The sequence below is a fragment of the Klenkia sesuvii genome (assembly GCF_037083825.1).
Taxonomy (GTDB): Bacteria; Actinomycetota; Actinomycetes; order Mycobacteriales; family Geodermatophilaceae; genus Klenkia; species Klenkia sesuvii.
In genome coordinates, this window is the sequence record NZ_JBAPLU010000003.1 from 171,015 (window position 1) to 286,357 (window position 115,343).

Consider the following 115,343-nt stretch of genomic DNA (forward strand, 5'->3'; position numbering starts at 1 on the left):
GATGCCGCGGCGCCGGCAGGCGATCCACGCCCCGACGGCACCCAGCGCGATGGCGCCCCAGATGCCCAGGCCGCCCTCCCAGATGTAGAGCGCGCGGACCGGGTCACCGTTCTCGCCCCAGTAGGGCTCGGGCGTGGTGATGACGTGGTAGAGCCGGCCGCCGACGATGCCGAAGGGCACCGCCCACACCGCGATGTCGAGGACGTCGCCGGGCGCCCCGCCGCGGGCGACGAACCGCTTCTCGGTGAGCCAGGCGGCCAGCACGATGCCGGCGATGATGCACAGCGCGTAGGCCCGCAGCGGGAAGGGCCCGAGGTGCCAGACCCCCTGGGACGGGCTCGGGATGGAAGCGAGCAGCTCGGCGGTCACCGGCGGCGCACCCCGGCGGCGAGGTCGGCCGACAGTGCGCGCACGCCGTCGGGGCCGTGCCCGTCGAGCAGCTGCCGCACGTAGGCCGACCCGACGATGACGCCGTCGGCGAAGGCGGCCACCTCGGCGGCCTGGTCGCCGTTGCTGACCCCCAGGCCGACGCAGACCGGGGTGTCCGCGCCGACGCCGCGGGTGCGCTCGACCAGCACCTGGGCGGTGTCGCCCACGCTGTCCCGGGTGCCGGTGACGCCCATCGTGGAGGCGGCGTAGACGAACCCGCGGGCGGCGCGCACGGTGGCGGCGAGGCGGGCGTCGGTCGAGGACGGCGCGACCAGGAAGACGCGGTCGAGCCCGGCCGCGTCGCTGGCGGCCAGCCAGTCGGCGGCCTCGTCGGGGATGAGGTCGGGGGTGATCGCGCCCGCTCCCCCGGCGGCGGCCAGGTCGGTGGCGAACCGCTCGACGCCGTAGCGCTCGACGGGGTTCCAGTAGCTCATCACCACCGGGACGGCACCGGCGGCGGCCACCGCCGAGACCGCGGTGAGCACGTCGGCCATGCCCGTGCCGGCCCGCACGGCCACGTCCACGGCCTCCTGGATGGTCGGGCCGTCCATGCCCGGGTCGGAGTAGGGCACCCCGATCTCCACGACGTCTGCGCCCAGCCCGCCCCCGCCGCCCTCGACGGCGGCCACCATGGCCGCCACCGAGTCCTCGACCGTCGGGTAGCCCACCGGGAGGTAGGCGATGAGGGCGGCCCGGCCCTCCTCGTTGGCCTGCCGGATCCGGTCGTGCAGTGCGCTCACAGCGCGTCCCCGTCCTGCACGGTCGTCTCGGCCGGCCCGCCCAGCGGCGGGCCCGGGTCGGCGCCGCGGCCGGCCTCGACCGCGCGTTCGTCGGTGTCGGTGGGTGCGGTGTCGGTGCCCAGCCCGAACCACGCGCTGGCGGTCTCGACGTCCTTGTCGCCGCGGCCGGAGAGGTTGACCAGCAGCAGGGCACCCTCGCCCAGCTCGCGACCCACCTGGATGGCCCCGGCGAGGGCGTGCGCGCTCTCGATGGCCGGGATGATGCCCTCGGTGCGGCACAGCAGCGCGAAGGCCTCCATGGCCTGGCTGTCGGTGACCGGCCGGTACTCCGCGCGGCCCAGGTCGTGCAGGTGGCTGTGCTCGGGGCCGACGCCGGGGTAGTCCAGGCCGGCGGAGATCGAGTGCGACTCCACGGTCTGGCCGTGGGCGTCCTGCAGCAGGTAGGAGCGGGCCCCGTGCAGCACCCCCGGGTCGCCGCCGGTGATGGAGGAGGCGTGCCGGCCGGTCTCGACGCCGTCGCCGCCGGCCTCCAGCCCGACCAGCCGGACCTCGGCGTCGGGCACGAAGGCGGTGAAGATGCCGATGGCGTTGGAGCCGCCGCCGACGCAGGCGAGCACGGCGTCGGGCAGCCGCCCCTCGCGCTCGAGCAGCTGGGCCCGGGCCTCGTCGCCGATGACGCGCTGGAAGTCGCGGACCATCGCCGGGAACGGGTGCGGGCCGGCGACGGTGCCGAACACGTAGTTGGTGGTCTCCACGTTGGTCACCCAGTCGCGGAAGGCCTCGTTGATGGCGTCCTTGAGGGTGCGCGAACCGGTGGTGACCGGCACGACCTCGGCGCCCAGCAGCCGCATGCGGGCGACGTTGAGCGCCTGCCGTCGGGTGTCCTCCTCGCCCATGTAGACCACGCACTCCAGGCCCAGCAGAGCCGCGGCGGTGGCGGTGGCGACGCCGTGCTGACCGGCGCCGGTCTCGGCGATGACCCGCTTCTTGCCGATGCGCTGGGTGAGCAGCGCCTGGCCCAGCACGTTGTTGATCTTGTGCGAGCCGGTGTGGTTGAGGTCCTCGCGCTTGAGCAGCACGCGGGCGCCGCCGCAGTGCTCGGCGAACCGCGGCACCTCGGTGATGGGCGAGGGGCGGCCGGTGTAGTCGCGGTGCAGGCGCTCGAACTCGGCCAGGAACACCGGGTCGACCCGCATGGCCTCGTAGGCCTCGGTCAGGTCGTCGAGGGCGGCGATCAGCGCCTCGGGCACGAACCGGCCGCCGTACCGGCCGAAGTGGCCGGTCGCGTCCGGCCACTCCGGGCGCGGCCGCAGCAGGCTCGCGTCGGGCGGGGGCACGGGTGCGGTGGTGGTCACGCCTCATTGTGGCTCGTCCGCGTACGGCCCCCTGGCAGGGGCCCGCCGCGAGCTCGCGAGTGGTGGGGGGCGAGGGGGCCTTATCGGGCGGCGCGGGGGGTGGCGGGGTGCGACCCGGCGGTGACCAGGTCAGCGACCGCCTGGCGCGCGTCGGGAGCGGTGACCAGGCCCTCGCCGACCAGCACGGCGTCGGCGCCGGCGCCGGCGTACTTGATCAGGTCGCGCGGTCCGCGGACGCCGGAGGCGGCCACCTTCACCACGTCGGTGGGCAGGCCGGGGGCGATGCGCTCGAAGGTCTCGTGGTGCATCTCGAGGGTGGTGAGGTCGCGGGCATTGACCCCGATGACCGAGGCACCGGCCTCCAGCGCCCGGGACGCCTCGGCCTCGGTGTGCACCTCGACCAGGGCGGTCATGCCCAGGGACTCGATGCGCTCGCGGAGGCCGACCAGCGCGTTCTGCTCCAGCGCCCCGACGATGAGCAGGACGACGTCGGCGCCGATCGCCCGGGCCTCGTGCACCTGGTAGCTGGACACGACGAAGTCCTTGCACAGCACCGGGACGTCGACGACGGCCCGGACGGCGGCCAGGTCGGCCTGGCTGCCGTGGAACCGGCGGCGCTCGGTGAGCACGCTGATGACCCGCGCACCGCCGTCGGCGTACCGGGCCGCCAGTGCGGCGGGGTCGTCGATGGACGCCAGCGCGCCCTTGGACGGGCTGGTGCGCTTGACCTCGGCGATGACGCCCACGCCGGGCGCGCGCAGCGCGGCCAGGGCGTCGAGGGCGGGGCGGGCGTCGCGCGCGGCGGCCTGCACCTCCGCCAGCGGGAGGGCTGCCTGCCGGGCGGCGACGTCCTCGCGCACGCCGGCGACGATGTCCATGAGCACGTTCACGACCGGGCGCCCGGGGACTGCAGTGCGGTACGGCTCATCAGGGTTGCTCCCTCACCCGGTCGGATCGGTGTGGACACCATAGAGAGGCCGGCCGGTCGTCGGGGCAGCCGGGTACGGGTCACCGGAGGGCGCCGCCGTCGTCGGTGGGGTCGGTCCCGCCGTCGAGCGCCTTCCAGGCGGCCTGGTGGCGGTCCTCGGCCGTCTCGGGCCGGCGGGGTGCGGCGCCCGCGCGCTGGTAGCGCTGCCCCATGCCGGCCCAGCCCCGCCCGCGCAGCACCACGAGCAGGCCGCCCAGCAGGCCCAGCACCCCGGCCAGCAACCCCAGCGCCGGCCAACCGGCGACCACCTCCGAGCTCGTCGTCGACCCCTGCAGGCCCACCTGCGCGGGCAGGTCACCGGGGCCCACCGCCACCCCGCCGAGCAGCACCCGCAGCGCCGAGACGGCGGCGGTGCCGGCGGCCAGGGCGACCACGACCCCGAGGACGACCCGCCCCCACCCGCGCACGGCGAACAGCGCCACCGCCGCGGCCAGCATCAGCAACCCGGTGGCCGGCAGCAGCGGGGCCAGCTGGCCACCGGTGAGGGTGGCCGACACCGGTGGCAGCGGCGCCTCCCGGACGACGGCGACGCGCGCCCACACCTGCCCGCCGGCCGACAGCGCCACCCCGCCCGCCGCGGCGCACAGCAGCACCGCGACGGTCAGCTCGCGGCGGGCGTTCACAGCTCGCGCAGCCCCTCGGCGGTCGCGATCGCCGAGAGGACCGCGCGCGCCTTGTGCCGGGTCTCGGCCTCCTCGGCCACGGGGTCGCTGTCGGCCACCACGCCCGCGCCGGCCTGCACGTACGCGGTACCGGCGTGCAGCACGGCGGTGCGGATCGCGATGGCCATGTCCATGTCCCCGCTGGCGTCGACGTAGCCGACCGTGCCGGCGTACAGCGCCCGCCGGGTGGGCTCCAGCGACTCGATGACCTCCATCGCCCGCGGCTTGGGCGCCCCGGACACGGTGCCGGCGGGGAAGGTCGCGTCGAAGACGTCGAGGGCGTCGCGGCCGGGCTCGACCTGGCCGGCCACGGTGGACACCAGGTGCATGACGTGGCTGTACCGCTCGACCCGCATGAAGTCGGCGACCTCGACGGTGCCGGGCACGCACACCCGCCCCAGGTCGTTGCGGGCCAGGTCGACCAGCATGACGTGCTCGGCCCGCTCCTTGGGGTCGGCCAGCAGCTCCTCGGTCAGCCGCGCGTCCTCCTCCGGACCGCCCCCGCGGGGGCGGGTGCCGGCCGGCGGGTGCACCACGGCCTGCTCGCCGGTGACGGTGACCAGCGCCTCCGGGGAGGACCCGACGACGTCGAAGGGCGACTCGCGACCGGCGAAGCGCAGCAGGTACATGTACGGCGAGGGGTTGCTGGCCCGCAGCACGCGGTAGAGGTCGAGGGCGTCGACCGTGGTCGGCCGGGTGAAGCGCTGGGCCAGCACGGTCTGGAAGACGTCGCCGGCCCGCACGTGCTCGCGCACCGCCTCGACCCCGGCCTCGTACGCCCCGGGGGCCATGTTGCTGGTGACGCCGTCGTAGACGGTGGCGGGGTCGGCGGTCACCAGCGCGGCCACCCCGGGCGGTGCGGCCTGGGCGAGGTCGGCGGCCATCGCGTCGAGCCGGGCCACCGCGTCGTCGTAGGCCTCCCGGGTGGTGCTGAACGCGTTGGCGATGAGCAGCACGGTGGCGTCGTGGTGGTCGAGCACCGCGAGGTCGGTGACCAGGCTCATCGCCAGCTCGGGCATGCCCAGGTCGTCGGCGGCGGTGACCGGCAGCCGCTCGAGCCGCCGGACGACGTCGTACCCCAGGTACCCGACCAGCCCCCCGGTCAGCGGGGGCAGGCCGGCTGCGCGGGGGGTGCGCAGCCGCCGGGCGAGCACCCGGACGGCCGCCAACGGGTCCTCGGGGAGGTCGTCGGTGACCCCGGGCAGCGTCTCCCCCAGCCACTGCGTGCGCCCACCGCGCTCGGTGAGCACCCCGGCGCTGCGCACGCCGACGAAGCTGTACCGGGACCACTGCTTGCCCTGCTCGGCCGACTCCAGCAGCACCGTGCCCGGCCGGTTGCCGGCGAGCTTGCGGTAGACGCCCACCGCGGTCTCGGAGTCGGCCAGCAGCCGCCGGGTGACGGGGACGACGGGACCGGCGCCCAGGGCGTCGAACGGGGTGGTCTCACCCAGCCGCACGGGACACCTCCAGGGAGCGGTGGAAGCAGCTGCGCTCGCCGGTGTGGCAGGCCGGCCCGGTCTGGTCGACCAGCAGCAGCAGCGCGTCGCCGTCGCAGTCCACCCGCACCCCGCGCACGGCCTGGTGGTGGCCGGAGGTGGCGCCCTTGACCCAGTACTCGCCGCGGCTGCGCGACCAGTAGGTGGCCTGGCCGGTGGCCAGCGTGCGGCGCAGGGCCTCGTCGTCCATCCACGCGAGCATCAGCACCTCGCCGGTGTCGTGCTGCTGGGCGACCGCGGCGACCAGGCCGTCGGGGGTGCGGCGCAGGAGGTCGGCGACGGCGGGGTCGAGGGCAGGTGGGACGTCGGGCACGCCGACCATCCTCCCAGCCGGGACCGACGTCAGAGCGCGGCGGCCACCGCCCGGCCCGCCGTCCGCCCGGAGAACAGGCACCCGCCGAGGAAGGTGCCCTCCAACGAGCGGTAGCCGTGCATGCCGCCGCCGCCGAACCCCGACACCTCACCCGCCGCGTAGAGGCCCTCGAACACCGCGCCGCCGGGCTGCAGGACCCGCCCGGACAGGTCGGTCTCCAGCCCACCGAGGGTCTTGCGGGTGAGCAGGTTGAGCCGGACGGCGATGAGCGGTCCGTTCGCGGGGTCCAGCATGCGGTGCGGGGGCACCACCCGGATGAGCTTGTCGCCGAGGAACCGGCGGGCGGCCCGGATCGCGGTGACCTGGCCGTCCTTGGAGAAGGCGTTGGCCATCTCGCGGTCCCGGGCGACGACCTCGGCCTCGACGACGGCGGGGTCCAGCCGTGGGGTGCCGCCGGTGACCCGGTTCATGCCCTCGACCAGCTCGGCGACCGTCGGGGCGGTCACGAAGTCCACCCCCGAGTCCAGGAACGCCTGGACCGGTGCCGCGGCCCCCGGCCGCACCCGGGTCAGCAGGAGCTTGAGGTCCTTACCGGTGAGGTCGGGGTTCTGCTCGGACCCGGAGAGGGTGAACTCCTTCTCCACGATCTTCTGGTCCAGCACGAACCACGTGTGCTCGTACCCGGTGGTGCCGATGTGGGCGAGCGTGCCGAGGGTGTCGAAGCCGGGGTAGAGCGGCACGGGCAGGCGCTTGCCGGTGGCGTCCAGCCAGAGCGAGCTGGGTCCGGGCAGGATGCGGATGCCGTGCCGGGCCCAGATCGGCGTGTGGTTCTCGATGCCCTCGGTGTAGTGCCACATGCGGTCGGGGTTGACCACGCTGGCGCCCGCCGCCTGGGCGGCCAGCAGACCCGAGCCGTCGACGTGCGCGGGCACCCCGGACAGCAGTCGCCGCGGCACCGGCCCGAGGCGGGCCGGCCAGTTGCGCCGGACCAGCTCGTGGTTGCCGCCGATGCCGCCGGTGGTGAGGACGACGGCCTGCGCGGCGACCTCGAACTCCCCCGTCGCGGTGCGCGAGGTGGCCTCCCCGCGCGGGGCGTCGTCGGGTTCGAGCACCTCGCCGCGCACCCCGGTGACCGCCCCGTCGCTGGTGACCAGCCCGGTGACCCGGTGCCGGAACCGGAACTCGACCAGGCCGCGGGCGGCGGCCGCCCGCACCCGCCGCTCGAAGGGCGCCACGACGCCGGGGCCGGTGCCCCAGACGATGTGGAAGCGGGGCACGGAGTTGCCGTGGCCGGTGGCGGTGTACCCGCCGCGCTCGGCCCAGCCGACGACCGGGAAGAACCGCACGCCCTGCTGGTGCAGCCAGGCCCGCTTCTCCCCCGCGGCGAACTGCAGGTAGGCCTCGGCCCACTGGCGGGGCCAGTGGTCCTCGGGCCGGTCGAAGCCGGCGGTGCCCAGCCAGTCCTGCCGGGCCAGCTCCAGGGAGTCGTGCACCCGCAGCCGGCGCTGCTCCGGGGAGTCGACGAGGAACAGCCCGCCGAAGCTCCAGTGCGCCTGGCCACCCAGGTCCTGCTCGGGCTCGGCGTCCAGCAGCAGCACCCGCTTCCCGGCGTCGGCGAGCTCCGCGGTGGCGACGAGCCCGGCCAGGCCGGCCCCGACGACGACGACGTCGGCTGTGTCGGTGGTCACGGGGTGAGGCTAGCGAGCCGTCCACACCCGCACGGGGCGCTGCGCGCCGAGGACGACCCCGCCCAGGGGCCCGACCGCCAGCAGCAGCGCCCACCAGGTGGCCGAGCCGGCCCCCAGCGAACCGAACAGGGCCGCGACGCCCAGCAGCCCGAGCAGCGGCAGGACGCTGCCGGTGACCAGCACCGCCCAGCCGGGCCAGCGGCCGAGCACCACCAGGCCGGCACCGGCCAGCGGCCAGAGGGCCAGGACCACGAGCACCACGACCACCCAGCCGGGGACGCCCACGAGGTCGGCGTCGGGCGCGGCCAGCAGCCAGGTCAGGTAGAGCACCTCGGCGGCCACCAGCACCCCGAGCACCGCGGCGCACACCGCGACCACCGGTCGCTCGGGCGGCAGCGGGGCACGGGTGGGGGTGCGCCGGGCCGCCCGGGGCGACCGCCGCACCGGCGCGGACCGCGACTGCTTCGCCATGCCTGCGCACTGTAGGGCCCCCACCAGCACCGGCCCGTGAATGATCCACATCCCCGCGGGGCAAGGGGGCGGCATGGCAGCCAAGGACATCGTGCACTTCGACATCGCGACCGTGGCCGAGAAGAGCGCCGACTTCCGTCGGGTGCTCTGGACCGGCGAGCACACCCAGCTGGTGATCATGACCATCCCGCCGGGCGGGGAGATCGGCGAGGAGGTGCACGACGAGAACGACCAGATCCTCAGCTTCGTGAGCGGCGTCGGCAAGGCCGTCATCGAGGGCTCCACGAAGACGGTGAAGCCGGGCGAGATCGTCGTCGTCCCGGCCGGCACCAAGCACAACTTCGTCAACGACGGCCCCAACCCGTGGGTGCTCTACACCGTGTACGGCCCGGCCGACCACGCCGACGGCGCGGTGCACCACACCAAGGAGGAGGCCGACGAGCTCGAGGAGTCGGGCAAGGACGAGCCGCCGGCCTGAGCCGCACCGGGCCGTCCGGGGGCGTCGAGCGGATTCAGACCCGGGCGGCCCGCTCGGCCCGGCGGGCGGCCACCCAGGCGCGCACACCGGGCAGCGAGCCGAGCACCGCAGCCAGGAGCGGTCCGGCGACGAGGACCGCGACCGAGCCGGGGTCGTCCTCGGCGGCGCCGAACCAGAGGGCCCAGGCCACGAGGCCGAGGGTGAGCACGGCGGCGACCAGCAGGACCAGCCACGACCGGCCCAGCACCAGCAGGACCGCCCCCACCACGACCGCCACGGCGATGGCCAGGGGGATCGCGCTCAGCAGCAGCCCCACCCCCACCTGCGAGGCCAGCGCGAACGCCCCGGCGACGAGGGCGAACAGCGCCACCGGCAGTGCGCCGAGGATCCCGCAGAGGGCGGCGATGCCCGCGGGGATCGGGGGGACCCGGCGGACCGGGACGGGCTGCGTCATGCCGCAGACCGTAGGGGTCGGCCGGCTCAGACGGTGGTGGCCGCGCCGGAGGACCGCCGCCACGAGGCGTGCAGCCCCGCGTAGACACCGGGGACGTCGACCAGGTCGGCGTGGCTGCCGCGCTGCACCACCCGGCCGGCCGCCACCACGAGCACCTCGTCGGCCCGCTCGGCGGTGGAGAGCCGGTGCGCGATGGTGATCGTCGTCCGGCCGGCGGTCAGGGTGTCCAGCGCCCGGGTCAGGCGTGCCTCGGTGGCCGGGTCCACCGCGCTCGTGGCCTCGTCGAGCACCAGCAGGTCGGGGTCGGCGACGTAGGCACGGGCCACGGCCACCAGCTGCCGTTCGCCCGCCGACAGCGACTCCCCGCGCTGGCCGACCTGGGTCGCCACGCCGTCGGCCAGGCCCTCGACCCACCCGCCCAGGCCCAGCTCGTCGAACGCCGCGGCGACGTGGGCGTCGGTCAGGCCGGGCCTGCCGTACCGGACGTTGTCGGCCACCGACGCGTCGAAGAGGAACCCGTCCTGCGGGACCATGACCACCCGCTCGCGCAGCGAGGTGAAGGCCACCTGGTCCAACGGCACGCCGCCGACCAGCACCCGGCCCTCGGCGGGGTCCATCAGCCGGGTCAGCAGCTTGGCGAAGGTCGTCTTGCCCGACCCGGTCTCGCCCACCACGGCCACCCGCGTGCGCGGGGCGATCTCCAGGTCGACGTCGTCGAGGGCGGGTCGGGCCCCGGGGGCGTAGCGGAAGGTCACGTGGTCGAACCGCACGCCCAGCGCGCCGGGCGGCAGCTGCTGGCCGTCCGCGGGGTCCTGGACGTCGGGCTCGGTGTCGAGGACGTCGAGCACCCGGCGGAACCCGGCGACGGCGTTCTGCGCCTCGTTGAGCACCTCGCTGGCGGTCTGCACGGGCGCGACGAACAGGGTGACCAGGAACAGGAAGGCGACCAGCGTGCCGGCCGAGATCTGCCCGCCGACGCCGAGCAGCACGCCGACCACGACCACGGCGGCGTTGGCCACCGCGGCGACGAACTCACCGCTGACGTACACCCCGGCCGTGGTGCGCTGGGCCTGCACCGAGGCGCGGTAGTGGCGGTCGATGGCGGTGTCGATGCGGGCGGCGGTGCGGTCGCGGATTCCGTAGGCGCGCACGGTCGACGCGCCGACGACGGACTCCCCGACCGCGGCCAGCACGTCGCCCACGCGCTCGCGGACGACGCCGTACACCGCCGCGAGCCGCTTCGCGAACCACTTCACGGCGTAGCCCAGCGGCACGAAGCAGACCAGCACCAGCAGGGTCAGCTGCCAGCTGTAGAAGAACATGACGACCGTGGCGACGACGAGCTGACCCAGGCTGACCAGCCCCAGCACGCCGCCCCACTGCATGAACACCGAGAGCTGGTCGACGTCGCTGGTCACCCGGGACACCAGGTTGCCGCGCCGCTCGCCCTGCTGGTGCAGCACGGACAGGTCGTGCACGTGCCGGAACGCCCGTACCCGCAGGTTGGCCAGCGCGGTCTCGGTGGTGCGGAACAGCCGCACGTTCATCCGGTAGACCGCGACGGCCGTGACGAGCACGACGAGCGCGCAGACGGCCACCAGCTCGCGGACCAGGGGGATGTCGGGCCCGCCCGCGGCCCCCAGGCCGCGGTCGAGGGTCTGCTGCACGGCGATGGGCACGACGACCCGGCCGGCGGTGGCCACCAGCGCGAGGGCGAAGGTGGCCGGCAGCCCGCGACGGAACTCCGGCATCATCCGCAGCCCCCGCCGCAGGGTGGCGGTGGCGGACTCGGTCCCGCGGTCGGCGACGGCGGCGGTCATGCCTGCGCCCCGGCGGGCTCGGGCTCGGCGGGAGTGATCTCGTCCGGGGGCTGGTAGGCCTGCACCAACCGGGCGTACCCGGGCACCTGGGCGCGCAGCTCGGCGTGGCTGCCGCGGGCGACGAGCCGGCCGTGCTCGATCCACAGCACCTCGTCGGCGAGGGCGATGGTGGCCTGCCGGTAGGCCACCACGACCACGGTGGCCGGACGGTCCGTGGTGCGCAGGGCGTCGACGATGCGGGCCTCCACGCTGGGGTCGACGGCGCTGGTCGCGTCGTCCATCACGAGCAGCCGCGGACGACGGACGACGGCCCGGGCGAGCGCGAGCCGCTGGCGCTGCCCCCCGGACAGGCTGGCCCCACGCTCCCCCACCATGGTGTCCAGGCCCTCGGGGAGCCGGTCGACGAAGTCCTCGGCGGCGGCCACGCGCAGCGCCTCGCGCACGTCGGCGTCGGAGAACTCCGCGCCGAGGGTGATGTTCCCGCGCACGGTGTCGTCGAAGAGGAACGTGCCCTGCGCGACGAAGGCGGCCTGGCCGGCCACCTCGCCCTCGCGCAGGGCGCGCAGGTCGACGCCGTCGAGCAGCACGGCACCGTCGTGCGGGTCGACCAACCGGACCAGCAGACCGGCGAGCGTGGACTTGCCCGACCCCGTGGGGCCGACGACGGCGACGGTCCGCCCGGCTGCCACCTCGAAGGTGACGCCGTGCAGCACCTGGTTGGTGCGGCCGTCGGCGTCGGTGTGGCCGAAGTCGACCCCCTGCACGCCGACGCCCGCGCCGCCCGTGCCCGCCGGGGCGGCGTGCGGGCCGTGCGGGGTCTCGCCCTCGGCGGCCAGCACCGGGGTGACCCGGTCGAAGCCGGCCATCGCCCGCGGCAGGTCGGCCAGCACCCAGCCGATGGCCCGGATAGGGAGGGCGAGCAGGGTGAACAGGTAGGCGATGGAGACCAGGTCACCGGCGTCTGTGGCCCCGGCGGCGACCTGGTTGGCCCCGACCAGCAGCACGGCGAGGGTGCCCAGGTTGGGCAGCGCCTCCATGATCGGGTCGAACAGGCCGCGGACCCGACCCACGGCGACCAGCCCGTCGCGCAGCTCCTCGGCGCTGGCGGCGAAGCGGGTGGTCTCGTCGGTCTCGCGGCCCAGGGTCTTGACCACCAGGGCGGCGTCGAAGCTCTCGTGCGCGATCTCGGAGACCTCGGCGCGCAGCTGCTGGGCCCGCGCCATGCGCGGGCTCATCACCTGCGAGTAGAGCGCGTTGGCCAGGAACACGAGCGGGAACACGACCAGCCCCACCACCGCCAGCAGCGGGTCGGTGAGGACGAGGGCCACCACGGTGATGGCCACCATGACCAGCGCGCCGCAGGCGAAGGGCAACGGCGCGACGAAGAACCAGCTGGCCTCGACGTCGGAGTTGGCGTTGGACAGCAGCTGCCCGGTGGGGTGGCGCTGGTGCCAGGAGAGCGGCAGCCGCAGGTACTGCCCGGTCACCCGGCGGCGGTAGTCGGCCTGCAGGCGGTAGGACATGATGCCGGCGAACAGCCGCCGGCCGATGATCCCGATGATCTTCAGGACGGCGACGACCATGATGGCGGTGGCGGCGAGGGCGAGCGCGCCGGCGGTGGTGGCGCCGCGCTCGAAGGCCGGCAGGATCACCCGCTCGGTCACCCCGCCCACCACGTAGGCGCTGGCCACGGTCATCGCGCCGTAGAGGCTGCTGCCGAGCACCGCGAGGGTGAACATGCCGCGCTGCTCGCTGATCGCGCGGCCGACGTGCCGGAACCCCCGGCGCATGACCTTCCGCTGCTCGCGCTCGCTGCGCACGACCGTGTTCGCCGCGCGGGCCGGGCGGCGGGGGATGCCGCCGGGGGTGTCGTCGGGAGTCTTCTCGGTGCTGCCCGCGGACACGCGTCTCCCTCTGGTGGTGCTCCCTGTGTGCCGCCCGAGAGTACCCGGGATCGTTACCAGGGCTACGGAGTTCGGGGGGCGCGGTACAACTGCCCGGTGACCGGTACCCCCGCGCTGTCCCGCACCGAGCGCGCCGCGCTCGCCGACCTGCTCGCCGACCTGGGCCCCGACCAGCCGACCTGCTGCGAGGGCTGGACGACGGCCGACCTCGCCGTCCACCTGGTGGTGCGCGACCGGCGACCCGACGCCGCGCCCGGCGCGGTGCTGGGCGGGCCCTTCGCCCGCTGGACCCAGCACGTGTCCGACCGGTGGCGCCGCGGCACGCCCTGGCCCCGGCTGCTGGACCAGGTGCGCAGCGGGCCCCCGGCGTTCCTGCCGACGGCGTGGGACCCCGTCGACCGGCTGGTCAACAGCGCCGAGATGACCATCCACCACGAGGACGTGCGGCGGGCCCAGCCGGGGTGGGCCCCGCGCGAGCTGTCCCGCGAGGCCCAGGACTTCCTGTGGGGCCAGGTCCCGGTGCTGGCGCGCAGCCGGGCCCGCGAGGGCCGGCTCGTGCTGCGCCGCGCGGACACCGGGGCCACCCGCACCGTGGGGTCGGGCACCCCGGTGACCACCGTGACCGGCGACCCGCTGGAGGTCCTGCTGTGGGCGTCGGGCCGCGACGCCGTCGCCCGGGTGGAGGTGGGCTGACCGCGCAGCCGGCCGGTGGGGTCGGGCCCGGTCACCCGCCCAGCGGCACCGGCTCGGCGTAGCCCACCCGGTACACCAGCACCTGCAGGCCGTCCGAGGGTTCGTGCGCCGCGACCTGCTCGTAGCGACCGGCGAAGTACTGGTACACGTCGTCCTGGTAGCCCTGGTCGTAGCTGAGCACGAGGTAGACGTACTGGTGCCCGTCCACCAGCGCCTCGGCCTCCTCCGGCAGCGTCGCCGCGTCGAAGGGGGGCGCGGCCTCCACCCGGTCCCACTCCGGCAGGGTGGTGACCCGCGCAGGCCCGTCGTAGTAGTACTCGAACGGGTAGATGGTGAACGGCGAGCTCACCACCACCACGTCGCGGGGCCCTGCCTCGCCGGCGAGGGTGGCCGCGGTCCGGTAGTCCTCCTCGACCGGGTTGTCGGGGCTGGTGGCCTGCACCGCCGTGCCGGCCACGGTGACGGCCAGCAGCACCCCGACCAGCACCCGCGAGGTGCGTGGCCCCAGGGTCGTCGCGAACACGACGACCAGCAGCAGCAGGGCCGGTGCGGCCGGGACCATGTAGCGGCTGAGGAAGAACGGCGTGACCAGGTGGCTGACCACGAACGCGGTCAGCACCGGGACGAACGCCGCGACGAGCAGGTAGGCCGTCGGTCGGCCCAACCGGCTCCCGTTGCGCACGCTGAGGAGGGCGCCGAGCACCAGCAGCGGCCAGGCCGACACCAGCGTGGTGTTCAGCGCGTCGCTCTGGAAGCCGAACACGAACTGCGAGTAGACGTTGGAGAAGTCCACCGACGAGGGGCTGGGCAGCTGCGGGCGGGTCTCCGACGCCGAGCCCTGGGCCCGGAAGTACAGGAACCACGGCAGGAACGCAGCGGCCACCGCGGCCGCCGTGCCGGCCAGCCGCAGCACCGACCCCCGCGGCAGCCGGCGGGACACCGCGAGCAGGAACAGCCCCTGGGCCAGCAGCACGAAGAAGAAGAAGTAGTGCACGTAGGCCCCGACCACCGCGCTGGCCGCGTACCCCGTCCACGCGGCAGCGCGGCCGGTGCGCAGCACGGCGAGGAAGGCCCACTGGCTGAGCAGGGTGACCAGCAGGAGCATCGAGTACATCCGCGCCTCGTTGCCGTACCACAGCAGGAAGGGCGAGTTCGCGAACACCACGAGGGCCGCCGACGCCCAGCCACGGGACAGCACGCTCCGCGCGACGACGTAGAAGACCGGCAGGCTGGCCAGCAGGAAGACCAGCGACAGCGCCCGGGCGGTGCCGATGTCCGGGCCCAGCACCAACCGCCAGGTGCGCAGCACGAGGTGGTAGAGCGGTACGTGCACGTCCTGGGCGATGAGCTCGAGCAGCCGGCCGTAGCTGTGGTTGGTCTGCCACAGGCTCTGCGCCTCGTCCAGCCGGGTGCTGCGCCCGATGAAGGCCAGCTGCGACCAGGCCAGCACGCCGACCACGGCCAGCGCGTGGGCCGCGACGGGGACCCAGCGGCCCGGGTCGGCCGCGGCGTGCCGGCCGGGCCGGGCCGGGCGGACCCGCACGGTGGGTGGCGGGGTGTCCAGCACCGCGGTCATCGGAGCACCTCCTCCCCGCGGGCACCGACGGTGACCGCCTCGGGGGTCGGTTCGCCCGGCTCCACCGGCCGCGGGGGCTGGGGCGGGGCCGGCACGGCGCGCCGGCCACGGGAGGGCGACGCGGCGACGACGAAGGGCACCGAGATCGCCACGTGCACCGACAGCCACGCGAAGTTCGCCATCAGCGACGGGCTCAGGCCCTCCCGCGCTGCACCGACACCCAGGGCCACGACGCCGAGCGCGACGTAGACCAGCTGCGGCACGACCAGGCGGAGGAAGTTGGGCCGACCACCGTCGCCGACCTCCTTGCTGGTCACCGCGAACGCCGTCTTCTTGCCCGTCAGCACCGCGTACAGCGCGGCCAGCTGCAGCCACCAGGCCGACAGCGAGAACGCGATGGCCGACCAGCTGTAGCAGCTGTTGCTGGAGCGCTGCAGCACGTACAGGTTCAGCCACATGTAGGGGACGAACACCAGGGCCAGGGTCATGGTGGAGGTGACGATGGGGGTGGCCCCGGTGAGCAGGAAGACCACCGGCAGCAGCGCGGAGACGATGATGACCGCACCCGACAGGTAGTAGCTGGCCGACAGCAGGTACTGCCACCGTTGGGCCCAGGTCAGGCCGCTGCGCAGCAGCGGGTTGTACTTGAAGATGACCTCGAGGCTGCCGCGGGTCCAGCGGAACTGCTGCTTGTAGTAGTTGAGGAAGTCGTCGGGGGCCAGCCCCTCGGCCAGCACCTGCGGCAGGTAGACCGACCGCCACCCGCGCTCGTGCAGGAACAGCGAGGTGAGGAAGTCCTCGGCGATGTTCTCCTCGCACATGCCGCCGACCTCGAGCACGGCGGTGCGCCGCAGGGCCATGTTGGTGCCGCACATGAACGCCGCACCGAGCCGGCTCTTGCCCGACATGATCGGGCCGAAGAACAGCGTCTGCTGGTCCCAGGCCGTCCGGGTGACCAGGTTGGTGCGCTGGTTGGCGTAGTACTGCGGGGTCTGCACGAAGCCCATGCGCTCGTCGGTGAAGAAGCCCATGACGGTGACCAGGAAGTCCCGGTGGGGCACGTGGTCGGCGTCGAAGACCACCACGAACTCCCCCGAGGTCGCCCGCAGCGCGTGGTTGATGTTGCCGGCCTTGGCCCCACCCGGGGTGACCCGCGTGTGGCAGGTGATGCCGAGCGAGTCGGCGAGCTGCTCGACGTCGCGCCAGTTGTCCTTGCCGGCGACCAGGCCGTCGTTGAGCAGGTGCACCTGCACCTGCCCGGGGTAGGTCATCGCCAGGGCGGCGCGGGCCGTGGCCGCCACGACGTCCACCGGCTCGCCGCACACCGTGATGAACACGTCGACCGAACCGGCGAAGTCCGGGTCGAAGGGCCGCTCGGCGTCCCGCCGCCACACCGTCCAGCAGTACCCGACGATCTGCACGAGGTGGAAGACCTCGGTGGCCACCAGCACCCCGAACAAGACCGGGTTGCCGTGCTCGAAGGCGAAGGTGATCACCAGCATGTAGACGACGGCGAACGCGACGTTGCCGACCAGGAAGGCCCGGTTGGGCACCTCCTGCAGGAAGGAGAAGCGGTCCAGCTGGGGTGCGGTCATGGCGTGGTCGCCTCGATCCGGGTCAGGTCGGGCAACTGGTCGAGGTACAGCGCCATCCCGAACCACACCCAGTTGGAGTCGTAGTAGCCCAGGTCGACGGCCAGGTCGCCGATGTCGGCGTCGTAGACCGGGAGCAGCTTCTCCTGGTACACCTGGGCCGCGAGGTCGGGTTCGACGACGGTGAAGTAGCCCATCGTGCCGCCGTACAGGGCCGGGGCCTCGTACTCGGCGGCGGGGGCGCCGTCGCGGGTGTAGGCCGCCACGAGCCGGCCGTCCTCGCGCCAGTGCTCGCCCAGCACCGACATCGCCTGGAGCTGTTGCCGGGCCCGGGGCTCGGCGTAGTACTGCAGGTCCAGCGCCAGGCGCCAGGGGGTGCGCAGGGCGTCGTAGCTGAACCGGGTGGTCAGCGTGTCGCTGACCACCCGGTACTCCCCGGTGCGGCGGTCCAGGAACACCCAGTCGGGGGTCAGCCCGGCCGAGGTGGCCGTGTCCAAGGAGGCGTCGTCGAGCTCGGCCAGGATGTCGTAGGAGCTGTCCACCAACGCCGACCAGTCGTGCGCGGGCTCGTCGTCGACCTCGGCGAAGACCCGGTAGGCGTAGGGCGCGAAGTAGGAGGGGTTCAGCAGCACCTTGTCCCGGTCGAACTGCTCGAGGTCGTTGGCCACCAGTACTGGCCGGCCCCCCACCTGCACGACCTCCTCGGACCAGATGGCGTCGATGATCGGCAACGCGTCGTAGAGGAAGACGTCCTCCTGCCAGCGGGAGTAGGCCATCAGCAACGCGTAGGCGATGTCGACGTCGGCGTCGGTGGCGGTGTTCTCCCCGCCCACCTCCGTCTGCACCCCGTAGCTGCCGTCGGCCCGCTCGCCGAACCGCCAGGACATCAGGAAGTCCGGCCGCTGCAGGTTGTCCTTCGTCCACTGCCAGCTGGTCCGGAAGGTCTCGATGTCGTCGGACCAGACCGCCCGCATCATCGTGTAGCTCTGGCCCTCCGACGTGGTGATGCCGTCCATCTGCAGGTCCAGCGTCCGCCCGGTGCCCTGCTCCAGGTAGGTGTCGCGGTACACCCGCCACAGGGCGTCCAGCGCCGTCCGGCCGGAGACCGCGCGGGGCTCGTCGGCCAGGACCCGGTCCACCGCGTCGCCGACCCGGTCGCTGGTGACCGCGGTCACCCCGACACCGGTCAGCACGGTGAGCACCAGGACGGCCACCAGCAGCAGACGCGACCTGCTGCGCGGCACCCGTCCACCCGTCTCACGCCGCACGGCCGGCACCCCCGTCGTCCTCGGCGCCGTCGGCCCCGTCCTGGGTGTCGGGCACCAGGACCGGGCGACCCAGGCTCTCGGCCAGGTCCAGCACCTCGTCGGCGGCCACGTCGGGCAACCCCAGCAGGTCCGACTGCCGGGCCACCAGCACGCTGATGCCCGGGTCGTCCCGGTCCACCCCCAGCCGGTCCAGCACGGCGGGGACGTCGGCCTCGTCGGCACCGGTCAGCAGCCCGCGCACGGTGCCGCCGTCGGCGATCCAGGTGTCCCCGGCCCGCCGGTGGGCCTCCCAGCCGGCGGTGACCGCGGTGGCCGGCACGCGGAGGACGACGGCGAGGTCGTTCCCGCCACGGCGATCGACGTCGCCGGCGGCCGCGCGCGCCCGGCGGGCGGCCTCGTCGGCCACGGCCTTGAGCACGCCGTCGGCGGTCTGGTCCCAGCTGAACTGGGCCGCCCAGGCCCGGGCCCGGCGAGCCATCCGGGTCGCGGCCTCCGGGTCGGCCAGGCGGTCCAGGGCCTGCTCGATGCCCTCGGTGAGGGCTGCGGCCGAGTTCTCCACCACCCAGCCGGTGCGGCCCTGCCGGATCGCATCCGTGGTCCCCGGCACCCGGAGGGCCAGGACGGGGACGCCGAGGGCGTTGGCCGCGATCGGCCCCAACCCCCAGTCCCCGCTGCCGGAGGCGCTCACCGACAGCCAGGCCGACCCGAGCACCTGGTCGCGACGCTCGTCGTCCACCCGGCCGTGGAACACGACCCGGGCCCCCTGGGAGCGGGCCAGTGCGGCCAGCCCGGCCCGGGCGGGCCCGTCACCGAGCAGGTGGAGCTGGAGGTCGGGGCGGGTGGTCTGGACCGCAGCGACCGCGGTGACGAGCTGGTCGAGCCCCTTGCGGTCGGCCAGTCGACCGGACACCACGATGCGCGGCGCAGGAGCCCGGACCACGTCGCGGCGCGCGCGGTCGGCGCCGCCGGGGACCAGGCGGACCGGGCCGGTCATCCGCAGCCGACGCCGCACCTGCACCCGGGTGGTCGGCGAGGGCACCACGACGGTGCGGCGGTGGTAGACCCGCCGGGTCAGCGGCCCCTCGGCCCACCGGGCGAGGGCGGCGACGGGCGCCGGCAGGGCCGCGCCGAACACGTCCTGGTGCACCTGGTGGACCAGGAGCACGACCGGGACCGACCGGTTGACGACGAGGGGACTGAAGAACGGGATGCCGTTCTGGGAGTCCAGCACCGCGCCGGTGGAACGGCGGTGCACGAGCAGCCACAGCAGCGCCAGCGGGTAGACAGTCCAGCGCCCACCCAACCGCAGCACGCGGTAGCCGTCGACGCGTTCCCGGCGACGGGCCCCGCGGGGGCGGGAGGTGAGCACGACGACCGGGCGGCCGCGGCGGGCGACCTCCCGGGCGACCCGTTCGGTGTAGGCCTCCGCGGCGCCGCTCTCGGGGTGCGTGCGGTCGCGCCAGTTCAGCACGACCAGTCGGGAGCGGCGGCTCACGCAGCGCTCGCCAGGGAGGCGCGGACGGCGCGCACCTCGGAGATGACCCGGCGCCCGTGCGTCCACACACCGAAGGAGGACCCCTCGGCGTCGGTCCAGCGCACCGGGACCTCCGCCACCGGCAGCCCGTAGCGGGAGGCCAGCGCGAGCACCTCGACGTCGAAGGCGAACCCGTCGGCGGTCGCCCGGGCGAAGATGCGCTCGGCGGCCTCGGCGGTGAAGAACTTGAACCCGCACTGGGTGTCCGCGACGTCGCCGACCAGGTGCCGGGTCAGCTGGCGGAACGCCCGGGACCCGGCCCGGCGCAGCAGCGGCTGGGGCACCACGTACTCCGCCCCGGCGACCCGGCGGGACCCGATGACCACCGGGTCGCCGGCCGCCATCCGCTCCAGGACGTCGTCCAGGGCGGCCACCGGCGTCGACAGGTCGGCGTCGACGAACCCGCGCCAGGGCGCCGTGGCCGCCAGCATGCCGCGCCGCACCGCGGCGCCCTTGCCCTGCCGGGAGCAGCCGATCAGCCGCAGCGACGCGCCGCGGCGCCGGGTGGCGACGTCGTCGACGACGTCGGCGGTGCGGTCCACCGAGCCGTTGTCCACGACGGTGATGCGGACGTCGTGCGGCAACGAGGCGGCGTGCGCGCTGAGGGCGTCCAGGGTGGCCCCGAGACGGGCCTCCTCGTTGAACACCGGGACGACGAGGTCGAGGTCGGGCACGGTCGAGCGCACAGCGGATGACCTTTCTGCGGGAAGGCGGAGGACCGGCGCCCGCGGTTCTGGCGGGTCGTGCCGGTGGTGGTGGTTCCGAGCGGGCAGCGGGCGGGTCCAGGACCCGCGGCGATCAACGCTGCAGCGACGGGGCGGCGGGCGCGGGGCTGGCGACCGGCACCGAGAGGGCGGGGACGGGACGCCGGAAGACGACCCGCGAACTGACCACGAAGGAGGAGCCGGCCGCGACGAGGCTGGCCAGCAGCACGCTGACCGTCGGGCCGAGGCCGACCACGCGCAGGGCGACGCTGAAGGAGACCGCGTTGACCCCGAAGGCGAGGACGGCCGAGCCGTTGAACAGCACGACGGCGCGCAGCAGCGCACGCCAGGACGAGGGACCGGAGGGCCTGCGGTCGGCCCAGGTCCAGTACCGGCTGACCACGAAGTTGGCCTGGGTGACGAGCACGAAGGCGCCGACGTTGGCGACCTCGGCGAGGACCCACCGCGACAGCGCGGTGAACACGAGCAGGTGCAACCCGGTCATGGCGGCACCGACGACGGCGAACCGCACCACGGCGGAGCGGTAGAGCTGGCGCAGCATCGGACCCACCCCCGTGGTGTCGTCATCGGAGGGCGGCCCGACTGCGCTGTGAGACCCCCGTGGAACGCCTCGAACGTACGGGGCTCGTCACCGACCAGCGATGTGTGGCCGTCAGCGTCGGTCACGGTGTGTCACGATCGTCGACCGCCCGTCGCGACGCGCCTGCTCAGATGTGCGCCGACGCGATGTGATGCACTCAACGTCACCATATTGAACGTTGAAGATCCCTGGTCAGGGCCCCGCAGAGCCAGGCCGGGCCCAGTTCGGTCACGGATCGGTAACGATGGGCGGTCGACCGTCCATCTCGGTGCGGACCCAGGTGCTGCTAGTCGCGCGACGGGTGGTCGGACTCGTGGCGAACCGGCACCCCGGCGGCGTCCAGCGCGCGCTTGACCTCGCCGATCCGCAGGTCGCCGAAGTGGAAGACGCTGGCGGCCAGCACCGCGTCGGCGCCGGCGGCGACGGCCGGGGCGAAGTGCTCGACCGCGCCGGCCCCGCCGCTGGCGATCACCGGCACCGTCACCTCGCGGCGCACCTTCTCGATGAGCTCGAGGTCGAAACCGGCCTTGGTGCCGTCGGCGTCCATCGAGTTCAGCAGCACCTCGCCGACACCCAGCCGTGCTGCCTGCACGACCCACTCGACGGCGTCGCGGCCGGTGCCCCGGCGCCCGCCGTGGGTGGTGATCTCGAACCCGGAGTCGGTGACCGCGCCGTCGGCGCAGCGCCGGGCGTCCAGCGACAGCACGAGCACCTGGTTGCCGTACCGGTCGGCGATCTCCGCGATCAGGTCGGGCCGGGCGACGGCGGCGGTGTTGACGGCCACCTTGTCGGCGCCGGCGCGCAGCAGCCTGTCGACGTCGCCGGCGCTGCGCACCCCACCGCCCACTGTCAGCGGGATGAAGACGCTCTCGGCGGTGCGCGAGACCACGTCGTAGGTGGTGGCGCGGTCACCGGAGGAGGCGGTGATGTCGAGGAAGGTCAGCTCGTCGGCGCCCTCGGCGTCGTAGACCTTCGCCATCTCGACCGGGTCGCCGGCGTCGCGCAGCCCGACGAAGTTGACACCCTTGACCACCCGGCCGGCATCGACGTCCAGGCACGGGATGACCCGCACGGCCAGGCTCACGCCTCAGCCCCCACCACCGCGTCGACCTCGACCTCGACCTCCATCGCCGGGTCGATCAGCCGCGCGACCTCCACCATCGCGGTGGCCGGCCGGTGGGCGCCGAAGAACTCGCCGTGCACCCGGCCGGCGGCCTCCCACTGGGCGATGTCGGTCACGTAGATGCGGGTGCGCACGACGTCGGCGGCTGAGGCCCCGACCCGGGCCAGCGCCGCGACGACGTTCTCCAGCGCCTGGCGGGTCTGCTCGGCCACGCCGCCCTCGACCAGCACGCCGTCGTCCGGCCTCGTGCAGAGGCTCGCGGCGAGCGTGCGAGTCGTGAGAGGCACGAGGTCCTTCTGGTCCTCCCAGGGCGAGCCCGAACCCAGCCGCTTCACCTGGCGACCTCGGCGGTGAGCTGCAGCGCCTGCGGGAGGGTGAACTGGCCGGCGTAGAGCGCCTTGCCGACGATGGCGCCCTCGACGCCGATGTCGGCCAGCCCGGCCAGCGCCCGGATGTCGTCGAGGCTGCTGACCCCGCCCGAGGCGATGACCGGCCGGTCGGTGGCCGCGCACACCTCGCGCAGCAGGTCGAGGTTGGGGCCCCGCAGCGTGCCGTCCTTGGTGATGTCGGTGACCACGTAGCGGGCGCAGCCCTCGGCGTCCAGTCGGGCCAGGGTCTCGTAGAGCTCACCGCCCTCGCGGGTCCAACCGCGGGCGGCCAGCCGGGTGCCGCGCACGTCGAGGCCGACGGCGATGCGGTCGCCGTGCTCGGCGATGGCCCGGGCGCACCACTCGGGCGACTCCAGCGCCGCGGTGCCCAGGTTGACCCGGCGGCAGCCGGTGGCCAGGGCTGCGGCCAGCGAGTCGTCGTCGCGGATACCGCCGGAGAGCTCGACGTCGACGTCGAGCTCGCCGACCACGCGGGCCAGCAGCTCGCGGTTGGAACCACGCCCGAAGGCGGCGTCGAGGTCGACCAGGTGCACCCACTCGGCACCGTCGCGCTGCCAGGTCATGGCGGCCTCGAGCGGGTCGCCGTAGGAGGTCTCGCTGCCGGCCTCCCCCTGCACCAGGCGCACGGCCTGGCCCTCGGCGACGTCGACGGCGGGGAGCAGCTGCAGCTTCGGCACGGCGCACAGCCTAGGGAGCGGGCGGGAGCACCCTGCCCGCGCCTGCCGTGCCGGCCCCGCGGCGCATCCCCGCGCTGCCTGCGCCCGGCCGCGGCGTGCAACGCCTGCGGGCGCACCCGGCGGTCGGCGCGCCCGCACGCGGCCCACCCGGCGGGTCCGCCCGTACCGCGGCGCAGCCCCCGCCCGGTGCGCACCCATGCGTGGACGGCGACCCTCACCGCCCGCCTCGGCGCGCACCCGGCAGCAGGTGCGCGCCACGGCCTGCGGGCGCACCCGGCGGTCGGTGCGCCCGCACGCGGCCCACCCGGCGGGTCCGCCCGTACCGCGGCGCAGCCCCCGCCCGGTGCGCGCCCATGCGTGGACGGCGACCCTCACCACCCGCCTCGGCGCGCACCCGGCAGCAGGTGCGCCCCACGGCCGTCGGGCAGGCTGACGGGGTGGAGTTCGCGGAGGTGCTGCGCCGGCGGCGGATGGTGCGCGACTACGACCCCGACCGGCCGGTGCCGCCGGAGGTGCGCGAGCGCGTGCTGGCCCACGCGCTGCGTGCGCCCAGTGCCGGGTTCAGCCAGGGCTGGGCGTTCCTCGTCCTGGAGACCCCCGAGGAACGCGACGCCTTCTGGACGGCGACCACCTCCCCCGGCGCCCCCGACGCCTGGCTCACCCGCATGCGCCGGGCCCCACTGCTGGTGGTGCCCTTCAGCGACAAGTCGGCCTACCTCGACCGCTACGCCGAGCCCGACAAGGGCTGGACCGACCGGGCCGAGTCCCGCTGGCCGGTGCCCTACTGGGACGTCGACACCGGCATGGCCTCGCTGCTCATGCTGCTGACCGCGGTCGACGAGGGGTTGGGCGCCTGCTTCTTCGGCGTGCCGGGCGGACGGGTCGGTGCCCTGCGCGCGGCGTTCGGCGTCCCGGAGCGGTTCTCCCCCGTCGGGTGCGTGTCGGTGGGCTACCCCGGCGACGCAGACACCCGGTCGCCGTCGCTGCGACGCGGCCGCCGGGGCGTCGACGAGGTCGTGCACCGCGGCCGCTGGAGCAGCTGACCTCGTCCGCATCGACCCGTCGTCGCCGCCCGGCACGAACCGGCCCACCATCCGTCCATCTCGGCGTGGATTGCTGAGCAGTCCGCTGCGGGAGTGCGCAGCGAGCACGCCAGGACCGTGGCCGACCTGCGCACACTGGGGCGGTGCGGGGACTCCAGCGAGCGGGACGGCGGTCGAACCTCGCCCTGCTCGGGCTGCTGCTCGTGGCGGGCGGCACCGGGGTGCTGGGGTTCGCTCTGGGCACCCCCACCGCCGGCCGGGTGGTCGCGGTGGCGCACGGCGCAGCCGGGCTCGGCCAGCTGCTGCTCGTGCCGTGGAAGACCGTCGTCGTCCGGCGGGCCCGGGCCCGGCCGACCGCGCTGCGGGCGCCCTCGGCGGCGTACTGGCTCACCGGTCTGGTCGTCGTCTGCATCGTCAGCGGGGTGCTGCACTCCGCCGGGGCCGCGGGAATCTGGGCGACCAGCGGGACACCGATCGCCGCGCTGCAGGTGCACGTCGGCGCGGCGATCGTGCTCGTGCTGGCGCTGGCGGTCCACATCTGGGGTCGCCACCAGCGGCCGCGGAAGATCGACCTGCGCCGGCGCACCCTGCTCGGCGCCGGGGCACTGGCCGGCGGGTCGCTGGCTCTGTGGGGCCTCACGGAGGGCGTGTGGCGGCTGACCGGGGCTCCTGGCGCCCGACGCAGCGGTACCGGCTCCTACGAGCGGGGCACCGACGACCCCGCCGCGATGCCGGTGACCCAGTGGGCGTCGGACACCGTGCCCGAGGACCCGCCCGCACAGGTGCGGCTCGCCGGGGGCGGCCAGGAGGTCGTCGTCCGGGCCCGGGACCTCGACCGGGGCGACGAGGTGCGCGCCCGGCTGGACTGCACCGGAGGCTGGTACGCCGACCAGCAGTGGCGCGGCACGACGCTCCAGCGGCTGGTGGACGAGCAGCTGGGCGGGGCGGGCCCCGACGCGCAGTGCATCCAGGTGACCTCCGTGACCGGGTTCAGCCGCCGCATCCCGCTGCGCGACGCCGGCCACACGCTGCTCGCGACCCACGCTGCCGACCAGCCGCTGTCGCTCGGCCACGGCGCCCCGGTGCGGCTGGTGGCGCCGGGGCGGCGGGGTGTGTGGTGGGTCAAGTGGGTGGACCGGGTCGAGGTGCTGGACTCGCCGTGGTGGCTGCAGCCGCCGTTCCCGCTGCAGTAGCGCTCAGGCGAGCGTGGCCAGCCAGTTGGTGAGCAGCGCGGCCCCGGCGTCCCCGCTCTTCTCGGGGTGGAACTGGGTGGCGGAGAGCGCGCCGTTCTCGACCGCGGCGACGAACCGGTCGCCGTGCTCTGCCCAGGTGACCGCCGGCGGCTTGAGCGGGCCGGTGCCGTCGCGACCGAGCGGGAAGTCGCGCACGCCGTAGGAGTGCACGAAGTAGAAGCGCTCGTCGGCGATGCCGTCGAACAGGACGGTGCCTGTCGGGGCCTCGACGGTGTTCCAACCCATGTGCGGCAGCACCGGGGCCTGCAGCTGCTCGACGGTGCCGGGCCACTCGGCGCAGCCCGCACTGTCCTGGCCGTGCTCCACGCCCCGGTCGAACAGGATCTGCATGCCGACGCAGATCCCCAGCACCGGCCGGCCACCGGCCAGGCGCTTGCCGATGATCCGCGGGCCCTCGACGGCGCGCAGCCCGTCCATGCACGCGGCGAACGCACCCACCCCGGGGACGACGAGCCCGTCGGCCTCGACCGCGGCGTGCGGGTCGGCGGTCACCTCGACGTCGGCACCCACCCGGGCGACCGCGCGCTCGACCGAGCGCAGGTTGCCCGATCCGTAGTCCAGGACGACGACCTTCTTCACCTGCACCACGCTACCCAGCCCCCGCCACCGGCTGCCCCGACGGTGATCAGCACGGGTCAACGGCTGCCTCCGACGCGAGCAGGCAGCGCTGGAGCCGGGGTGATCACGTCCCCGGCAGGCCCGTCCGCTCGGCCCACCCCAGCCAGCAACTCTCCCCTCACGTGAGGGTAGGGTCTCCTCCGACTCGGCCCCCGCAGCGCGGCGCGCGGCCACCCCCCTCCCGCACGACCCGAGAACGGTGCCATGACGTCTGCCCTGCTCCCCCGCACGACCCCCGGATGGGTCGCCGCCCTCCGCGACCCGCGCACCCTGCGCACCGAGGTCCTCGCCGGCCTCGTGGTCGCCCTCGCCCTCATCCCCGAGGCCATCAGCTTCTCCATCATCGCCGGCGTCGACCCCCGGGTCGGGCTGTTCGCCAGCTTCACCATGGCCGTGACCATCGCCGTCGTCGGCGGCCGGCCGGCGATGATCTCGGCCGCCACGGGGGCGGTCGCCCTGGTCATCGCCCCGCTGGTGGCCGAGCACGGCCTGCCCTACCTGATCGCCGCCGTCCTGCTGGGCGGGCTGCTGCAGATCGCCCTCGGCCTGCTCGGGGTCGCCCGGCTGATGCGGTTCGTCCCGCGCAGCGTGATGGTCGGCTTCGTCAACGCGCTGGCCATCCTGATCTTCGCCGCCCAGGTGCCGCAGCTGGTGGACGTCCCGTGGCTGGTCTACCCGATGGCCGCCGTCGGCCTGCTGATCATCTTCGGGTTGCCGCGGCTGACCACCGCCGTCCCGGCGCCGCTGGTCGCGATCGTCGTCCTCACCGCCACCGCCGTGGCCGCCGGCATCGACGTGCCCACGGTCGGCGACCAGGGTGCCCTGCCCGACAGCCTGCCCGCGCTGCTGTGGCCCGACGTCCCGTTCACCCTCGAGACGCTGCAGATCGTGCTGCCCTACGCCCTGGGGCTCGCGCTCGTCGGGCTGATGGAGTCGCTGATGACCGCCAAGCTGGTCGACGACCTCACCGACACGGGGTCCTCCAAGACCCGCGAGTCGGTCGGGCAGGGGGTCGCCAACATCGTCACCGGGTTCTTCGGCGGCATGGGCGGCTGCGCCATGATCGGGCAGACCATGATCAACGTCCGGTCCGGCGCCCGCACCCGGGTGTCGACGTTCCTGGCCGGGGTGTTCCTGCTGGTGCTCGTGGTCGCCCTCGGTGACCTCGTGGCGGTCATCCCGATGGCCGCCCTGGTCGCGGTCATGGTGTTCGTGTCCATCGCGACCTTCGACTGGCACAGCGTGCGCACCCTGCGCCGGATGCCGCGCAGCGAGACCGCGGTGATGCTGGTGACCGTGGCCGTGGTGCTGGCCACCGACAACCTGGCCATCGGCGTGGGCGTGGGGGTGCTGACCGCCTGCGTGCTGTTCGCCCGGCGGGTGGCCCACCTGGTCACCGTCACCGGCGGCGAGGTCGTCGACGGCACCCGCACCTACGTGGTGCGCGGCGCCCTGTTCTTCGCCTCCACCAACGACCTGGTCGGCCAGTTCGACTACGGCACCGACCCCGCCCACGTCGTCGTCGACCTCAGCGGCGCGCACGTGTGGGACGCCTCCAGCGTCGCCGTCCTGGACGCCATCGAGCACAAGTACGCGGCGCGGGGCACGGTGGTCGACGTCGTCGGGCTCACCGACGAGACCGGGCACTACCACCGGCGGCTGGCCGGTCAGCTGGGCGGCGGCCACTGATGGGCCACGGCATGCTGCAGATCGGCGAGGTCGCCGAGCGGATCGGGCTGTCGCTGCGCACCATCCGGTACTACGAGGAGGTCGGGCTGGCGGTGCCCTCGGCCCGGTCCGAGGGCGGGTTCCGGCTCTACACCGAGGACGACGTCGAGCGGCTGCGCGTGATCATGCAGATGAAGCCGCTGGGCTTCTCGTTGGAGGAGATGCGCGAGCTGCTGCAGACCCTGGACGACGGCGGCCCCGCCGACCGGCTGGCGCACTACCGCGCCGCCGCGGCCGACCGGGTGGAGGCGCTGCGGGCACAGCTGGCCACTGCACAGGCCTTCGCCGACCGCCTCGGGACCTGATCTCAGCCCGCCGCGGACGGCTGGTGACCACCTCGCTTCAGGTGCTGCCTCCCTGGCCCGCAGGCAGCGCCGGACCCGAGGTGATCACGCCGGGCCCGGCGGGTCAGAACCGGAGGATGCCCGAGGCGATCGCGAGCGCGGCGGCCAGCACCAGGACGCCGGAGAACACGAGCTGCCCCGGCGTGCGGCCCTTCACCGGGTCGTCGGCGCGGAAGATCGACCAGGCCCCGCCGAGCAGGAACAGCCCGATGGCGATGAGCCCGGAGGCGAACCCCACCTACAGGGCGCCCTTGGTGGAGGGCACGTCGGTGACGCGGGGGTCGAGCGCGACCGCGGTGCGCAACGCCCGGGCCAGCGCCTTGAACTGGCCCTCGACGATGTGGTGGGCGTCGCGGCCGGCGTAGAGCACCCGGACGTGCAGCGAGATGCGGGCGTTGAACGCGAAGCTCTCGAGGACGTGCTTGGTGAGCGAGGTCGGGTAGTCCGGGCCGATCATCGGGGTCATGCCCTCGGGCTCGGCGTGCACGAAGTACGGCCGGCCCGAGAGGTCGACGGCGGCCTGCACCAGCACCTCGTCCATCGGGATGGTCGCGTCGCCGTACCGGGTGATGCCGCGCTTGTCGCCCAGCGCCTCGGCGAAGGCCACGCCCAGGGCGATGGCGACGTCCTCGACGGTGTGGTGGGCGTCGATGTGCAGGTCGCCGTCGGCCTGCACGCGCAGGTCGATGCCGCTGTGCTTGGACAGCGCGGTGAGCATGTGGTCGTAGAACCCGACCCCGGTGGCGACCTGACTGGTGCCGGTGCCGTCGAGGTCGACCTCGACGACCAGCTTCGTCTCGTTGGTGGTGCGCTCGACGCGGGCGGTGCGGCTCATGCTGGTCATCCTCCCAGGTCGGCGGTGGCCACGACCTCACCCAGGGCGGTGAGGAAGGCGTCGGTCTCGGCGGGCGTGCCGGCGGTCACCCGCAGCCAACCGGGCAGGCCCACGTCGCGCACGAGCACCCCGCGGTCCAGCAGCGCCTGCCACACCGCCGGGGCGTCGGCGAACCCGCCGAAGAGCACGAAGTTGGCGTCGCTGGGCACGCTGGTCAGGCCGAGGCCCGGCAGTGCGTCGACGATGCGGTCGCGCTCGTGCTTGACCGCGTCGACCGTGGCGAGCAACGCGTCGGTGTGCGCCAGCGCGGTGCGCGCAGCGGCCTGGGTGAGGCTGGACAGGTGGTACGGCAGCCGCACCAGCTGCAGTGCGTCGACGACGGCGGGGTCGGCGGCCAGGTAGCCCAGCCGCAGCCCGGCCATGCCGAACGCCTTGCTCATCGTGCGGCTGACCACCAGCCGCGGCCGGCCGGCCAGCAGGGTGAGCGCGGACGGCGTGCCCGCCCGGGCGAACTCGGCGTAGGCCTCGTCGACGACCACCATGCCGTCGGTCGCGTCGTGCAGCGCGGTGATGGTCTCCAGCGCCACCGCGGTCCCGGTGGGGTTGTTCGGGCTGGTGACGAAGACGACGTCCGGCCGCACCTCGCGCACCTGGGCGACCGCGGCGTCGGTGTCGATGGTGAAGTCGGCGCGCCGGTGGCCGTCGACGAACGAGCCACCGGTGGCCGCGGTGATGAGCGGGTGCATGGAGTACGACGGCGTGAAGCCCAGCGCGGTGCGCCCGGCACCGACGAAGGTCTGCGACAGCTGCTGCAGGATCTCGTTCGAGCCGTTGGCCGCCCACACCTGCTCCGCGGTCACCGGGGTGCCCGACCGGGTCAGGTAGGTCGCCAGGTCGGTGCGCAGCGCGACGGCGTCGCGGTCGGGGTACCGGTTGAGGCCCAGCGCCGCCGCGCCCAGCGCCGCGCCGAGGTCGGCGAGCAGCTCGTCGGGCAACGGGTGCGGGTTCTCGTTGGTGTTCAGCCGGTGGCGAGCGGGCACCTGCGGCGCGCCGTAGGGCGACCTGCCCGCCAGCTCCGGCCGGACCGGCAGCCCGCTCACCGCTGCCGGACGGCGACGGCGGCCGCGTGCGCCGGGAGGTCCTCGGCGTGCGCCAGGACGTCGACGTGCCGGGCGACGTCGGCCAGGGCGGCCTCGTCGTACTCGACGAGGTGGATGCCGCGCAGGAAGGTCTGCACGCTCAAGCCGCTGGAGTGCCGGGCGCACCCGCCGGTGGGCAGCACGTGGTTCGAGCCGGCCGCGTAGTCACCGAGGGAGACCGGGGCCCACGGACCGACGAACACCGCGCCGGCGTTGCGCACCCGCATGGCCACGGCCCGGGCGTCCCGGGTCTGGATCTCCAGGTGCTCGGCGGCGTAGGCGTCGACCACGGCCAGGCCGGCGTCGAGGTCGTCGACCAGCACGATGCCCGACTGCGACCCGCCCAGCGCCGTGGTGATGCGTTCACCGTGCTTGGTGGCCGCCACCTGGGCGGGCACCTGGGCCAGGACGGCGTCGGCGAGCTCCTCGCTGGTGGTCACCAGCACCGCGCCGGCCAAGGGGTCGTGCTCGGCCTGGCTGATCAGGTCGGCGGCGACGTGCACCGGGTCGGCGGTGTCGTCGGCGAGGACTGCGACCTCGGTCGGCCCGGCCTCGCTGTCGATGCCGATGAGCCCGCGGAGCAGCCGCTTGGCCGCGGTGACGTAGACGTTGCCCGGACCGGTGACCATGTCCACCGGCTCGCAGGCCCCGGCGCCGTAGCCGAACACCGCGATGGCCTGGGCGCCGCCGACGGCGTAGACCTCGGTGACGCCCAGCAGCGCGCAGGCGGCCAGCACACCGGCGTCGGGCAGCCCGCCGTTGTCGCGCTGCGGCGGGGTGGCCACGGCGATGGACTCGACCCCGGCGATCTGCGCGGGGACGACGTTCATGACGACGCTGGACAGCAGCGGGGCCAGGCCACCGGGCACGTAGAGGCCGACCCGGCGCACCGGCAACCAGCGCTCGGTGACGGTGCCACCGGGCACGACCTCGGTGGTGACGTCGGTGCGGCGCTGGTCGGCGTGGACCTTCCGCACCCGGGCCACGGCCTCCTCGAGCGCGGCGCGCAGGGTGGGGTCGCAGGTGGCCAGCGCCTCGTCGAGGGCGGCCTGCGGGACGGCGAAGTCCGCGGCGTCGACCCCGTCGAAGCGCGCGGTGATCTCCCGGACGGCGTCGGCGCCCCGCAGCCGCACGTCCTCCAGGATCGGGCGGACGACGTCCTGCACGCTCTCGACGTCGGTGCCGGCCCGCGGCAGCAGACCGGCCAGCTCGCGCACCCCGGGCAGCTGGGATCCGCGCAGGTCGATGCGGGTGAGCACGAGTACCTCCAGGGGGCGGCGGGTGGGCCGGCCACAGCACGGTGACGGTCGGTCCCAGGGTAGTTGCGCGGTACTGGGCCACCGCCCGCCCTCCCCCGTAGGGTTCGGGAGGTGGGCGACCTGATCCCGTTGTTCCCGCTGGGGAGCCCCCTGTTCCCCGGCGTCGTGCTGCCGCTGCAGATCTTCGAGCCGCGCTACCGGCGCCTGGTCGCCGACCTCACGGCCCGTCCCGAGGGCAGCGGTCCCCGCTCGTTCGGTGTCGTGGCCATCAGGCAGGGGTGGGAGGTCGAGCGGGTCGCCCCGGCCGAGGCGCTGTTCGACGTCGGGTGCACGGCCGTCGTCCGGGCGGTCACCCCGCAGGCCGACGGCGGGTACCGGCTGGTCACCGTGGGTGGTGACCGGTTCCGGTTGCTCGACGTGGTGGTCGCCGACGACCCGCCCTACCTGCAGGCCGAGGTCGAGTGGCTGGGCGAGGAGGAGGCCGCCGAGGAGGCCGCCGGCGACGCCGAGGGGCTGACCCCGCCGACCGGTGGGCTGACCCCGGCCGACGACGCCCTCGCCGCCTCGGTTGCCCGCGGCTCCCTCGACGTGCTGGTCGGCAACGTGTCCGACCTGTTCTCCCGCTACGTGACCGAGGTCGCCGTGCTGCGCAGCGGCGGGGGTCCCATCGAGGTCGACGACGAGGAGGAGGCCGAGCTGCTGGCCGACCTCGGCCTCGACGGCGCCGAGGGGCTCGGGGACGACGGCCCGGCTGCGGACACCGCCGACGGCGCTGCGGCCGCCCTGCTGCGCCAGGTGGGGGACGACGCACGCGGGCTGTCCTACCTGGTGGCCTCGGCCGCCCTGCTCACCACCGACGACCGGCAGGCGCTGCTGGCCGAGTCGGCCACCCGGCGCCGGCTGGCGGCGGAGTCCCGGCTGCTGCGCCGGGAGCTGACGCTGCTGCGCGAGCTGGGGGCCGTCCCGGTCCCCCTGCAGCGCTTCGCCACCCCCATGACCCCCAACTGACGGACACCGACCGCAGCCCGACGGAACGGCCCCGGTCCTCCTTCTAGTTGATGCAGCTGGTGTCGGCGGCGGTGCGCTCGGGGTTGACGTAGGCACCGGGGACGGCGGGCTCGGCGGTGGGCGCCGCCGAGGCCGCCGGCGACGCCCCCGCGCCCAGGCCGCCGAAGTCGGTGCCGAGGGTGAGGGTGAGCGCCCCGCGGCCCAGGCTGTCGTCGACGACGAGGGCCGCGCCGGAGACCTGCGCGGCCAGGGTCGCGGCCACCGCGTCGTCACCGGTGCGGTGGGCGATGGTCGTGGTCGTGGTCGCCGCGGCGTTGCCCCCGCTGCTGGCCCGGAACCCGAGGTCGGTCAGCTCGGTGGCGGTGCCGGCCGCGGCGCCGGAGACCCCGGAGCCGTTGAGCACCGACACGGTCACCGCCGAGGGGGCGACCGTGGCCGTCGGCGCCTGGGTGGCCGACGCCCCGGGGTCGGCCGGGGCAGGCTCGGGGTCGGCGGTCAGGTCGGCGAAGAAGTCGGTGAGCACCTGGGACGGCGGCAGCTGGAGCACCGACGTGCCGTCGACCTGGGCGTCCGTCAGGCCGGGAATGGTCTGGAAGGTGATGTTGCCCGGCTGCACGTTCTGCATCTGGGCAGCCAGGTCGAAGATGTCCAGACCCTGGTCGAGGGTGACGCTGGAACCGACCTGCTCGACCACCTGACGCTGCTTGGTCGGGTTGAGCAGGAGGTCCGAGGACAGCAGGTTGCGCAGCATCCCGGCGATGAACACCTGCTGGCGGGCCACCCGGTCGAAGTCCGACGACCGCTCCCCCACGCCGTGGCGCTGCCGCACGAACAGCAGGGCCTGGCTGCCGGTGAGCACCTGCGGTCCGGCGTCGAAGTGGGCTCCGGTGACGCTGTCGTCGCTGGTCGCGCACAGGTCGACGTCGACCCCGCCCACGATCTCGGTGAGGTTGATGAAGCCCAGCAGGTTGATCTCGGCGTAGTGGTCGATCTGCAGGCCGGTCAGCCCGCTGATGGTCTGGATGAGCAGCCGGGCCCCGCCGGCCCGCTTCTCGTCCTCGGAGCCGTCGACGTCGTCGTAGCCGGCGCTGTAGGCCGAGTTCAGCTTGCCCTTGGCGTGACCGGGGATGCTGACGTACATGTCCCGCGGGAAGGACACGAAGGACGCCGCCGACCCGTCGGCCGGGATGTGCACCAGCATCATCGTGTCGGTGTTGTGCAGGCCCTCCGGGTCACCCGTGGCGTACTCGTCGATCTGCTCCTGGGTCAGCCCCGCGCGGGAGTCGACGCCGACGAGCAGCATGTTCATCTCCTGACCCGCGTGCAGGTCGCCGTTGACGTCGCTGTTGCCGGTGGTCGGGATGGCGTCGGTGCGGTTGACGCTGGCCTCGGCGACGCGCACCAGGTACCAGCCCCACCCGCTGCCGCTGACCAGCAGCACGCTGAGCACGCCGCACAGCAGCCGGGCCACGAGCGCCGCCCGCCGGCCGCGCGGGTTCGCCGCCGCCCGGCCCGCCGGCCGGCCGACCCGGGGGTCGAGGCGGGGCGGGAGCGGCCGGGCGCCGTCCCCGCCCCGTCCCCCGCCCGAGCTCTCGCCCCGGCCCTCGTCCCAGCCGGAGAACCCGCCGCGGGTCACCGGGTCACCGCCGGGGACCGGGTCGGGGCGGTCGAGGGGTGGGGACGCAGCAGCACGCAGGCCAGGGTGACAGCCAGCAACCGGGCAGTGACGGAACGACGCGGGTATAGCGGCCCCCGTTCCGTCACTCCGGAACCGCCGGTCCCACCCGTCCCGGGGACGACTCCCCGGGGGCGTCGGCGCGGCCGAGGTCGTCGCGCGAGGCCAGCACGGCAGCCACCACCTGCACCAGCACCGCGACGAAGGGGCCCACGGCGAGGGCGGCCCGCATGTTGAGGTCGAGCGCGGTGGTGACCACGGTGCCGACCGTGGACAGCTCGTCGGCCGACGGGGCCCTCCCCAGCAGCGCGCCCACCTGCCAGGCGGTCACCGAGGCGGCGAGCATGCCCAGGGCCACCCCCAGCAGCGTGACCACCCCACGGCGGGACGAGCGCAACCAGACCACCAGGCCGGCCAGCACGCCCAGCCCGGCCATGAGCAGGACGTAGACGCCGTCGTCGCCCATGAACAGCTCCGGGTCGACCAGCCCGCCGCCGGTGACCTCGAGGCCGCCGTCGGCGGAGGTGACGGTGAACTGGGCCCGCGGCGCCAGCCACACCCAGAGCAGGCCGACACCCACCCCGAGCACCGCCAGCGCGGCGACCACCAGGGCGGCCGCGGGCAGGTCGGCCCGCCCCCCGCGCAGGCCGGGCACCCCGGCCCGCACGGCGGGCGCACGCGGCGGCTCGGGGTCAGCCGCCGACCCCGCCGCCGGGGCGGCACCGGTGGGTGGGGCGGGGTCGGTCACGGCGGCGATGCAACCACACCCAGCTCAGAGGATGGCGACGCTGGTGGGACCCAGCAGCGCCTTGATGTCGCCCATGAGCGCGGTGCTGGGCCGGACGGAGAGCCGCTGGTCCAGCCGCAGCACCGTCTCCCGCTGACCGTTCACCAGCTTCAGGCGCACCTCGGTGGTGCCCGGGTGGCTGCCGAGCACCTCGCGCAGCCGCTCGACCACCGGCGGGGTGCACCGGGCCGCCGGCATGGACACCAGCACCGGGCCCCGCGGCCCCTCGGTGAGCTCGGGGATGGTCACCTCGGAGCCGAAGATCGACGGGGTGTCGTCGCGGCGCGAGATGCGGCCCTTGACCACCACGATCTGGTCGCGGGCCACCTTGTCCTGCACCTCGAGCCAGGTCTTGGGGAAGAACAGCACCTCGATGCCGGCTTCGAGGTCCTCGATGGTGGCGATGGCCCACGGCGCGCCCTGCTTGTTGGTGCGCGGGGAGACCGCGGTGAGGATGCCCGCCACGGTGACGTTCGCGCCGTCCTCCACCCCGCCGGCCAGGATCTCGGCGAGCGCGGTGTCGGCGTGGCTGGTCAGCACGTGCTCGACGCCGTGCAGCGGGTGGTCGGAGACGTACAGGCCGAGCATGTCGCGCTCGAACACCAGCCGCTCGGCCTTGGACCAGTCGGCGGTCGGGATCGGGATGTCCAGCGCAGCCGACAGCGGGTCGTCGGCGCCGAGGTCGTCACCGCCGCCGAACAGGTCGAACTGGCCCTCGGCCTCGCGCCGCTTGAGCCCCATCGCGGAGTCGACCGCCTGGGCGTGGATCGCGGCGATGCCCTGCCGGGAGTGGCCCAGCGAGTCGAAGGCGCCGGCCTTGGCCAGGGACTCGATGACCTTCTTGTTGCAGGCCACCGTGTCGATCTTGCGCATGAAGTCGGCGAAGTCGCGGAAGGCGCCCTTCTCCTCCCGCGCGCGCCGGATCGAGTCGACGACGTTGTGGCCGACGTTGCGCACCGAGGCCAGCCCGAACCGGATGTCGTCGCCGACGGCGGTGAAGTCCCAGGAGGACTCGTTGACGTCGGGCGGCAGCACCTTGATGCCCATGCGGCGGCATTCGGCCAGGTAGACCGGTCGCCGGTCCTTGTCGTCGCCGACGCTGGTGAGCAGCCCGGCCATGTACTCGGCCGGGTAGTTGGCCTTGAGGTAGGCCGTCCAGTAGGAGACCAGGCCGTAGGCGGCCGAGTGCGCCTTGTTGAAGGCGTAGTCGGCGAAGGGCACCAGGATGTCCCACAGCGTCTTGACCGCCGCGGAGGAGAACCCGTTGGCCTTCATGCCGGCCTCGAAGCCGACGAACTCGGCGTCCAGCACCGACTTCTTCTTCTTGCCCATGGCGCGGCGCAGCAGGTCGGCCTTGCCGAGGGAGTACCCGGCGACCTTCTGCGCGATCGCCATGACCTGCTCCTGGTAGACGATCAGGCCGTAGGTCTGCCCCAGGATCTCCTCCAGCGGCTCGGCCAGCTCCGGGTGGATCGGGGTGATCTCCTGCTGGCCGTTCTTGCGCAGCGCGTAGTTGGTGTGCGAGTTGGCACCCATCGGGCCGGGCCGGTAGAGCGCACCGACGGCCGAGATGTCCTCGAAGTTGTCCGGGCGCATCAGCCGCAGCAGCGAGCGCATCGGGCCGCCGTCGAACTGGAACACCCCGAGGGTCTCCCCGCGCGAGAGCAGCTCGTAGGTCTTGGGGTCGGTGAGCTCCTTGCTGAGCTCGTCGAGGTCGATGGCCGGCTTGCCGTTGGTGACGATGTTGCGCAGCGCGTCGTCGATGACCGTGAGGTTGCGCAGGCCCAGGAAGTCCATCTTGAGCAGGCCGAGGGTCTCGCAGGTCGGGTAGTCGAACTGCGTGATGATGGCGCCGTCGGCCTCGCGCCGCATGATCGGCACGCTGTCGATCAGCGGGTAGCGGCCGATGATGACCCCGGCGGCGTGCACACCCCACTGGCGCTTGAGGCCCTCGAGCTTGCGCGCCTGGTCGACCACCTCGGCCGCGCCCGGGTCGGACTCGTACCGGGCGCGGAACTCCGTGGCCTCCTTGTAGCGCGGGTGGGCCGGGTCGAAGACCCCGGTGAGCGGGATGCCCTTGCCCATCACGTCCGGGGGCATGAGCTTGGTGAGCTCGTCACCGACGGAGAAGGGCCGGTCGAGCACCCGGGCGGCGTCCTTGATCGCGGCCTTGGCCTTGATCGTGCCGTAGGTGACGATCTGGCTGACCCGCTCCTCGCCGTACTTGTCCGACACGTACTTGATGACCTCGCCGCGCCGGCGCTCGTCGAAGTCGATGTCGACGTCGGGCATGGAGACGCGCTCGGGGTTGAGGAAGCGCTCGAAGATCAGGCCGTGCGCCAGCGGGTCGAGGTCGGTGATGCCCATCGCGTAGGCGGCCAGCGAGCCGGCGGCCGACCCGCGCCCCGGGCCCACCCGGATGCCGTTGTCCTTGGCCCAGTTGATGAAGTCGGCGACCACGAGGAAGTACCCCGGGAAGCCCATCTGGGTGATGATCCCGACCTCGTAGTCGGCCTGCTTGCGCACGTGGTCGGGGATGCCGCCGGGCCAGCGCTTGTGCAGACCGCGCTCGACCTCCTTGACGAACCAGGAGGTCTCGTCCTCGCCCTCGGGCAGCGGGAACCGGGGCATGAGGTCGGCGCCCTCGGTGAAGGTGACCTCGCACTGCTCGGCGACCAGCAACGTGTTGTCGCAGGCCTCGGGCATCTCGCGGAACAGCGACCGCATCTCGGCGGCGGACTTGAGGTAGTAGCCGTCGCCGTTGAACTTGAAGCGGTTGGTCTCGTTGAGCCGCGACCCGGTCTGGATGCACAGCAGCGCGTCGTGGGCCTCGGCGTCCTCGCGGTGGGTGTAGTGCAGGTCGTTGGTGGCCAGCAGCGGGATCCCCAGCTCGCGGGCGATCTCCAGCAGCGCGGGCTTGGTCTGCTTCTCGATCGACAGGCCGTGGTCCATGACCTCGGCGTAGAAGTTCTCCCGACCGAAGATGTCCTGGAAGTCGGCGGCGGCCTGGCGGGCCCGGTCGACCTTGCCCGCCCGCAGCCACATGTTGACCTCGCCCGACGGGCAGCCGGTGGTGGCGATGAGGCCCGTGCCGTACTGCTCGAGCAGGTCGCGGTCGAACCGGGGCTTGCGGTACTGGCCCTCGAGGCTGGCCAGCGAGGAGAGCCGGAACAGGTTGTGCATGCCCTCGGTGGTGCGGGCCAGCAGCGTCATGTGGGTGTAGGCGGCCTTGCCCTTGGACGAGGCGCCCTCGCCGTCCTCGTCGGCGATGGCGCCGAAGTCGAACGGTGCCCGGTCGAACCGCGAGCCCGGGGTGTAGTAGCCCTCCATGCCGATGATCGGCTTCACGCCGTTGCCGGTGGCCTGCTTGTAGAAGTCGTAGGCACCGAAGACGTTGCCGTGGTCGGTCATGGCCAGGGCCGGCATGCCCTCCTCGGCGGCGGCCTTGGTCACCTCGGGCAGCTTGGCGGCGCCGTCGAGCATCGAGTACTCGGTGTGCACGTGCAGGTGCACGAAGTTCTCGCTCGGGCCACTGGGCACGGGGGCGCTCCTCACGGGTCGGTGGTGCAGGTGCAGGTGGTGCTGACCGGCGGGGAAGGCCGTGTGCGGGACCGGGGCACCGAGGGGGCACCGGGGGTGCTGACCTCCGATCCTCGCACTGGTGGCTGTCTACTCCGAGGGTCCGACAGAGTCGCGCTGGTCTCCCCGCGTGTCCCACCGGGCGCGCCGGGACGGACCGGCGGGGGGCAGGGCCGAGGCCGGCACGAGCAGGAACCGGAGGTCGACCGCGGCGTGCAGCAGGACGGGCAGCAGCAGCGACCCGGTCTGCAGGTACAGCGCGGCGAACACCCCACCCAGCACCCCGGTCAGCAGCACCCCGCCGACGCCCTGGTAGGCGTGCGCCGCGCCGAACGCCACCGCGGCGACGACCACGAGCCAGCCCGAGGGCAGGCCCGGGGCCAGGGCGGCGACCACGGCCAGCATGAACCCCCGGTACAGCCACTCCTCGCAGACCCCGGCGGTGACGCCCACGAGGGCGAACAACCGCCGCTCCGACGCCGACCGGGGCAGCAGGGCGACGGTCGAGGGCACCGCGGGCTCGCTGTGCCGCCCCTCCCCCGGCCGCGGCGCGCGCGGGGGTGCCGCGGCCAGCGCCCCGGAGCGCAGCGCCCGGGTGGACACCACCACGAAGACCAGCAGCACGGTGCAGGCCAGCGCCGTCGGCCACCCGGGCCAGGCCGTGGGCCAGCGCAGGCCCAGCTGGGCGGCCTGCACGTCGGGAGCGGCCAGGAACACCACGAGGACCAACCCGGACAGGCCCCACTCCAGGATGAGCAACCGCGCGTAGAACGACCGGCGGGCCGCCGCGTCGGTGCGCATGCGGTCCTCGAACCTGCGGTGCAGCACGTGGCCCACGAACGGTTCGCCGACCACCAGGTACGCCGCCACCACGACCGCGGCCAGGGCGGCCGGGCCGAAGTCGGCGAGGGTGTCGGGCAGGCCGGTCACGAGGGCGGGTCAGCGGGGCCGGTCAGGCCTCGGCGCGCAACCGGGCCAGCGCCCCGGCGAGGTCGTCGGGGTAGCTGCTGGCGAACTCCACCCACCGGCCGTCGGCCGGGTGCGCGAAACCCAGCCGCACCGCGTGCAGCCACTGCCGCGCCACGCCGAGGCGGGCGGCCAGGGTGGGGTCGGCGCCGTAGGCCAGGTCGCCGACGAGGGGGTGGCGCAGCGCCGAGAAGTGCACCCGGATCTGGTGGGTGCGCCCGGTCTCGAGCTTGACGTCGACGAGCGAGGCGGCCGGGAACGCCTCCAGCGTGTCGTAGTGGGTCACCGAGGGTCGACCGGTGCTGACGACGGCGAAGCGCCAGTCGTGCTTGGGGTGCCGGTCGATCGGGGCGTCGATGGTGCCCCGGGACGGGTCGGGGTGGCCCTGCACGAGCGCGTGGTAGCCCTTGTCCACGGTGCGCTCCTTGAACGCCTGCTTGAGCAGGGTGTAGGCGCGCTCGCTCTTGGCGACGACCATCAGGCCGGTGGTGGCGGCGTCCAACCGGTGCACGATGCCGCGGCGCTCCTCGGCGCCGCTGGTGGAGATGCGGTAGCCGGCCGCGGCCAGCCCGCCCACGACGGTGGGGCCGTCCCAGCCCGGGCTGCCGTGCGCGGCCACACCGACCGGCTTGTCGACGACGACCAGGTCGTCGTCGTCGTGCACGATGCCCATCCCGACCACCTCGCGCGGCGGCGCGGGGTCCCCCGGCGGCGGGGGCAGCTCCACCTCCAGCCAGCTGCCGGCGGTCAACCGGTCGCCCTTGCCCCGGGCACGCCCGTCGACCAGCACGCGGCCCTCGTCGGCCAGGTCGGCGGCGACGCCCCGGCTGAGCCCGAACAGCCGGCTGAGGGCCTGGTCGACCCGCTGGCCCTCCAGCCCGTCGGGGACCGGGAGCTCGCGGCGCAGGCTGGCGGTCACCCCGCCATTGTGACCGACGATCAGTCCTGGTCGGTGCGCGCGGCCGGGGCGTCGCCGTCCGGACGGCGCCCGGTGCCCCCGTCGGCGCGGGCGGTCCGGCCGGTCGTGTCGTCGGTCGTGTCGTCGGTCGTGCCGTCGGCCGTGTCGTCGGCCGGACCCCGGGAGCCGTCGAACTCGATGCCGCGCACGGCCAGGACGGCGCCCAGGACGCCGCCGCAGACGATGGCGGAGTCGGCCACGTTGAAGATGGGCCAGACCCGGCCGTAGGGGTCGAACAGCGACAGGAAGTCGACGACGCCGCCGCGCAGGAAGCCCGGGTCGCGGAACACCCGGTCGACCAGGTTGCCGACCGCGCCGCCGAGCACGAGCCCGAGGGCCACCGCCCAGCCGGCGCTGAACAGCCGCCGCGCCACCCGCACGATGACCACGACGACGACCGCGGCGATGAGCGTGAACACCACCGTGGCCCCCTCCGCGAAGGAGAAGGCGGCCCCGGTGTTGCGCGCCTCGGTGAGGTACAGCACGCCGCCGAGCAGCCGCAGCGGCTCCCGGTCCGACAGCGTGGCGACCACGACCAGCTTGGTCACCAGGTCCAGGGTCAGGATCCCGGCGGCCAGCCCCAGCAGCAGCCTGGTGCGCGGCCGCCGTCGGGGCGGCACCGCGGGCGCGGGCGGGCGGACGTTGTCCTCGTTCACGCACCGACGGTACCGGGGTCCGCGCGGGTCCCCGGACCGGTGGTGGAGCATGGCGAGGGTCACACCGCCCGGGTGAGGTGCCGGGGCGCCGGTGGGACGACCATGGCAGGCGAGCAGCGGTGATCCCGCTCCCCTGCACGCAACGCGCCGCACCGACCGCGGCGCGGGACCACAGGAAGGCCTCCGTGACCAGCCCCGCCAGCACCGAGCCCACCGCCCAGGAGCCCACCGCACCGGGCGAGTACGCCCACCCGGTCATCCCCGACACCTCGCGACCCGACGTCGTGCTGGTCGGCGGCGGGGTGATGAGCGCGACGCTGGCGGCCCTGCTGGGCATCGTGGCGCCGCACTGGTCAGTGACGCTGTTCGAGGCCGGCGACAAGGTGGCGGCCGAGAGCTCCGACGGCTGGAACAACGCGGGCACCGGGCACTCGGCGCTGTGCGAGCTGAACTACACGCCGGCGGGCAAGGACGGCACGGTCGACCCGACCAAGGCGATCTCGATCAACGAGCAGTTCCAGCTGTCGCGCCAGTTCTGGTCGCACCTGGTGCGCAGCGGGCTCACCGACTCGCCGAAGAACTTCATCACCCCGGTGCCGCACATCAGCTTCGTGCACGGCGAGGAGGGCCAGCGGTACATGCGGGCCCGGCACGCGGCGCTGACCACCTCGCCGCTGTTCGCCGAGCTGGAGCTGACCACCGCGCAGGAGGAGCTGGCCCGCTGGGTGCCGTTGATGATGGAGGGCCGCGACCCGGCCCAGCCCGTCGCCGCCACCCGCTCCACCGCCGGCACCGACGTCGACTTCGGGTCGCTGACCCGGCTGCTGCTGGACCAGGGCACCGCCCGCGGGGTGGCCGTGCACACCGGCACCAGCGTGCAGGACCTCGAGCGCACCTCCGACGGCCGCTGGAAGGTCACCGCCCGGCACCACGCGTCGGGCCAGGAGTTCACCGTCAACGCCGGTTTCGTCTTCGTCGGCGCCGGTGGCGGCGCCCTCCCGCTGCTGCAGCGCGCCGGCATCCCCGAGATCAAGGGGTTCGGCGGGTTCCCCGTCTCCGGCCTGTTCCTCCGCTCGACCAACGAGGCGCTCGCGGCCCGGCACCAGGCCAAGGTCTACGGCCAGGCCGCGGTCGGCGCACCGCCGATGTCCGTGCCGCACCTGGACCTGCGGCTCATCGACGGCCAGCAGTCGTTGCTGTTCGGCCCCTACGCCGGGTTCTCCCCGAAGTTCTTGAAGTCCGGTTCGTGGCTGGACCTCCCCCGGTCGGTACGCCTGGGCAACCTCGGCTCGATGCTCGGGGTCGCCCGCACCCAGACCGCACTGACCCGCTACCTGGTCGGGCAGGTGCTGCAGCGCCCCTCCGACCGCCTCGAGGCCCTCGAGGAGTTCGTGCCCACCGCCGACGGCGACGACTGGGAGATGATCCACGCCGGCCAGCGCGTGCAGGTCATCAAGCAGGACGAGAAGGGCCGCGGGGTGCTGCAGTTCGGCACCGAGCTGGTGGTCGGCGGCGAGGGCAGCATCGCCGGCCTGCTGGGCGCCTCCCCCGGGGCCTCGACCGCGGTGGCCGCGATGCTGGACCTCCTGCGCCGCTGCTTCCCCACCGAGCACGCCGGTTGGGAGCCCCGGCTGCGGGAGGCCATCCCCTCCTACGGCCGCACCCTCGCCGACGACCCGGCCTTGTTCGCCGAGGTCCGCGAGGAGACCACCCGGACGCTGGAGCTCACCGGACCCGTGGAGCTCGCCGGCGCCCGGTGAGGGGTGCCGCGGCCCCGGCCGCGACCACGACCGCGGCTGCCCCGAAGGCCACCGGGGCGCCCGCGTCCAGCAGGGCCGAGGCCAGCGGGGCGCCCGCGGCCTGACCCAGCAGCAGCGCGACGAAGAAGGTCGACACCGCCGGGGCGGGGGTGGCCGAGACCGTTCCCGCCCAGGCGATGAGCCCGGTCGTCGCCGTGGTGAAGCCCAGGCCGAAGACCAGCGCGGCCACCACCGGCACCGCTCCCCCGGGCGGGGCCGCCCAGGCGGCCACCGCTCCGGCGGTCAGCGCCGCCGACACCGACCACGCGCGCACCGGCCCGGCCCGCAGCAGCAGGGGGCCGGCCAGCGCCGCACCGGTGGCACCGACGCCGAGCCAGATCCAGACGCCGAGCGCGGCGTGGTCGCCCAGCCCGCCCTGCTGCAGCACCGTGCGGCCGTGCGTCCACACGGCCGCGCTGCCGACGCCCAGCAGGACCGCCGCGACCACCGGGGTGGCCCACCGGCGCCCGGCATCGGCCCGCTGGGCCCGCCGGCCGGGCCCGGCGTCCCCGCGGGCGGCGACCAGCACGACCGCGGTGACGACGGCGGTCCCGGCCGCCGCAGCGGTCCACGCCACCTGCCAGCGGTCGACGAGCAGGGCCAGCGCCCCGGCGGCGACCAGGCCCGGGCCGGTCCCCGCGTTCACCAGCGCCTGGGCGCGCGGTTCCGCTCCACCGGGCACCGCCCGGCGGACCAGGACGACCAGCCCGGGCGAGGCCGCCCCGGCCCCGGCGCTGCCGACGACCGCGGCGACCGCGAACCCGGTCGCGGAGGTCGTCGTCCCGACGCCGAACGCCCCCAGGACGGCGACCGCACCCGCGCCCGCGACGACCAGCCGCGGTCGACGTTCGCCGTGCACGAAGGCCAGCGCGGCGGCCACGCAGTAGGCCATCGACGTGCCACCGGAGACCAGGCCGACCGCGGTCGTGGACAGGCCCAGGTCGCGCTGGGCGTCCGGCGCGCTCAACCCGACCGCGTAGCGGACGAGGCCGTAGGTGCAGGCGACCAGGGCGGTGCCGGCGGCCACCAGGACAGCAGAACGAAACGCACGTTTCATAGAACGAACGTTACAGTGATGTGGTGACCTCGCGACCCGGAGCTCGAGAACGCCTGCTGGACGCCGCCGACGAGCTCTTCGCCGCCGGCGGCTTCGCCAGCACCCCGGTGGACGCCGTGCTCGCCCGCGCCGGCGTCGCCCCGGCCACCCTCTACGCGCACTTCGGCAGCAAGACCGGCCTGCAGGCCGCCGCGCTGTCGGCCCGCCTGCGGCGCTGGGACGACGCCTGGGCCGCCGCGGTGGCCGCCGCCGACGACGACCGCACCCGCCTGCTCGCCGTGTTCGACGCCCTGGCGGCGTTCCGCTCGACCGGGACGCCCTCCCGCTGGTGCGCCTTCCTCGACGCCGCGGCCGGCGCGGCCGACGACGACGCCGTGGCCGCGACCGCGCTGGCGCAGGACACCGCCCTGCTGCGCGGCCGGCTGGGCGAGCTGGCGGCCCCGGTGGCCGGCGACCGGGCCGAGGAGCTCGCCGAGCACCTGCTGGTGGTGGTGAGCGGCGCCCTGGCGATGGCGCTGCGCACCGACCCGGACCGGGCCTTCGCCCAGGGGCGGGCAACCGCGGCCGCGCTGCTGGCGGGCTGGCGCTAGTCCACCTCGGTGGGGGCGCCGGTCTCGCCGCGCCAGCTGGCCAGCCGGCCGGCCCGGCTGACCGCGCGCAGCCGTCGCTCCGCCTCGGCCCGGGAGCCGCGCGCGGACACCAGCAACGCCTGGTCCCCGCGCATCATCCGGGTGTCGGGGCCCGGCACGAACGGCTTGCCGTCACGGACGACGAGCACCACGGCGGCGTCCTCGGGCAGCCGCAGCTCGGGCAGGTACACCCCGTGCAACCGCGACCCCGGCGGCACGGTCAGCTGCATGAGCTCGGCGCCCAGCTCGTCCAGCGGCGCGGACTCCACGTCGATGTCGCGCGGGGTGATCGGGGTGGCGATGCGCAGCACCCGGGCCACGGCCGGCAGCGAGCCGCCCTGCACGACGGTGAACACCACCACCAGCACGAAGACGATGTCGAAGACCCGGGTGGCCCCGGGGACGGCGGCCGCGACCGGGAAGGTGGCCAGCACGATGGGCACCGCCCCGCGCAGGCCCGCCCACGAGATGAACGCCTGCTGCGACCAGGGCAGCCGGAACCACACGAGGCTGAGCAGCACCGACAGCGGCCGCGCCAGCAGCAGCAGCGCCAGCCCGACCACCAGGGCCTCGGGGACGACGTCGAGCAGCCGCCCCGGGCTGGCCAGCAGGCCCAGCAGCACGAACAGCCCGATCTGGGCCAGCGTGGCCATCCCCTCGGCGAACCCGATGGTGGCGGCCCGGTGCGGCAGCGGGGCGTTGCCGAGCACCAGCCCGCAGAGGTACACCGCCACGAACCCGGAGGTGTGCACCAGGTCGGCCGAGGCGAAGGCCAGCACGCACAGGGCGAGGGTGGCCAGCGGGTAGAAGCCGGCCAGCGGCAGCGCCACCCGGCGCAGCAGCCAGGCCCCGGCGAACCCGACCGCGACGCCGATCACCGACCCGCCGGCCAGCTCGCCGACCACCTCCACCGCGGTGATCCACCAGGGCGCGGCCTCCCCGCCGCCCAGCCGTTCCGACAGCACCAGCACCAGCAGGATCACGGGGGCGTCGTTGAGGCCGGACTCCATCTCCAACGAGGCGGCCACCCGGCGCGGCAACGGCAACCGGCGCAGCGTCGCGAAGACCGCCGCGGCGTCGGTGGAGCTGACCACCGCACCCAGCAGCAGGGCGACCGTCCACGGGAAGTCCAGCAGCCAGACCGCGACCGCCGCGGTGACCGCGACCGAGACCACCACGCCGACGGTGGCCAGCAGCAGGCCCGGCCCGACCGCCCGTCGGACGTCGGACCACCGCGTGGTCAACCCGCCCTCGGCGAGGATGACCACCAGCGCGGCGACGCCCAGGGTCTGGGTCAGCTCGACGTCGGAGAACTGGATGCCCAGGCCGCTCTCGCCCAGGCCCACGCCCAGCGCCAGGTACAGCAGCAGCGCGGGCAGGCCGAGCCGGTCGGAGACCCGCAGGGCGACCGCGGCGGTGAGCACGACGAGGGCCCCGACGGCCAGCGCGACGGTCACCGTCGTCGACATCAGCCAGCCCCCACGGGGGCAGTCTCCCGTACCCGGGTGACGACCGGGTCAGGACGGTGTTCCAGGACTGGGATGATGGACGGCGTGAGCAGCCCCACCTCCCCGTTCCGCCCCCTCCCAGCAGGGGTCGACCTCCCCGCCCTGGAGCACGAGGTCCTCGACCAGTGGGCCGACGAGAAGGTGTTCGCCCGGTCCCTGGAGGCCTCGGCCGGCCGCCCGCAGTGGACCTTCTACGAGGGCCCGCCCACCGCCAACGGCCGTCCGGGCACCCACCACATCGAGGCGCGCGCGTTCAAGGACGTCTTCCCGCGCTTCAAGACCATGCAGGGGTTCTCCGTCCCCCGCCGCGCCGGTTGGGACTGCCACGGCCTGCCGGTCGAGATCGCGGTGGAGAAGGAGCTGGGCTTCAACGGCAAGCCCGACATCGAGGCCTACGGCATCGCCGAGTTCAACGCCCGCTGCCGGGAGTCCGTCGAGCGGCACGTGGCCGACTTCTCCGAGCTCACCGACCGCATGGGCTACTGGGTCGACATGTCCTCGGCCTACTGGACGATGAACCCCGAGTACGTGGAGAGCGTGTGGTGGTCGCTGAAGACCATCTTCGAGAAGGGCCTGCTCACCGAGGACCACCGCGTCGCGCCCTACTGCCCGCGGTGCGGCACGGGGCTGTCCGACCACGAGGTCGCCCAGGGGTACGAGACGGTCACCGACCCCTCGGTGTACGTCTCGCTGCCGGTCACCAGCGGCGAGTGGGCGGGCAGGGCCGACCTGCTGGTCTGGACGACCACGCCCTGGACGCTGCCGAGCAACACCGCGGTCGCGGTCAACCCCGACGTCACCTACCTCGTCGTCCGCACCGAGCGGGACGGCCGTGACCGCACCGTCGTCGTCGCCGAGCCGCTGGTCGCCGCCGTCCTCGGGGCCGACGTGCCCTACGAGGTGCTCGCGACCACCACCGGCCGCGACTGGGAGCGGGTGCACTACCAGCGGCCCTTTCCCCTCGTCGACTTCCCCGAGGGCGACGCGCACTTCGTGCTGCTCGCCGACTACGTCACCACCGACTCCGGCACCGGTCTGGTCCACCAGTCCCCCGCGTTCGGCGCCGAGGACCTCGCGGTCTGCCGGGCCTACGGACTGCCGGTGGTCAACCCCGTCGACGCCACCGGGCACTTCACCGCGGACGTGGGCCTGGTGGGCGGGCACTTCTTCAAGGCCGCCGACCCCACCCTGGTGCAGGACCTCGCCGACCGCGGCGTGCTGTGGCGCGAGCAGCGCTACGAGCACCCCTACCCGCACTGCTGGCGCTGCCACACCCCGCTCATGTACTACGCCCAGCCCTCCTGGTACATCCGCACCAGCGCCGTCAAGGACCAGCTGCTGGCCGAGAACGAGGCCACCCGTTGGCACCCGGAGAACGTGCAGTGGGGCCGCTACGGCGACTGGCTGCACAACAACGTCGACTGGGCACTGTCCCGCGACCGGTACTGGGGCACCCCGCTGCCGATCTGGCGCAACGAGCTGGACCCGTCGCACCTGGTCGCCGTCGGCTCGCTGGCCGAGCTGTCCGAGCTCACCGGCCGCGACCTGGCCGACCTCGACCCGCACCGGCCCTTCATCGACGACGTCACCTTCACGCTGCCCGGGGTCGACGGCGAGTTCCGCCGGGTGCGGCAGGTCATCGACGCCTGGTACGACTCCGGGTCGATGCCCTTCGCGCAGTGGGGCGCCCCGCACCGCAACCAGGAGCAGTTCGAGGCCGCGTACCCGGCGCAGTTCATCTGCGAGGCGATCGACCAGACCCGCGGCTGGTTCTACACGCTCATGGCCGTGGGCACCCTGGTGTTCGGGAAGTCCTCCTACGAGGACGTCCTGTGCCTGGGCCACATCCTGGCCGAGGACGGCCGCAAGATGAGCAAGCACCTGGGCAACATCCTCGAGCCCATCCCGCTGATGGACCGGCACGGCGCCGACGCCGTCCGCTGGTTCATGCTGGCCGGCGGGTCGCCGTGGCAGGCCCGGCGGGTGGGCCACGAGACGCTGTCCGAGGTCGTCCGCAAGGTGCTGCTGACCTACTGGAACACCGCCTCGTTCTTCACCCTGTACGCCTCGACCAACGGCTGGGACCCGGCCTCCTCCCCCGCCCCGGCGGCGGCCGACCGTCCGCTGCTGGACCGCTGGGCGCTGGCCTCGCTGGCCACCGTCACCGACGGCGTGACGCAGGCGCTCGAGGAGTTCGACACCCAGACCGCGGGCAAGCTCCTCGCGGCCTTCGTCGACGACCTGTCCAACTGGTACGTCCGGCGGTCGCGCCGGCGGTTCTGGGACGGCGACCCGGCTGCCCTCGGCACGTTGCACGAGGTGCTCGACGGCCTCACCCGGCTGATGGCCCCGTTCACCCCGTTCGTCACCGAGCGGGTGTGGCGGGAGGTCGTCGCCCCGGGCCTCACCTCCGCCGACGGCGCACCGGTGCCCGACTCGGTGCACCTGTCCTCGTGGCCCGAGGTGGACGCCGCCGCCCGCGACGACCGGCTCGTCGAGCAGATGGACGTCGTCCGGCGGTTGGTGGAGCTGGGCCGCTCGGCCCGGACGGCGGCCAAGGTGCGCACCCGGCAGCCGCTGGCCCGCGCCCTGGTCGCCGCACCCGGCTGGGCGGAGCTGCCGCGTGACCTGGTCGCCGAGGTGGCCGAGGAGCTCAACGTCGCCGAGCTCGCCCCGGTGGCCGAGGCCGGCGGCGGCCTGGTCGACGTGACCGTCAAGATCGACTTCCGGGCGGTCGGCCGGCGGATGGGCAAGCAGGTGCAGGCGGTCGCCCGGGCCGTCGCCGCCGAGGACCCCACCGCGCTCGTCGCCGCCTACCGGGCGGGTACCGCGTCGGTCGTGGTCGAGGGCGCCGACGTGCCCCTCGAGGACGGCGACCTGGTGGTCACCGAGACCCCTCGGGAGGGCTGGACCGTGGCCTCGGCCGGCGGGCTCACCGTCGCGCTCGACCTCGCGCTCACCCCGGAGCTGGAGCGGGCCGGCCTGGTCCGCGAGGTGGTCCGCCTGGTGCAGGACGCCCGCAAGGCCGCCGGGTTCGAGGTCAGCGACCGCATCGAGCTGTGGTGGACCGCCGACGGGCAGCTGGCCCAGGCGCTGACCGAGGCGTCCGGTCAGCTGGCCGGGGAGGTGCTCGCCGCGACGGTGCACCCAGGCGAGGCCGGCCAGGGCGAAGGCGTGGAGACACCCGCCGGTGGTCGCATCTGGGTCGCCCGCGCCTGACCGCCCACCCCAGCCCGTGCCTCGGCCCGGGCACGGGGCCACCCGCACGCCGCTGGATGTGACTTCTTGCGGGGTCCGGCGCCACGGACCCCGCCGGATGTCACATCCGGGTCGCCCGCGCCTGACCTCCCACCCCAGCCCGCGCCTGACCTCCCACCCCAGCCCGTGCCTCAGCCCGGGCACGGGGCCGGCCACCCGCACGCCGCTGGATGTGACTTCCTGCGGGGTCCGACGCCACGGACCCCGCCGGATGTCACATCCGGCGGGGCGGGCCGGGGTTGGACGGGGCCCGGGGTTGGCCGGGGCCCGGGGTCCGGACGGAGCCCGGGGTCGGGACGGCGCCCGGGGCCGGGCGGCGAGGCTAGGAGCGGGCGGCGGCGCGACGCCGGCGCTCGGCATCGGCCAGGCTGCGGTCGGGTCGGCAGATGCCGCAGGCGGTGAACCCGTCGCGCTTGGCCTCGTCCAGCGGGAGGCCGAACGTCTCCTGGCCCTCCGTCACCGCACACCCCTCGAGGTGGTAGCGGGGGTGCTCGTCGACGACGAAGACCTCGTCGGTCAGGTCGATCACCAGCAGCAGGTCGGTGACGACGACGTCCTCCTCGACCGGCTCGCCGTCCTCCCCCAGCACGATCGGCCGGACAACGGCATGCGTCCCGGTGCCCGGACCCTCGGACGCCGCGGGGGCGGCCGAGGGGTTCGACGGTGCCGAGGCTCCCGGGGCGGGCGCGGCCACGGGACCACCGGTCCGGACGGCGGCGTCGAGGCCCGCAGGCGGCGGCTGGACACCGGCGGGCGCGACCGTCCCTGCGGGGTCAGCCGTGCCGTCGGGATCAACCGTGCGGTCGGGGTCAGCCGCGCCATCGGAGGCAGCCGCGCCATCGGGGTCATCCGCGCCATCGGAGGCAGCCGCGCCGTCGGGGGCGCCCATGCCGTCGGGGGCAGCCGCAACGTCGGGGGCAGCCGCGCCGTCGGGCGCCTTCTCCGCCGCCGACCCATCGGTGGTGCTGGGTGCGTCCGCCACGGGCGGCGCGGCGGCGGCCTGGGGTGCGTCACCGGCAGCGGGCTCGGCGGGCGCCGACCGCGCCGACCGCAGATCGGCCAGCTCGGCCCGCAGCGCAGCGATCTCCGCGGCCACCGCGGGCTCGGCACCGCCGGACCCGGCCGCGGCAGGCTCGACGGCCCCCGCGGCCGCCGGGGCGGCAGCCCGCCCGGTGCCCCCAGCAGGGACGGCCTCCGCGGGCTCGGGCTTCGCCGCGGAGGCCGCGGAGGTCTCGGAGGCCTCGGAGGCCGCGGAGGCCGCGGAGGCCGCGGAGGCCGCGGAGGCCGCGGAGGCCGCGGAGGCCGCGGAGGCCGCGGAGGTCTCGGAGGCCTCGGAGGCCGCAACTGCCGTGGCGCTGGCCCGGCGTCGCTGCACGGACTGCACGGCCAGCACCGCGGCGGCCAGGGCGCTCACGCCCACCGAGCCCCACAGCATCGCCGTCTGGCCGTCACCCAGCCCGCCGACCAGCAGCGCGCCGGCCACGAGGATGAGCAACCCGGCGACCACGATCACGGCCGCAGCGTAACCGGCACCACACGACGGAGCCCCCGCAGACCTGGTCTGCGGGGGCTCCGGGGTCGAGCGGGGGGTCAGGCGCCGGCGTGCTGGTTCTGCCGGGCGTTCGAGGCGGGCTCGGCCGAGCCGCGGCTGTCCAGGTCGCGCAGGTGCGACTCGAGGTAGGACCGCAGCCGGGTGCGGTACTCGCGCTCGAAGGTGCGCAGCTCCTCGATCTTGCGCTCGAGGCTGCTGCGCTTCTCCTCCAGGGAGCCCATGACCTCGACGTGCTTGCGCTCGGCCTCCTGGTCGAGGGCGGTGGCCTTCGCGCGGGCCTCGCGCTCCATCGTGTCGGCGCGGGTGCGGGCGTCGCCCACCATCGCGTCGGCGCGCTGCTTGGCCTCGGCCAGCTGCTGCTCGCTCTTGGCGCGCGCGTCGGCCAGCATGCGGTCGCTGTTGGACTTGGCGCTGCCGACCAGCTGGTCGGCCTGCTGCTTGGCCTCGTTGACGTACCGGTCGGCGGTCTCGGTGGCCAGGGTGAGCATGCGGGAGGCGCGCACCCCGTCGTCCTCGCGGGACTGCGGGGCCGGCGGCGGGGTGGCCGCGACCGGCTCGGCGGGGCGCTCCTCGGTGCGGGCGGCGCCGCCCCCGTTGTTGCGGAGCTCGTTGTTCTCCTCGATCAGCCGGGCCAGCTCGGCCTCGACGACGTCGAGGAAGGCGTCGACCTCGTCCTCGTCGTAGCCACGCTTGCCGATCGGCGGCTTCTTGAAGACGACGTTGTGCACGTCGGCGGGCGTGAGTGGCATCGGGTCACCTCGGGTCGGACGGGAGGAACAGGGCGCAGTCTCCACGGGCGGCGCGTGGCCACGACCGCAGGACCGGTCCCAGGACGGCAGAACTGGTCACACGTTCGCAGCCAGTGAATCGACGATGCCGCGCAGGATGAACACGGCGATCAGGAGCACCATAAACCCGAGGTCCAACCTGATGCTGCCCAGGTTCAACGGCGGGACCACCTTGCGCACCGCCTTCAACGGCGGGTCGGTGGCTGCGTACACGACCTCCAGGCCCGCGGCCACGGCGCCCGACGGGCGCCAGCTGCGGGCCAGGACCATCACCCAGTCCACCACGAACCGGGCGAACAGCAGGATCAGGAACACGAGCAGGATCGACGACACGATCTGCAGGAGAAGGGACACGGTCCTCGCTCGTTCGGGGCTGGGCGGGCACGGGCCCGCCGGCAGCCGGGTGGGTCAGGGCTGGCTGGGGAACCCGCCCTCGCGGATGCGGGCCTTGTCCTCGGCGGTCACGTCGGTGCCGGCCGGGGAGAGCAGGAACACCTTGGCCGTGACGCGCTCGATACTACCGTGCAGGCCGAAGGACAGGCCGGCGGCGAAGTCCACGAGGCGCTTGGCATCGGCGTCGTCCATCTCGGCCAGGTTCATCAGCACCGCGTCGCCGTCGCGGAAGCGTTCGCCGATGGTGCGGGCCTCGTTGTAGGTCTGGGGCACCAGCGTGGTGATGCGGTAGGACTGGGGGGCCGGCGTCGCCGGGGCGGGCGCCGGCGGCGCCACGGCCGGCTCGGGCGCCGCCAGGGCCGCGGCGGTCGCACCCACGGGCCCCGACGTCGCGGTCCCGCCACCCAGGGCGGAGCCACCGGCGAGGGCCGAGCCGACCGCGCGACCCGAGCCACCCAGCCGGGGGCCGACGGTCGCCGGTGCGGCCAGGTCCAGCCGACGCGGGCCGGCGCGGCGCGCCAGCGGGGGCTCCGGGGCGGCGAGCTCCTCGGCCGGCAGCTCCTCCGAGGGGTACTCGGTCGAGGGGTAGCCCGGCTCGTCGTAGCCGCCCTCGTAGGCGCCGTCGTAGCCGTAGTGGCCACGCTCGCCCCGCCGGTCGGTCCGGTCGTCGTAGTCGGACTGCCGCGCGTCGTAGCGCCCGTAGGCCCGCACGTCGTCGTCCTCGACGAGTCCGAGGTAGATGCCCATCTTGCGCATGGCGCCGGCCATCGAAGGGCCCCTCTCTCTGCTGGTCGTCATCCGTGACTGTGGGACTCGTGGGACGGACGTGCCTGGTGTGCCCTACGGTCCTGATCCGGAGGCTAGGGGGCGCGAGCCGAACAACGCGGTTCCGACACGCACGACGGTGGCGCCGGCGGCGACGGCGTCCTCCAGGTCGGCGCTCATCCCCGCCGACAGCTCGCCGGCCTCCGGGTGGTCGGCCCGCACCCGGGTCGCCAGGACGGCCAGCCGGTCGAAGGCCGGTCGCGGCGGACCGCCGCGCGGGGCCACGGCCATGAGCCCGCGCAACCGCAGCGACGGGTGGCCCGCGACGGCGTCGGCGAGCTCGACGGCGTGCTCGGGGGCCACTCCCCCGCGGGCCGCCGCCTCGCCCTCCGGGCCGCCCAGGTCGACCTGGACGAACACCTCGGTCACCACCTCGGCCCGCTCGGCCACGCCGGCCAACCGCTCGACCAGCGAGACCCGGTCCACGGACTGGACGACGGCACCGGCGCCGACCACGGCGGTGGCCTTGTTGCGCTGCAGCTGGCCCACCAGGTGCCAGCGCAGGTCGAGGTGACCGAGCTCCTCGGCCTTGGCCACCAGCTCCTGCACCTTGTTCTCGGCGAACTCCCGCTGCCCGAGCTCGGCCAGGGCGGCGACGTCGGCCGCCGGCCAGGTCTTGCTGACCGCGAGCAGGGCCACCCCGCCGGGGTCCCGCCCGGCCGCCTGCGCAGCCTGCTCGATCCGCGTGCGGACGGCCGCCAGGTTGTCCGCCAGCGTGCTCACGCCGCGTCCAGCCACACGACGCCGGCCTGCCGACCGGTGACGCCGTCGCGGCGGTGCGAGAACAGCCGCCGGTCCTCGACGGTGCAGCGCGGGTCGGTCACGACCTGCCCGACGCCGGCGCCGCGCAGCACCTGGGCGAGCCCGGCCCGCAGATCCAGGGCCGGGGTGCCGGTGCGCGACCGGACGGCGGCGTCGCGGGCCACCCGGGCGACCTGGACCTGCATGGCCCGGGGCACCTCGTAGTCCGCGCCGCAGACCGCCGGCCCGAGCAGGGCCTGCACGTCGGCCGGGCGGGCGCCCAGGTCGACCATCGCTCCCAGCGCCGCGGTGACGACGCCCTGCCGCACGCCCTCGCGGCCGGCGTGCACCGCGGCGACCACCCCGGCGACCGGGTCGGCCAGCAGCACCGGCACGCAGTCGGCGACCAGCACGCAGAGCACCAGCCCCGGCTCGGCGGTCACCAGGGCGTCGACCGCCGGCGGCGGTCCGGCCTGGCGCCCCTCCACCACCGCCACGCCGGCACCGTGCACCTGCTCCATCCAGACCAGCGCACCCGGGTCGACCCGCAGCTCACGGGCCAGCCGGGCGCGGTTGGCCGCGACGTCGTCGGGGTCGTCACCCACGTGCCCACCGAGGTTGAAGGCGTCGTAGGGCGACGACGAACGGCCGCCCCGCCGATCGGTGACCACCCGCCGGGGGCGGAGGGACCGGGTCGGCGGGGCGGCCAGGTGACGTTCTGGAACGGCCTCGGTGCAGGGTCCCGCGCCGAGCGTGCGAGGTGTGGGGGGCACCGAGGTCCTTCTACTGGGAGCGGAGGAACTCGGGGATGTCGAGCTCCTCCTCGAAGTCGTCCGAGGAGAGCGGACGGCGGCCGCCCTGCACCGGACCGGGGATCGGCGGCAGGGGCGGCGGCACGGAGATGCCCCCGCCCTGCGTCGGGGTGCGCGGGGCGGCCTGCGGGGAGCCGGCACCGGACCCGGACACCAGCCGTTCACCGGTCTGCCGCGGGGCCGACGGCGCGGGCTGGGCCTGCTGCACCGGCCGCGGCTGGGCCTGCGACGGCATCGACGCGGGCGCCGAGGAGCTGGCCGGGGCGGCGTCCTTGCGGGCGGTGCCGCTGGGCTTGCCGCCGTCGAACCCGGCGGCGATCACCGTCACCCGCACCTCGTCACCCAGGGCGTCGTCGATGACGGCACCGAAGATGATGTTGGCGTCGGCGTGCGCGGCGTCGGAGACCAGCGAGGCGGCCTCGTTGATCTCGAACAGGCCGAGGTCCGACCCGCCCGAGATCGACAGCAGGACGCCGTGGGCGCCCTCCATGGAGGCCTCCAGCAGCGGGGAGGCGATCGCCTGCTCGGCGGCCAGCAGCGCGCGGTTGTCCCCGCGGGCGCTGCCGATGCCCATGAGCGCTGACCCCGCACCCGACATGACCGACTTGACGTCGGCGAAGTCGAGGTTGATCAGACCGGGCGTGGTGATCAGGTCGGTGATGCCCTGGACACCGGACAGCAGCACCTGGTCGGCGGTGCGGAAGGCGTCCATCACCGAGACGTTGCGGTCGCCCAGCTGCAGCAGCCGGTCGTTCGGGATCACGATGAGCGTGTCGCACTCGTTGCGCAGCTCGTCGATGCCCGACTCGGCCTGCACGGCCCGCCGCTTCCCCTCGAAGGAGAACGGCCGGGTGACCACACCGATGGTGAGCGCGCCGAGCTTGCGGGCGATCGAGGCCACCACGGGGGCGCCACCGGTGCCCGTGCCACCTCCCTCGCCGGCGGTGACGAAGACCATGTCGGCCCCCTTGAGGACCTCCTCGATTTCCTCGCGGTGGTCCTCGGCGGCCTGACGGCCCACGTCGGGCTGGGCGCCGGCGCCCAGGCCGCGGGTGAGCTCGCGACCGACGTCGAGCTTGACGTCGGCATCGCTCATCAGCAACGCCTGCGCGTCGGTGTTGATCGCGATGAACTCGACCCCCTTGAGGCCGACCTCGATCATGCGGTTGACCGCGTTCACCCCGCCGCCGCCGATGCCGACGACCTTGATGACCGCGAGGTAGTTGTGCGGAGGTGTCATGCTGCGCTCCCCAACTGGACCCTCATCCTCAGGTTAAGCCTTATAGTTATGTCAACTAGGGCGATGGGGGCGACGCTAGGTGTGCCCGGAGCCCGATGCCAGCACCCTCGGCGGGTGCGGCGTGTCGGTCCCGCTCGTCTCCTGCGCCCCAGCTGACCCGTGCGTCACGCCCGCCTCACGGCTCGTGACGACCCGCCCCGTCAGCGTCTCATCCACGGGTCGAGACGGCTCGACGGGGTGTGGCGCAGATTCTGTCGACGGTTCTCGGCCCGGGCGTGTCGCGCGCCGCCCCGGTGGGCGGGGTGCACCGGGGCGAGGAGACCTCGCACGGGGGACCGCGATCAGGCCCTCGGGACGCGGCCCATCAGGTAGAACTCCTCGTTCGGCGGGACGGCGGCCCAGTGCGCCAGCCGGTTGCTCATCGCGAAGAACCCGACGATCGCCCCGACGTCCCACACGTCGTCCTCGCTGAGGCCCGCGGCCTGCAGCGCGGCGAGGTCGTCCGGGGTGACCTCCGCCGGGCTGGTGGCCAGCCGCACCGCGACCTCCAGCACGGTGCGCATGCGCTCGTCGACCGGGGCCTTGCGCCAGTCGACCGCCACCTGGTCGGCCAGGTACCGGTCCCGGGTGCGGATCCGGGCGATGGCGCCGTGGGCCACCACGCAGTACAGGCAGTCGTTGGCGGCGCTCGTGGCCACCACCACCAGCTCGCGGTCGGCGGTGGACAGGCCCGGGGTGTCCTTGTCCATGAGCGCGTCGTGGTAGGCCAGGAAGGCGCGCGCCTCGGCCGGGCGGTGGGCCAGCATCGCGAAGACGTTGGGCAAGAAGCCGGACTTCTCCTCGACGGCGTCGTACCGCTCGCGGAGGTCGGCGGGCAGCTCGGTGCGGTCGGGCACCGGGAACCGGGAGACGGGAGTGGTCGCGGGAGTGGTCGCGGGAGTGGTCGCGGGAGTGGTCATGGCCACACCCTGCACTCCTCAGCGCAGCACGACCTCCTCGGGCGAGCTGACGTCGATCTGCGCGGCCGGCTCGAGGGCGCCGGCAGCCAGCTGGTCCAGGACGGCGGCCAGCACCTGCGCCTTGCGGTCGGCGTCCGCGGCGCTCCCCCACAGCACGCTCGTGCCGTCGGCCAGGGTGAGGGTGACGTCGTCGGAGCCGGTGGCCGCCACCTCGGTGACCTGGTCGCGCACCACCGAGGGCAGCGACACGATCGCCGCCAGCCCGGCCCGGGTGGCCCGGTCGTCCGGGCCCGGGTCGGCCACCGTCAGCGGCACGACCCCGGCCGGCGGGTCACCGGTGACGGTGGCGAACAGCGTCCCGCCGGCGTCGACCAGGGACCGGGTGCCCCGCTCGGCGACCACCGCGACCGGCACCCGCTCCCGCAGGGTGACCACGACCCGGTCGGGCCAGCCGCGGGTCACCTCGGCGTCGGCCACCTGCGGCAGCCGGGCCACCCGGGCGGCCGCCGCGGCGGTGTCCACCCGGGCCAGCGGGGTGCCGACGGCCACCCCGGCCGCGTCGCGCACCTGGTTGGCCGTCAGGGTCACGGCGCCGTCGACCTGCACGGTGCGCACCGCCAGCAGCGGGCTGGCCAGCACCACCCAGACCAGCACCGTCGCCAGCACCAGCACCGAACCGCCGACGACGATGCGCCGGCGGCGGGGGTCCAGCCGCCGCCGGCGCGGGCGCAGGCGGGTGACCCCGGCCGGCCCGCCGGAGGCCGGTCCCCCGCGCCCACCGCGCCCGGGACCGCCCCGCCGGCCGCCACGGGTGCGGTCGCGGGTCGTGCTCCCGGTGCGCGGCACGGGTCAGCCCGCCCCGTCGGTGCGCTCGGTGAGGGCGGTGAGGATCTCCGGGCCCACCATGACGACGTCCCCGGCACCCATGGTCATCAGCAGGTCCCCCGGGCGGGCGCGGGCGGCCATCGCACCGGCCGCCGCCGACCACGAGGGCTCGAAGTGCACCGCGCCGGCCGGCAGCGGGACGGCGTCGGCGACCAGGGCGCCGGTCACGCCGGGCACCGGGTCCTCGCGGGCGCCGTAGACGTCCATCACCACGACCTCGTCGGCCAGGCCCAGCGCTTCGCCGAAGCCGGCGGCGAACTCCCGGGTGCGGCTGTAGAGGTGCGGCTGGAACAGCACCACCAGCCGGCCCTCCCCCGCCACCGCGCGGGCGGCGCGCAGCTGCGCGGCGACCTCGGTGGGGTGGTGGGCGTAGTCGTCGTACACCCGCACCCCGTCGGCGGTGCCCTTCAGCTCGAACCTGCGGTGCACCCCGCCGAACCGGGCCAGGCCGGCCAGCAGCCCCGCGGCGGGGAACCCCAGCTCGAGACCGGCCAGCAGGGCGGCCGCGCTGTTGAGGGCCATGTGCTCACCGGGCAGCCGGAGCGTCACCCGGCCGAGCTCCGCACCCCGGTGAACCGCCGTCCAGCTGGTGCCCTCGGCCCCCACGACCAGGTCGCGCACCTGCAGGTCGACGTCCCCACCCGTGCCGTAGGTGAGCACCCGGGCCCCGCCGGTGGCCACCTCCCGCAACCGGGCCGAGCCCGGGTCGTCGGCGCAGAGCACGACGAACCCGGCCGGGTCGACCGTGGTGAGGAAGCGGTCGAAGGCGGCCTCGACGGCGGCCAGGTCGCCGTAGTTGTCCAGGTGGTCGGCCTCGACGTTGGTGACGATGCCGGCGAAGGGCGCCAGGAGCAGGAACGAGCGGTCGCTCTCGTCGGCCTCGGCCACGAAGACGTCGCCGCTGCCGGCGTGGGCGTTGGAGCCGCTCTCGTTGAGGTCGCCGCCGATGGCGAAGGAGGGGTCGGCGCCGCAGGCCTGCACGGCGACCGTGAGCATCGAGGTGGTGGAGGTCTTGCCGTGCGTGCCGGCGACCGCCACGCTGCGCCGCCCGGCCATGACCGCGGCCAGCGCGACCGCCCGGGGCAGCACCCGCAGCCCGCGCTCGCGGGCGGCGACCAGCTCGGGGTTGTCGGGCCGGATGGCGGTGGAGACCACGACGGTGGCCGCGTCGCCCAGGTGGGCGGCGTCGTGGCCGACCTCGGTGCGGGCGCCCAGGGCCTGCAGGGCGAGCAGGGTGGGGGTGCTGCGGCGATCGCTGCCGGAGACGGCGACCCCGCGGGCCAGCAGGATGCGGGCGATGCCGCTCATGCCCGCACCGCCGATGCCGACGAAGTGCACGGCGCCGAGCTCGTCGAGGGCCGGCACCGGGTCGCGCCACGCGGCGACGTCGGCGGCGCTCATGCCCGCACCACCGAGAGGGTCAGGTCGGCCAGCCGTTCGTCGGCGTCGGGGACGCCGGCCGCGGCCGCGTGCCGGGCGAGGTCGGCCAGGCGGGTGGGGTCGGTGAGCACGGGCACCAGCGTGGACCCGATCCAGGACGGCGACAGCTCGGCGTCCTCGACCAGCAGCCCTCCCCCCGCCTCCACCACGGGCAGGGCGTTGCGCCGCTGCTCGCCGTTGCCGATGGGCAGCGGCACGAAGGCACCGGACAGCCCGACGGCGGACAGCTCGGCGACGCTCACCGCGCCCGACCGGCACAGCGCGAGGTCGGCCGCGGCGTAGGCGAGGTCCATGCGCTCGAGGTAGTCCACGACCACGTAGGGGGGTTCCCCCGCCGGGACGGCCACCTCGGTGTTCTTGGGCCCGCGGGCGTGCAGCACCTGCACCCCCGCCGACCGCAGCACCTCGGCCGCCCCGGTGGCCGCGGCGTTCAGCGACCGCGCCCCCTGCGACCCCCCGAAGACCAGCAGGGTGGGCCGGTCGGCGTCCAGGCCGAAGTGTGCGCGGGCCTCGGCGCGCAGCCCGGTCCGGTCCAGCCCGGTGATGGCGGGCCGCAGCGGCATGCCCACGTGCTGGGCGCCCCGCAGCGGCGTGCCGGGGGCGGTCACCGCGACGGCGGCGGCCAGCCGGGCACCGACCCGGTTGGCCAGGCCCGGCAGCGGGTTCTGCTCGTGCACCACGACCGGGACGCCGGACCGGCGCGCGGCCAGGTAGGCCGGCAGCGCGACGTAGCCGCCGAACCCGACGACCACGTCGGCCTGCAGCTCGGTGAGCAGCGCCCGGGTGTCGGCCACCGCCCGGCGCACCCGGCCGGGCACCCGCAGCAGGTCGACGGTGGGCCTGCGGGGCAGCGGGACCGGCGGGATCAGCCGCAGCTCGTGGCCGCGGGCGGGCACGAGCCGGGTCTCCAGACCGCGGGAGGTGCCCAGGCAGGTCACCCGCGGCGTGCCCCCGGGGGCGTCGGTGCGCCGGACGAGGGCGTCGGCGAGGGCCAGCATGGGCTCGATGTGGCCGCCGGTGCCCCCGCCGGCCAGCACGACGCTGACCGGCCGGGTGCGGGCGGGGGGACGGGGTGGCGCGGAGGTCACGGGCTCAGTCTCACAGGGTCGGTGCTCAGCGGGGTCGGCGCGGCCGGTCCCGGGGTGTGCGCGGGGCGTCCCGACCCCGGTCGACGGCGGTGCCGCGGGAGCTGTCACGGGCGGTGCCGCGGACGGTGTCACGGGCGGTGTCACGGGCGGTGTCACGGGCGGGGTCGGGGCGGGGTGCGCGGCGACGTCCGGCGCCGGCACCCACCGGCTGGCGGACCGGGCCGGGCTCGCGGCGGGAGGGCCGGCCGGTGCCGGCGGCGTCCCCGGCGACGTCCCCGGCGGCTCGTCGCAGCGGTGGGTCGTGCCGGCGGACCCGGGCCACCGTGCGACCGGCCGGGCGCCGGGCCGGACCGGCCTCGTCGGGCGCAGCCCGGCGGCCCAGCGTGGGCAGGGGCGCGATCGCCTGCGGGGGGACGGGCACCAGCCAGCGGCCGATGCGGCCCAGCCGACCGGCGGGGTGCGCCTGGCGGTGCGCGCGCAGGTGCTCGATGGCGTCGGGCTCGGTGCGGGCGAACCGGACCAGCAGGCCGACGATGAACAGCGTGAGCACCAGGGAGGTGCCACCGGCCGAGATCAGCGGCAGCGTGACCCCGGTGACCGGGAGCAGCCCCACGACGTAGCCCATGTTGATGAACGCCTGCCCGATGAGCCACACGGTGATGGCGGTGCTGGCCAGCTGCACGAAGCGGTCGGTGGCCCGGCGGGCGATGCGGAAGCCGGCGTAGGCGAGCACCCCGTAGAGGGTGACCACCACCAGGCAGCCCAGGAAGCCCAGCTCCTCGCCGATGATGGCGAAGATGTAGTCGCTCTCGGCGTGCGGGAGCAGGTTCCACTTCATGCGGCTGTTGCCCAGCCCGACCCCCCAGAACCCGCCGGTGGCCAGCGCGTAGAAGCCCTTGATGGCCTGGAAGCCACCGTTCTCCGGGTCGGCGAACGGGTCGAGGAAGGAGAACAGCCGGGCGGCCCGGTAGCTCGCGCTGAGGGCGGTGACCAGGACGCCGACGGCGGCCAGGGCGCCCAGCCCGGCGATCCACCGTCCGGGCAGTCCCCCGGCCCACAGCAACCCGGCCACCACCAGACCCAGGCCCACGGAGGCGCCCATGTCGGGTTCGGCCAGCAGCAGGGCGGCCAGCAGCAGGAAGACCGGCACCACCGGGACGAGCAGGGACGTCGTGCTCAACCACCGCTCGCGCAGCGCGATGACGTGCGCGCCCCACAGCGCGAGCACCAGCTTGGCCAGCTCGGAGGGCTGGAAGTCGGCGAAGCCCAGGCTGATCCACTGCCGGGCGCCGTTGAGCTCCTTGCCGATGCCCGGCACGAGCACCGCCAGCAGCAGCACGACCGAGACCAGCAGCCCGATGCCCGAGTAGCGGCGCAGGTGGCCGATGGGCAGTCGCAGGCCGACCAGCAGCGCGACCAGCCCGAGGGCGGCGAACACCAGCTGGCGCACCCCGGGCAGCCACGCGGGCTCGCCGTCGAGGGCGGCCTGGACGCTGGAGGCGGAGAACACCATGACCAGACCGATGGCCAGCAGCAGACCGGCCGAGCCCAGCAGCAGGTGGGCGCTGGTCAGCGGTCCGTCGAGCCAGGCGGGGGCGCGGAACAGGGGCGCCCGCGCGGCGGTGCGGCCGCGGCCCGCGGCGCGGGCCGAGGTCGCCCTCGCGGTGGTGCGGGGAGGGCGGTGGGTGTCCGTGGTGGCAGCCATGCCGGGGCCCCCGTCAGGGCAGGGCGCGGACCGCGTCGGCGAAGGCGCGGCCCCGGTGCGCGTAGTCGGTGAAGACGTCCATCGACGCAGCGGCCGGCGCGAGCAGCACGGTGTCACCGGGGTGGGCGAGGGAGGCAGCAGCGCGCACCACCTCGCCCATCACCGCCTCCGCCGTCCCGTCCGTCACACCAGCCACACCGACATCGTCGCCGCTGGGGACGACGATCCGTGGGACCGCGGGCGCGTGTCGCGCCAGGGACTGCTCGAGCACCGCCCGGTCGCGGCCCAGCAGCACCACCCCGACCAGCCGGGGGGCGATCGCGGCGACCAGCGGGTCGACGTCGGCGCCCTTGAGCAGACCGCCGGCGACCCACACCACCCGGGGGTGGGCGGTGAGGGAGGCCAGGGCGGCGTGGGGGTTCGTGGCCTTCGAGTCGTCGACCCAGGCCACGTCCCGCACGGTGGCCACCAGCACGCTGCGGTGCGCCCCGCCGCGGAAGCCGGCCAGGCCGGTGCCGACGTCGGCGGCGGACACCCCGGCGGCGCGGGCCAGCGCCGCCGCGGCCAGCGCGTTGGCGACGTTGTGCGGCCCGCGGACCTGGAGGTCGGCGACGGGGAGCAGCTCGGCGGACTCGGCGAAGGCGCGGTCGACCAGCACCCCGGCGCGCACCCCGAGCTGGCCGGGGGCGGGCTCGTCGAGGGTGACGGTCACCGGGCGCGCGTGGCCGTCGACCAGGGACGACGCGACCGGGTCACCGGCGTCGGCGACCGCGACCGGGGCGTGCTGCAGGATCCGGGCCTTGGCGTCCCGGTAGGCGGTGGCGCTGCCGTGCCAGTCGACGTGGTCGTCGGCGACGTTGAGCACCGCGGCGGCGGCCGGGGCGATCGAGCTGGACCAGTGCAGCTGGAACGAGCTCAGCTCGACCGCGACGGCGTCGAAGGCCGGGGCTCCCTGGTCGTCCACCGCCGTGACCACCTCGACCAGCGGGCGCCCCACGTTCCCGGCCGCGACCGCCCGGCGCCCCCCGGCCAGCAGCAGCGCCTCCAGCATGGTGACCGTGGTGGTCTTGCCGTTGGTCCCGGTCACGGCGTACCAGGGCGCGGGCTGCCCGTCGGCCAGGGGCAGCCGCAGCCGCCACGCCAGCTCGGGCTCCCCCACCACCTCCACGCCCGCGGCCGCCGCGGACACCAGCAGCGGGGAGTCCGGTCGCCACCCGGGTGAGGTGACCACCAGGTCGACGTCGTCCGGGCAGTCGGTCACCGCGCCGAGCCAGACCGCACCGGCGGCCTCCAGCTCGGCTCGCGCGGCGGGGCTGCCCGCGTCGGCGAGCAGCACGGTGTCCCCGCGGGCCAGCAGCACCCGGGCGGCCGCAGCCCCGGAGACGCCGAGGCCGCAGACGAGGACCCGCCCCAGGGGCCCGGTCACAGGCCGGTGAGGCTGAGCCAGTCGGCGTAGAAGGCGCCGATGCCGAACGCGACCGCCATGCCGGTGACCAGCCAGAACCGCACGATGACGGTGTTCTCGGCCCAGCCGGCCAGCTCGAAGTGGTGGTGCAGCGGAGCCATGCGGAACACCCGCCGCCGGGTGGCCTTGAAGAAGGCGATCTGGATGGCCACCGACAGGGTGACGGCGACGAACAGCCCACCCAGGACCACCAGCAGCAGCTCGGTGCGGGTGACCACGGCCAGGCCCGCCATGAGCCCGCCGAGGGCCAGCGACCCGGTGTCGCCCATGAAGATGCGGGCCGGCGAGGTGTTCCACCACAGGAAGCCCAGGCAGGCACCCATGGCCGCCGCGGCGACCAGCGTGACGTCGAGCGGGTCGCGCACGGTGTAGCAGCCGTCGACCAGCGCGGCACCGCAGTCGTGGCCGAACTGCCAGAACGAGATGACCACGTAGGCGCCGAACACCATCGCCGAGCAGCCCGCGGCCAGCCCGTCGAGGCCGTCGGTGAGGTTGACCGCGTTGGAGAACCCGGAGATGAACAGGAGCGCGAAGACCAGGAACAGGACGACGGGCAGCGTCAGCGGCGCGATGTCGCGCACGAAGGAGATGGCGGTGGAGGCCACCGGGTCGCGGCCGCCGAACTCGACGAGGGAGAGCACGGCGAAGCCCAGCCCCACCACGGTCTGGCCGACCAGCTTGGCCGTCTTGTTCAGCCCCAGGCTCCGGCGGTGCCGGATCTTGAGGTAGTCGTCGAGGAAGCCCACCACGCCGAGGCCGACCAGCAGGAACAGCAGCAGCAGCCCGGTGCTGGTGACGCCCCGCCCGGGTTGGCCGACGAGGAAGAGGTGGGCCACGACGTAGCCGACGACCGTGGCCAGCACGATGACCGTGCCGCCCATGGTGGGCGTGCCCTTCTTGGACAGGTGGCTCTCGGGGCCGTCGTCGCGGATCTCCTGGCCGAAGCCCTGCCGGCGGAAGGTCTTGATGGCCACCGGGGTCATCAGGATCGACACGACGAGGCCGCACGCGGCGGCGATGAGGACCGACTTCACGCGGCGGCCCCGCCGTCGTCGATCAGGTCGGCGGCCAGCAGCTCGAGCCCGTAGGACCGGGAGGCCTTCACCAGGACGACGTCGCCCGGGCGCAGCACCTCCGCGAGCAGCTGGCGGGCGGCGGCCCGGTCCGGCACGTGCACCGACTCCTCTCGGGCCGCAGCGATGGCTGCGGCGTCGGGTCCCACGGCCACCACCAGGTCGACCGCCGCGGCGGCGTCGACCCCCAGGCGGGCGTGCTCGGACTCGGCGTCGGTGCCGAGCTCCCCCATCGCGCCCAGGACGGCGATCCGGCGGGTGCCGGCTGTGCCGAGGGCTCCGGTCATCCCCCGGACGGCGGCCAGCGCGGCGCGCATGGACTCGGGGTTGGCGTTGTAGGCGTCGTTGACCACCACGACGCCGTCGGGGCGGCGGGTGACCTCCATGCGCCAGCGGCTCTGCACGACCGCGGCCGAGAGGCCGGCCGCGACCTGCGCGGGGCCGAGGCCCGCGGCGAGCGCGGCGCCGGCCGCGGACAGGGCGTTGGCGACCTGGTGGGCGCCGACCACCTGCAGCGCCACCGGGTGCTGCTCGCCCTGGGCGTGCAGGGTGAACGAGGCCCGGGCGGCGTCGTCGAGCTCGACGTCCGTGGCCCGCACGTCGGCGTCCGCGGTGGTGCCGGTGAGCAGGACGGCGGCGGTGGCCCGGTCGGCCATGCCGCGCACGCGGGCGTCGTCGGCGTTGAGGACGGCGGTGCCGGTGGCGGCCTCGGCGAGCTCGCCCTTGGCGACGGCGATGGCGTCGGCGCTGCCGAACTCACCGAGGTGGGCCGAACCGACGTTGAGCACGACGCCCACGTCGGGCCGGGCGACCCCGCAGAGCCGGGCGATGTGCCGGATGCCGCGGGCGCCCATCTCGAGCACGAGGAAGCGGGTGCTCCCGTCGGCGGTCAGCACGGTGAGCGGCAGACCGATGTCGTTGTTGAACGACCCGGGCGGGCTGACGGTGGGCCCGGCGGTGCCGAGCACCTGGCCGAGGAGGTCCTTGGTGGACGTCTTGCCCGAGGAGCCGGTGATGCCGACGGTCACCAGGTCGGGCAGCCGCTCGTGCACGGCGTGGGCGAGCCGGCCCAGGGCCTCGACGGGGTCGTCGACGACCACGACGGCGGCGCCGTCGTGCGGGCGGGTGCTGATCGCGCCGACGGCACCGGCGGCCACGGCCGCCGCGACGTAGTCGTGCCCGTCGACGCGCTCGCCGGGCAGGGCGACGTAGAGGTCGCCGGCCCCCGCGGTGCGGGAGTCGACGGTGACCTTCCCGCTGACCGTGGCGTCGGGACCGGTGAGGGTCCCTCCCACGGCCTCTGCCACCTCGGTGAGGCCCAGTGCGATCACGCCCGCGCCTCCAGTGCTCGTCGGAGTTCGGTCCGGTCGTCGAAGGGGGTGACGACGCCGGCGATCTCTTGGCCGCTCTCGTGGCCCTTGCCGGCCACGAGCAGGGTGTCACCCAGCTGCGCGGCAGCCACCGCCGCCTCGACCGCGGCGCGCCGGTCGCCGATCTCGCGCACCTCGCAGCCGGTGTCGGCGGGGACCCCGGCCAGCACCGCGGCGCGGATCGCGGCCGGGTCCTCCGAGCGCGGGTTGTCGTCGGTGACCACCAGCAGGTCGCTGCCCGCGGCGGCCGCGGCGCCCATGGCGGCGCGCTTGCCGGGGTCGCGGTCGCCACCGCAGCCGAGCACGGTGATCACCCGGTTCTCCGTGGTGGCCCGCAGCGCGGTCAGGGCGGTGGCGACGGCGTCGGGGGTGTGCGCGTAGTCGACGACGGCGACGAACGGTTGCCCGGCCTCGACGGGCTCCATGCGCCCGGGGACGACGGTCTGCGCGATGCCGGCCAGTGCCGCCTCGACCGGGACGCCGACCGCGTCGAGCAGGGCGACGGCCATGACCGCGTTGGCGACGTTGAAGGCACCGGGCAGCCGCAGCGCGGCCGGGTGCTGCGTGCCGCCCGGGGTGTGCAGGGTGAAGGCGGAGCCACCGCCCGGGCTGGTGCTGGTCCCGGTCGCCCGCCACTGGGCCTCGCTGCCCCGACCCGAGACGGTGACGGTGCCCTCGTGCAGCAGGCGGCGGGCGTGGGCGTCGTCGACGTCGACGACCTCGACCGCGGCGCGGCCGTCGAAGAGCTGGGCCTTGGCGGCGAAGTAGGTCTCCTCGTCGCCGTGGAAGTCGAGGTGGTCGCGGGAGAAGTTGGTGAAGCCGGCGGCGGCGAACCGGACCCCGCCGACCCGGCCGAGCACCAGGGCGTGGCTGGAGACCTCCATGACCACCGCCCGCACCCCGGCATCGCGCATGCCGGCGAGCATGGCGTGCAGGTCGGGCGCCTCAGGGGTGGTGCGCACGCTGGACAGCTCGGTGACGACGGGTGCGCCGTCCGGGCCGGTGCCGCGGGTGCGGATCTGCACGGTGCCGATGAGCCCGCTGGACCAGCCGGCCGCGGCCAGGCCGGCCTCGACGAGGTAGGCGGTCGTGGTCTTGCCGTTGGTGCCGGTGATGCCGATGACCGCCAGGGCGTCCGCCGGGCGGCCGTGCACGTGGGCGGCCACCTCGCCGAGCACGGCCCGGGGGTCGTCGTGCACCAGCACGGGGAGGGTGGCGTCCTCGACCTGGGCCGCGCCCGCGGGGTCGGTGAGGACGGCGACCGCGCCGCGCTCGCGGGCCGGGGCCAGGAAGTGGATGCCGTGCGCCTTGGCACCGGGCAGGGCGGCGAACAGGAAGCCCGGGCCCACCCGGTCCGAGGCCAGGCTGACCCCCGACACCGACACCGACGGGTCTCCCTGGACAGCGGCACCGACCAGGTCGGCCAGCTCGGACAGGGCGGTGCTCACGGGATCCCAATCTACTGGCGCGGCACGGGGTCACCGGTCATCGACCCGGCCCGGTGATCAGTTGGTGGGCGGCGTGCCGGTGAGCTGGAAGTCCGGGCGCGGGGTCCCCGAGGGGACGACGTCGTGCGTGGCCAGCACGTACTGCATGAGGTCGGCGAAGACCGGCGCGGCGACCTGCCCGCCCTCGGCGTCGGAGTCCGGCCGCTCGAGGTCGACGGCGATGACGTACTGCGGGTCGTCGGCCGGGGCGAACCCGACGAACGTGGTGAAGTAGCCACCCCCGGTGTAGCAGCCGCACTCGGGGTTGGCCCGCTGGGCGGTGCCGGTCTTGCCGGCCACCCGGAAGCCGTCGACCTCGCCCTTGGGCGCGGTGCCACCGGGGCCCACGACGGCCTCGAGCATGTAGGCCAGCTGCTGGGCGGTGGACTCGCTGACCACCCGGGTGCCCGCGGGCTGCGGCTCGGGGGTGACCGTGCCGTCGGGGGCGGTGGTCGAGGCGACGATGCGCGGCGGGATGCGGACTCCCCCGTTGGCCAGGGTCTGGTAGACCGACGCCATCTGCAGCGCGGTCACCGAGACGCCCTGCCCGATGGGCACGTTGGCCGCCCGGGACGCCGTCCAGTCGGCGGAGTCCTGCAGGATGCCGGCGCTCTCGCCGGGGAGCTCGATGCCGGTCGTGGACCCCAGGCCGAAGGCCCGCATGTACTCCTCGAGGCGGGCGTCGCCGACCTCCCGGGCGAGCATGATCGTGCCGACGTTGCTCGACTTGGCCAGGATGCCGGTGACCGTCCAGTCGACCGGTGCGTGGTCGTGGGCGTCGGTGACCACGACGTCGCCGGCCTGGATGTGGCCGTTGACGCTGAGCACGGTGTCCGGGGTGGCGTGGCCGTCCTCGACCGCCGCGGCCAGGGTCACCGCCTTCATCACCGAGCCGGGCTCGAACACGTCGGAGATGGCCGGGTTGCCCAGCAGCTCGGGGTCGGTGCTGCCGGCCTGCGCGGGGTCGTACCCGGGGCAGGTGGCCATCGCCAGGACCTCGCCGGTGTGCACGTCGAGGACGACGGCCGACCCCCGGGTGGTCTGCCCGTTGCTGCACTCGGTGGCTAGCCGCTGCTGCACCGTGTACTGCAGGTCCTCGTCGATGGTCAGCGTGACGTCGGACCCGTCCTGCGCGGGGGTCGACTCGTCGATGCCGGCGGGGATGGCGACGCCCCCGGCGCCGACCTCGACCCGGCGGTGGCCGTCGGTGCCGGCCAGCAGCTCGTCGTAGCGCTGTTCGATGCCGGCCAGCCCGTCGCCGTCGCGGCCGACGAACCCGACCACCTGGCCCCCGACGGTGCCCGCGGGGTAGAGCCGCAGCGGCTGGTCCTCCAGGACGATGCCGGGCAGCCCCAGCGCGGCGACCTGGTCGCTGGTGGCGGTGTCGACGTGCTCGGCGAGGACCGAGTACCGGCCGTCGGCGGTCAGCGCCTCGGTCAGCTCGCTGGTCGGGACACCCAGGAGGGTGGTCAGCGCCAGGGCGGTGCGCTCGGGGTCCTCGACGACGGTCGGGTCCGCGACCACCCGCGACGCCTCGACCGTGTAGGCCAGCGGGTTGCCGTCGCGGTCGAGGACGGCACCCCGGATGGCGGCGATGTCGAAGGTCCGCATGCGGTCCTCCGACGCCTGGGCGGCGTACGCGCTGCCGTCGATGCCCTGGAGCACGACCAGCTTGGTGACGACGGCGACCAGCAGCACGACGAGCACCCCGAAGCCCCACCGGTTGCGACGGGTGCGCACCGAGGTCGGCAGGCCGCGGGTGCGGCGGGTGCCCGGTTCCCGGCGGGGCCGCAGCACGTCGTGGGAGGACGTCCGGCGGGGTGCCGCGCCGCGCGTCGGGCGTCGGCTGGGGTCGGCGGGTCGCTGGGCCATCGTCAGCCTCCGGCCGTCGGGGTGGTGGGGTCGGTGCCGGGCTGCTCGGCGGCCGGCTGCTCGGCAGTCGGGGCGGGCGCGGCGGCCGGTGCGGGCTCGGCCGCCGGGTCGGGCTCGGGCGCGGCGGCCGGGGCCGGCGTCCCGCGCACCACCGACGTGCCGTCGGGGCCGAGCACCAGGTGGCCGACGGTGCCGGCCGGGACCAGGCCGGCCGCGGCCGCGTCGGCGGCCAGCTGCTCCGGGGTGCGCTGCTGGGTCACCTGCTGCTCGAGCCGGTCGACCTGCCGGGACAGCTCGGTGTTGGCCGCCCGCTGCTGGCTGGCCCGCAGCGAGTCGACGGCGATGGCCGTGTTGAGCGCCAGCAGGCCCAGCGCCGTCGCGGCGATCAGCCCGACCAGCAGGACCACGAACGGCGCCCGGCGGGGGCGGGCACCGACGACCCGGCGTGCCCGGGTGGGCGTGCCGACCGGCGCGGTGACCAGCCGCAGCTGCGGACGGACGTGCACCGGCCCGGTACGGCGCACGGCGGCGCCGCGGGGGGCGCCGCGGGTGGCGGTCCGGGCCGCACCGCGGGTCGCGGTGCGCGCAGCAGCACCCCCGCGGCCCCGGAGGGGGCCGGTGTGCACGCGGGCGGTGGCGCTCACGAGGCCCGCCGGGTGCGCTCGGCGGCCCGCACCCGGGCCGAGGCGGCACGGGGGTTGGCCGCGGTCTCCTCGTCGCTGGGCGCTTCGCCGCCCCGGGTCAGCAACCGCAGGGTCGGGGCGTGCTCGGGCATCGGCACCGGCATGCCGGGCGGGGTCGCGTCGGTGGCGCCCAGCGCCAGGGCCTGCTTCACGATCCGGTCCTCCAGGGAGTGGAAGGTGATGACGGCGAGGCGTCCGCCCACGGCGAGGGCCTCCAGCGCGGCGGGCAGCACGCGGGTGAGGACGCCGAGCTCGTCGTTGACCTCGATGCGCAGCGCCTGGAAGGTCCGCTTGGCGGGGTGGCCGCCCGTGCGGCGGGTGGCGGCCGGGATGGCCTCGCGGACGAGCTCGGCCAGACGGGCGGTGGTGGTGAACGGCTCGCGGGCCCGCTCGCGCTCGATCGCGGCGGCGATGCGGCCGGCGAAGCGCTCCTCGCCGTAGACCTTGAGCACGCGGGTCAGCTCGCCGCGGGAGTAGGTGTTGACGACGTCGGCCGCGGTGCGCGGCCCGGCCGGGTCCATGCGCATGTCCAGCGGCGCGTCGGTCGAGTAGCTGAAGCCGCGGTCGGGGCGGTCGAGCTGCAGCGACGAGACACCGAGGTCGAACAGGATGCCCTGCACCTCGTCGATGCCCAGGTCGGTGAGCACGTCGGCGAGCTCGTCGAAGACGGCCGGCACCAGGGTCACCCGGTCGGCGTGGCCGGCGGCCGCGATGCGGCGGGCGGCCTCGGCGCGGGCGTCGGGGTCGCGGTCGAGCCCGACCACGCGGAGGCCGGGGTGGGCCCCCAGCATCGCCAGCGTGTGGCCGGCCAGGCCGAGCGTGCAGTCCATGAGGACGGCGCCCTCGACCGCGCAGGCCGGGCCCAGGAGCTCCACCACCCGGTCCAGCAGCACGGGGACGTGCAGCGACGGCTGCTCGTCTGCGCTCATCGCTGGCCTCCAGGTGCGGTCCGTGCTGCGGGGCGTCGTCCCGGCCGTGGGACGTCGTCGTGCTCGTCAGGTGTTCTCGGCCGGGGCCGGCCGTTCTCCACTCGGTGGCGCCCGATCGGAACCAGGTGGTCCGCTGGCGGTGCGAGGTGGTGCTCGTGTGGCGTGCGGGGCTGGTGGGGTTCGTCGGAGCCGGGTCCACCCCTGGTCGGGAACCGGGGGTGGGGGCTGTGCGGTGCTGGTGGGTGCGGTGCTGGTGGGTGCGGTGCTGGCGGCGACGTGCCATTGGCGCCCACCGCGGGGCCCGTCCGGCGACGGGGAAGGTCGCCGGCTCGGGCCCCGCACGGGTGCGGCTGCTGCTCGGGTCAGGGAGCAGGTGGTGTTGTGGTGCTGGTGGTGCGGTGGTGCTGGTGGTGCTGTCGGGCCGTTCGCCCCGACCGGGGTCCAGCCGCGGGGAAGTCGGCTGGTGGCCCGGGTCCGAGCCCCGGGGAAGTGGGCTCGGGCGGGGGCGGTGGGTGCGGGTGGGGGCCGGTGGGCGACGTGGGGCCGGGTGGGGCCCGGGGGTGCGCCCCGGCCGTCAGGACAGGGTGGGCATCCCCTCGCTCTCGCTCTCCGCGTAGGCGGCCTCCTGCTCGGCGACGTAGGCGTCCCAGGCGGCGGCGTCCCAGATCTCGAACCGGGTGTCGACACCGACCACGACGACGTCGCGGTCGAGGCCGGCGTAGTCGCGCAGCAGCGCGGGGAGGGTGATGCGGCCGGCCTTGTCGGGCTCCAGCTCGACCATCGAGCCGAATCCCAACCGGTTGACCGCGCGGGCCTTGGAGGTGTCGGCGGCCATGACGGCGGCCCGGGCCCGCTGGACCTCGGCGACGCGCTCGTGGGTGAGCCCGTAGACGCAGCGTTCCTGGCCCTTGGTCAGCACGACGCCGCCCGAGGCGAGCTCGCGGAAGCGGACGGGGAGGGCCAACCGGCCCTTTTCGTCGAGCCGCAGGGCGTGGCTGCCGAGGAACACCGGTCCACCACCCCCACCTGCTCTTCCCGTCGGCCCGACAGGTCCTCCTGCAGGCCCTGCCTCCCCATCGCGCGCCACAGTAACCCACTGACCCCCACTGGGCACCACTTCCCACCCCGTGTCCCCTTTCCCCCCACCGACCCCCACCGGTAGGGGTCTGTGACAGGAGTGACGACCGGGTCACGCCACGTACCGTGGCGGGGGTGACGGAGGCGACAGCGGTGGGCGCGGCAGGTCGGTCCCGGCACGGGCCGGCCGAGCCGGTGGCGGAGGTCGACGTGCAGGCCGAGGGCGCGCGCATCGCGGCGGCCATGGGGTCGGTGGTGGTCGGCAAGCCCGACGTCGTGCGGCTGGCCCTGGTGGTGCTGCTGGCCGAGGGGCACCTGCTCATCGAGGACGTGCCCGGGGTCGGCAAGACCCCCTCGCCAAGGCGCTGGCACGGGCGGTGGACTGCGAGGTGCGGCGCATCCAGTTCACCCCGGACCTGCTGCCCAGCGACGTGACCGGGGTGGCCGTCTTCGACCAGGAGTCGCGCACCTTCGAGTTCCGCCCCGGGGCGGTGTTCGCCAACCTGGTGGTGGCCGACGAGATCAACCGGGCCTCGCCCAAGACGCAGTCGGCCCTGCTGGAGGCGATGGAGGAGCGGCAGGTCACCGTGGACGGCACGACCTACGAGCTGGCCCGGCCGTTCATGGTGCTGGCCACCCAGAACCCGCTGGAGATGGAGGGCACCTACCCGTTGCCCGAGGCCCAGCGCGACCGCTTCACCGCCCGCGTCTCGATGGGCTACCCCGACCGGGAGGCCGAGCTGGCCATGCTCGACGACCGGGCCACCGTGGACCCCCTCCAGCGGCTCGCGCCGGTGGCCGACGCGGGCACCGTCTCCGCGATGGTCGCGGGGGTGGCCCGGTTGCACGTGGCCGATCCGCTGCGCCGCTACGTCGTGTCCCTGGTCGAGGCCAGCCGACGCAGCCCCGACCTGCGCCTGGGCGCGTCGCCGCGGGCCGGTCTGCAGCTGCTGCGGGCCGCCCGTGCCGCGGCGGCGCTGTCCGGACGGGACCACGTGCTCCCCGACGACGTGCAGGAGATGGCCACCCCGGTGCTCGCCCACCGGTTGCTGCTGACCCCCGACGCGGCGCTCGCCCGGCGCACCGCCGAACGGGTGGTCGGCGACCTGGTGGCCGCCGTCCCGGTCCCCCGCCGGCGCTGACCGGCGTGCGCGCGGGCCGCGGCCGGCTGGCCGACCTCACCTCGAGCCTGACCCTGCGGGGCGGCTGCCTGGTGGCCGCCGGGGTGACCCTCGTGCTGCTCGGGGTGCTGCTGGGTGAGCGGTCGCTGGTGCAGGTCGCGGTGTTCCTGCTCGCCCTGCCGGCCCTGGCCGCGGTGGGCGTCGTGCGGGCACGCTTCCGGCTGGCCTCCCGCCGCACGGTCACCCCGGCGCGGGTGCCCCGCGGGCAGGACGCCGACGTGCTCCTCGAGGTGACCAACACCGACCGCCGTCCCGGTGGCCTGTGGGCGGTGAGCGAGCAGCTGCCGGCCGACCTCGGCGACCGGCCGCGGTTCCTCGTCGAGCGGTTGCCGGCCGGGGCGACCGCGGCGCTGCGCTACCGCGTGCACGGCGCCCGCCGCGGCCGGTTGCCCCTGGGGCCGCTGCGGCTGCGGCTGGTCGACCCCTTCGGGCTGGTCCTGCGCACCACCTCCGGGGTGGACACCGCGACGCTCACCGTCGTGCCGCGGGTGCGTCCGCTCGACCCGGTGGCCCTCCTGGGCGGTGCCGGGGGCGGCGCGGCCGGCGCCCGGCGCTCGCTGGCCGTGCACGGCGAGGACGACGTCAGCACCCGCGAGTACCGGCGCGGGGACGACCTGCGCAAGGTGCACTGGCGGGCCACGGCGCGCACCGGCGAGCTCATGGTGCGCCTGGAGGAGAAGCCGTGGCGCTCCTCGGCCAGCCTGGTCGTCGACACCCGGCAGCGGGCCCACGTACTGGGCGCTGTGCTGGGCGGTGCGCTGGGCGGGGCGCTGGCCGACGGACCACCCGGGGACCCGGCCCCGCCGCCGGACACCCTGGAGTGGGTGGTGGAGGCGGCGGCGAGCATCGGGGACCACCTGCTGGCCCGCGGCGCCGACCTGCGTCTGCTCACCGACCTGGGCGAGGTGGCCGGCGGAGCGCTGGACCGGCCGGGGCTGGCCGAACGGCTGGCGGCCCTCTCCCCGTCCCGGTCGACCGACCTCGACGCCGGCCTCGACGCCCTGCGGCGGGGCGCCGACCAGGGTCCGGTGGTGTGCCTGCTGGGTGCGGTCGGCCCGGCCGAGGCGGCGGCCCTGGTGCGGGCGAGGTCCGGTCCGGGCAGCGACGTCGCCGTCCTGGTCGACGTGCTGGCCTGGCGGGACGCGGTCACCGGCGGCCCCGGCGCGCGCCGGTACGCGCTCTCGGCCGCGGCCCGCGCGCAGCTGCAGGACCAGCAGGAGCAGGCCGTCGCGGCGCTGCGGGCGGCGGGGTGGCGGGTCGTGACCGCCGGACCGCGGGACGCGGTGGAGACGGTGTGGGCCCGGCTGGCCGGGCCCGCGCCGGCACCCCGGGCGGTGCCGGCGTGAACGGGAGCCGGTGGGGGACCTCGGCCGCGGTGGCCGTGGCCATGGTGCTGGGGTCGCTGGCGCTCACCCCGGTCTACGCCACCAGCCGCTGGCTGCCCTCGACCGTGCTCGCCGTGCTGGCGGTGACCCTGTCCGGTGCGCTGGTGCGGGCAGTGGCCGACCGGTCCGGTCGCGCGGGGTCGGTGCTGGTCGAGCTCGCCGTGCCGGTGGTGCAGGTGCTCGTGCTGCTGACCACCCTCACCGTCGTGTTCGCCCCCGGGCGCGCGGTGCTGGGTGTGCTGCCGACCACGGGCAGCACCGCGGACCTGCTCGCGGTCCTGGGCTCGGGGTTCGTCGAGGTCCGCCAGCAGGCGACGCCGGTGCTGCCGGTGGCCGGGCTGGTCGCGCTGGCCACCCTCCTCGTCGGCACCCTGACCCTGGTCGCCGACCTGGTCGCGGTCGGCGGACGGCAACCGGCTGCGGGCACCCTGGCCGTGCTGGTGCTGTGCTGCGTCCCGGTGGCCACCACGACCGGCGACGTGTCGTTGCTGGTGTTCCTCGGCCCGGCGCTGGCGACGGCGCTGCTGCTGTGGGCCGACCAGCGGATGCGGCTGGCCGATCGGCAGCGCTCGGGCCCCGGCGTGCTCGCGGGCACCGGTGCGCTGCCCGCGGTCCGCCTGGGGGCCCTCGCCGTGCTGGCTGGGCTGCTGCTGCCGGTGGTCATCCCCACCCTGGCCGAGGGCTCGTTCACGGCCGGGCTGGACAGCGGCGCGGGGCCGGGCGGGTCCAGCACCGGGACGTCGCTGGACCCACAGGCTGCCCTGCGCGGACAGCTCACCCAGCCCGACCCGGTCGACCTGCTGCGGGTGGAGGTGGACGTCCCCGACCCGGCCTACCTGCGCGCGGTCGCCCTGGACACCTACACCGACGACGGGTGGGGCATCGGCACGCTGGAGGGCAGCCGGTCCACCGCCGACGACGTCCTCCTCCCCCTCTCCCGAGCCGTGCCCAACCGTGCGGTCGAGGCACGGATCACGTCGCTGGCCCACGACGACCGGTTCCTGCCGCTGTTCTCCTCCCCCGCCGAGGTCACGGTCGCCGACTCCGACGCCGACGCCTGGCGGGTCGACCCCACCAGCGGCACCGTGTTCGGCCGCCAGGGGACCCGCACCGCCGGCCTGACCTGGCAGGAGCTGGCCCGCGAGGCCCGCCCGACCGACGAGCAGCTGGCCACCGCCGCCGCGCTCGCGGCCGACGACCCGGTGCAGCAGGCCTTCACCGCGCTGCCCGACCTCGACCCGCGGGTGCAGACCCTGGTCGGGCAGCTCACCGTCGGCGCGCGGACCCCCGACGAGCGGGTGCGTGCGGTCTTCGACTTCCTGACCGACCGGGCCAACGGGTTCGTGTACAGCCTGAGCACCTCCCCCGGCACGACCGGTGACGACCTCGCCGACTTCCTCGAGCGGCGCCGCGGCTACTGCGAGCAGTACGCGGGGGCCATGGCGGTGCTCGTGCGGGCAGCGGGGGTCCCCGCCCGGGTGGTGCTGGGCTACACCCCGGGGCAGCTGCAGCCCGACGGGTCGCGGGTGGTCACCACCGGGGACGCGCACGCGTGGGTGGAGGTGTTCTACGCCGACCTCGGGTGGGTGCCGTTCGACCCCACCCCGATCGCGGGGGCCCGCGCGGTCAACCTGCCGTGGGCGACCCGGGCCGACGTCGCCGCCGCGGAGTCCGCGGCCGCGGCCGCGCCCACCTCCGCGGCGCCGGCGGCGCCGTCGGCCCAGCTGGACCGCGACGACGCCTTCTCCCCGGTCGCCGCGCCCGGGCCCACCGGTGGCCTGCCGTGGGCGGCGGTGGCCGGGTGGGGCGGGTCCGGCCTGGGGGTGCTGGCACTGCTGGCCGCTCCCGGACTGGTGCGCTGGGCCGTCGCCCGCCGGCGGTGGGCCGCCGGCGACCCGGGTGCGGTGTGGGACGAGCTGTCCGCGGTGGCGACGGACCTCGGGTCCCCGCTGCGCGCGACCGGCACGCCCCGGCAGCTCGGGCGGGACCTGCTCGACCGGACCGGTCCGGCAGCATCGGCCGCGGTCGCCGTGCTGGCCGACGCCCTGGAGCGGGAGGTCTACGCGCCGGCACCGGCGCCCTCGCCCGGGTTGGTGCCCGCGGCGCGGTCCGTGGAGACCGCGCTGCGGCGCTCCAGCACCCGCCGCGCACGGGTGCGTGCTCGGCTGCTCCCGCCGTCGCTGGTCACCGCGGCCCGCGACCGGCTACGCACCCACCGCCCGGTCCGGGCACCGCACACCGCCTGACGGCGCGGCCGGACCTCGTGGACCGGTCACGCAGGAGGGCGGGCGACCTCAGCGGCAGCCGCCCCCGGGCACCCGGACCAGCGCGCCCCGGGCGACCGCGGTCAGCGCCGCGTCACTGGTCGTAGCGGCGGCGGAAACGCTCCTCGAGGCGGTCCTTGAGGGGCTGCTTGCGGGCCTTGGCGGCACCGCGGGTGCCGGGCGTGGCCGCACCGGACCCGTTCTGGCCCGCGGGCACCGCGCCGGTGGCGTGCTTGTAGTTGAGCACCCCGAGGCCTGCGCCGGCGAGCATGACCAGGAAGCCGACGACCCCCAGCGGCACCGACGGGAGGGCCGCCCCGCCGACGAGCAGGGCCAGGCCGACGACGACGAGCGCAACCCCCAGCTGGAGCTTGCGGCGGGCGCCCCGGCGCCGGTCGCTGCTGCGCACCTGGGACGCGAACTTCGGGTCGTCGTCGACGAGCGCGCGCTCGATCTGCTCCAGCAACTTCTGCTCGTGCTCGGAGAGCGGCACGACGACCTCCTGAGGTCAACCTTCGGTGTTGCCGGTGGCGAGTCGCCGACAGCACGTCCGAGGATACGAGCCTGCGCACGGGTGCGAAAGGCGAGCCGCCCCCGAGGCAGGATGTCGGTCCGCGAACCACCCGGGAGGGCGATGCGCGCACTCGGGGAACGTCGCGGTGCGCGGTGCCGTTCCCGGGCGCCGCTGGTCCGACCGGGCGCGGCTCACGGCACCGGCGGCCCTGCGCGGCGGGGTCCGGGGCGGACCCGTTCGGGTCGGGGGGCGGGCTGCGAACGCCCGGTGACCCCGTCCCGCCGGAGCAGGGTGGCCGGCCGGACCGCGCCCGCGCCGAACCGGCGGGCCGCCCGGTCGGCGGCCAGTTCGGCGTCGCGTCGGCCGTGCTCGCGGGCACCCAGGACCAGCTGGGTGGCGGTGGCGTCGGCCGGGGTGAGCCGTTCGGCGCGGACGCCGACCAGCCGCACCGGGCCGACGTCGGGGCCGAGGGCGTCGAACAGCTCGCGGGCGGTGCCGTACAGCTCCTGGCCGACGTCGCTGGGCACGGCCAGGGTGCGCGAGCGCGTGATGGTGGTGAAGTCGGTGAACCGCACCTTGAGGCTGACCGTGCGGGCCAGGTACCCCGCCGACCGCAGCCGGCCCGCGGTGCGCTCGGCCAGGTGCAGCAGCTCGCGGTGCACGACGCGGCGGTCGGCGACGTCGGTGCCGAACGTCTCCTCGGCACCGGTGGACTTCTCGGGGTCGTCGGGCACGACCCGCCGCGGGTCGCGGCCCCAGGCGAGCTCGTGCAGGTGCCGTGCGGACCCCGGCCCGACGGTGCGCTGCAGGACGTCGAGCGGCACCTGCGCGAGGTCGGCCACCGTGCGCAGGCCCAGGGTGCGCAACGACTCCTCGGTCTTGGGGCCGACGCCCCACAGCGCGCGCACCGGCAGCGGGTGCAGGAACCCGACGACCTCGGCCGGGCGGACGACGAGCAGGCCGTCGGGCTTGCAGTGCGCCGACGCCACCTTGGCCACGAACTTGGTGGGGGCGACCCCGACCGAGCAGGTGAGGCCCTGCTCGTCGAACACCCGGGCCCGCACCAGCTCGGCGACGTCGGCGGGGTCGCCGAGGCCGCGACCGGCGCCGGCCACGTCGAGGAAGGCCTCGTCGACGCTCACCGGCTCGACGAGCGGGGTGATGGTGCGGAAGAGGGCCATCACGCCGCGGGAGGCCTCGCCGATCAGTGCTCCGTCGACGGGGACGACGACGGCCTGGGGGCACAGCCGCAGCGCGCGGGCGGTGGGCATGGCGCTGCGGACGCCGAAGGCGCGGGCCTCGTAGGTGGCCGAGGTGACCACGCCCCGGCCGCCGGCGCCGCCGACGATGACCGGTCGCCCGGCCAGTGCCGGGTCCTGGCGGACCGCCACGCTGGCGAAGAACGCGTCCATGTCGACGTGCAGCACCCGGCACCCCTCGGCACGGTTCACCCAGCACCCCTGACGTCGAACGTGTGTTCGACAGCGTAGCCGGTCAGTCGCCGGTGAGCCGGTCCAGGTCGGTGCCGAATCCCCCGGGCGCGCGCGGCGTGCGGCGCGCCGACGTGGTGACCGGGCAGCAGGGCGTGCGCAGCACCGTCGCGCCGGTCAGCGCCAGCGCACCGACGAGCGCGGCGTCCTCGGAGACCGCCAGCGGCGGGAAGCCGCCGACGGCGAGGTAGGCGTCCCCGCGCACGCCCAGGTTGGCCCCGTGCACGTGCGGGTGCACGGCCCCGGCGCCGCCGGCACGCCACCGGTCGTACTCGTCGGCGAAGGCCGCGGCCGCGTGCGGCGGGTGCCCGGTCCAGTCGGTGACCTGGACCAGCCCGGCGAGCGCGGCCACCCCGGACTCCGCGGCGGCCCGCTGCAGCGCGAGCCACCCCTCGGGCACCAGGCTGTCGGCATCGGTGCTGGCCAGCCACACCCGCCCCGGGCGGACCCCCTCGGCCAGCACGGACAGCGCGCCGGCGTGCCGGGCGTCGCCCACGGTCTCCCCCGCCGACTCCACCACCCGCACCCCGGCGGCGGCCGCCAGTGCCGCGGTCCCGTCGGTGCACCGGTCGGCGACCACGACGACGAGCACCGGCGTCCCGGCCACCTCCGGGTGCCGGGCCGCGCGGTCGAGGGCGGCCAGGCAGGCCGGCAAGGAGGCCTCCTCGTCGCGGGCGGGCACGACGACGCCGATGAGCTCCGGGGTCACCAGAGGTCCTCGGCCGCGGCCACCGACGCCGCCCGCCCGTCCCCGGCCGCGGCCCGCACCCAGCAGTCCAGCAGCAGGTCCGGCTCCTCGTGGGCGGCCACCCGGGGCCAGTCCAGCGCCGTCCGCAGCGCGGCGTGCACCGCGTCGCCGGTCTGGGGGTAGTCGGCCACCGGGTGCCGCCAGTGCACCGCCAGCAGCGTCCCGCCGGGGCGCACCGCCGTCCGCACCTGCTCCACGAGGACGGCCAGGTCGGACGGGGCCAAGTAGTAGAGGACCTCCGACAGGACGAGCAGGTCGACCACGGGCAGCCGGTCGCGCGGGGCGACCCGCCGCTCGACCGCCACCCCGGGGTTGCGGGCGGCGGCGGTGGCCACCGCCGCCGCACTGGCGTCCCAAGCGGTCATCCGCGCGCAACGGGGGGCCAGCACGGCGGTCAGCTCACCCACCGAGCACCCGACCTCGAGCCCGTCGCCGTACTGCTCGCGCGGCAGGGCGGCCGCGCTCAGCGCGTACTTGCGCCGCTCGTACCAGCGGGTGCGCAACGACCACGGGTCGTCGGCGGCGGCGTACAGGTCGTCGAAGTAGGCCGGCGGCAGCGTCATCGGGGCATCACCACAGCACCTCGTGGTCGCGGTCGAAGTGGGCGAGGAACTCCGGGGGGAGCACGGCGGGGTCGGGGCCGAGCGGGTGCACCTGGGTGGTGAAGCAGGCGACCGCCGCCTGCTTGGCCGCCCGCACCGAGGGCGGCAACGGCACCTCGTGCGCCCGGGCCCAGGGCACGCGGGGGTCGTCGGGCACGGCCCAGTGCCAGGTCCACACGGGGTACTGCCACACCGCGGCGTCCCCGGCGGCGTCCCCGGCGGCGTCCCCGGCGGCGGCCAGGGCGGCCCGGCCCACCGCCTCGTGGTCGGGGTGACCGTCCCCCGTCCAGGTGGTGAGGACGGCGTCGGCACCGGCCAGCAGCGGCCGCAGCGCCACGGCGAGCTCTGCCTCGTGGGCGGCGACCCCGGCATCGGGCAGCCCGAGCCGGGTGACCCGGACCGGCCCGGCGCCGAGCGCGGTCAGCGCGTGGTCGGACTCGGCGACCCGCGCCGCGGCCAGCTCGGCGGGGCCGAGGACCGGGTTGCCCGGGTGGCTGGCGCCGCCGTCGGTGACCGCCACCAGGTGGAGCTCGACCCCGGCACCGGCCAGCAGCGCCATGGTGCCGCCGACGCCGAGCACCTCGTCGTCGGGGTGGGCGGCGCAGACCACGACCCGTCGCCACGCCGGGTCGGGCACCCACGTCGGCCGGTCCGGGGACCACGCCGACCACACGTGCTCGGGTGTGGCACCCGGCCGGTGCCCGGCGGCGGGCACCGACCCCTGCCCGGTCACCGGGTGGCCCGCAGGTGCTCGGCGAGGGCGGCGAGGTCGCGCTCGCCGTGGTGCTGGCGCAGGTACACCTCGAGGTCGGCCGACCGCGCCGCGTGCGCCCCGTCGTGGGCGGCCGGCCCGGCACCCAGCACCCGGCCGACGGTGGCGAGCACCTCCAGCCCGGTGCGGGCGGCCAACCCGCGCACCCGGTGCGCCCGGGCCGCCGCCGTCCCCGCACGGTCCCCGGGGTCGGCGTCGACCTCGGCCGCAGCCACCGCGAGGGCGGCGTCGAGGGCGTGCAGGCCGACGTCGACGGCACCCCAGGCCGCGTCGCGGTGCGGATCGGTCGCCGCGGCGACCGCGTCGGCCAGCGCGGTGGCGACGCCGTGGGCCCCGCCGGCCCACACCGCGGCCACCCCGATCCCGCCGTGCCAGAACCCGGGTCGGTCGAGGTAGGCCCTGGGCCCGCCGACCGGGCGGGCCGGGGCGTCGACGAGCTCGACGTCGGCGGTGTCGCTGCCGGCCATGCCGGCGGTCACCCACCCGCCGGGGCGCGGGGCGACACCGGGAGCGTCCAGGTCGAGCAGGAAGAGGCGGCGGCCGTCGTCGGCGTGCGCGGTGACCAGCGCCGAGGTGCACGCCCGCGCACCCGAGCACCACTGCTTGGTCCCGCTGAGCACCCAGCCGCCGTCCACCCGCCGGGCGGCCACCCGTCCGGTCGGCGGCTCGGCCGCCCACACCCCCAGCCGCTCGCCCGCCGCCGGTGGCGGCCCGTCGAGCTCGGCCAGCACGGCCACGGCGTCGGCGTGGCCCTCGGCCAGCCGGGCCAGCGGCAGGTCGCGGGCGCCCAGCTCGGCCAGCGCGGCCCACCGCCGGGCGGTCGCGCCCCCACCGGGGAGCGGTGGGGACCACCCGGCGTCCAGGAGGGCCGTGAAGGCGGAGGAGGTGCGGGCGACGTCGTCGTCCCACCGTGCGCGGTCGTCCACGAGCGGGCCGCTACCCCCGCCGCGAGGGGTCCGAATCAACCGGGCCGCAGCGACCGGCAACGGCATGTGTATCCCGACGATCGTCGCGGTACTGCTGGTCCGGGCCCGCCGTCCGGCGGCCGCACGACGAAGTCCGATGGAGGAACCGTGGCGTTCGACGACGACGACATGACCAGCACCGAGGGTCCCGCCGACAGCGGTGCCGGCGAGGGCACCCCGGGCCAGCACGACGGTGGCGCCGACGGCGGCGCGGAGGGCCCGGCCGACAGCGGTGCCGGCGCCGGCACCCCCGGCCAGCACGACGGCGGGGCCGACGGCTCGGCCGAGGGCCCGGCCGACAGCGGTGCCGGTGGCGGCACCCCCGGCCAGCACGACGGCGGCGCGGACGGTTCCGCCTGAGCGCGACCCCGACCTCGCAGGGCCGGGCGGGGGACGACCCCCGCCCGGCCCTGCGGCGCTGCGTGGGCGTCGACCCGCAGGTCTTCGCCGAGCAGCACTGGTCGCGCCGCCCCCTGCTGACCAGCGCTGCGGAGCTGGGCCGTGACTTCTCCGACCTGCTGACGCTGGCCGACGTCGACGAGCTGCTGTCCGTCCGCGGCCTGCGCACCCCCTTCCTCCGCATCGCCCGCAACGGCGAGGTCGTCGACACCCAGCGGTTCACCGGTTCCGGCGGCGCCGGCGCCGAGGTGGCCGACCAGGTCTCCTCCGACGCCGTGCTGCGCCTGTTCAGCGAGGGCTCCACCGTGGTGCTGCAGGGTCTGCACCGGCTGTGGCCACCGCTCATCGAGTTCGCCGACCAGCTGGCCGCCGACCTCGGGCACCCCACGCAGGTCAACGCCTACATCACCCCGCCGTCCTCGCAGGGCTTCTCCCCGCACTACGACGTGCACGACGTCTTCGTCCTGCAGGTGGCCGGCGAGAAGCACTGGACCATCCACGAGCCGGTGCTGACCGACCCGCTGCGCACGCAGCCCTGGGGCGAGCGGGCCCAGGCCGTGGCCGCGCGGGCGCAGGAGGAGCCGGTGATCGACGCCGTCCTGCGGCCCGGCGACGCGCTCTACCTGCCGCGCGGGTACCTGCACTCGGCCGTGGCCCTCGGCGAGATCAGCGCCCACCTGACCATCGGGGTGCACAGCGTGACCCGGTGGGGCGCGGTGGAGTCCGCGCTGGACCTGGTGCGCACGCTGGCCACCGACGACCCGGCCCTGCGCGCGTCCTTGCCGCTCGGGGTCGACCTGTCGGCACCCGGCACCACCGCCGACGACGTGGCCGCGGTCCTCACCGGCCTGCGCACCGCCCTCGACCGGGTGGACCCCGCCGAGGTGGCCGACCGGCTGCGGTCGCGCACGTGGGCGCAGGTGCGCCCCGAGCCCGTGTCGCCGCTCGCGCAGTCCACCGCCGCCGCCGCGCTCACCCCCGACACGGTCCTGCGGCTGCGCCCGCGCCTGCGGACCCAGCTGCGGGAGGCCGTCGGCGACGAGGTCGTGCTCGTGACCGGCCGTCAGCACCGCCGGTTCCCCCTCACCCAGCGCCCGGCCGTTGCCGAGCTGCTGGCCGTCGGGGAGCTGAAGGTGGCCGACCTGCCCGGGCTGTCCGCCGAGGAGCAGCTGACCCTCGCCCGCCGGCTCGTGGTGGAGTCCGTGGCCGCGGTGCCCGACGCCACCCCCGGCCCCGCGCTCCCTGTGCATCATGGGGTCGATGACCACGGGCGCGACGAGCACGGACCCGGCGCCGGACGAGGTGCCTGACGCAGCACCGCAGGACCCGTACTGCCAGCACCCCGGCGACGCCCCCCGCCGTCGGCCCAGCGGTCGGCTGGACGAGGGGCGGTGCTCGGTGCAGGCGCTGCTGGCCGGCGACTCACCGATCGCGACCGCACCCCCCGCGCGGCGCTGGCTGCTCGTCGAGCAACCAGGCCCGTGGGGGCGGGACGCCCTGCTGCAGTCGCGGTTCGACCCGGTGGTCGCACCGCTGCTCGCGCAGCGGGCCCGGGAGGCCGGGCTGCGCATCCAGATGGTGCGCCGGCCGGGGGGACGGCTGGCCGACGCCGGAGGTCGCTGGGCGGTCGCCGACGTGCGTGCGTGCTGGGTGCGCTGGTCCGTGCGGGACACCGACGCCGAGCTGCTGGAGGTGCCCCTCGACGGGTCGGTGGGCTCTCCGTCGACGGAGCCCACGTTCCTGGTGTGCACCCACGGCGGGCACGACGCCTGCTGCGCCGTCCGGGGCCGGCCTCTGGCCCGGGCGCTGGACGGCGACGTCTGGGAGACCAGCCACCTCGGCGGCGACCGGTTCGCCGCCAACGTCCTGGTGCTGCCGACCGGCCACCTCTACGGGCAGGTGCCCGAGGACGGCGGGGACCTGGTCGAGGCGCACCGGCGCGGCGAGGTGCTGCTCACCGGGTTGCGCGGCCGAGCCGGGCTGACCCCGCCCGCCCAGGCGGCCCAGCAGTTCGCCCGCGAGCAGCTGGGGTCGGTCGGCGTCGCCGATCTGCCGGTCACCGGGGTGGCCACACCGGGCGCCGACGCCGACGGGGCGCAGCGGTGGACGGTGACGATGACCGGCCCGGACGGCGACGTGGTGGTCGTGCTGGACAGCCGGTTGTCGGCCCATTCCCGCCGCCTCACCTGCGCAGCGACCACCCCGGGCAGGTTCCGCACCTGGCACCTGGTCTCCGTGCACCCGGCCCCCGTGCACCCCGGCGGCGTCGGCTAGAGCTGGGCCTCGTTGCGCACGCGGCGGGACGGGCTGAAGAACTGCAGGTCCAGGAAGTCCGGCGGGTCGGCCACGCCCGGGCCGCCGTCGGCCACCCACTGCAGGACGTCGGCGGTGCGCTCCTCGTCGAGGATGCCGCCCAGCCAGACCGGTCGCGCCCCGGCGGCCCGCCCGGCCGGGCTGGGGCTGACCACGACCACGTTGGACCGCTCGCAGGCGTCCAGGCAGTCGACCACCCGGACCGTGGCCCCGCCCCGCCGGAACGCGGCGAGCTGAGCCCGGTGGTCGAGCTCGGGGTGCTTCTCGGCCCGGCCGCAGCAGCACCCCCGGCAGACGGTGAGCAACGGACCGGTCACAGCGCACTCCCCCGGGCCACCAGCAGCGGGACGGCGAGCTCGGTGGCGGTCAGCGAGCCGTGGTAGGCCGCCAGCATCGAGGGGACCTTCTCCTGCCGAGTCGCCACCAGCGCCCAGGTGCCCCGGGCGAGGGCGACGACGTCGCCGATGCGGGCGACGACGGCGTCGTCCACCGGACCGAACACGCCGCTGGCCACGGCCTCGTCGCGGCTGACCACCCAGGCGCGGTCGCCCAGCTCGGCCCGCCAGGCGGTGAGGACGTCGGCCTCGGCCCCGGGGACGGCGTGGACGTAGCGGGCGCGCGGCTCCCCGGCCAGCAGCCGCACCCCGGCGGTCAGGGTCGGGGTGGCGTCGACGTCGAGGCGGGTGTCGGCCGGGACGTCGAGCATGCCGTGGTCGGCGGTGACCACGAGGGCGGCGTCGGGGGGCAGCGCGTCGAGGACCTGCGCCACGAGCAGGTCGACGTGGGCCAGCTGCTGGCGCCAGCTCGGGGAGTCCACGCCGCGGACGTGGCCGGTGAGGTCCAGCTCGGCGTGGTACCCGTACACCAGGGCGCGCCGGTCGGCGGCGAGGGAGCGGGTGAGACCGGCCGCGAGGTCACCCGGGCTGACCGCGGGGGCGTAGCGCGCGCCGCGGTAGGCCGCCCGGGTGAGACCGGACGTGGCGTAGGCGTAGGGACCCACCACGGTGCTCGGGACGTCCGCGGCCGCCACCCGCTGGAACACCGTGGACCGGGCCTGCCAGGTGACCGGGTCGGGGTCGTCGGTCCACTGCGTGTGGGTGATCGGTCGGTCGGCGCCGGGCACGTCGGTGACGAAGCCCAGCACGCCGTGGCTGCCCGGCGGCAGCCCGGTGCCGAGGCTGGTGAGGCTGACCGGGGTGGTGCTGGGGCAGGGCGCCTGCAGGTCGCCGACCGGGGTGGCCAGGCCGGCGAGGACCGGGGCGGTCGCGGCGTGGGCCCGCACCAGGTCGGCGCCGAGTCCGTCGACGAGCAGCACCGCGACGCGGCGGGCGTCCCCGAGGACCTGCGCCAGCCCGAGCGGGTCGGGACCGGGCACGCCGAGGGCGGCGGCCACCGACGGCAGCACGTCGACGAGGGTGCGCGCGCCGTACTCGGGGCGGTGCAGGTCGGCGGGCAGCGTCACGGCTGCCCGGCGGTGCGGGTGGCGACGACGTGCAGCCCGGTCGCGACGTCGCGGTAGGGCGACGTGCCGGCCAGGTCCAGCTCGAGGCGGCGCAACGCCGCCGGGTCGGCCCCCGAGGTGGCCTCGAGCAGGTCGGCGACGACGGACACCCCCCGCCAGCCACTGGCCGTGCAACCGGCCGCGCGGACCAGGCCGAGCAGCTCGTCGGGGTCGAACCGGCGCCGGGCGGGTCGGGTGCGGGACCGGGACGGTGCGGGGTCCTGGTCACCGAGCAGGGCGCGGGCCTCGACGGGGTGGCCACCCAGCGCCCGCGCGAGGACGGCCCCGGCCCGGTTGGCCGCGATGACGCTGACGTGCCCGCCGGGACGGGTGACCGCGGCGATGCCGGCGAGGGTGGCCGCCGGGTCGTCGACCACCTCGAGGAGGGCGTGGACGAGCACCAGGTCGTACCCGCCGCCGGGGGCGGGGACGTCACCGAGCTGGTCGGCGTCGCCCTGCACGCCCCGGACCCGCTCGGCGACGCCGGCCAGGTCGGCCCGGCGGCGCAGGGTGGCGAGCGCGTCGGCGGAGGTGTCGACGACGGTGACGGTGTGGCCGAGCTGGGCCAGCGGGACGGCGAACACCCCGGCGCCGCCGCCGACGTCGAGCACCTGCAGCGGGGCGCCCCCCACCAGCGGGTCGAGGGCGGCCCAGGCGGCGGCGGTGCGGACCGGGGGCTCGGTGCTCCCGGTCGAGCCGGGCGACGGGTTCTCGGACTGCGGCACCCTGGCGACCCTAGACGGCGCCGGGGCCGGGGGCGACGACACCGCTCCCCGCCCCGGCGCCGGCGTCAGCGCCGCCGGGTGGCGCGCAGCACCGCGTCCCGGACGGTCATGAGCTGGCCGTCGGGTCCCGGCGGGAACACGGCGTCGCGGGTGGGGTCGGTGGCGCTGACCTCCCAGGAGTCGTCCAGGTCGAGCCCGGCGGCCATCTCGGCGGCGGTGGCGAACAGGTCGGCGGTGAACGGCGTGCCCTCGCCGGCGTGGCTGTCGGCGTGGTGGGCAGTGATCAGCAGGGTGCCGCCGGGGGCGACCGCGGCGGCCAGCTTGCGGTGGAAGGCCACCAGCTCGTGCCGGGGGAACTGCACGAAGGACACGGTGACCAGGTCGTAGGCCGCCGGCGCCGGGGTCCAGTCGCTGCGGCCGTCGGCGTGTTCCCAGGTGATGGCGTGGGCCACCCCGGCGGCCTCGGCGGCCTGCCGGGCCCGCTCGAGGCCGACCGGCGAGACGTCGGTGGCGGTGACCTGCCAGCCCCGGGCGGCCAGCCACAGGGCATCGCCACCCTCACCGCAGCCCACGTCGAGCGCGCGCCCGGGCGTCAGGTCGGTGGCGGTCTCGACCAGGCGCTGGTTGGCGTTGCCGGACCAGATGGGGCGTTCGCGGTAGCGGTCGTCCCAGAAGCTCTCGGTGAACCACAGGGCGGGGTCGGTCTCGGACCAGGCGTTGCGCTGGTCGCCCCCGCCGTGCTGGTGCCCGTGCTGGTGCTCCTGCTCGGGGTCGTTCGGGTGCTGGTGGTCGCTGCCGTGGTCGTGCGCAGTGTGCGGGGTGGCCATGCGACGACCCTGCGCGGCGGCGGCACCGGGGGCAAGGAACGGTGCCGGATCGGCAACGTCGGAGGACCGTCGTCGGCCCGGTCGTCGTTCACGGCCGGCGGAGCGGCATCACCGGCGCCGCCGGGCGCGCCACGGGTGGACCCGACGACGACCCGGGCAGCCCCGGACCGGGCCCTGCGTCTGCGCGAGGGGTCGCCTCCCCCGCCGACCGCCCCAGGGCGACCTCGACGACGGCCAGGAAGGCCCCCGCGTCGCGGACCAGGTCGTCGGCCTCCCGCTCGGTGACCGCGGAGGACAACCCGGCCTCGGCGGCCGCCCGCTTGGCGGCGCCGGCGGCGAAGAAGGCCGCCCACTCCCCCAGCTCGGGGGCCACCTGGCCGATGAGCACCCAGGCGCTGCGGGGGCGGCGACGCCCCGGCTCGGGCCGGGTGCGCGCGGCCAGCACCGCGGCGGCCCCGCGCAGCGCGGCCAGGTGGGCGGTGGCGTAACGCCATCCTGCGTCGGGCGTGGCCTGGGCCTCCGCCAGCCCCCGGTGGGCCTGGCCGAGCAGCTGGGCCGCGGCCGGCGGCAGCGGCGGGGTGAGAGCGAGCTGACTGGGCGAGAGGACCCGGACCGCGCCCATCAGTCGTGCACCCGCACGAGCGTCCAGCGGTCGTCGAACGGCTCCCACGCGAGGTCGAACACCCCTGCGAACGTGGTGCGCGACCGGCCGGCCCGGACCGCCTCGACCCGCCACACCTGGCGGTCGACCTCGGCCCGGTGCTCGACCAGCTGGCCGACCTCGTACCGCCCCTGCCCCCGCCAGAACCGCACCGGCCCAGCCGTGCCCCGCTCGACCAGCACCTCCTCCACCGTGCAACCCCCTGCACCGACCAGCACCTGGTTCATCGCAGCCACCGCCTCCCCCAACGACCAGTTCGAACGCGCGTTCGAACACGACGAGAACACCATGTCCGCACCCGGCCGTCAAGCCGGGGCTCGAACACGTGTTCCCCCGGACGGAGGGAGCACACCACGGCCCACCGACACTTCCGTCGATGGCCGGCGGTGGGCACCGCGCACGGGCCGTCGTCTGGGTGCGCGCGGTGGTGTCGATGGGCTGCTTCGCCCTGCTGCTGCACAGTGTTCGGGTCGACCGCACCGAGCGCCGGCGCGTCCGGGCCTTCATCCCGATGTTCGTGGCCAGCCGGCGCTGGCCAGCCCGTTCATCCGTCGGCTCAGGCCCGGGGTCCGCTGAACCAGCTGTCCGCAGGGAGGTCGAGCTCGGGCTCGGCGAGGCCCGGGTCGGCCTCCTCGGGGACCCAGGGCCAGAGCTCCCGGACGTCGGGCACTGCGGCGGCGAAGGCCCCGCCGTCGAGCTCCGTACGTGTCTCCGCGACGCCCAGGCCCGGGGCGAGGACGACGACGGTCAGCGGCCCGGGGGGCGGCACCGGGTTCAGCCAGTAGGACTGGTGCACGCTGCGGTTGCCACCGCTCCCGCCCCGACCGTGCAGCACCACGTCCCCCTCGCCGTGCAGGGTGCCCCGGCGCCCGTCGGCGAACTCGATGCCGAGCAGCAGGCCCCGCCCCCGGCGGCCGCCGAACACGTGCTCGTGCAGCGCGTCGATCGACGTGCGCGCGGTGATCACGAGGTCGAAGGCGACCCCGGTGGAGTAGACCTGGGCCCCGACCCAGCTGATGGCGACGTCGTCGGTGCGGGCCAGCAGTCCGACCGACGGCACCCCAGCCGGGACCTCGTTGTCCGGGGGCTCCCAGCTCGGCGGCTGCCGGACGGCCGACCCGGCGTCGTCGTCGCCGTCCCGGGCACTGGAGGTGTGCGACTGCATGGGGCGAGTCTGCCCGACCGCGGCCGAGGGTCAACGGCGCCGGCCGGCCCGGGCCGCGAAGGCGTCGAGCGCATCGAGCACCTCGCGGGCCTGCCACATGCGGTTGCGGCGCCGGCCGGTGAACTCGCTGACGACGCCGGCCGCCTCGAGGGGGGCGATGGCCCGAGGGACGTTCTGCGCGGGCACGCCGAGCTCGCGCACGACCGCCGCGGCGTCGACCACCGGCTGGCGGACCAGCAGGTCGGCCAGCCGCCACGCGGTGGCGTCCGAGCGCGCCCGGACGACGTCGCCCCAGCCCGCCCGCACGGCGCGCAGCTGCTCGACCAGCTCGGTGGCGTTCGTGATGGCGGCCAGGGTGCCCCGGGTGAACGCCCCGACGACGGGGTCGAGGTCGCCCTGCCGGTAGGCGGTCAGCGCGTCGAAGTAGCCCGCGACGTCGACGAGCAGGCCGGCCGACACCGGGACCGTCACCGCCCGCGTGACGCCGTGGTGGCGGAGCAGGCAGTGCACCAGCGCGCGGCCGGTGCGGCCGTTGCCGTCGGGGAACGGGTGGATGGTCTCGAACTGCGCGTGCGCCACGGCCGCCAGCACCAGCGGCGCGAGGTCGGTGCGCACGGCGAACTGGGTGAGGTCGGCGACCAGGTCGGGGACGTCGGCGGCGACCGGGGCGACGTACTCGGCCTCGTGCGGGCCGTAGGAGGTGCCGCCGACCCATACCTGCTCGCTGCGCCACCGGCCGGCGATCGCCGGCTCCGTGTCGTGCAGCAAGGCGTGGTGCATGGCCAGCACGGCCGCCGGGCTGGGCGCGTCGGCGAGGTCGAGCGCGGCCTGCATCGCGGCGACGTTCCCCACCACGGCCTCGGCGTTGCGCGTCGAGGGCGAGCCGAGCTCGGCGACGGCGATCGCGCGGGCCCCCGAGGTCAGCTGCTCGATGCGTGAGGAGGACGCCGACTCGGTGCGCAGCAGCACCGCGGCGAACGGGGCCACCTCGGCACCCATGCGGGTGTCGAAGCGGGCGATCTCCGCGGCAGCGTCCTCCGCGCCCCGCAGCACGTCGCGGGACACCTGCGGCGTGCGCCCGTTGATGGTCGGCACGACCGCGGCGCGGTAGGGGCCGGCGTGCCGGAGCCGGACGGCACGGGGCACCACGTCGTCGGGCAACCCAGGGCGCCACGGCACCTCACGGCTCCCGAGCGCGGGCCACCCCTCCCCATCTGCGAACACCCGCCCATCGTATTCGCAGTTGCCGCCGAAGTGCGAACAAGAGGTGGGCACTGGCGCACGTCGGTGATGGTGCGACGATCACGTCGTGACGTCGACCGAGCACCCGATGGTGGCCCACGTGCAGCGCGTCCTGCGGGACGCGGGGGCGACCGGTGAGGTGCAGCACCTGACCGAGAGCGCCCGCACCGCGCAGCAGGCCGCCGACGCCCTCGGGGTCGAGGTGGGGGCCATCGCCAGCAGCCTGGTGTTCGAGGTCGACGGGAACCCGGTGCTGGTGCTCACCAGCGGCGCGCACCGCGTCGACACCGCCAAGGTGGCCGCGCTGCTCGGCGTCCCGGAGCTCACCAAGGCGAGCGCCGCCTTCGTGCGCGAGCACACCGGGCAGGCCATCGGCGGGGTCGCGCCGGTCGGGCACCCCGAGCCGATCGGCACCGTGGTCGACATCACCCTGGCCCGGCACCCGCAGGTGTGGGCCGCCGCCGGGCACCCGCACACCGTCTTCCCGACGACCTACGACGAGCTGCTGCGCATCACCGCCGGCACCGCGGCCGAGGTCGATGCGGGCTGACGCCGGCTGACCGGATGGGCGCACCGGTGGGAGGATCACCCCATGGAGCGCGCCGCATGAGTGCACCGACCACCCGGGTGACCGAGCTGCCCACCGCGTGGATGCGCGAGCACCTGCACGAGGCGCTCGCGATCTACGGCCGCGCCATGGGGTACGGAGAGTCGGTCGTGGCCGGCCGGTACGGCTACGCCGTCCAGCACACCGACCGCCCCGGGTTCCGCGCCGTCGGGGCCTTCGCCGGCGGGCCGGACGGCGAGCACCTGGTCGGGTTCGGCTACGGCTACCTGGTGGCACCCGGGCAGTGGTGGCACGACCAGGTCAAGCACGCCCTGGACCGGCGCACGGCCAAGCGCTGGCTGCCCGGCGGGTTCGAGGTCTGCGAACTGCACGTCGACCCCGACCACCAGAGCCAGGGCCTGGGTCGGCAGCTGCTGCACGCCCTGGTGCGCGACCTGCCGCACCCGGCCGCCCTGCTGTCCACACCCGACGCCGACACCAAGGCCTTCCGGCTCTACCGGGCCGACGGCTTCGTCGACCTGGCCCGCAACCACCACTTCCCCGGCGACGCCCGTCCCTTCGCCATCCTCGGCGCCCGCTTGCCGATCGGGTCCCCGGCCACGTGACCGACGCCGTCGTCGTCGGTTCCGGGCACAACGGGCTGGTCGCCGCCTGCCACCTGGCCGTCGCGGGCCTGCAGGTCGAGGTCGTGGAGGCCGACGAGGTCCTCGGCGGTGCGGTCTCCACCGTCGAGCGCTGGCCCGGGGTGCGGGTCGACCGCGGTTCCAGCGCGCACGTGATCGTGCGGCACTCGGGCATCGTCGAGGAGCTGGGCCTGGCCGACCACGGCCTGCGCTACGTCGACTGCGACCCGTGGGGCTTCGCCCCGGCCCCCCAGCCGGGCTGCGACGGCCCCGACGGCCGGCCGCTGGTCTTCTCCGTCGACCTGGACGCCACCTGCGCCTCGATCGAGGCCGCCTGCGGGTCCGCCGACGCCACGGCCTACCGGCGCTTCGTCGAGGTGTGGGGACCGCGCAGCGAGCGCATCGTGCGGGCCTTCGGCGACCGGCCCAGCCCCGGCCGGTTGGCGCGGCACCTGTGGCCGTTGGGTGCCCCCGCGAAGGGCCGCGCCCGCACCTCCGGCGGCGAGCTCGCCACCGACTTCCTCGGCTCGGGCGACGCGCTGCTGGACAAGTGGTTCACCAGCGAGCGGCTCAAGGCGGCGCTGGCCTGGTTCGGCGCGCAGTCCGGGCCGCCCATGTCCGAACCAGGGACGGCGGCCATGGTCGGCTGGGCGGCCCTGCTGCACACCACCCCGCCCGGTCACCCGGTCGGCGGTTCCGGCGGGTTGACCGCGGCGCTCCGGCGCAAGCTCGAGGCCCACGGCGGTCGGGTCACCCTCGGCGACGGCGCCGCCTCGCTCCTGGTCGGCGACGGTCGGGTCACCGGCGTCGTCCTGCAGTCCGGACGGCGCATCGCGGCCGGCACCGTGGTCGCCGCCTGCCACGTGGGGGCCACCCGCGCCATCGCCGGCGAGCACGCGCCCCCCGCGCTGCGCGACGCCGATCCCCCGCTGGGCAACGGCTTCGGCCTCGTCGTCCGCTGCCTGACCGACGCGCTGCCGGCCTACCCCGGCGTCGACCCGGCCGACTCGTTGCAGGGACTGCAACTGCTGTGCACCGACCGTGCGGTGCTGGCCCGCGCGCACGGCGACTGGCAGGCCGGGGACCTGCCCCGCGAGCCGGTGCCGCTGGCGATGAGCTTCTCCGCCAGCGACGACACCCTCGCCCCGCCCGGCCAGCACGTGGTCACCATCTGGGGCCAGTGGTACCCCTACACCCTCGGCGAAGGCCGCGGTTGGGACGCGATCGCCGAGGCCGAGGCCGCCCGCCTGGTCGACGCCGTCGACCGGTTCGCACCCGGGTTCGCCGACTCGGTGCAGCGGCTGTACATCCAGACTCCCCTCGAGCTGGAGCGCGAGCTGCGGCTGCCCCGCGGCAACGTGATGCACGTGGAGATGTCGCTGGCCTCCATGTTCGCCTTCCGGCCCACGCCTGCGCTGTCCGGCCACCGGGTACCGGGGCTCTCCGGGCTCTACCTCGCCGGCGCCTCCACCCATCCCGGCGGCGGCGTCAGCGGCAACAGCGGCCGGACGGCGGCCCGCACCGTGCTGGCCGACCGCGGAGACCGGGTGCGCGCGCTGAGCCGCCTTCTGCGCCGGTGAGCTCGATCCCGTCCGCGGCGGCCCGGGTGCCCTGGGCCCTAACCGCCGCCCTGCTGGGCACCGCGATCGCCTACCCGCTCGTCGACGGCGGGGCCCGCGACGCGGTCAGCTGGACCATCGTGCTGCTGGGCTCGGCGCTGACCGTGCTGCACGCGGGGCTGTCCCGCGGGTGGCGCACCGGGGCGACCGTCGCCGGGCTCACCGTGCTGGCGTCGGTGGTGTTCGAGTCGGTGGGCCTGGCCACCGGGTTCCCCTACGGCAGCTACACCTACAGCGACACCCTGGGCCCGACGCTGCTGGGCGTCCCGTTCCTGGTGCCGCTGGCCTGGCTGATGATGGTGTGGCCCAGCTGGTTGCTGGCCGCGCGGCTGGTGCCGGGCCCCCGCGCGGGGCGGGTCGCCGTGGCCGCCTCCGTGTTCGCCGCGTGGGACGTCGTCCTGGACCCCCAGCTCGTGCAGGCCGGGTACTGGACGTGGGCGCACCCCTCCCCCGGCCTGCCCGGCATCGACACGGTGCCGTTGACCAACCTCGCCGGCTGGCTCCTGGCCGGGGTGGTGCTCATGACCGCGCTCGACCTGCTGGTGGCCGGGCAGCCGGCGGCGCTGGACGACCACGCGCCGCTGGTGGCGCTGGCCTGGATGGTGCTCGGTGGCGCACTGGCCCACGCCGTCTGGCTGGACCTGCCCGGGTCTGCGGTCTGGGGCGTCGTGGTGAGCGCTCCGGTCCTGGTCGCCCTCGCGCTGCACCACCGCCGGCAGGTCCCCCCCACCAGCACACCCGCCGCCCGGGGGCCGTCGCACGACGCCCAGGACCCGCTCCAGCCCGGTTCTGGGTCCTGAGCACCACATGACGGCGCGAGGAAGGCGGCGGGTGCGGCGGGTGCAGGGGGTGCTCGCGGGTGCCGCGGTGGCCGGGGCGGTGCACGCCGCCGTCAACGCCCGGTTGCTGCGCACCCCACCGGCGGACCCGCCGGCCACCGCCGCGCGGGTGCGGGTGGTCGTCCCGGCGCGCGACGAGGCCCACCAGCTGGGTCCCTGCCTCGATGCGCTGACCGGGCAGACCGGTGTCCCCCGCCTCGACGTCGTGGTCGTCGACGACGGCTCCACCGACGGCACCGCCGCCGTGGCCGCCGCGCACGGCGCGCGCGTGCTGGCCGCACCTCCGCCGCCCCCGGGGTGGCTGGGCAAACCGAACGCCTGCGCGCGGGGCGCCGCCGAGGCCGACGACGTCGACGTGCTGGTGTTCGTCGACGCCGACGTGCGGCTGGCCCCGCACGCCGTGGCCGGCGCGGTCGCCCTGCTCGACGCCCACCGCCTCGACCTGGTGTCGCCCTGGCCCCGGCAGCTGGCGGTCACGCCCGTCGAGCGGTTGGTGCAGCCGCTGCAGCAGTGGCTGTGGGCCACCACCCTCCCGCTGCGGTTGGCCGAGGGGCCCGGTCGGCCGTCGATGGCGGCGGCGAACGGCCAGTTCCTCGTCGTCCGGCGGGTGGCCTACGAGCGGGCCGGCGGCCACGGGGCGGTGCGTGGCGAGGTGCTCGAGGACATCGCCCTGCTGCGGGCGGTGAAGCGGTCGGGTGGTCGCGGTGTCGTGGTCGACGGGTCGGCCTCGGCCCGCACCCGCATGTACGCCGGCGCTGCCGAGCTCGCCGCCGGGTACGAGAAGTCGCTGTGGTCGGCCCTGGGCGGGTCCCCGGCGGGCAGCATCGTCGCCGGGGCCGCGCTGGCGGCGGTGTGGGTGCTGCCCCCGCTGGCCGGCGGACGGGCGGGGTTGGTGGGCTACCTCGCCGGCGTGGCCGGCCGGGCGGCGACCGCGCGGCGCACGGGCGGCCGGGTGTGGCCCGACAGCCTCACCCACCCGCTGGGCGTGCTGGCGCTGGACGTGCTGCTGGTCCGGTCGGTGCTCGGCCACCACCGTGGGACGCTGCGCTGGCGGGGCCGCACACTGACCGGGTGACCGCACACGAGCGCACCACCTTCGACCCCGCCGAGATGGACCCCAAGGCCTTCTACCGGGTGCTCAACTCCGTCGTCGTCCCCCGCCCGATCGCCTGGGTGGGCACCCGCTCGGTCGACGGCGTGCACAACCTGGCCCCGCACTCCTTCTACACCGTGGCCTGCGTGGACCCGCCGGTCGTGCAGTTCACCAGCGTGGGCCGCAAGGACAGCCTGACCAACGTCGAGGCGACCGGTGAGTTCACCATCAGCGTGACCCCCGAGGAGCTCTTCGAGCAGGTCAACGCGACCAGCACCGACTTCCCGCCCGACCACGACGAGGCCGAGCACACCGGTGTGGTGCTCGAGGACAGCGACGTGGTGGGCGTCAAGCGGGTCGCCGCGAGCCCGGTGACGCTGGAGTGCACGCTGCACTCGACGCTGTCCCTCGGCGACTCGACGATCGTGTTCGGCCGGGTGGTGCACGTCAGCGCACACGCCGCCGCGGTGCGCGAGGGCCGGCCCCGCATCGAGGGCCTGCGGCCGCTGGCCCGCCTGGGCGGCAACGAGTGGTCGACCATCGGCGAGCTGAAGGAGATCCGCCGGATCCCCTTCGCCGACTGGCAGGCCGACCCCTCGATCGGCGAGGCGCTGCGCGGGTAGAAGTGCTACGGTGTGCTACATGCGCACCGTGACCCATCGCGAGATGCGGAACAACAGCGGCGAGATCCTGCGCGCCGTCGCCGCCGGCGAGACCATCCAGGTGACCAACAACGGCGTCGTGGCCGCCGTCATCTCGCCTCCCCCGGTCGACGTGCTCCGCGACCTGGAGGAGCGCGGCCAGCTCCGCCGGGCCACGGGTGACATCGCGGACCTCCGGTCCCTACCCCGGAGCCGGTCATCGCTCACGACGGCCGAGATCCTCGCCGACACCCGCGGCCGCTGGTGATCGCCTACCTGGACACGTCGGCGGCGATGAAGCTGCTCGTCGAGGAGCCCGAGTCGGCAGCCCTTGCCGAGGAACTCGTGCGGAGTGCGTCCGACGGTCCACTGCTCGCTGCCTGGCTCCTGCACACCGAGCTGCATTGTGCCGCACGACGCCACCCCGGCGACATCGAGGTGGCCATCGTGCAGACCGTGCTGGCCAACGTGTCGCTCGTGGACGTGACCCGCGGGGACCTGCTGACCGCGCCCACCCTCCCGGGTCGGCTCCGATCGCAGGACGCGGTGCACCTCGCCGTCGCACTGCGGCTGGGTGCCACCCACCTGATCACCTACGACGCCGAACTGGCGGCCGCCGCAGTCGCCGCGGGCATGGTCGTGGTCGCACCTCGGCCCTGAGGCCCGCCATCAGCCCGGCAGGTGCGGGGCCACCTCGTCGGCGGCGTCGGCACCGAAGGCGGAGGCGAAGCGCTCCAGGAACGAGCCCCGGGGCAGGTCGTACTCCTGGGTGCCGATGACCTCGACGGCGGCGGTGGCCACCGCCGAGCCCACCTGGGTGGCGCGCTCGATGCCCAGCCCCCACTGCCGGGCGGCGACGAACCCGGCACGCAGGGCGTCACCACCGCCGGTGGGCTCGACCGGCTTGGTCTCGGGGACGGCGATGACCTCGATCGGCTCGGCGTCGCGGCCCTCCACGCGGACCCCCTTCGCCGCGCGGGTGATGACCCAGGTGCCGACCTCGTCGAGCACCTCCTCGTGGCTCCAGCCGGTCTTCTGCTTGAGCAGGGCCGCCTCGTACTCGTTGGTGAACAGCAGGTCGGCGTCGCGCACCAGGGTGCGGATCATCTCGCCGTCGGCCCAGGCCAGCTGCTGGGACGGGTCGGCCAGGAACGGGTAGCCGCGCTCGCGGCACTCCTCGGTGTGCCGCACCATCGCGGTCGGGTCGTTGGGGCCCACCACCACCAGGTCGGGTGCCCCGACCCGGGCAGCCACCGGGGCGAGCTCGATCTGGGAGGCCTCGGCCATGGCACCGGAGTAGAACGACGCGATCTGGTTGTTCGTGGCGTCGGTGGTGCAGGTGAACCGGGCGGTGTGCTTGACCTCCGACCACCGGATCGAGCGGGTGTCCACCCCGTGCCGCTGCAACCAGGCCTCGTAGTCGTCGAAGTCCGAGCCGACCGACCCGACCAGCACCGGCGAGAGGCCGAGCAGGCCCATCCCGTAGGCCATGTTCGCCCCGGCACCACCGCGGTGCTGCACGAGGTCGTCGACCAGGAACGACAGCGACACGTTCGCCATCTGGCCCTCGACGAACTGCTCGGCGAACTTGCCCGGGAAGGTCATCAGGTGGTCGGTGGCGATCGAACCGGTCACGACGACGGGCACGGTGGGGCTCCAGGGGTTCGACGGCGAGGGTACGAACCCGCGTTCGGGCTCGGGGTCGCCCAGGGTTCACCCGAGCGTAACGGCCCGGTTCACCCCAGGGCGCGACGGAGCTGCACCGCCAACTGCCCGCTGCCGACCGCGCCGAGGAGCGCCCCGGCGGCCGCGCCGAGCAGCACGACCAGCTCCGCCAGCCCGGCGGCGCCGCTCACCACCCCGGCACCGACGAGGGTCATCGCGACCACGGCCACCCGGGCCGGCCGCTCCCACACCGAGATGGCGCCGGTCTCGTCGACGCCGGCCTGCCCGGCCCGGGCCCGCAGGTAGTCGGGGAACCAGCACAGGGCGCCGAAGACCACGGCCAGCCAACCGGGGGCGCCGGCGACCCACAGCGCCGTCGCGTAGCCGACCTCGGTGAGCCGGTCGACGGCGGAGTCGAGCACGTACCCCCGGCGGGTCGCCCGGCCACCGGCGATGGCCAGCGCGCCGTCGAGGGAGTCCAGCAGCCCCGAGGCACCCACCAGCGCACCGGCCAGCAGCAGCCACGGCCCCCCGGCCGCGGCCGGCGCGACGGCGGCGCCGGCGACCGCCAACCCCACCAGGGTCGCGACCAGCGGCGACGTCCCGGCCAGCGGCCGGGCCAGGGTGTGCGCGAGGGTCAGCCAGCCCTGCACGACCGGGGAGCGCCGCGGGTCGGTGCCGCCGTGCCACTGCGCCCAGGCCGTGAAGTACTCCTCCCGGGACAGGTACGGCGGCACGCGCCCAGTTCACCAGGGACAGTGGAGGAATGCTCGCCGGCCTCGCCCCCGCCCGCCGCCGACTCCTGCTCGCCGCACTGGCCGCGCTCGTGGTGGGCGTGGTCGCCGTCGTCGCCGCGGTCGTGGTCCCCCGGCTGGCGACGACCACCGAGGAGCCGGTCAGCCAGGGCGACCCGGGCCCGGTGCTGCTGGTCCCCGGCTACGGCGGGTCCACGACGGGGTTGCAACAGCTGGCCGACGTGCTGACCGCGGCCGGGCGGGACGCCGCCGTCGTCCCGCTGCCCGGTGCGGGCACCGGCGACCTGGGGGCCGCGGCCGACGTCCTGGGCGACGCCGTCGACCTCGCGCTGGCCCGCACCGGGGCCACCAGCGTGGACGTGGTCGGGTACTCCGCCGGCGGGGTGGTCGCCCGGCTGTGGGCCGCCGACGGCGGCGCCGCGCAGGCCCGCCGCGTGCTCACCCTGGGCTCCCCGCACCACGGGACGACGATCGCCGACCTCGGCTCCTCGCTGGCCCCCGACCAGTGCCCGCAGGCCTGCCAGCAGCTGACCACCGGCAGCGAGCTGCTGCGCCGGCTGAACGCCGGGGACGAGACGCCGACCGGCCCCACCTGGGTGTCGATCTGGACCGACGACGACCAGACGGTCACCCCGCCGTCGTCCGCCGAGCTCGACGGCGCGCTCAACATCACCGTGCAGTCGGTGTGCGCCGACAGCACCGTGGCCCACGGTCAGCTGCCCACCGACCCCCTGGTGCAGGGCATGGTGCTCGCCGAGCTGGCAGCGGGGCAGCCGGTCGACCTGGGCCCGGCCGACTGCGCCCGCCTGTCGTCCTGACGACCTACAGCTGGACGTCCACGTCGTACTCGCGCAGCCAGCGGTCGACGAACAGCAACCGGTCCTGCACCATCCGCGGCGCGTCCCGGCCGGCGTCGAGGTCGACCAGGTCGGCCAGCGGTGCGCCGTGGTCGGCGGCGAGCGCGGCGAAGCGGTCGGCGATGCCCGCGCCGTACCGCGGGTCCTGGGTCGAGGGGTAGGGGCTCTTGACCCGCTCCACCACCGAGCGCGGCAGCAGGTCGGCGGTGGCCGCCCGCAGCAGGCTCTTCTCCCGGCCGTCGAAGGTCTTGAGGTGCCAGGGGGTGTTGAAGACGTACTGCACCAGCCGGTGGTCGCAGAAGGGCACCCGCACCTCCAGGCCCACCGCCATGCTCATGCGGTCCTTGCGGTCGAGCAGCACGGGCAGGAACCGGGTCAGGTAGGCGTAGGAGACCTCGCGCATCCGCGCGTCGTGGCCGGTCTCGCCGGGCAGCCGTGGCACCTCGGCCATGGTCCGCCGGTAGGCGTCGTCGACGTGCCCGCGCAGGTCGAGCTCCTTGGCCACCCGCTCGTGCAGCAGGTCACCGGGATGGGTGCCCCCGACCATGCGCCCGGCCAGCCACGGGAAGGTGCCCGCCCCGACCGCGGCCGGGTCGTGGAAGTCGATGTACCCGCCGAAGACCTCGTCGGCGCTCTCGCCGGACAGGGCCACCGTCGAGCTGGCCCGCACCGCACCGAAGAGCAGGTACAGCGAGGTGTCGATCTCGCCCATGCCCGGGATGTCCCGGGCCCGCAGCACGGCGTCGCGGGCCGTGTCGTCCAGCAGCCGACCGTCGTCCAGGACGACGTCGGTGTGGTCGCTGGCCACGTGGGCGGCCACGTCGCGCACGTAGGGGGCGTCGGGGGTGGCGCGCACCTCGTCGGGCACGAAGTCGGTGTCGTTGCCGGCGAAGTCGACGGAGAACGAGCGCACCGGACCCTGGCCGGCCTCGGCCAGCTGCCGGGCGGCCAGCGCGGTCAGCGCCGAGGAGTCCAGGCCGCCGGACAGCAGCGTGCAGAGCGGGACGTCGGCGACGAGCTGCCGGCGGGCCGTGTCGTCGAGGATCTCCCGCACCCGGGCCACCGTGGCGTCGACGTCGTCGGTGTGCGGCGTGGACTCCAGCTGCCAGTAGCGCAGCTCCTGGACGCCGGCGCGGCTCACCCGGACGACGTGGCCGGGCGGCACCTCGCGCAGCCCGGCGAACGGGGTGTGCGCGGGGTCGGCCACCATGCCGAACACCTGCCGCAGCCCGGCGGCGTCGACCACGCGGCGGACGGCGGGGTGGGCCAGCACCGCCTTGGGCTCCGAGCCGAAGAGCACGCCGCCCGGGGTCGGGTGGTAGTAGAGCGGCTTGACGCCGAGCCGGTCGCGGACGAGCAGCAGCTCCTCGCGGCGGGCGTCCCAGAGGGCGTAGGCGAACATGCCGTTGAAGCCGGCGACCACCTCGCGCGGGTCGCGGCCCAGGCCGGCGCGGTGGGCCCGCAGCACGACCTCGGTGTCGCTGGCGGTGTCGAAGCGGCCGCCCAGCGCCGCCCGGTGCTCCGGTGCGTCGTAGACCTCACCGGAGTACACGATGGCCAGCTCGTCGTCGGCCACCCGGTCGGCCTCGGGCCCGGCGCCCAGCGCACCCGACGACGAGAGCGCCATCGGCTGGCGGCCGTGCGCGACGTCGATGACGGCGAGCCGCCGGTGCCCCAGCGCGACGTGCCGGCGCAGGTAGAGACCCTCGTCGTCGGGGCCCCGGCAGGCCATCGTGTCGACCATCGCCTGCGCCGTGGCCCGCTGCTGCCGCAGGTCGTCGTCGAAGGAGACCCAGCCCGCGATTCCGCACATGTCGCACCCTCCAGAAGTGGTTGCTATCGGCAACTTCTTGCTACCCCCGGTCGCGGGTAGGTGCAACTCCGGTTCACAGAGAACTCCCCGGTTCAGCGCCCCAGCGCGGTGCGGAGGCGGGTCACCGCGATCGGGCCCACCCCGTGCAGCGCGAGCAGGTCGGCCTCCGGGACGGCGGCCACCGCCTCCAACGTGGTGAGCCCGGCGGCCCGCAGCGCCCGGGTGGCCGGCGCGCCCAGGCTGGGCAGCGGGGTGCCGGCCGGCGGCGCGGCCCGCTCGGGCACCGGCTGCCCCGCCGCGCGCAGCGCTGCGTCGACCACCGCCGCGCCGCGGGTCGAGAGCCGGTAGCCGATGTCGAGGGACTCGGTGAGCCCCAGCTCCTTGAGCTTGCGCACGTCGCGCTTGAACTCCGGGGTGGGGCGGCCCAGCTCCTCGGCCAGCTCTGGGGCCCGGCGCTCGGGGTGGGCGTCGATGATCGCCAGCGTGGCCGCCGTCCACGGCCCGACGGACGACGCACGGTCCAGCCGGTCGAGCCGGGCCCGCAGCGCGGCCACCTCCTCGGCGGTGGGCGGGGTGCGCCGCAGCACGGCCCGCGGGTCCTCACCGGCGAAGCGGACGCCCACCCGGAACACCGGCCGGTCGGGGTCGGCCGCCAGCCCGCGCTGCAGGGCGGCGAGGTCGCGGGCGCCGGCGCGGCGGGCGTCGTCCTCGGTCAGGGTGTCGGGGTCGACCTCGTCGACCGAGGTGACCTCGACCAGCCCCACGCGGGTGCGCATGCGGGTGCCGACCAGCACCCGCGGCCGGTCCCACCGCCGGAACGCGAGGTCGATGTCCCCCGCCACGACGCCGTCGAGCTCCACCGGGCTGATCCGCACGTCCTGACCGTAGGTCGTCCCGGCGTGCCGGCTGCGCACTCCCCGGCGGCACCGCGCAGCAGGCACGCCGAGATCCTCACGAGGTGACGTCCTTCGTCGTGAAGTTGGCCCACGCGGCGCCCAGCAGCACCACGACGTAGACCGCCTGCAGCCCCAGCCCGCGCAGCACGTCCCGCCACAGGATCGGGTCGCGGAAGAAGTCGACGAAGCTCAGCCAGTAGCGGGTGGGCAGGTAGGGGGCGATGGACGACGCCGCGTCGAGGGTGAACAGCAGCGACGAGCCGATGAGCACCGCCAGCGCGCCGAGCGTCGCCAGCTGGGGCGAGTCGGTCAGCGTGGAGAAGAACAGCGCGAACGCCGCGACCCCCAGCATCGAGACGGTGACGTAGCCGATCGAGAGCACCGTGCGCCAGGCGACCTGCTCGGGGCTGAGGGTGCTGCCCGACAGCGCCGTGGTGGCCCCGACCGACTGCACCTCGAAGAGCGTCGTCCCCACCAGGTAGCCGACCGCGGCCACGACGAGCACCGTGACCAGCACGAACGCGATGACCGCGACCAGCTTGGCCACCAGCAGCCGGGTGCGGCCGGCCGGGCGGGCCAGCAGGTAGCGCAGCGTGCCGCCCTGCGCCTCGCCGGCCACCGCGTCCCCGGCCACCACCGCGACGGCGATCGGCAGGAACAGCGGCAGCACGATCGCCAGTGCGGCCAGCGGGAAGAGCGTGCCGTTGGTGAGGACGGCGGACAGGAACGCCGGCCCCTCCCCCGGTCGCGGCGCCAGGTCGGTGAGCTCCAGCAGCACGGCCACCAGGACCGGCAGGCTGTTCAGCAGCGCGATGGTGATCCAGGTGCGCGGCCGGCGGAACAGCTTGCGCAGCTCGACGGCGATCACGCGGCCACCCCGGCCTGGACCCGGTCACCCGAGCCGGCCGCCGCGGCGAGCACGACCTCCTCCAGGGTGGGGCGCTGCAGCGCGAGCCCGTGCACGGGCACACCGGCCCCGACCAGCACCGCGTTCACCTCGGCCGGTTCGCTGCCTCTCACCACCAGCCGGTCGCCGGCGCCCGACAGCACCCGGTCCCCCAGCACCTCGCGGGCCCGGCCCGCCCGGGGCGTGTCGACCACGGTGGCGCCGGTGGGCGCGGTCAGGGTGGCCAGGTCGTCCTGCAGCACCACGCGGCCCCGGTCGAGCACCCCGACGCGGGTGGCCAGCTGCTCGATCTCGGCCAGCAGGTGGCTGGAGAGGAAGACCGTCGTCCCGGTGCGGTTGAGGTCCAGCAGCAGGGTGCGGATCTCGTGGATGCCCTGCGGGTCCAGCCCGTTGGTCGGCTCGTCGAGCACGAGCAGCGCCGGACGGCGCAGCAGCGCCCCGGCCAGGCCGAGCCGCTGGCGCATGCCGAGGGAGAACCCGCGCACCGGCCGCTTGCCCACCCCGCCGAGGCCTACCTGGTCGAGCACCTCGGCGATCCGCGCGCGCCGGGTGCGCCGGGCCCCGCCCGGGCCGGCGGCGTCGAACAGCGACAGGTTCGCCGTCGCGGAGAGGTGCCCGTAGGCGGCCGGGTGCTCGATGAGGGCGCCGACCTGGGGCAGCACCTCGCGCGCGGCCCCCGGGATGGGCCGGCCGAGCACCTCGACCGTGCCGGCGGTGGGCAGCACCAGGCCCAGCAGCATGCGCACCGTGGTGGTCTTGCCCGAGCCGTTGGCACCGAGGAAGCCGTAGACGTCGCCGGCCCGGACGTCGAGGTCGATGCCGTCGACCGCCCGCACCGCCCCCCGCCCGCTGCCGTAGACCTTGCGCAACCCGTGGGTGGCGATGACGGTGTCCGAGCCGGTCAACGGCCTGCCTCCTGGATCTGGCGCGCGGCGGTGGCCAGCGCGTCGAGGGTGACCGTGCCGGCGAGCAGGTAGGTGCCGCTGCCGCCGTCCCGGGTGCTGGTGCCGGCGACCATCAGCGACAGCGGCCCGGCAGCGATGCGCACGCCCAGGTCGTCGACGACGGCGCCGGGGGTGCGGGCCAGCTGGGCGCGCAGCGAACCGGCCGCCCGGCCAGGCAGCGCGCCGACGGCCAGCACGGTGATGCCCGAGCCGTACACGCCGACCTCCTCGGGCACCCCGTCGAAGGTGCGACGCGACAGGTCGGCCACGGTGCCGGGCAGGTCGGCCCGCTCCTGCCGGCCCTGTCCCCCGACCGCGGAGTCGACGTCCCGCAGGTCGCGGTCGGCGGTGATGTCGGCGCCCGGGGGCCGGGTGAACACGGTCGTCGACGCGGCCGGGGCCGACAGGTCGAGGTCGAGGAAGCGGGTGTCCAGCGCCGGTACGGAGGTGTCGGCGCCGCGCACCACCACCCGCAGCGGGAGGCCGGTGGCTGGGTCGACCCAGACGTCGACGGCCGACACCGACGCCGCGGCGTCGGCCGGGGCGTAGCGCAGGCCCACGGCGTCCACGCCGGCCACCCGGGCCGGGGCGATCCGGCTGAGCTCGGCGTCGGTGGCCTCCGAGAGCAGCCGGCGCCCCAGCGCGCTGGGCAGCAGGTCCGGCGCGGAGGGCAGCGCCAGCGGGGGGTCGTCGCCGCGGCTGGCGCGCTGGTCGGCGTAGTCCCAGGTCCAGGTGCCCGACGCGTCGCGGTGGGTGCCGGTCTCGCCGGTGGGGGTGACGACGTCCACCCGCCAGTCCTCGGGCCCGCGGTACCAGGCCCGCAGCGCGGTCTGGTCCGACAGCAGGTCGGCGACACCGGTCAGTGCGTCGGACACCGGCAGGGTCAGCCCGCCGGTGGAGATGGCGTAGCCGGAGAAGGCGACGTCGTCGCTGGCCACCACCCGGGCCCGCAGGTCGGCGGCGGAGAGGTCCCGGTCGTCGGCCGGGAGCGCGGCGACCAGGGCCGGGAGGGAGACGAGGACGGCGAGCCCGAGGGCCACCACGGCCCAGCGCCACCCCCGTCGGACCACGACCCACCGTACGTCGGGACGACGCCGTGCCGCCGCCGTGCCGCCGCCCCCGGGCGCCGGTCACAGGGTGCCCACAGGTCAGCCCGCCAGGAACAGCTCCAGCGCCTCGACGGCGAGCGCGTGGTCCTCGGCCTGCGGCAGCCCCGACACGGTCACCGTCCCGACGACCCCCACCCCCTCGACCGTGATCGGGAAGGCGCCGCCGTGGCCGGCCAGGCGGGCGGCGTCGATCCACGGGGCGTCCTCGAACACCTCCCCGCCGGCCCGCGCACGCAGCCCGGCCAGGAAGGACGACGTCCCGAGCTCCCGCACGGTGGCCACCTTGCGGGCGATCCAGACGTCGTTGTGCGCGGCGGTGCCGGGCAGCGCGGCGTGGAAGAGCTGCTGCTGGCCCCGGGTGAGGTCCACCGTGACCGGCAGGCCGCGGGCGCGGGCGAGCTCGACCAGCAGGGTGCCCAGCCGCCAGGCGTCGTCGTGGGTGAAGCTGCCGAGCACCAGCCGGCGTTCCTGGTCCTCCACCTGCGCGATCAGGGAGGCGATGTCGTCGGTCACCCGCCGATCGTCGCAGAGCGGGGTCCTCGCGACGCCGTTAGCGTCGTGCCCGTGGCAGCCCCCGTCTCCGACGCCGTCGTGGTCGACGTCCTCCGCCGGGTCGACCGGCTCTGGGCCCCCGTGGTGGCCCGGCTCGACCGCCCCGGCACGGTGCCCGCCGCCGAGCGGGCCGACTGGTGGGCCGGCACGGTGAGCCGGGTCGTCGCCGTCGGGTCGGCCGCGCCCCGGTTCGCCGGCAAGCTCGCCGACCTGCTCCCCCTGCAGAACGGGGTGGGCGCCGCGATGCAGTCGCTGGTGGTGCTCGGCGTCGCCGCCGAGCACGAGGTGACCGAGCCGGCCCGCCGGGTGGCGCTGCTCGCGGCCGTGCTGCTGGACCGACCGCTCACCCCCGAGCAGGTGTCCCCCCTCCTGACCAGGCAGAAGGGTGCCTACGCCGAGGACGTCCTGGGCGAGCGCGAGCGGCGGCGCGGCGCCGCCGGGGCGGCCCGCACGCTGTGGCGGGTGGCCCGGCTGCTCTCGCGCATCGACGACGCGCTCGACGCCCGCCCCAAGGGCAAGCTGGGTGCGCGGGCGCTGTCCAACCTGCCGGTGGTGGGCGTGGTGGGTGGGTACCGCGCCGAGCGCGTGGCGCTGCGCCGTGCGGCTCAGGAGGCCGACGCGGTGCTCAGCGACGCCAGTCGCGCGTAGACCTCACGGGTCGCCGTCGAGCGGTTCATGGTGATGAAGTGGATGCCCGGCACGCCCTCGGCCAGCAGGGTCGCGCACATGTCGGTGGCCACGTCGACGCCGAGGTCGCGCTGGGCCCGCTTGGCCTCGGGCGTCTCGCCGTCGACGGCGGCGAACCGGGCGTCGAGGTCGGCCGGGAAGGCCTGGCCCGACAGCTGCACGATGCGGGCGATCTGCTTGTAGCTGGTCACCGGCATCACGCCGGCCAGCACGGGGACGTCGCAGCCGCGGGCCGCCACCCGGTCGCGCAGCCGCAGGTAGTCCTCGACCCGGAAGAACATCTGGGTGATGGCGAAGTCGGCACCCGCGCGGCACTTGGCCACGAACATGTCCGCGTCGGTCTCGGGGTCCGGTGACCGGGGGTGGGACTCGGGGAAGGCAGCCACGCCGACGCCGAAGTCACCGATGGACTTCACCAGCTCGACCAGCTCGGCGGCGTAGCGCAGACCCTCGGGGTGGGCGGTCCACTCGGCCTGCGGGTCCGCGCCCGGCGGGTCACCGCGCAGCGCCATGATGTTGCGCACCCCGGCCGCGGCCAGCCGGCTGACGACGTTGCGCAGCTCGGTCACCGAGTGGTCGACGGCGGTCAGGTGGGCCAGCGGCAGCATCGTGGTGTCGGTCGCGATGCGCTCGGTGACCGCCAGGGTGCCCTCGCGCGTCGAGCCGCCGGCGCCGTAGGTCACCGACACGAACGAGGGGGCCAGCCGCTCCAGCTCGCGCAGCGCCGTCCACAGCTGGTCCTGCCCGGCCTCGTTCTTCGGGGGGAAGAACTCGAACGACCAGGTGGGTCGGGCCTGGTCGAGCAGGTCGCGCACGGTGCCGGTCACGGGCGGCAAGAGTACGGCGCGCGACGCCCGATCGGCGTGGGGCCGCGGTGGCGCTCGTGATCACGACAGGTACGAGCCACCGGGTCCGGGCATACTCGCAGGGTGACCGCAGGGACCGAAGCGACTCCATCAACCAGCGCAAACAGCGCTGACCAGGCGGTTTCCCTCCGCGCCGCCGACCTGGACCGGCTCCGCACGACGGTCAGCGACACCCTCGACGCGTTCCTGGCCGAGAAGCGGGCCGTGCTCGCCGGGATGGACGACGCGCTCGTGCCCGTGCTCGAGGAGGTGCGCGCGGTCGCCGAGGGCGGCAAGCGGTTGCGGCCGGCCTTCGCCTACTGGGGGTGGCGCGCCGTCTCCACCGCCCACCCCGAGGACGACACCGCCGTGCTGCGGGCCGTCGCCGCGCTGGAGTTCGTGCACGGCAGCGCCCTGGTGCACGACGACGTCATGGACGAGGCCACCACCCGCCGCGGTCGCCCGGCCACCCACGTGGGCTTCGCCGACCGGCACACCGAGCTCGGCCTGGACGGCGACCCCGCCCTCTTCGGCACCGGAGCGGCCATCCTCGTCGGCGACCTGGCCCTGGTGTGGTCCGACGAGCTGCTGCGCCGGTCGGGCATCTCGGCCGAGGCACTGGTGCGGGCCCGGCCGGTGTGGGACACCATGCGCACCGAGGTCACCGCAGGGCAGTACCTCGACCTCCTCCGGGCCGCCGGTGGCCTGCCCGGGCCCGGGGGTGCGCTCAAGGTCGCCCGCTACAAGAGCGCCGGCTACACCGTGCAGCGGCCGCTGCACCTGGGCGCGGCCATCGCCGACGCCGGCCCCGAGGTGGTCGAGGCCTACACCGCCATCGCGTTGCCGCTGGGCGAGGCCTTCCAGCTGCGCGACGACGTCCTGGGCGTGTTCGGCGACCCCCAGGTCACCGGCAAGTCCGCCGACGAGGACCTCCGCGAGGGCAAGCAGACCCTCCTGGTCGCCCTCACCGAGGCGGCGGCCGACGCCGAGGGCCGGGCGCTGCTGCGCCGGGTGCTGGGCGACGCCGGCTCCTCGGCCGGCGACCTCGACGCCGTCCGCGACCTGATGCGCCGGTCCGGCGCGGTCGAGCAGGTGGAGGACCGCATCACCACGCAGACCGCAGCCGCCCGCGAGGCCATCGCCGAGGCCCCCGTCCTCGACGACGCCCGCACCGCGCTCGACGCGCTGGCCGTCGCCGCGACCACCCGCACCACGTGAGGACCGTCCCCGGGCGCACCGACCGCGTCGTGGTCGTCGGCGCCGGCCTGGCCGGCCTGTCCGCTGCGCTCCGGCTGCGCGGCGCCGGTCGCGAGGTCACCGTCGTCGAACGCGGCCCCGGCCCCGGTGGCCGCGCCGGCCGGGTCGAGCGCGGCGGCTACGCCCTGGACACCGGCCCCTCGGTGCTCACCGCGCCCGGGCTGATCCGCGACGCGCTGGCCTGCGTCGGCGAGTCGCTGGAGGACCGCCTCGAGCTGCTGCCGCTGGAGACCACCTACCGCGCCCAGTACGCCGACGGCTCGACCATCGACGTGCACGCCGACCCGGCCGCCTTCGCCGCCGAGGCCGAGCGGGTCTGCGGGCCCGGCGCCGGCGAGGAGGTGCTGGCCTACCTGCAGCACATCCGCGACCTCGACCGCCTGCAGTGGGACGTCTTCATCGACCGCAACCTCGACTCCCCGCTCGACCTGGTCGGGCGCCCGGTGCTCGAGCTGGCCCGCCGGGGCGGCTTCGGCCGGCTGGCCCCGCACGTCGACCGCCGGCTGACCGACGACCGGCTGCGCCGGCTGTTCAGCTTCCAGGCGCTGTACGCCGGCGTCTCGCCGTTCCGGGCCATCGCCGCCTACGCCATCATCGCCGAGCTCGACATCGGCAAGGGCGTGTGGCACCCGGTCGGCGGCATCCACGCGGTGCCCGCGGCCCTGGCCGCCGCTGCCGCCGACGCCGGGGTGGTGTTCCGCTACGACACCGGCGCGGCCTCCCTCGACCTGCGCGACGGCCGAGCCGTCGGCGTCCGGCTCGACGACGGCGAGCTGCTGCCCGCCGACGCCGTCGTGGTGACCGTCGACCGTCCCGAGTCGCTCGTCCCCTCCCGCCGGCGGCGGGTGCGCCCCACCTACTCCCCCAGCTGCGTGGCCATCCACGTCGGGGTGCGCCAGGAGTTCGCCGACCGGGCGCACCACACGATCAGCTTCGGCGACTCGTGGCGCCAGGTCTTCGACGAGCTGACCGTCACCGGACGGCCCATGAGCGACCCCAGCCTGCTCATCTCGATGCCCAGCGCGACCGACCGCAGCCTCGCCCCCGACGGCGGCCAGGTGATCAGCATCGTGGCGCCCACCCCGAACCTCGACCTCGCCCCGGGCATCGACTGGCCGACGCTGGGGCCGCGCTACCGCGACGAGGTGCTGCAGACCATGGAGGCCCGCGGCTGGACCGGGCTCACCGGCTCGATCGAGGTCGAGGAGGTGCTCACCCCCACCGACTGGGCCGCCCAGGGCATGGCCGCCGGCACCCCGTTCGCGCTGGCGCACACCTTCGCCCAGACCGGACCGTTCCGGCCCTCGACCTACCCCCGCGGCGGGCCCGAGAACGTCGTGCTGGCCGGGTCGAGCGTGCAGCCGGGCGTCGGCGTCCCGATGGTGCTGGTCAGCGGCCGGCTCGCGGCACAGCGGATCACGGGGTGAGCGCACCGATGACCCCCGAGCTCACCGCCGCCTACGCCCGCTGCCGGGCGATCGCCGCCGAGCACGGCAAGAGCTACTTCCTGGCCACCCGGCTGCTCACCCCCGACCGCCGGCAGGCCATCCACGCGCTGTACGCCGCGGCGCGCGTGGCCGACGACATCGTCGACGTCGGCGCCGACCAGCCCGGCCGCGACCCCGAGGCCGAGCTGCTGGCCTGGTCGCAGGATGCGCTGCGCGCCGTCGAGACCGGGACGTCGACCGACCCCGTGCGGCTGGCGCTGGCCGACACCGTGCGCCGCTACGACATCCCCCGCGAGCACCTCGTCGACTTCCTGGCCGCCATGACCAGCGACCTCGACGTCGTCGGGTACGCGAACCTCGATGCGCTCGACCGGTACATGTGGGGCTCGGCGTCGGTCATCGGGCTGCAGGTGCTCCCGGTCCTCGGCACGGCCCGCGGGGTCAGCCGCGAAGAGGCCGCCCCGCACGCCATCGCGCTGGGCGAGGCCTTCCAGCTGACCAACTTCCTCCGCGACGTCGCCGAGGACGTCGACCGCGGCCGGGTCTACCTGCCCGCGGACCTGATGGCCGCGCACGGGGTCACCCGGGAGCAGCTGGCCGAGCGCCGGCACACCCCCGGGTTCACCGCGCTCATGCGCGAGATGGTCGACGTCGTGCGGCGCCGGTACGACGACGCCGCCCCCGGCACCCCGATGCTCGCGCCGGAGTCGCGGGACTGCGTGCGCGCGGCCACCGACCTCTACGGCGGGATCCTGCGGGAGATCGAGAAGGCCGACTACCGGGTGCTGGACGGCCGCGTGACGGTGGGCAAGCCCCGCCGCCTGGCCGTGTTCGCCCGGCGGCTCACCGGGGCGCAGGTCGCCCGCGCCCGGGTCGCGGTCAGAAGGCGAGGGCCTGCGCCCGTCGGGTGACCTCGGTGTGCCGGTCGTCGCGCAGCGCCTGGATCGGGGTGCCGGGCAGCGACTCGTCCTCCCGGAACAACCAGTCGAAGGCCTCCTGCTCGGAGAACCCGCCGTCGCCGAGCAGGGTCAGCAGGCCGGGCAGGTGCCGCAGCACCTCGCCGTCCTGGATTACGTCGACCGGGATCTTGCTGCGCCCGCTGCCGGGCAGGGCCAGGAGCTTGCCGTCGTTGACCAGCTGACGCACGCGGTTGGGCGAGACGCCGATCAGCTTCGCGACCTCTTGGGGGGTGTAGAACTCCACCCGATGAGTTTAGGTGGGTGAGGTGACCGGTCTGACCCAGCGGCGCCGCGGGCCCGACGAGCAGCCCCGACCCACCGACGCCGCGCCCCCCTACCTCGACCTCGACCTCCTCGAGGCCCGGGCCCGCACGTCCCTCGCGCCGGAGGTCTTCGACTACTACGCCGGCGGGGCCGGGGCCGAGGTGACCCTCGCCGAGGCGCCGCAGGCGTGGCGGTCGTGGCGGTTGCGGCCCCGCGTCCTCCGTGGGGTGGACCGCGCGGACCTGGGCACGACGCTGCTGGGCAGCCCCGTGCGCACCCCGGTCGGCGTGGCCCCCTGGGCCTACCAGGGCATGGCCCACCCCGACGGCGAGCTGGCCACCGCCCGGGCCGCCGCCGCCGTCGGCGCCCTCATGACCGTCTCCACCAGCGCCACCCGCTCGGTCGAGGAGGTCGCGGCGGCGGCCGCGGGGTCGCCGTCCTGGTTCCAGCTGTACCGCCAGCACTCCCCCGGGCACACCGACGACCTCGCCCGCCGGGCCGGCGACGCGGGTTACCGCGCCCTGGTGCTCACCGTCGACCTGCCCGTCCTGGGCCGGCGCCGACGCGACCTGCGGCACGACTTCGCCCTGCCCGCGGGGCTGCGGATGGCCAACCAGCCCGGCCCCGGGTCGGCCGCGCCGGAGCCCGGACCGCCCTGGACGACCGCCGACATCGGCCGCTTCGCCGAGCTCAGCGGGCTGCCCGTGGTGGTCAAGGGCGTGCTGCGCGGGGACGACGCGGTCGCCTGCGTGCGGGCCGGGGCGTCGGCGGTCTGGGTCTCCACGCACGGCGGCCGCCAGGCCGATCTCGTCGTCCCCAGTGCCCATGCCCTGCCCGAGGTGGTCGACGCGGTGCGTGGCGAGCCCGCGCCCGACGGCACCGACGTCGAGGTCTACGTCGACGGCGGCGTGCGCAGCGGCGTCGACGCCCTGGTGGCCCTCGCACTCGGGGCGCGGGCGGTGTTCCTCGGGCGGCCGGTGGTGTGGGGCCTGGCCACCGGTGGGGCCGACGGGGTCGCCGAGGTGCTGGCCGGCGTATCGGCCGAACTGGCGCACGCCCTGCTGCTCTGCGGTGCCGCCGGACCCGCCGACACCGGCCCCGACCTGCTCGTGCGGGCCGGCTGGCCGCCCCGGTGACAGGCCGGCAGTGACGCAGGCGGCCCGCGTCGTTCGGCCGGGGTGCTGGCCTGCGCTCGTATGCTCGCCACCGTGGACACCGCCGTGACCGACCCCGTGCTGGGGCTGGTCCTGGAGGGGCGCTACCGGCTCGAGGAACGGATCGCGCGCGGCGGCATGTCCACCGTCTACGCCGCCACCGACCTGCGGCTGCACCGCGAGGTCGCGGTGAAGGTGATGGTCGAGCACCTGGCGCACGACCCGGCCTTCGTCGACCGGTTCATCCGCGAGGCCCGGGCCGCGGCGATGCTCAGCCACCCCAACGTCGTCGGCGTCAGCGACCAGGGCAGCGACCAGGGCCTGGTCTACCTGGTGATGGAGCTGGTGCGCGGCCGGACGCTGCGCGACCTGCTGCAGGCCCGCGGCCGGCTCACCGTCGGCGAGGCCTTCGCCGTCCTGGAACCGGTGCTGGCCGGGTTGACCGCGGCGCACCGGGCCGGCATCGTGCACCGCGACATCAAGCCCGAGAACGTGCTGATCTCCACGTCGGGCCAGGTCAAGGTGGCCGACTTCGGGCTCGCCCGGGCCGTGGCCGGCACCGGGCACACCAGCCACACCGGCGGGGTGCTCATCGGCACCGTCGCCTACCTCTCCCCCGAGCAGCTCGAGCGGGGCCGCTCCGACGCCCGCTCCGACGTCTACGCCGCCGGCGTCGTCCTCTACGAGCTGCTCACCGGCCACCCGCCCTACGCCGGGGACACCCCGCTGGCGGTGGCCTACCAGCACGTGCACCACGACGTCCCGCCCCCCTCGGCGGAGACGCCGTCGGTGCCCTGGCAGGTCGACGAGCTGGTCGGGCGCACCACGCGGCGCGACCCCGGTGCCCGGCCGCTGGACGCCGGGGCGTTCCTCGCCGAGCTCGAGCAGCTGCACCGCGACCTCGGCCTGGGCCGCACCCCGGTGCCCACCGGACGCGCCGCCCCGGCCACCGACACCCTGCGCCCGGTGAACCGGCCCTCGTCCGCCCGCCCGGGCACCGATCCGCGGACCGAGGTCATCCCCCCGCACCGCGGCGGGGGCCGCACCGCCCTGGTGCCGATGCCCCCCACGGGCGCGGTCGGCGGTCGGCGTCCGCCACCCCACCAGACCACGGCCCGTCCGCTGCCGCGGGTCGGGGTGCCCGAGCACATCCGCCGTCGCCGGGTGCGCTTCGCCGTCACGATCGTGCTGCTGCTGGCGGTGACCGTGGGGGCGGTCGGCTGGTGGCTGGGGTCGGGACGCTGGACCGAGGTGCCGGCCGTGTCGGGTCAGGGCCAGCAGCAGGCGATCGGCTACCTGCAGGAGGCCGACCTCGACCCCGTGGTCACCGAGGAGTTCAGCGAGGACGTCCCCGCCGGCACGGTGATCTCCGCGGACCCCACCGACGGCGCGCGGATCATCATCGGCAGCGACGTCGAGCTGGTGGTGTCCCGGGGGCCTGAGCGGTTCACCGTCGACGGCGCCCTGGTCGGCCTGCCCTACGAGGAGGCCTCCGCCGCCGTCCAGGCGCTGGGCGGTGACCTCGAGGTGGTGCGGGCCGACGGCCGCAGCGACGACGTCGCCGTCGGCTCCGTCATGTCGGTCGACCCCGCGCCGGGCACCGAGCTGCGCCGCGGCGACACCGTCACCCTGACCGTCGCGGTCGGGCCGGCCACGGCCGAGGTCCCCGACCTCGTGGGCGCCGACCCCGACGAGGCACAGGCCCAGCTCGAGGAGCAGGGCTTCCTCGTCCGGCTGGCCGAGGGCCGCAGCAACGACGTGCCGGCGGGCCAGGTCATGGGCGTGTCCCCCTCCGGCACCCAGCCCTACGGGCAGACCGTCACCCTCACCGTGTCCCAGGGCAAGGTGCAGGTGGTCGTCCCCGACGTCACCGGCAAGAGCCTGGCCGACGCCACCGCGGCGCTCGAGGACGCCGGGTTGCAGGTCACCTCCAGCACCTTCATCACCGGGGACCGCGTGGTGCGGCAGAGCCCGGCCGCCGGCCAGACGGTGGACCAAGGCACCACGGTGTCGGTGCTGCTCAGCTTCCTGTGACCGGGCCGGGCGCCGTCGGTGCGCACGTACCGGTGAAGGGTGGGCTGGCCACCGGCGGCCCCGCCGGCTGCGCGGAGCGAGGGGTGCCCTCGTCCATCCACACCCCGTACCTGGTCATCGTGTGCTCCCCCGGCCCGGCGACCGTCGTTGGCCTCGCGCCCCACGTCGACGCGTTCGACCACCACCCGGGGACATCGCGCTGCTGCGCGGACTGCGCGCCACGGCCGCCTGTCCGACCCGAGCGCACCCGAGCGGGCCCGCCGACGTCCGACCGCCCGGTTCCGACGTCGCCCTGACCTGCATGAACACCGTGTTGGGGGATCGATCCCAGAGCGCAGAGTCTTTCGCACAGGTCACTAGCCGTGTTCAGGTGTGCACACCTGAACCCCGGCTGTGCCAGCCCGGGGCACCCGTCCCACCCCAGGAGCGACGCCCGTGCAGACCCACTCTCCGGCCCGTCCGGTCGCCGTCGCCGCGATCGCCGCACTGGCCACCGCCGGCATCGCGGCCACCGCCGGCACCGCCGCCGCCGACCCCCTCGAGTCCCCGGCCCTCGGCAGCTACATCGTCACGCTCGACCCCGACACCGTCACCACCCAGGCCGTCGACCTCACCGAGTCCCTCGGCGGCGAGATCACCCACGTCTACGAGTACGCGCTGACCGGCTTCGCCGTCACGCTCCCCACCGCCCTGGCCGACCGGTTGCCCGGGCTGCCCGGGGTCGTGGCCGTCGAGGCCGACCAGCCCGTCCACGTCGCCGCCACCCAGAGCGGCGCCACCTGGGGCCTGGACCGCACCGACCAGCGCTCCCTGCCGCTGTCGAGCAGCTACAGCTACTCGGCCACGGGCGCCGGCACCACGAGCTACATCATCGACACCGGCATCAACCTCGGGCACCCGGACTTCGGCGGGCGCGCGGTCACCGGGTACGACGCCGTCGACGGCGGCCCGGCCGAGGACTGCCAGGGCCACGGCACCCACGTCGCCGGCACGGTCGGCGGGTCGACCTACGGCGTCGCCAAGCAGACCAGCCTGGTCGCCGTCCGGGTCCTCGACTGCGACGGCAGCGGCACGACCTCCGGGGTCATCGCCGGCGTCGACTGGGTCACCGCCGACCACCAGGCCGGGGAACCAGCCGTCGCGAACATGAGCCTGGGCGGCGGCACCTCCACCGCACTCGACCAGGCCGTGCAGCGGTCGATCGACGACGGCGTCAGCTACGCGGTGGCGGCCGGCAACGGCAACGCCCTGGGCATCCCGGTCGACGCCTGCGGGCAGTCCCCCGCCCGCGTCGCCGGAGCCCTCACCGTCGGCGCCTCCGACCGGCAGGACCGGCCCGCCTCGTTCAGCAACGACGGCTCGTGCGTCGACCTCTTCGGCCCCGGGGTGGACATCACCAGCGACTGGATCGGCTCCTCGACGGCGACCACCACCATCAGCGGCACCTCGATGGCCACGCCGCACGTCGCCGGCGTCGTCGCGCTGTACCTGCAGGGCAACCCGGGGGCCAGCCCGGCCACCGTGGCCGCCGAGATCACCTCGAACGCCACCCAGGGAGCGGTCTCCAGCAGCACCGCCGGCGGCGACCTCCTGTTCAGCGACTACTGAGCTGTGCACACTGC

General features: G+C 75.5%; 111 protein-coding genes (1 of these 111 only partly in view). 33 read left to right on the plus strand and 78 right to left on the minus strand.

The features are described 5' to 3' along the window. The 9 genes from lgt to TEK04_RS04385 form a co-directional block, all read right to left on the minus strand. Window positions 1-369: the start of a prolipoprotein diacylglyceryl transferase gene (gene lgt / locus TEK04_RS04345; RefSeq protein WP_336403086.1), read on the minus strand. 546 nt of this gene lie to the left of the window's left edge; only the first 369 of its 915 coding nucleotides appear in the window; its start codon is at window positions 367-369; its stop codon lies off the left edge, out of view. After that, window positions 366-1,169, minus strand: coding sequence for a tryptophan synthase subunit alpha (trpA, locus tag TEK04_RS04350; RefSeq protein ID WP_336403087.1), 804 nt, complete (start codon window positions 1,167-1,169; stop codon window positions 366-368). Before trpA ends, lgt begins: the two co-directional genes overlap by 4 nt. After that, window positions 1,166-2,524 (minus strand): tryptophan synthase subunit beta, encoded by a 1,359-nt coding sequence (gene trpB / locus TEK04_RS04355; RefSeq protein ID WP_336403088.1) that lies wholly within the window; start codon window positions 2,522-2,524, stop codon window positions 1,166-1,168. Before trpB ends, trpA begins: the two co-directional genes overlap by 4 nt. Before the next feature lie 80 nt (window positions 2,525-2,604). Next, window positions 2,605-3,402 (minus strand): indole-3-glycerol phosphate synthase TrpC, encoded by a 798-nt coding sequence (gene trpC, locus TEK04_RS04360; protein WP_432277314.1) that lies wholly within the window; start codon window positions 3,400-3,402, stop codon window positions 2,605-2,607. A gap of 130 nt (window positions 3,403-3,532) precedes the next feature. After that, on the minus strand, window positions 3,533-4,135 hold the full coding sequence (locus TEK04_RS04365; RefSeq protein ID WP_336403090.1) for a TIGR02234 family membrane protein: 603 nt from the start codon (window positions 4,133-4,135) through the stop codon (window positions 3,533-3,535). Further along, window positions 4,132-5,631 (minus strand): anthranilate synthase component I, encoded by a 1,500-nt coding sequence (locus TEK04_RS04370; RefSeq protein ID WP_336403091.1) that lies wholly within the window; start codon window positions 5,629-5,631, stop codon window positions 4,132-4,134. Before TEK04_RS04370 ends, TEK04_RS04365 begins: the two co-directional genes overlap by 4 nt. Further along, window positions 5,618-5,983 (minus strand): phosphoribosyl-AMP cyclohydrolase, encoded by a 366-nt coding sequence (hisI, locus tag TEK04_RS04375; protein WP_336403092.1) that lies wholly within the window; start codon window positions 5,981-5,983, stop codon window positions 5,618-5,620. The genes TEK04_RS04370 and hisI overlap by 14 nt, the downstream gene beginning before the upstream one ends. Window positions 5,984-6,012: 29 nt before the next feature. After that, a complete protein-coding gene (locus TEK04_RS04380) occupies window positions 6,013-7,671 on the minus strand; it encodes an FAD-binding dehydrogenase (protein ID WP_336403093.1) in 1,659 nt (552 codons plus the stop codon). A 9-nt stretch (window positions 7,672-7,680) separates the two neighbouring features. Further along, window positions 7,681-8,142 (minus strand): hypothetical protein, encoded by a 462-nt coding sequence (locus TEK04_RS04385; protein WP_336403094.1) that lies wholly within the window; start codon window positions 8,140-8,142, stop codon window positions 7,681-7,683. Window positions 8,143-8,215: 73 nt separating this feature from the next. Here TEK04_RS04385 and TEK04_RS04390 point away from each other — a divergent pair, with 73 nt between their 5' ends. Further along, window positions 8,216-8,620 (plus strand): cupin domain-containing protein, encoded by a 405-nt coding sequence (locus TEK04_RS04390; protein WP_207506727.1) that lies wholly within the window; start codon window positions 8,216-8,218, stop codon window positions 8,618-8,620. A gap of 34 nt (window positions 8,621-8,654) precedes the next feature. Here the strand turns inward: TEK04_RS04390 and TEK04_RS04395 are convergent, their stop codons facing one another. Genes TEK04_RS04395 through TEK04_RS04405 form a run of 3 tightly spaced genes read right to left on the minus strand, consistent with a single transcriptional unit; the run spans window position 8,655 to window position 12,798 of the window. Beyond that, window positions 8,655-9,074: a hypothetical protein gene (locus TEK04_RS04395; protein WP_336403095.1), complete on the minus strand. Its 420-nt coding sequence runs from the start codon at window positions 9,072-9,074 to the stop codon at window positions 8,655-8,657. A 26-nt stretch (window positions 9,075-9,100) separates the two neighbouring features. After that, entirely contained in the window at window positions 9,101-10,894 is a 1,794-nt protein-coding gene (locus TEK04_RS04400) for an ABC transporter ATP-binding protein (RefSeq protein WP_336403096.1), read from the minus strand. After that, the gene (locus TEK04_RS04405) at window positions 10,891-12,798 is read right to left on the minus strand and encodes an ABC transporter ATP-binding protein (RefSeq protein WP_336403097.1); all 1,908 of its coding nucleotides are present in this window, start codon (window positions 12,796-12,798) and stop codon (window positions 10,891-10,893) included. Before TEK04_RS04405 ends, TEK04_RS04400 begins: the two co-directional genes overlap by 4 nt. A gap of 96 nt (window positions 12,799-12,894) precedes the next feature. On the opposite strand from TEK04_RS04405, the gene TEK04_RS04410 reads away from it, so the two are divergent. Continuing rightward, window positions 12,895-13,491 (plus strand): TIGR03085 family metal-binding protein, encoded by a 597-nt coding sequence (locus TEK04_RS04410; RefSeq protein ID WP_336403098.1) that lies wholly within the window; start codon window positions 12,895-12,897, stop codon window positions 13,489-13,491. Between the two features lie 31 nt (window positions 13,492-13,522). On the opposite strand, the gene TEK04_RS04415 is transcribed toward TEK04_RS04410, so the two are convergent. The 9 genes from TEK04_RS04415 to priA all read right to left on the minus strand — a co-directional run bounded on the left by TEK04_RS04415 (window position 13,523) and on the right by priA (window position 22,955). Further along, window positions 13,523-15,067, minus strand: a complete 1,545-nt coding sequence (locus tag TEK04_RS04415) for a glycosyltransferase family 39 protein (RefSeq protein ID WP_336403099.1) — start codon at window positions 15,065-15,067, stop codon at window positions 13,523-13,525. Continuing rightward, window positions 15,064-16,662 carry a glycosyltransferase gene (locus TEK04_RS04420; RefSeq protein ID WP_336403100.1) on the minus strand — a complete coding sequence of 533 codons (1,599 nt, stop codon included), beginning with the start codon at window positions 16,660-16,662 and terminating at the stop codon, window positions 15,064-15,066. Before TEK04_RS04420 ends, TEK04_RS04415 begins: the two co-directional genes overlap by 4 nt. Beyond that, the gene (locus TEK04_RS04425; protein WP_336403101.1) at window positions 16,659-17,903 is read right to left on the minus strand and encodes a family 8 glycosyl hydrolase; all 1,245 of its coding nucleotides are present in this window, start codon (window positions 17,901-17,903) and stop codon (window positions 16,659-16,661) included. Before TEK04_RS04425 ends, TEK04_RS04420 begins: the two co-directional genes overlap by 4 nt. 13 nt (window positions 17,904-17,916) lie before the next feature. Then, entirely contained in the window at window positions 17,917-19,422 is a 1,506-nt protein-coding gene (locus tag TEK04_RS04430; protein WP_336403102.1) for a glycosyltransferase family 4 protein, read from the minus strand. Then, a complete protein-coding gene (locus tag TEK04_RS04435) occupies window positions 19,419-20,147 on the minus strand; it encodes a dolichyl-phosphate beta-glucosyltransferase (protein WP_336403103.1) in 729 nt (242 codons plus the stop codon). Before TEK04_RS04435 ends, TEK04_RS04430 begins: the two co-directional genes overlap by 4 nt. Before the next feature lie 112 nt (window positions 20,148-20,259). Next, window positions 20,260-20,727, minus strand: coding sequence for a GtrA family protein (locus TEK04_RS04440; RefSeq protein WP_336403104.1), 468 nt, complete (start codon window positions 20,725-20,727; stop codon window positions 20,260-20,262). A gap of 325 nt (window positions 20,728-21,052) precedes the next feature. After that, window positions 21,053-21,850 carry an imidazole glycerol phosphate synthase subunit HisF gene (gene hisF / locus TEK04_RS04445; protein ID WP_336403105.1) on the minus strand — a complete coding sequence of 266 codons (798 nt, stop codon included), beginning with the start codon at window positions 21,848-21,850 and terminating at the stop codon, window positions 21,053-21,055. Further along, window positions 21,847-22,176 carry a Rid family hydrolase gene (locus TEK04_RS04450; protein ID WP_336403106.1) on the minus strand — a complete coding sequence of 110 codons (330 nt, stop codon included), beginning with the start codon at window positions 22,174-22,176 and terminating at the stop codon, window positions 21,847-21,849. Before TEK04_RS04450 ends, hisF begins: the two co-directional genes overlap by 4 nt. A gap of 44 nt (window positions 22,177-22,220) precedes the next feature. After that, window positions 22,221-22,955, minus strand: a complete 735-nt coding sequence (gene priA / locus TEK04_RS04455) for a bifunctional 1-(5-phosphoribosyl)-5-((5-phosphoribosylamino)methylideneamino)imidazole-4-carboxamide isomerase/phosphoribosylanthranilate isomerase PriA (protein WP_336403107.1) — start codon at window positions 22,953-22,955, stop codon at window positions 22,221-22,223. Window positions 22,956-23,392: 437 nt separating this feature from the next. Here priA and TEK04_RS04460 point away from each other — a divergent pair, with 437 nt between their 5' ends. Continuing rightward, entirely contained in the window at window positions 23,393-23,998 is a 606-nt protein-coding gene (locus TEK04_RS04460; protein ID WP_336403108.1) for a nitroreductase family protein, read from the plus strand. Window positions 23,999-24,141: 143 nt separating this feature from the next. Continuing rightward, entirely contained in the window at window positions 24,142-25,191 is a 1,050-nt protein-coding gene (locus TEK04_RS04465) for a molybdopterin-dependent oxidoreductase (RefSeq protein ID WP_336403109.1), read from the plus strand. A 3-nt stretch (window positions 25,192-25,194) separates the two neighbouring features. Here TEK04_RS04465 and hisH read toward each other — a convergent pair whose 3' ends face one another. Next, window positions 25,195-25,830 carry an imidazole glycerol phosphate synthase subunit HisH gene (hisH, locus tag TEK04_RS04470; RefSeq protein ID WP_349257736.1) on the minus strand — a complete coding sequence of 212 codons (636 nt, stop codon included), beginning with the start codon at window positions 25,828-25,830 and terminating at the stop codon, window positions 25,195-25,197. Window positions 25,831-26,073: 243 nt separating this feature from the next. On the opposite strand from hisH, the gene TEK04_RS04475 reads away from it, so the two are divergent. Both TEK04_RS04475 and TEK04_RS04480 read left to right on the plus strand, forming a co-directional pair. After that, on the plus strand, window positions 26,074-27,558 hold the full coding sequence (locus tag TEK04_RS04475; protein WP_336403110.1) for a SulP family inorganic anion transporter: 1,485 nt from the start codon (window positions 26,074-26,076) through the stop codon (window positions 27,556-27,558). An 11-nt stretch (window positions 27,559-27,569) separates the two neighbouring features. Next, a complete protein-coding gene (locus TEK04_RS04480) occupies window positions 27,570-27,902 on the plus strand; it encodes a MerR family transcriptional regulator (protein ID WP_336403111.1) in 333 nt (110 codons plus the stop codon). Window positions 27,903-28,005: 103 nt separating this feature from the next. On the opposite strand, the gene TEK04_RS04485 is transcribed toward TEK04_RS04480, so the two are convergent. The 4 genes from TEK04_RS04485 to hisD are packed head-to-tail and all read right to left on the minus strand — an operon-like array spanning window position 28,006 to window position 31,174. Continuing rightward, window positions 28,006-28,179 carry a hypothetical protein gene (locus tag TEK04_RS04485; RefSeq protein WP_336403112.1) on the minus strand — a complete coding sequence of 58 codons (174 nt, stop codon included), beginning with the start codon at window positions 28,177-28,179 and terminating at the stop codon, window positions 28,006-28,008. Next, a complete protein-coding gene (hisB, locus tag TEK04_RS04490; protein WP_336403113.1) occupies window positions 28,180-28,776 on the minus strand; it encodes an imidazoleglycerol-phosphate dehydratase HisB in 597 nt (198 codons plus the stop codon). Window positions 28,777-28,781: 5 nt separating this feature from the next. Continuing rightward, a complete protein-coding gene (locus tag TEK04_RS04495) occupies window positions 28,782-29,876 on the minus strand; it encodes a histidinol-phosphate transaminase (protein WP_336403114.1) in 1,095 nt (364 codons plus the stop codon). After that, complete coding sequence (gene hisD, locus TEK04_RS04500; RefSeq protein ID WP_336403115.1) at window positions 29,873-31,174, minus strand: histidinol dehydrogenase; 1,302 nt, start codon at window positions 31,172-31,174, stop codon at window positions 29,873-29,875. Before hisD ends, TEK04_RS04495 begins: the two co-directional genes overlap by 4 nt. 111 nt (window positions 31,175-31,285) lie before the next feature. Between hisD and TEK04_RS04505 the strand changes: the two genes are divergently transcribed. Then, window positions 31,286-32,182, plus strand: a complete 897-nt coding sequence (locus TEK04_RS04505) for an LON peptidase substrate-binding domain-containing protein (RefSeq protein WP_336403116.1) — start codon at window positions 31,286-31,288, stop codon at window positions 32,180-32,182. Window positions 32,183-32,225: 43 nt separating this feature from the next. Here the strand turns inward: TEK04_RS04505 and TEK04_RS04510 are convergent, their stop codons facing one another. The 6 genes from TEK04_RS04510 to lspA all read right to left on the minus strand — a co-directional run bounded on the left by TEK04_RS04510 (window position 32,226) and on the right by lspA (window position 40,803). Beyond that, window positions 32,226-33,818, minus strand: a complete 1,593-nt coding sequence (locus TEK04_RS04510) for an LCP family protein (protein WP_336403117.1) — start codon at window positions 33,816-33,818, stop codon at window positions 32,226-32,228. A 124-nt stretch (window positions 33,819-33,942) separates the two neighbouring features. Continuing rightward, on the minus strand, window positions 33,943-34,605 hold the full coding sequence (locus TEK04_RS04515) for a DUF2567 domain-containing protein (protein WP_336403118.1): 663 nt from the start codon (window positions 34,603-34,605) through the stop codon (window positions 33,943-33,945). A gap of 24 nt (window positions 34,606-34,629) precedes the next feature. Continuing rightward, window positions 34,630-38,184, minus strand: a complete 3,555-nt coding sequence (gene dnaE / locus TEK04_RS04520) for a DNA polymerase III subunit alpha (protein WP_336403119.1) — start codon at window positions 38,182-38,184, stop codon at window positions 34,630-34,632. A gap of 129 nt (window positions 38,185-38,313) precedes the next feature. Beyond that, the gene (locus TEK04_RS04525) at window positions 38,314-39,153 is read right to left on the minus strand and encodes a CPBP family intramembrane glutamic endopeptidase (RefSeq protein ID WP_336403120.1); all 840 of its coding nucleotides are present in this window, start codon (window positions 39,151-39,153) and stop codon (window positions 38,314-38,316) included. A gap of 22 nt (window positions 39,154-39,175) precedes the next feature. Next, the gene (locus TEK04_RS04530) at window positions 39,176-40,108 is read right to left on the minus strand and encodes an RluA family pseudouridine synthase (protein WP_336403121.1); all 933 of its coding nucleotides are present in this window, start codon (window positions 40,106-40,108) and stop codon (window positions 39,176-39,178) included. Window positions 40,109-40,128: 20 nt separating this feature from the next. Further along, entirely contained in the window at window positions 40,129-40,803 is a 675-nt protein-coding gene (gene lspA / locus TEK04_RS04535; protein ID WP_336403122.1) for a signal peptidase II, read from the minus strand. 185 nt (window positions 40,804-40,988) lie between these two features. Between lspA and TEK04_RS04540 the strand changes: the two genes are divergently transcribed. Next, window positions 40,989-42,563 (plus strand): malate:quinone oxidoreductase, encoded by a 1,575-nt coding sequence (locus TEK04_RS04540; protein WP_336403123.1) that lies wholly within the window; start codon window positions 40,989-40,991, stop codon window positions 42,561-42,563. Here TEK04_RS04540 and TEK04_RS04545 read toward each other — a convergent pair. After that, complete coding sequence (locus TEK04_RS04545) at window positions 42,529-43,629, minus strand: MFS transporter (protein ID WP_336403124.1); 1,101 nt, start codon at window positions 43,627-43,629, stop codon at window positions 42,529-42,531. The two genes, TEK04_RS04540 and TEK04_RS04545, sit on opposite strands and share 35 nt — an antisense overlap. Before the next feature lie 53 nt (window positions 43,630-43,682). Here TEK04_RS04545 and TEK04_RS04550 point away from each other — a divergent pair, with 53 nt between their 5' ends. After that, complete coding sequence (locus TEK04_RS04550; protein ID WP_336403125.1) at window positions 43,683-44,249, plus strand: TetR/AcrR family transcriptional regulator; 567 nt, start codon at window positions 43,683-43,685, stop codon at window positions 44,247-44,249. On the opposite strand, the gene TEK04_RS04555 is transcribed toward TEK04_RS04550, so the two are convergent. Beyond that, window positions 44,246-45,757: a potassium/proton antiporter gene (locus TEK04_RS04555; protein WP_336403126.1), complete on the minus strand. Its 1,512-nt coding sequence runs from the start codon at window positions 45,755-45,757 to the stop codon at window positions 44,246-44,248. The genes TEK04_RS04550 and TEK04_RS04555 overlap by 4 nt on opposite strands. A gap of 75 nt (window positions 45,758-45,832) precedes the next feature. Between TEK04_RS04555 and ileS the strand changes: the two genes are divergently transcribed. Next, on the plus strand, window positions 45,833-49,015 hold the full coding sequence (gene ileS, locus TEK04_RS04560) for an isoleucine--tRNA ligase (RefSeq protein ID WP_336403127.1): 3,183 nt from the start codon (window positions 45,833-45,835) through the stop codon (window positions 49,013-49,015). 361 nt (window positions 49,016-49,376) lie between these two features. Here the strand turns inward: ileS and TEK04_RS04565 are convergent, their stop codons facing one another. From TEK04_RS04565 to mraZ, 20 genes are all read right to left on the minus strand, one after another. Continuing rightward, window positions 49,377-50,567 carry a hypothetical protein gene (locus TEK04_RS04565; protein ID WP_336403128.1) on the minus strand — a complete coding sequence of 397 codons (1,191 nt, stop codon included), beginning with the start codon at window positions 50,565-50,567 and terminating at the stop codon, window positions 49,377-49,379. 77 nt (window positions 50,568-50,644) lie between these two features. Continuing rightward, the gene (locus TEK04_RS04570; protein WP_336403129.1) at window positions 50,645-51,355 is read right to left on the minus strand and encodes a DivIVA domain-containing protein; all 711 of its coding nucleotides are present in this window, start codon (window positions 51,353-51,355) and stop codon (window positions 50,645-50,647) included. Between the two features lie 96 nt (window positions 51,356-51,451). After that, a complete protein-coding gene (locus tag TEK04_RS04575; protein WP_336403130.1) occupies window positions 51,452-51,748 on the minus strand; it encodes a YggT family protein in 297 nt (98 codons plus the stop codon). Window positions 51,749-51,802: 54 nt separating this feature from the next. Next, complete coding sequence (locus TEK04_RS04580) at window positions 51,803-52,555, minus strand: cell division protein SepF (RefSeq protein WP_336403131.1); 753 nt, start codon at window positions 52,553-52,555, stop codon at window positions 51,803-51,805. 72 nt (window positions 52,556-52,627) lie between these two features. Beyond that, window positions 52,628-53,335, minus strand: coding sequence for a YggS family pyridoxal phosphate-dependent enzyme (locus tag TEK04_RS04585; RefSeq protein WP_336403132.1), 708 nt, complete (start codon window positions 53,333-53,335; stop codon window positions 52,628-52,630). After that, on the minus strand, window positions 53,332-54,024 hold the full coding sequence (gene pgeF / locus TEK04_RS04590; RefSeq protein WP_432277315.1) for a peptidoglycan editing factor PgeF: 693 nt from the start codon (window positions 54,022-54,024) through the stop codon (window positions 53,332-53,334). The genes TEK04_RS04585 and pgeF overlap by 4 nt, the downstream gene beginning before the upstream one ends. A 112-nt stretch (window positions 54,025-54,136) precedes the next feature. Further along, entirely contained in the window at window positions 54,137-55,405 is a 1,269-nt protein-coding gene (ftsZ, locus tag TEK04_RS04595) for a cell division protein FtsZ (RefSeq protein ID WP_336403134.1), read from the minus strand. A 341-nt stretch (window positions 55,406-55,746) separates the two neighbouring features. After that, window positions 55,747-56,364, minus strand: coding sequence for a peroxidase-related enzyme (locus TEK04_RS04600; protein WP_336403135.1), 618 nt, complete (start codon window positions 56,362-56,364; stop codon window positions 55,747-55,749). Between the two features lie 18 nt (window positions 56,365-56,382). Continuing rightward, a complete protein-coding gene (locus TEK04_RS04605) occupies window positions 56,383-57,210 on the minus strand; it encodes a cell division protein FtsQ/DivIB (protein ID WP_336403136.1) in 828 nt (275 codons plus the stop codon). A gap of 3 nt (window positions 57,211-57,213) precedes the next feature. Then, window positions 57,214-58,650, minus strand: coding sequence for a UDP-N-acetylmuramate--L-alanine ligase (murC, locus tag TEK04_RS04610; RefSeq protein ID WP_336403137.1), 1,437 nt, complete (start codon window positions 58,648-58,650; stop codon window positions 57,214-57,216). Then, window positions 58,647-59,777, minus strand: a complete 1,131-nt coding sequence (gene murG / locus TEK04_RS04615) for an undecaprenyldiphospho-muramoylpentapeptide beta-N-acetylglucosaminyltransferase (RefSeq protein WP_336403138.1) — start codon at window positions 59,775-59,777, stop codon at window positions 58,647-58,649. Before murG ends, murC begins: the two co-directional genes overlap by 4 nt. Before the next feature lie 25 nt (window positions 59,778-59,802). Next, window positions 59,803-61,482, minus strand: a complete 1,680-nt coding sequence (ftsW, locus tag TEK04_RS04620) for a putative lipid II flippase FtsW (protein ID WP_336403139.1) — start codon at window positions 61,480-61,482, stop codon at window positions 59,803-59,805. A gap of 13 nt (window positions 61,483-61,495) precedes the next feature. Then, entirely contained in the window at window positions 61,496-62,908 is a 1,413-nt protein-coding gene (murD, locus tag TEK04_RS04625; RefSeq protein WP_336403140.1) for a UDP-N-acetylmuramoyl-L-alanine--D-glutamate ligase, read from the minus strand. After that, complete coding sequence (gene mraY, locus TEK04_RS04630) at window positions 62,905-63,981, minus strand: phospho-N-acetylmuramoyl-pentapeptide-transferase (protein ID WP_336403141.1); 1,077 nt, start codon at window positions 63,979-63,981, stop codon at window positions 62,905-62,907. Before mraY ends, murD begins: the two co-directional genes overlap by 4 nt. Then, window positions 63,978-65,351, minus strand: a complete 1,374-nt coding sequence (locus tag TEK04_RS04635; RefSeq protein ID WP_336403142.1) for a UDP-N-acetylmuramoyl-tripeptide--D-alanyl-D-alanine ligase — start codon at window positions 65,349-65,351, stop codon at window positions 63,978-63,980. Before TEK04_RS04635 ends, mraY begins: the two co-directional genes overlap by 4 nt. Next, window positions 65,348-66,838: a UDP-N-acetylmuramoyl-L-alanyl-D-glutamate--2,6-diaminopimelate ligase gene (locus tag TEK04_RS04640; RefSeq protein WP_336403143.1), complete on the minus strand. Its 1,491-nt coding sequence runs from the start codon at window positions 66,836-66,838 to the stop codon at window positions 65,348-65,350. Before TEK04_RS04640 ends, TEK04_RS04635 begins: the two co-directional genes overlap by 4 nt. A 57-nt stretch (window positions 66,839-66,895) precedes the next feature. Continuing rightward, window positions 66,896-68,749, minus strand: a complete 1,854-nt coding sequence (locus TEK04_RS04645; protein ID WP_336403144.1) for a peptidoglycan D,D-transpeptidase FtsI family protein — start codon at window positions 68,747-68,749, stop codon at window positions 66,896-66,898. 2 nt (window positions 68,750-68,751) lie between these two features. Then, complete coding sequence (gene ftsL / locus TEK04_RS04650) at window positions 68,752-69,393, minus strand: cell division protein FtsL (RefSeq protein WP_336403145.1); 642 nt, start codon at window positions 69,391-69,393, stop codon at window positions 68,752-68,754. Further along, the gene (rsmH, locus tag TEK04_RS04655) at window positions 69,390-70,361 is read right to left on the minus strand and encodes a 16S rRNA (cytosine(1402)-N(4))-methyltransferase RsmH (protein WP_336403146.1); all 972 of its coding nucleotides are present in this window, start codon (window positions 70,359-70,361) and stop codon (window positions 69,390-69,392) included. The genes ftsL and rsmH overlap by 4 nt, the downstream gene beginning before the upstream one ends. Window positions 70,362-70,935: 574 nt before the next feature. Then, a complete protein-coding gene (gene mraZ, locus TEK04_RS04660; protein WP_336403147.1) occupies window positions 70,936-71,370 on the minus strand; it encodes a division/cell wall cluster transcriptional repressor MraZ in 435 nt (144 codons plus the stop codon). Window positions 71,371-71,573: 203 nt separating this feature from the next. Here mraZ and TEK04_RS04665 point away from each other — a divergent pair, with 203 nt between their 5' ends. The 4 genes from TEK04_RS04665 to TEK04_RS04680 are packed head-to-tail and all read left to right on the plus strand — an operon-like array spanning window position 71,574 to window position 76,250. Then, window positions 71,574-71,873, plus strand: coding sequence for a hypothetical protein (locus TEK04_RS04665; RefSeq protein ID WP_336403148.1), 300 nt, complete (start codon window positions 71,574-71,576; stop codon window positions 71,871-71,873). Beyond that, complete coding sequence (locus tag TEK04_RS04670; RefSeq protein ID WP_336403149.1) at window positions 71,828-72,580, plus strand: AAA family ATPase; 753 nt, start codon at window positions 71,828-71,830, stop codon at window positions 72,578-72,580. The genes TEK04_RS04665 and TEK04_RS04670 overlap by 46 nt, the downstream gene beginning before the upstream one ends. Before the next feature lie 5 nt (window positions 72,581-72,585). Continuing rightward, window positions 72,586-73,965 (plus strand): DUF58 domain-containing protein, encoded by a 1,380-nt coding sequence (locus TEK04_RS04675; RefSeq protein ID WP_336403150.1) that lies wholly within the window; start codon window positions 72,586-72,588, stop codon window positions 73,963-73,965. Continuing rightward, window positions 73,962-76,250, plus strand: a complete 2,289-nt coding sequence (locus TEK04_RS04680) for a transglutaminase TgpA family protein (protein WP_336403151.1) — start codon at window positions 73,962-73,964, stop codon at window positions 76,248-76,250. The genes TEK04_RS04675 and TEK04_RS04680 overlap by 4 nt, the downstream gene beginning before the upstream one ends. 112 nt (window positions 76,251-76,362) lie before the next feature. Here the strand turns inward: TEK04_RS04680 and TEK04_RS04685 are convergent, their stop codons facing one another. The 6 genes from TEK04_RS04685 to TEK04_RS04710 all read right to left on the minus strand — a co-directional run bounded on the left by TEK04_RS04685 (window position 76,363) and on the right by TEK04_RS04710 (window position 81,320). Beyond that, complete coding sequence (locus TEK04_RS04685; RefSeq protein ID WP_336403152.1) at window positions 76,363-76,761, minus strand: SCO2097 family morphological protein; 399 nt, start codon at window positions 76,759-76,761, stop codon at window positions 76,363-76,365. 212 nt (window positions 76,762-76,973) lie between these two features. Further along, window positions 76,974-78,233 (minus strand): DNA polymerase IV, encoded by a 1,260-nt coding sequence (gene dinB, locus TEK04_RS04690; protein WP_336403153.1) that lies wholly within the window; start codon window positions 78,231-78,233, stop codon window positions 76,974-76,976. Between the two features lie 43 nt (window positions 78,234-78,276). After that, on the minus strand, window positions 78,277-78,981 hold the full coding sequence (locus TEK04_RS04695; RefSeq protein WP_336403154.1) for a glycosyltransferase family 2 protein: 705 nt from the start codon (window positions 78,979-78,981) through the stop codon (window positions 78,277-78,279). After that, a complete protein-coding gene (locus TEK04_RS04700) occupies window positions 78,978-79,583 on the minus strand; it encodes an SAM-dependent methyltransferase (RefSeq protein WP_336403155.1) in 606 nt (201 codons plus the stop codon). The genes TEK04_RS04695 and TEK04_RS04700 overlap by 4 nt, the downstream gene beginning before the upstream one ends. Before the next feature lie 7 nt (window positions 79,584-79,590). Then, window positions 79,591-80,355: a PIG-L deacetylase family protein gene (locus TEK04_RS04705; protein WP_336403156.1), complete on the minus strand. Its 765-nt coding sequence runs from the start codon at window positions 80,353-80,355 to the stop codon at window positions 79,591-79,593. Then, window positions 80,352-81,320 (minus strand): acyl-CoA dehydrogenase family protein, encoded by a 969-nt coding sequence (locus TEK04_RS04710; RefSeq protein ID WP_336403157.1) that lies wholly within the window; start codon window positions 81,318-81,320, stop codon window positions 80,352-80,354. Before TEK04_RS04710 ends, TEK04_RS04705 begins: the two co-directional genes overlap by 4 nt. Window positions 81,321-81,467: 147 nt before the next feature. On the opposite strand from TEK04_RS04710, the gene TEK04_RS04715 reads away from it, so the two are divergent. The 3 genes from TEK04_RS04715 (at window position 81,468) to TEK04_RS04725 (ending at window position 84,032) form a co-directional block, all read left to right on the plus strand. Further along, window positions 81,468-81,719 carry a BatC protein gene (locus TEK04_RS04715; RefSeq protein WP_336403158.1) on the plus strand — a complete coding sequence of 84 codons (252 nt, stop codon included), beginning with the start codon at window positions 81,468-81,470 and terminating at the stop codon, window positions 81,717-81,719. Window positions 81,720-81,781: 62 nt separating this feature from the next. Continuing rightward, on the plus strand, window positions 81,782-83,068 hold the full coding sequence (locus TEK04_RS04720; protein WP_336403159.1) for a cupin domain-containing protein: 1,287 nt from the start codon (window positions 81,782-81,784) through the stop codon (window positions 83,066-83,068). Next, window positions 83,019-84,032: a ferredoxin family protein gene (locus TEK04_RS04725; RefSeq protein WP_336403160.1), complete on the plus strand. Its 1,014-nt coding sequence runs from the start codon at window positions 83,019-83,021 to the stop codon at window positions 84,030-84,032. Before TEK04_RS04720 ends, TEK04_RS04725 begins: the two co-directional genes overlap by 50 nt. On the opposite strand, the gene TEK04_RS04730 is transcribed toward TEK04_RS04725, so the two are convergent. The 8 genes from TEK04_RS04730 to TEK04_RS04765 form a co-directional block, all read right to left on the minus strand. After that, window positions 84,029-84,388, minus strand: a complete 360-nt coding sequence (locus TEK04_RS04730; RefSeq protein WP_336403161.1) for a (2Fe-2S) ferredoxin domain-containing protein — start codon at window positions 84,386-84,388, stop codon at window positions 84,029-84,031. The two genes, TEK04_RS04725 and TEK04_RS04730, sit on opposite strands and share 4 nt — an antisense overlap. After that, the gene (locus TEK04_RS04735; RefSeq protein WP_336403162.1) at window positions 84,385-85,533 is read right to left on the minus strand and encodes an alkaline phosphatase family protein; all 1,149 of its coding nucleotides are present in this window, start codon (window positions 85,531-85,533) and stop codon (window positions 84,385-84,387) included. The genes TEK04_RS04730 and TEK04_RS04735 overlap by 4 nt, the downstream gene beginning before the upstream one ends. Next, window positions 85,530-86,297, minus strand: coding sequence for a methyltransferase domain-containing protein (locus TEK04_RS04740; RefSeq protein ID WP_336403163.1), 768 nt, complete (start codon window positions 86,295-86,297; stop codon window positions 85,530-85,532). Before TEK04_RS04740 ends, TEK04_RS04735 begins: the two co-directional genes overlap by 4 nt. Window positions 86,298-86,362: 65 nt before the next feature. Continuing rightward, complete coding sequence (locus TEK04_RS04745; protein WP_336403164.1) at window positions 86,363-87,124, minus strand: class I SAM-dependent methyltransferase; 762 nt, start codon at window positions 87,122-87,124, stop codon at window positions 86,363-86,365. Window positions 87,125-87,212: 88 nt separating this feature from the next. Beyond that, on the minus strand, window positions 87,213-87,746 hold the full coding sequence (locus TEK04_RS04750; RefSeq protein ID WP_336403165.1) for an SAV_6107 family HEPN domain-containing protein: 534 nt from the start codon (window positions 87,744-87,746) through the stop codon (window positions 87,213-87,215). Beyond that, window positions 87,746-88,012: a hypothetical protein gene (locus tag TEK04_RS04755; RefSeq protein WP_336403166.1), complete on the minus strand. Its 267-nt coding sequence runs from the start codon at window positions 88,010-88,012 to the stop codon at window positions 87,746-87,748. The genes TEK04_RS04750 and TEK04_RS04755 overlap by 1 nt, the downstream gene beginning before the upstream one ends. A 329-nt stretch (window positions 88,013-88,341) precedes the next feature. Further along, window positions 88,342-88,950 (minus strand): hypothetical protein, encoded by a 609-nt coding sequence (locus tag TEK04_RS04760; RefSeq protein WP_336403167.1) that lies wholly within the window; start codon window positions 88,948-88,950, stop codon window positions 88,342-88,344. Between the two features lie 30 nt (window positions 88,951-88,980). Next, complete coding sequence (locus TEK04_RS04765; protein WP_336403168.1) at window positions 88,981-90,129, minus strand: Fic family protein; 1,149 nt, start codon at window positions 90,127-90,129, stop codon at window positions 88,981-88,983. Between the two features lie 130 nt (window positions 90,130-90,259). Here TEK04_RS04765 and TEK04_RS04770 point away from each other — a divergent pair, with 130 nt between their 5' ends. Genes TEK04_RS04770 through TEK04_RS04805 form a run of 8 tightly spaced genes read left to right on the plus strand, consistent with a single transcriptional unit; the run spans window position 90,260 to window position 96,235 of the window. Continuing rightward, complete coding sequence (locus TEK04_RS04770; protein ID WP_336403169.1) at window positions 90,260-90,742, plus strand: YbaK/EbsC family protein; 483 nt, start codon at window positions 90,260-90,262, stop codon at window positions 90,740-90,742. Window positions 90,743-90,798: 56 nt separating this feature from the next. Beyond that, complete coding sequence (locus TEK04_RS04775) at window positions 90,799-91,365, plus strand: GNAT family N-acetyltransferase (RefSeq protein ID WP_336403170.1); 567 nt, start codon at window positions 90,799-90,801, stop codon at window positions 91,363-91,365. Next, complete coding sequence (locus TEK04_RS04780) at window positions 91,362-92,963, plus strand: phytoene desaturase family protein (RefSeq protein ID WP_336403171.1); 1,602 nt, start codon at window positions 91,362-91,364, stop codon at window positions 92,961-92,963. Before TEK04_RS04775 ends, TEK04_RS04780 begins: the two co-directional genes overlap by 4 nt. After that, complete coding sequence (locus TEK04_RS04785; RefSeq protein WP_336403172.1) at window positions 92,960-93,802, plus strand: carotenoid biosynthesis protein; 843 nt, start codon at window positions 92,960-92,962, stop codon at window positions 93,800-93,802. Before TEK04_RS04780 ends, TEK04_RS04785 begins: the two co-directional genes overlap by 4 nt. A gap of 31 nt (window positions 93,803-93,833) precedes the next feature. Beyond that, a complete protein-coding gene (locus tag TEK04_RS04790; RefSeq protein WP_336403173.1) occupies window positions 93,834-94,916 on the plus strand; it encodes a glycosyltransferase family 2 protein in 1,083 nt (360 codons plus the stop codon). Further along, window positions 94,913-95,557 carry a flavin reductase family protein gene (locus TEK04_RS04795; RefSeq protein WP_336403174.1) on the plus strand — a complete coding sequence of 215 codons (645 nt, stop codon included), beginning with the start codon at window positions 94,913-94,915 and terminating at the stop codon, window positions 95,555-95,557. Before TEK04_RS04790 ends, TEK04_RS04795 begins: the two co-directional genes overlap by 4 nt. Before the next feature lie 19 nt (window positions 95,558-95,576). Then, window positions 95,577-95,843, plus strand: a complete 267-nt coding sequence (locus TEK04_RS04800) for a type II toxin-antitoxin system Phd/YefM family antitoxin (protein ID WP_336403175.1) — start codon at window positions 95,577-95,579, stop codon at window positions 95,841-95,843. Next, window positions 95,840-96,235, plus strand: coding sequence for a type II toxin-antitoxin system VapC family toxin (locus TEK04_RS04805; RefSeq protein WP_336403176.1), 396 nt, complete (start codon window positions 95,840-95,842; stop codon window positions 96,233-96,235). Before TEK04_RS04800 ends, TEK04_RS04805 begins: the two co-directional genes overlap by 4 nt. 9 nt (window positions 96,236-96,244) lie before the next feature. Here the strand turns inward: TEK04_RS04805 and TEK04_RS04810 are convergent, their stop codons facing one another. Beyond that, window positions 96,245-97,210 (minus strand): carbohydrate kinase family protein, encoded by a 966-nt coding sequence (locus TEK04_RS04810; RefSeq protein ID WP_336403177.1) that lies wholly within the window; start codon window positions 97,208-97,210, stop codon window positions 96,245-96,247. Window positions 97,211-97,311: 101 nt separating this feature from the next. Next, a complete protein-coding gene (locus TEK04_RS04815; RefSeq protein WP_336403178.1) occupies window positions 97,312-97,977 on the minus strand; it encodes a CDP-alcohol phosphatidyltransferase family protein in 666 nt (221 codons plus the stop codon). A gap of 29 nt (window positions 97,978-98,006) precedes the next feature. Here TEK04_RS04815 and TEK04_RS04820 point away from each other — a divergent pair, with 29 nt between their 5' ends. Continuing rightward, entirely contained in the window at window positions 98,007-98,813 is an 807-nt protein-coding gene (locus tag TEK04_RS04820; RefSeq protein WP_336403179.1) for a lipase family alpha/beta hydrolase, read from the plus strand. 4 nt (window positions 98,814-98,817) lie between these two features. Here the strand turns inward: TEK04_RS04820 and asnB are convergent, their stop codons facing one another. The 6 genes from asnB to TEK04_RS04850 form a co-directional block, all read right to left on the minus strand. Next, a complete protein-coding gene (asnB, locus tag TEK04_RS04825) occupies window positions 98,818-100,665 on the minus strand; it encodes an asparagine synthase (glutamine-hydrolyzing) (protein WP_336403180.1) in 1,848 nt (615 codons plus the stop codon). 92 nt (window positions 100,666-100,757) lie between these two features. After that, complete coding sequence (locus TEK04_RS04830; protein ID WP_336403181.1) at window positions 100,758-101,540, minus strand: hypothetical protein; 783 nt, start codon at window positions 101,538-101,540, stop codon at window positions 100,758-100,760. Between the two features lie 76 nt (window positions 101,541-101,616). Beyond that, window positions 101,617-102,429: an ABC transporter permease gene (locus TEK04_RS04835; RefSeq protein WP_336403182.1), complete on the minus strand. Its 813-nt coding sequence runs from the start codon at window positions 102,427-102,429 to the stop codon at window positions 101,617-101,619. Next, a complete protein-coding gene (locus TEK04_RS04840) occupies window positions 102,426-103,373 on the minus strand; it encodes an ABC transporter ATP-binding protein (RefSeq protein ID WP_336403183.1) in 948 nt (315 codons plus the stop codon). Before TEK04_RS04840 ends, TEK04_RS04835 begins: the two co-directional genes overlap by 4 nt. Further along, window positions 103,370-104,482, minus strand: a complete 1,113-nt coding sequence (locus tag TEK04_RS04845) for a transcriptional regulator (protein WP_336403184.1) — start codon at window positions 104,480-104,482, stop codon at window positions 103,370-103,372. The genes TEK04_RS04840 and TEK04_RS04845 overlap by 4 nt, the downstream gene beginning before the upstream one ends. Before the next feature lie 78 nt (window positions 104,483-104,560). Next, window positions 104,561-105,034, minus strand: coding sequence for a heme-degrading domain-containing protein (locus TEK04_RS04850; protein ID WP_336403185.1), 474 nt, complete (start codon window positions 105,032-105,034; stop codon window positions 104,561-104,563). 51 nt (window positions 105,035-105,085) lie between these two features. Here TEK04_RS04850 and TEK04_RS04855 point away from each other — a divergent pair, with 51 nt between their 5' ends. Continuing rightward, window positions 105,086-105,721: a hypothetical protein gene (locus TEK04_RS04855; protein ID WP_336403186.1), complete on the plus strand. Its 636-nt coding sequence runs from the start codon at window positions 105,086-105,088 to the stop codon at window positions 105,719-105,721. On the opposite strand, the gene metF is transcribed toward TEK04_RS04855, so the two are convergent. After that, complete coding sequence (gene metF, locus TEK04_RS04860) at window positions 105,679-106,587, minus strand: methylenetetrahydrofolate reductase [NAD(P)H] (protein WP_336403187.1); 909 nt, start codon at window positions 106,585-106,587, stop codon at window positions 105,679-105,681. The genes TEK04_RS04855 and metF overlap by 43 nt on opposite strands. Before the next feature lie 102 nt (window positions 106,588-106,689). Here metF and TEK04_RS04865 point away from each other — a divergent pair, with 102 nt between their 5' ends. Genes TEK04_RS04865 through TEK04_RS04875 form a run of 3 tightly spaced genes read left to right on the plus strand, consistent with a single transcriptional unit; the run spans window position 106,690 to window position 110,221 of the window. After that, window positions 106,690-107,823: a polyprenyl synthetase family protein gene (locus TEK04_RS04865; protein ID WP_336403188.1), complete on the plus strand. Its 1,134-nt coding sequence runs from the start codon at window positions 106,690-106,692 to the stop codon at window positions 107,821-107,823. Next, window positions 107,820-109,289, plus strand: a complete 1,470-nt coding sequence (crtI, locus tag TEK04_RS04870; RefSeq protein WP_336403189.1) for a phytoene desaturase family protein — start codon at window positions 107,820-107,822, stop codon at window positions 109,287-109,289. The genes TEK04_RS04865 and crtI overlap by 4 nt, the downstream gene beginning before the upstream one ends. Then, window positions 109,286-110,221: a phytoene/squalene synthase family protein gene (locus TEK04_RS04875; RefSeq protein ID WP_336403190.1), complete on the plus strand. Its 936-nt coding sequence runs from the start codon at window positions 109,286-109,288 to the stop codon at window positions 110,219-110,221. Before crtI ends, TEK04_RS04875 begins: the two co-directional genes overlap by 4 nt. Here TEK04_RS04875 and TEK04_RS04880 read toward each other — a convergent pair. Continuing rightward, a complete protein-coding gene (locus TEK04_RS04880; protein WP_336403191.1) occupies window positions 110,190-110,513 on the minus strand; it encodes an Rv2175c family DNA-binding protein in 324 nt (107 codons plus the stop codon). The genes TEK04_RS04875 and TEK04_RS04880 overlap by 32 nt on opposite strands. A 22-nt stretch (window positions 110,514-110,535) precedes the next feature. Between TEK04_RS04880 and TEK04_RS04885 the strand changes: the two genes are divergently transcribed. The 3 genes from TEK04_RS04885 to TEK04_RS04895 all read left to right on the plus strand — a co-directional run bounded on the left by TEK04_RS04885 (window position 110,536) and on the right by TEK04_RS04895 (window position 115,329). After that, the gene (locus tag TEK04_RS04885; RefSeq protein ID WP_336403192.1) at window positions 110,536-111,669 is read left to right on the plus strand and encodes an alpha-hydroxy acid oxidase; all 1,134 of its coding nucleotides are present in this window, start codon (window positions 110,536-110,538) and stop codon (window positions 111,667-111,669) included. Between the two features lie 72 nt (window positions 111,670-111,741). After that, window positions 111,742-113,721: a Stk1 family PASTA domain-containing Ser/Thr kinase gene (pknB, locus tag TEK04_RS04890; RefSeq protein WP_336403193.1), complete on the plus strand. Its 1,980-nt coding sequence runs from the start codon at window positions 111,742-111,744 to the stop codon at window positions 113,719-113,721. Window positions 113,722-114,156: 435 nt separating this feature from the next. Further along, window positions 114,157-115,329, plus strand: a complete 1,173-nt coding sequence (locus tag TEK04_RS04895) for a S8 family peptidase (protein WP_336403194.1) — start codon at window positions 114,157-114,159, stop codon at window positions 115,327-115,329. Window positions 115,330-115,343 lie beyond the last annotated feature (14 nt).

Excerpts from the sequence above, each read along its gene's own strand:
- TEK04_RS04700 (WP_336403155.1), bottom strand. The coding sequence starts at position 79,583 with ATGACGCTGCCGCCGGCCTACTTCGACGACCTGTACGCCGCCGCCGAC.
- TEK04_RS04555 (WP_336403126.1), bottom strand. The coding sequence starts at position 45,757 with ATGTCGACGACGGTGACCGTCGCGCTGGCCGTCGGGGCCCTCGTCGTG.
- TEK04_RS04385 (WP_336403094.1), bottom strand. The coding sequence starts at position 8,142 with ATGGCGAAGCAGTCGCGGTCCGCGCCGGTGCGGCGGTCGCCCCGGGCG.
- hisB (WP_336403113.1), bottom strand. The coding sequence starts at position 28,776 with ATGAGCCGCACCGCCCGCGTCGAGCGCACCACCAACGAGACGAAGCTG.
- TEK04_RS04415 (WP_336403099.1), bottom strand. The coding sequence starts at position 15,067 with ATGACCGCGGTGCTGGACACCCCGCCACCCACCGTGCGGGTCCGCCCG.
- ileS (WP_336403127.1), top strand. The coding sequence starts at position 45,833 with ATGGACGGCGTGAGCAGCCCCACCTCCCCGTTCCGCCCCCTCCCAGCA.
- asnB (WP_336403180.1), bottom strand. The coding sequence starts at position 100,665 with ATGTGCGGAATCGCGGGCTGGGTCTCCTTCGACGACGACCTGCGGCAG.
- TEK04_RS04800 (WP_336403175.1), top strand. The coding sequence starts at position 95,577 with ATGCGCACCGTGACCCATCGCGAGATGCGGAACAACAGCGGCGAGATC.
- TEK04_RS04480 (WP_336403111.1), top strand. The coding sequence starts at position 27,570 with ATGCTGCAGATCGGCGAGGTCGCCGAGCGGATCGGGCTGTCGCTGCGC.
- TEK04_RS04750 (WP_336403165.1), bottom strand. The coding sequence starts at position 87,746 with ATGGGCGCGGTCCGGGTCCTCTCGCCCAGTCAGCTCGCTCTCACCCCG.
- TEK04_RS04420 (WP_336403100.1), bottom strand. The coding sequence starts at position 16,662 with ATGACCGCACCCCAGCTGGACCGCTTCTCCTTCCTGCAGGAGGTGCCC.
- trpC (WP_432277314.1), bottom strand. The coding sequence starts at position 3,402 with ATGGACATCGTCGCCGGCGTGCGCGAGGACGTCGCCGCCCGGCAGGCA.
- TEK04_RS04755 (WP_336403166.1), bottom strand. The coding sequence starts at position 88,012 with ATGAACCAGGTGCTGGTCGGTGCAGGGGGTTGCACGGTGGAGGAGGTG.
- TEK04_RS04390 (WP_207506727.1), top strand. The coding sequence starts at position 8,216 with ATGGCAGCCAAGGACATCGTGCACTTCGACATCGCGACCGTGGCCGAG.
- TEK04_RS04475 (WP_336403110.1), top strand. The coding sequence starts at position 26,074 with ATGACGTCTGCCCTGCTCCCCCGCACGACCCCCGGATGGGTCGCCGCC.
- TEK04_RS04570 (WP_336403129.1), bottom strand. The coding sequence starts at position 51,355 with ATGCCACTCACGCCCGCCGACGTGCACAACGTCGTCTTCAAGAAGCCG.
- TEK04_RS04645 (WP_336403144.1), bottom strand. The coding sequence starts at position 68,749 with ATGGCCCAGCGACCCGCCGACCCCAGCCGACGCCCGACGCGCGGCGCG.
- TEK04_RS04745 (WP_336403164.1), bottom strand. The coding sequence starts at position 87,124 with ATGGCCACCCCGCACACTGCGCACGACCACGGCAGCGACCACCAGCAC.
- rsmH (WP_336403146.1), bottom strand. The coding sequence starts at position 70,361 with ATGAGCGCAGACGAGCAGCCGTCGCTGCACGTCCCCGTGCTGCTGGAC.
- TEK04_RS04725 (WP_336403160.1), top strand. The coding sequence starts at position 83,019 with ATGACCACGGGCGCGACGAGCACGGACCCGGCGCCGGACGAGGTGCCT.
- TEK04_RS04775 (WP_336403170.1), top strand. The coding sequence starts at position 90,799 with ATGAGTGCACCGACCACCCGGGTGACCGAGCTGCCCACCGCGTGGATG.
- TEK04_RS04395 (WP_336403095.1), bottom strand. The coding sequence starts at position 9,074 with ATGACGCAGCCCGTCCCGGTCCGCCGGGTCCCCCCGATCCCCGCGGGC.
- TEK04_RS04580 (WP_336403131.1), bottom strand. The coding sequence starts at position 52,555 with ATGGCCGGCGCCATGCGCAAGATGGGCATCTACCTCGGACTCGTCGAG.
- murC (WP_336403137.1), bottom strand. The coding sequence starts at position 58,650 with ATGAGCGCCGCCGACGTCGCCGCGTGGCGCGACCCGGTGCCGGCCCTC.
- ftsZ (WP_336403134.1), bottom strand. The coding sequence starts at position 55,405 with ATGACACCTCCGCACAACTACCTCGCGGTCATCAAGGTCGTCGGCATC.
- TEK04_RS04820 (WP_336403179.1), top strand. The coding sequence starts at position 98,007 with ATGCTCGCCGGCCTCGCCCCCGCCCGCCGCCGACTCCTGCTCGCCGCA.
- TEK04_RS04400 (WP_336403096.1), bottom strand. The coding sequence starts at position 10,894 with ATGACCGCCGCCGTCGCCGACCGCGGGACCGAGTCCGCCACCGCCACC.
- ftsW (WP_336403139.1), bottom strand. The coding sequence starts at position 61,482 with ATGGCTGCCACCACGGACACCCACCGCCCTCCCCGCACCACCGCGAGG.
- TEK04_RS04600 (WP_336403135.1), bottom strand. The coding sequence starts at position 56,364 with ATGACCACTCCCGCGACCACTCCCGCGACCACTCCCGCGACCACTCCC.
- TEK04_RS04440 (WP_336403104.1), bottom strand. The coding sequence starts at position 20,727 with ATGCTGCGCCAGCTCTACCGCTCCGCCGTGGTGCGGTTCGCCGTCGTC.
- TEK04_RS04760 (WP_336403167.1), bottom strand. The coding sequence starts at position 88,950 with ATGCAGTCGCACACCTCCAGTGCCCGGGACGGCGACGACGACGCCGGG.